At 64.3% G+C, this 82444-nt stretch carries 76 protein-coding genes and 8 tRNA genes; 56 read left to right on the top strand and 28 right to left on the bottom strand.

Features of this window, described 5'->3' with window-relative positions; genetic code table 11:
• A partial coding sequence (ilvD, locus tag VL52_RS11430) for a dihydroxy-acid dehydratase (protein WP_046157153.1) occupies positions 1-1795 on the top strand: 1795 nt, incomplete at its 5' end.
• Positions 1796-1953: 158 nt separating this feature from the next.
• Here ilvD and VL52_RS11425 read toward each other — a convergent pair.
• From VL52_RS11425 to VL52_RS11415, 3 genes are all read right to left on the bottom strand, one after another.
• Positions 1954-2274, bottom strand: coding sequence for an SMR family transporter (locus VL52_RS11425; RefSeq protein ID WP_021476982.1), 321 nt, complete (start codon positions 2272-2274; stop codon positions 1954-1956).
• Positions 2271-2639: a DMT family transporter gene (locus tag VL52_RS11420; protein WP_046157145.1), complete on the bottom strand. Its 369-nt coding sequence runs from the start codon at positions 2637-2639 to the stop codon at positions 2271-2273. The genes VL52_RS11425 and VL52_RS11420 overlap by 4 nt, the downstream gene beginning before the upstream one ends.
• Positions 2640-2804: 165 nt before the next feature.
• Positions 2805-3899, bottom strand: a complete 1095-nt coding sequence (locus VL52_RS11415) for an AAA family ATPase (RefSeq protein WP_046157144.1) — start codon at positions 3897-3899, stop codon at positions 2805-2807.
• 817 nt (positions 3900-4716) lie between these two features.
• Here VL52_RS11415 and VL52_RS11410 point away from each other — a divergent pair.
• A complete protein-coding gene (locus VL52_RS11410; RefSeq protein WP_046157143.1) occupies positions 4717-5790 on the top strand; it encodes a hypothetical protein in 1074 nt (357 codons plus the stop codon).
• Positions 5791-5843: 53 nt separating this feature from the next.
• Here the strand turns inward: VL52_RS11410 and VL52_RS11405 are convergent, their stop codons facing one another.
• Positions 5844-6770 carry a LysR family transcriptional regulator gene (locus tag VL52_RS11405; RefSeq protein WP_046157142.1) on the bottom strand — a complete coding sequence of 309 codons (927 nt, stop codon included), beginning with the start codon at positions 6768-6770 and terminating at the stop codon, positions 5844-5846.
• A gap of 171 nt (positions 6771-6941) precedes the next feature.
• Between VL52_RS11405 and VL52_RS11400 the strand changes: the two genes are divergently transcribed.
• The 10 genes from VL52_RS11400 (at position 6942) to VL52_RS11355 (ending at position 16882) form a co-directional block, all read left to right on the top strand.
• A complete protein-coding gene (locus tag VL52_RS11400; protein ID WP_046157141.1) occupies positions 6942-7643 on the top strand; it encodes a pirin family protein in 702 nt (233 codons plus the stop codon).
• An 88-nt stretch (positions 7644-7731) separates the two neighbouring features.
• Entirely contained in the window at positions 7732-8385 is a 654-nt protein-coding gene (locus VL52_RS11395; protein WP_046157140.1) for a hydrolase, read from the top strand.
• Between the two features lie 65 nt (positions 8386-8450).
• Entirely contained in the window at positions 8451-10331 is a 1881-nt protein-coding gene (locus VL52_RS11390; RefSeq protein ID WP_046157139.1) for an amidohydrolase, read from the top strand.
• A gap of 104 nt (positions 10332-10435) precedes the next feature.
• Complete coding sequence (glyA, locus tag VL52_RS11385; RefSeq protein ID WP_046157138.1) at positions 10436-11683, top strand: serine hydroxymethyltransferase; 1248 nt, start codon at positions 10436-10438, stop codon at positions 11681-11683.
• A 142-nt stretch (positions 11684-11825) separates the two neighbouring features.
• The gene (nrdR, locus tag VL52_RS11380; RefSeq protein WP_021476991.1) at positions 11826-12284 is read left to right on the top strand and encodes a transcriptional regulator NrdR; all 459 of its coding nucleotides are present in this window, start codon (positions 11826-11828) and stop codon (positions 12282-12284) included.
• Positions 12285-12341: 57 nt separating this feature from the next.
• Complete coding sequence (locus VL52_RS11375) at positions 12342-12890, top strand: GNAT family N-acetyltransferase (RefSeq protein WP_046157137.1); 549 nt, start codon at positions 12342-12344, stop codon at positions 12888-12890.
• Positions 12887-13402 carry a GNAT family N-acetyltransferase gene (locus tag VL52_RS11370; protein ID WP_046157136.1) on the top strand — a complete coding sequence of 172 codons (516 nt, stop codon included), beginning with the start codon at positions 12887-12889 and terminating at the stop codon, positions 13400-13402. Before VL52_RS11375 ends, VL52_RS11370 begins: the two co-directional genes overlap by 4 nt.
• Positions 13399-14505, top strand: a complete 1107-nt coding sequence (ribD, locus tag VL52_RS11365; protein WP_046157135.1) for a bifunctional diaminohydroxyphosphoribosylaminopyrimidine deaminase/5-amino-6-(5-phosphoribosylamino)uracil reductase RibD — start codon at positions 13399-13401, stop codon at positions 14503-14505. The genes VL52_RS11370 and ribD overlap by 4 nt, the downstream gene beginning before the upstream one ends.
• Before the next feature lie 99 nt (positions 14506-14604).
• Positions 14605-15246, top strand: coding sequence for a hypothetical protein (locus VL52_RS11360; protein ID WP_046157134.1), 642 nt, complete (start codon positions 14605-14607; stop codon positions 15244-15246).
• A 148-nt stretch (positions 15247-15394) separates the two neighbouring features.
• Complete coding sequence (locus VL52_RS11355; RefSeq protein ID WP_046157133.1) at positions 15395-16882, top strand: carboxypeptidase M32; 1488 nt, start codon at positions 15395-15397, stop codon at positions 16880-16882.
• A 145-nt stretch (positions 16883-17027) separates the two neighbouring features.
• Here the strand turns inward: VL52_RS11355 and VL52_RS11350 are convergent, their stop codons facing one another.
• Complete coding sequence (locus VL52_RS11350; RefSeq protein ID WP_046157132.1) at positions 17028-17897, bottom strand: alpha/beta fold hydrolase; 870 nt, start codon at positions 17895-17897, stop codon at positions 17028-17030.
• A gap of 730 nt (positions 17898-18627) precedes the next feature.
• Here VL52_RS11350 and VL52_RS11345 point away from each other — a divergent pair.
• The 4 genes from VL52_RS11345 (at position 18628) to VL52_RS11330 (ending at position 23606) form a co-directional block, all read left to right on the top strand.
• Entirely contained in the window at positions 18628-19152 is a 525-nt protein-coding gene (locus tag VL52_RS11345) for a fimbrial protein (RefSeq protein ID WP_046157131.1), read from the top strand.
• A 68-nt stretch (positions 19153-19220) separates the two neighbouring features.
• Entirely contained in the window at positions 19221-19970 is a 750-nt protein-coding gene (locus VL52_RS11340) for a fimbrial biogenesis chaperone (RefSeq protein WP_046157130.1), read from the top strand.
• A 55-nt stretch (positions 19971-20025) separates the two neighbouring features.
• Positions 20026-22596: a fimbria/pilus outer membrane usher protein gene (locus VL52_RS11335; protein ID WP_046157129.1), complete on the top strand. Its 2571-nt coding sequence runs from the start codon at positions 20026-20028 to the stop codon at positions 22594-22596.
• Between the two features lie 44 nt (positions 22597-22640).
• On the top strand, positions 22641-23606 hold the full coding sequence (locus VL52_RS11330) for a fimbrial protein (RefSeq protein WP_046157128.1): 966 nt from the start codon (positions 22641-22643) through the stop codon (positions 23604-23606).
• Between the two features lie 72 nt (positions 23607-23678).
• Here VL52_RS11330 and VL52_RS11325 read toward each other — a convergent pair whose 3' ends face one another.
• The 3 genes from VL52_RS11325 to VL52_RS11315 all read right to left on the bottom strand — a co-directional run bounded on the left by VL52_RS11325 (position 23679) and on the right by VL52_RS11315 (position 27666).
• A complete protein-coding gene (locus VL52_RS11325) occupies positions 23679-23981 on the bottom strand; it encodes a hypothetical protein (RefSeq protein ID WP_046157127.1) in 303 nt (100 codons plus the stop codon).
• A gap of 422 nt (positions 23982-24403) precedes the next feature.
• Entirely contained in the window at positions 24404-26017 is a 1614-nt protein-coding gene (locus VL52_RS11320; RefSeq protein WP_046157126.1) for an MFS transporter, read from the bottom strand.
• Positions 26014-27666 carry a GMC family oxidoreductase gene (locus VL52_RS11315; protein WP_046157125.1) on the bottom strand — a complete coding sequence of 551 codons (1653 nt, stop codon included), beginning with the start codon at positions 27664-27666 and terminating at the stop codon, positions 26014-26016. Before VL52_RS11315 ends, VL52_RS11320 begins: the two co-directional genes overlap by 4 nt.
• Positions 27667-27832: 166 nt before the next feature.
• On the opposite strand from VL52_RS11315, the gene VL52_RS11310 reads away from it, so the two are divergent.
• Positions 27833-28750 (top strand): LysR family transcriptional regulator, encoded by a 918-nt coding sequence (locus VL52_RS11310; protein WP_046157124.1) that lies wholly within the window; start codon positions 27833-27835, stop codon positions 28748-28750.
• A 9-nt stretch (positions 28751-28759) separates the two neighbouring features.
• A complete protein-coding gene (locus tag VL52_RS11305; RefSeq protein ID WP_046157123.1) occupies positions 28760-29614 on the top strand; it encodes an AraC family transcriptional regulator in 855 nt (284 codons plus the stop codon).
• Between the two features lie 67 nt (positions 29615-29681).
• Here the strand turns inward: VL52_RS11305 and guaB are convergent, their stop codons facing one another.
• Entirely contained in the window at positions 29682-31145 is a 1464-nt protein-coding gene (gene guaB, locus VL52_RS11300; protein WP_046157122.1) for an IMP dehydrogenase, read from the bottom strand.
• 141 nt (positions 31146-31286) lie between these two features.
• Here guaB and VL52_RS11295 point away from each other — a divergent pair, with 141 nt between their 5' ends.
• From VL52_RS11295 to VL52_RS11245, 11 genes are all read left to right on the top strand, one after another.
• Positions 31287-31715 (top strand): DUF4124 domain-containing protein, encoded by a 429-nt coding sequence (locus VL52_RS11295; protein WP_046157152.1) that lies wholly within the window; start codon positions 31287-31289, stop codon positions 31713-31715.
• On the top strand, positions 31715-33520 hold the full coding sequence (gene uvrC / locus VL52_RS11290; RefSeq protein WP_082113719.1) for an excinuclease ABC subunit UvrC: 1806 nt from the start codon (positions 31715-31717) through the stop codon (positions 33518-33520). The genes VL52_RS11295 and uvrC overlap by 1 nt, the downstream gene beginning before the upstream one ends.
• 86 nt (positions 33521-33606) lie before the next feature.
• Positions 33607-34188 carry a CDP-diacylglycerol--glycerol-3-phosphate 3-phosphatidyltransferase gene (gene pgsA, locus VL52_RS11285; protein WP_021477010.1) on the top strand — a complete coding sequence of 194 codons (582 nt, stop codon included), beginning with the start codon at positions 33607-33609 and terminating at the stop codon, positions 34186-34188.
• Positions 34189-34289: 101 nt separating this feature from the next.
• A tRNA-Gly gene (locus VL52_RS11280) sits at positions 34290-34365 on the top strand.
• Between the two features lie 22 nt (positions 34366-34387).
• A tRNA-Gly gene (locus VL52_RS11275) sits at positions 34388-34463 on the top strand.
• A gap of 25 nt (positions 34464-34488) precedes the next feature.
• Positions 34489-34564, top strand: a tRNA-Gly gene (locus VL52_RS11270).
• Between the two features lie 25 nt (positions 34565-34589).
• Positions 34590-34665, top strand: a tRNA-Gly gene (locus VL52_RS11265).
• Between the two features lie 45 nt (positions 34666-34710).
• Positions 34711-34784, top strand: a tRNA-Cys gene (locus VL52_RS11260).
• A 214-nt stretch (positions 34785-34998) separates the two neighbouring features.
• Positions 34999-35895 (top strand): N-acetylmuramoyl-L-alanine amidase, encoded by an 897-nt coding sequence (locus tag VL52_RS11255; protein WP_046157121.1) that lies wholly within the window; start codon positions 34999-35001, stop codon positions 35893-35895.
• A 183-nt stretch (positions 35896-36078) separates the two neighbouring features.
• Positions 36079-37266 carry a class C beta-lactamase gene (gene ampC / locus VL52_RS11250; RefSeq protein ID WP_046157150.1) on the top strand — a complete coding sequence of 396 codons (1188 nt, stop codon included), beginning with the start codon at positions 36079-36081 and terminating at the stop codon, positions 37264-37266.
• A 245-nt stretch (positions 37267-37511) separates the two neighbouring features.
• A complete protein-coding gene (locus VL52_RS11245; RefSeq protein WP_046157120.1) occupies positions 37512-38213 on the top strand; it encodes a hypothetical protein in 702 nt (233 codons plus the stop codon).
• Positions 38214-38265: 52 nt separating this feature from the next.
• On the opposite strand, the gene VL52_RS11240 is transcribed toward VL52_RS11245, so the two are convergent.
• Both VL52_RS11240 and VL52_RS11235 read right to left on the bottom strand, forming a co-directional pair.
• Complete coding sequence (locus tag VL52_RS11240) at positions 38266-38622, bottom strand: hypothetical protein (protein ID WP_046157119.1); 357 nt, start codon at positions 38620-38622, stop codon at positions 38266-38268.
• Positions 38623-38753: 131 nt separating this feature from the next.
• Positions 38754-39437: a DJ-1/PfpI family protein gene (locus VL52_RS11235; RefSeq protein ID WP_046157118.1), complete on the bottom strand. Its 684-nt coding sequence runs from the start codon at positions 39435-39437 to the stop codon at positions 38754-38756.
• 83 nt (positions 39438-39520) lie between these two features.
• On the opposite strand from VL52_RS11235, the gene VL52_RS11230 reads away from it, so the two are divergent.
• Positions 39521-40468, top strand: coding sequence for a GlxA family transcriptional regulator (locus tag VL52_RS11230; RefSeq protein ID WP_046157117.1), 948 nt, complete (start codon positions 39521-39523; stop codon positions 40466-40468).
• A gap of 1 nt (position 40469) precedes the next feature.
• On the opposite strand, the gene VL52_RS11225 is transcribed toward VL52_RS11230, so the two are convergent.
• Together VL52_RS11225 and VL52_RS11220 are read right to left on the bottom strand one after the other, a co-directional pair.
• The gene (locus tag VL52_RS11225; protein ID WP_046157116.1) at positions 40470-40733 is read right to left on the bottom strand and encodes a hypothetical protein; all 264 of its coding nucleotides are present in this window, start codon (positions 40731-40733) and stop codon (positions 40470-40472) included.
• The gene (locus VL52_RS11220; RefSeq protein ID WP_046157115.1) at positions 40730-41524 is read right to left on the bottom strand and encodes an N-acetylmuramidase domain-containing protein; all 795 of its coding nucleotides are present in this window, start codon (positions 41522-41524) and stop codon (positions 40730-40732) included. The genes VL52_RS11225 and VL52_RS11220 overlap by 4 nt, the downstream gene beginning before the upstream one ends.
• Before the next feature lie 713 nt (positions 41525-42237).
• Between VL52_RS11220 and VL52_RS11215 the strand changes: the two genes are divergently transcribed.
• The 6 genes from VL52_RS11215 to VL52_RS11190 all read left to right on the top strand — a co-directional run bounded on the left by VL52_RS11215 (position 42238) and on the right by VL52_RS11190 (position 47696).
• A tRNA-Leu gene (locus VL52_RS11215) sits at positions 42238-42322 on the top strand.
• Between the two features lie 183 nt (positions 42323-42505).
• Complete coding sequence (locus tag VL52_RS11210) at positions 42506-42970, top strand: ProQ/FINO family protein (RefSeq protein WP_046157114.1); 465 nt, start codon at positions 42506-42508, stop codon at positions 42968-42970.
• 122 nt (positions 42971-43092) lie between these two features.
• Positions 43093-44988: a molecular chaperone HtpG gene (gene htpG, locus VL52_RS11205; RefSeq protein ID WP_046157113.1), complete on the top strand. Its 1896-nt coding sequence runs from the start codon at positions 43093-43095 to the stop codon at positions 44986-44988.
• A 105-nt stretch (positions 44989-45093) separates the two neighbouring features.
• Positions 45094-45510: a VOC family protein gene (locus tag VL52_RS11200; RefSeq protein WP_046157112.1), complete on the top strand. Its 417-nt coding sequence runs from the start codon at positions 45094-45096 to the stop codon at positions 45508-45510.
• A gap of 62 nt (positions 45511-45572) precedes the next feature.
• Positions 45573-46193 (top strand): cysteine hydrolase family protein, encoded by a 621-nt coding sequence (locus VL52_RS11195; RefSeq protein ID WP_046157111.1) that lies wholly within the window; start codon positions 45573-45575, stop codon positions 46191-46193.
• Between the two features lie 33 nt (positions 46194-46226).
• Positions 46227-47696 (top strand): cyclic-di-GMP receptor FimW-related protein, encoded by a 1470-nt coding sequence (locus tag VL52_RS11190; RefSeq protein ID WP_046157110.1) that lies wholly within the window; start codon positions 46227-46229, stop codon positions 47694-47696.
• A gap of 3 nt (positions 47697-47699) precedes the next feature.
• Here VL52_RS11190 and VL52_RS11185 read toward each other — a convergent pair whose 3' ends face one another.
• A complete protein-coding gene (locus VL52_RS11185; protein ID WP_144410219.1) occupies positions 47700-48110 on the bottom strand; it encodes a hypothetical protein in 411 nt (136 codons plus the stop codon).
• A gap of 93 nt (positions 48111-48203) precedes the next feature.
• On the opposite strand from VL52_RS11185, the gene VL52_RS11180 reads away from it, so the two are divergent.
• The 6 genes from VL52_RS11180 (at position 48204) to VL52_RS11155 (ending at position 52972) form a co-directional block, all read left to right on the top strand.
• Positions 48204-49052, top strand: coding sequence for a segregation and condensation protein A (locus VL52_RS11180; protein ID WP_046157108.1), 849 nt, complete (start codon positions 48204-48206; stop codon positions 49050-49052).
• Positions 49049-49858, top strand: coding sequence for a carbon-nitrogen hydrolase family protein (locus VL52_RS11175; RefSeq protein ID WP_052729263.1), 810 nt, complete (start codon positions 49049-49051; stop codon positions 49856-49858). Before VL52_RS11180 ends, VL52_RS11175 begins: the two co-directional genes overlap by 4 nt.
• A gap of 68 nt (positions 49859-49926) precedes the next feature.
• A complete protein-coding gene (locus VL52_RS11170) occupies positions 49927-50394 on the top strand; it encodes an OsmC family protein (RefSeq protein ID WP_046157107.1) in 468 nt (155 codons plus the stop codon).
• A 15-nt stretch (positions 50395-50409) separates the two neighbouring features.
• Positions 50410-50874 (top strand): thioredoxin family protein, encoded by a 465-nt coding sequence (locus tag VL52_RS11165; protein WP_046157106.1) that lies wholly within the window; start codon positions 50410-50412, stop codon positions 50872-50874.
• Between the two features lie 467 nt (positions 50875-51341).
• Positions 51342-52322, top strand: a complete 981-nt coding sequence (locus VL52_RS11160) for an alpha/beta hydrolase (RefSeq protein WP_144410218.1) — start codon at positions 51342-51344, stop codon at positions 52320-52322.
• Between the two features lie 107 nt (positions 52323-52429).
• Complete coding sequence (locus tag VL52_RS11155; protein ID WP_046157105.1) at positions 52430-52972, top strand: flavin reductase family protein; 543 nt, start codon at positions 52430-52432, stop codon at positions 52970-52972.
• A 161-nt stretch (positions 52973-53133) separates the two neighbouring features.
• Here VL52_RS11155 and VL52_RS11150 read toward each other — a convergent pair whose 3' ends face one another.
• The 5 genes from VL52_RS11150 to VL52_RS11130 all read right to left on the bottom strand — a co-directional run bounded on the left by VL52_RS11150 (position 53134) and on the right by VL52_RS11130 (position 58969).
• Positions 53134-53958, bottom strand: coding sequence for an undecaprenyl-diphosphate phosphatase (locus VL52_RS11150; protein WP_046157104.1), 825 nt, complete (start codon positions 53956-53958; stop codon positions 53134-53136).
• 149 nt (positions 53959-54107) lie between these two features.
• Positions 54108-55736 carry a methyl-accepting chemotaxis protein gene (locus tag VL52_RS11145; protein WP_052729262.1) on the bottom strand — a complete coding sequence of 543 codons (1629 nt, stop codon included), beginning with the start codon at positions 55734-55736 and terminating at the stop codon, positions 54108-54110.
• A 140-nt stretch (positions 55737-55876) separates the two neighbouring features.
• Entirely contained in the window at positions 55877-57295 is a 1419-nt protein-coding gene (gene sbcB, locus VL52_RS11140) for an exodeoxyribonuclease I (protein WP_046157103.1), read from the bottom strand.
• A gap of 62 nt (positions 57296-57357) precedes the next feature.
• Positions 57358-58146, bottom strand: coding sequence for an enoyl-CoA hydratase-related protein (locus VL52_RS11135; RefSeq protein ID WP_046157102.1), 789 nt, complete (start codon positions 58144-58146; stop codon positions 57358-57360).
• Positions 58147-58180: 34 nt separating this feature from the next.
• Positions 58181-58969: an alpha/beta fold hydrolase gene (locus tag VL52_RS11130; RefSeq protein WP_046157101.1), complete on the bottom strand. Its 789-nt coding sequence runs from the start codon at positions 58967-58969 to the stop codon at positions 58181-58183.
• Positions 58970-59132: 163 nt separating this feature from the next.
• Here VL52_RS11130 and VL52_RS11125 point away from each other — a divergent pair, with 163 nt between their 5' ends.
• The 4 genes from VL52_RS11125 (at position 59133) to VL52_RS23975 (ending at position 64493) form a co-directional block, all read left to right on the top strand.
• Positions 59133-60941: a GGDEF domain-containing protein gene (locus VL52_RS11125; RefSeq protein WP_046157100.1), complete on the top strand. Its 1809-nt coding sequence runs from the start codon at positions 59133-59135 to the stop codon at positions 60939-60941.
• Between the two features lie 420 nt (positions 60942-61361).
• On the top strand, positions 61362-62537 hold the full coding sequence (locus VL52_RS11120; RefSeq protein ID WP_082113717.1) for an ABC transporter ATP-binding protein: 1176 nt from the start codon (positions 61362-61364) through the stop codon (positions 62535-62537).
• 55 nt (positions 62538-62592) lie between these two features.
• Complete coding sequence (locus VL52_RS11115) at positions 62593-63882, top strand: NAD(P)/FAD-dependent oxidoreductase (RefSeq protein ID WP_046157099.1); 1290 nt, start codon at positions 62593-62595, stop codon at positions 63880-63882.
• A 347-nt stretch (positions 63883-64229) separates the two neighbouring features.
• Positions 64230-64493, top strand: a complete 264-nt coding sequence (locus tag VL52_RS23975; protein ID WP_200895994.1) for a hypothetical protein — start codon at positions 64230-64232, stop codon at positions 64491-64493.
• Between the two features lie 399 nt (positions 64494-64892).
• Here the strand turns inward: VL52_RS23975 and VL52_RS11110 are convergent, their stop codons facing one another.
• The 8 genes from VL52_RS11110 to tgt all read right to left on the bottom strand — a co-directional run bounded on the left by VL52_RS11110 (position 64893) and on the right by tgt (position 73933).
• Positions 64893-65765, bottom strand: a complete 873-nt coding sequence (locus VL52_RS11110; RefSeq protein WP_046157098.1) for a trypsin-like serine protease — start codon at positions 65763-65765, stop codon at positions 64893-64895.
• A gap of 154 nt (positions 65766-65919) precedes the next feature.
• Positions 65920-66738, bottom strand: coding sequence for an MBL fold metallo-hydrolase (locus VL52_RS11105; RefSeq protein WP_046157097.1), 819 nt, complete (start codon positions 66736-66738; stop codon positions 65920-65922).
• 76 nt (positions 66739-66814) lie between these two features.
• Positions 66815-68710 (bottom strand): DNA mismatch repair endonuclease MutL, encoded by a 1896-nt coding sequence (gene mutL / locus VL52_RS11100; RefSeq protein ID WP_046157096.1) that lies wholly within the window; start codon positions 68708-68710, stop codon positions 66815-66817.
• A gap of 68 nt (positions 68711-68778) precedes the next feature.
• Positions 68779-69423 (bottom strand): DedA family protein, encoded by a 645-nt coding sequence (locus VL52_RS11095; RefSeq protein ID WP_046157095.1) that lies wholly within the window; start codon positions 69421-69423, stop codon positions 68779-68781.
• Positions 69424-69497: 74 nt separating this feature from the next.
• Complete coding sequence (gene secF, locus VL52_RS11090; RefSeq protein WP_046157094.1) at positions 69498-70433, bottom strand: protein translocase subunit SecF; 936 nt, start codon at positions 70431-70433, stop codon at positions 69498-69500.
• Positions 70434-70436: 3 nt separating this feature from the next.
• On the bottom strand, positions 70437-72284 hold the full coding sequence (gene secD, locus VL52_RS11085; protein WP_046157093.1) for a protein translocase subunit SecD: 1848 nt from the start codon (positions 72282-72284) through the stop codon (positions 70437-70439).
• A gap of 67 nt (positions 72285-72351) precedes the next feature.
• Positions 72352-72678: a preprotein translocase subunit YajC gene (yajC, locus tag VL52_RS11080; protein ID WP_021477046.1), complete on the bottom strand. Its 327-nt coding sequence runs from the start codon at positions 72676-72678 to the stop codon at positions 72352-72354.
• A gap of 139 nt (positions 72679-72817) precedes the next feature.
• On the bottom strand, positions 72818-73933 hold the full coding sequence (tgt, locus tag VL52_RS11075; protein WP_046157092.1) for a tRNA guanosine(34) transglycosylase Tgt: 1116 nt from the start codon (positions 73931-73933) through the stop codon (positions 72818-72820).
• A gap of 136 nt (positions 73934-74069) precedes the next feature.
• Between tgt and VL52_RS11070 the strand changes: the two genes are divergently transcribed.
• The 10 genes from VL52_RS11070 (at position 74070) to VL52_RS11025 (ending at position 81831) form a co-directional block, all read left to right on the top strand.
• Positions 74070-74146, top strand: a tRNA-Val gene (locus VL52_RS11070).
• Between the two features lie 180 nt (positions 74147-74326).
• The gene (thrS, locus tag VL52_RS11065; protein ID WP_046157091.1) at positions 74327-76228 is read left to right on the top strand and encodes a threonine--tRNA ligase; all 1902 of its coding nucleotides are present in this window, start codon (positions 74327-74329) and stop codon (positions 76226-76228) included.
• Positions 76229-76261: 33 nt separating this feature from the next.
• Positions 76262-76789 (top strand): translation initiation factor IF-3, encoded by a 528-nt coding sequence (gene infC / locus VL52_RS11060; protein ID WP_080509618.1) that lies wholly within the window; start codon positions 76262-76264, stop codon positions 76787-76789.
• A gap of 153 nt (positions 76790-76942) precedes the next feature.
• Complete coding sequence (rpmI, locus tag VL52_RS11055) at positions 76943-77140, top strand: 50S ribosomal protein L35 (protein WP_011134904.1); 198 nt, start codon at positions 76943-76945, stop codon at positions 77138-77140.
• 13 nt (positions 77141-77153) lie between these two features.
• Positions 77154-77513, top strand: coding sequence for a 50S ribosomal protein L20 (rplT, locus tag VL52_RS11050; protein WP_021477050.1), 360 nt, complete (start codon positions 77154-77156; stop codon positions 77511-77513).
• 140 nt (positions 77514-77653) lie between these two features.
• Complete coding sequence (gene pheS, locus VL52_RS11045) at positions 77654-78640, top strand: phenylalanine--tRNA ligase subunit alpha (protein WP_021477051.1); 987 nt, start codon at positions 77654-77656, stop codon at positions 78638-78640.
• A gap of 18 nt (positions 78641-78658) precedes the next feature.
• Complete coding sequence (gene pheT / locus VL52_RS11040) at positions 78659-81016, top strand: phenylalanine--tRNA ligase subunit beta (protein WP_046157090.1); 2358 nt, start codon at positions 78659-78661, stop codon at positions 81014-81016.
• 71 nt (positions 81017-81087) lie between these two features.
• Entirely contained in the window at positions 81088-81390 is a 303-nt protein-coding gene (locus VL52_RS11035; protein WP_011134908.1) for an integration host factor subunit alpha, read from the top strand.
• The gene (locus VL52_RS11030; RefSeq protein WP_021477053.1) at positions 81371-81724 is read left to right on the top strand and encodes a MerR family transcriptional regulator; all 354 of its coding nucleotides are present in this window, start codon (positions 81371-81373) and stop codon (positions 81722-81724) included. The genes VL52_RS11035 and VL52_RS11030 overlap by 20 nt, the downstream gene beginning before the upstream one ends.
• Before the next feature lie 30 nt (positions 81725-81754).
• A tRNA-Pro gene (locus tag VL52_RS11025) sits at positions 81755-81831 on the top strand.
• Positions 81832-81925: 94 nt separating this feature from the next.
• On the opposite strand, the gene VL52_RS23970 is transcribed toward VL52_RS11025, so the two are convergent.
• On the bottom strand, positions 81926-82444 hold a 519-nt coding region (locus VL52_RS23970), incomplete at its 5' end, for a tyrosine-type recombinase/integrase (RefSeq protein WP_144410216.1).

Raw genomic sequence — 82444 nt, 5'->3', positions numbered from 1 at the left:
GTGGCGCGCCACTGGAATGACCGACGCCGATTTCGGCAAGCCCATCATCGCCATCGCCAACTCCTTCACCCAGTTCGTGCCCGGCCACGTGCATCTGCAGAACATGGGCCAGCTGGTGGCGAGAGAGATAGAAAAAGCCGGTGGCGTCGCCAAGGAATTCAACACCATCGCCATCGACGACGGCATCGCCATGGGCCACGGCGGCATGCTGTACAGCCTGCCCAGCCGCGACCTGATCGCCGACAGCGTGGAATACATGGTCAACGCCCACTGCGCCGACGCGCTGGTGTGCATCTCCAATTGCGACAAGATTACCCCCGGCATGCTGATGGCGGCGATGCGCCTCAACATCCCGGTTGTGTTCGTCTCCGGCGGGCCGATGGAGGCCGGCAAGGTGCAGTGGGGCAACGAGGTGCGCAAGCTGGACCTGGTGGACGCGATGGTGGAGGCCGCCAACAGCGCGGTGTCCGACGAGGACGTCGACCGCGTCGAGCGCTCCGCCTGTCCCACTTGCGGCTCCTGCTCCGGCATGTTCACGGCGAACTCGATGAACTGTCTGACCGAGGCGCTGGGCTTGTCGCTGCCCGGCAACGGCAGCCTGGTGGCCACCCACGCCGACCGGAAAGAGCTGTTCCTCAAGGCTGGCCGCCTGATCGTCGAGCTGGCCAAGCGCCATTACGAGGGCGAGGACTTTTCCATCCTGCCGCGCGGCATCGCCACCAAAGAGGCCTTCGAGAACGCGATGAGCCTGGACGTGGCGATGGGTGGCTCGACCAATACTGTGCTGCACTTGCTGGCCGCAGCCAGCGAGGCCGGCGTCGATTTCAAGATGGCCGACATCGACCGCATCAGCCGCGGCGTGCCGTGCCTGTCCAAGGTGGCGCCGGCGACGCAGAAATACCATATGGAGGACGTTCACCGCGCCGGCGGCGTGATCGGCATCCTGGCCGAGCTGGACCGCGCCGGCCTGATTCACCGCGACGTCGCCACCGTGCACAGCCCGACGCTGGGCTCGGCGCTGGAGCAGTGGGACGTGATGCGCCACGGCGAAGGCAGCGAGCCGCACCGCCTGTTCCGCGCGGCCCCGGGCGGCGTGGCCACCACCATCGCCTTCAGCCAGAGCATGCGCTACCCGACGCTGGATGACGACCGCGCCGACGGCTGCATCCGCGACCAGGCCCACGCCTACTCGCAGGACGGCGGCCTGGCGGTGCTGTACGGCAATATCGCCGAGCGCGGCTGCATCGTGAAGACCGCCGGCGTCGACGAATCGATACTGAAATTCACCGGCCGCGCCCGCATTTTCGAAAGCCAGGACGCGGCGGTGGAAGGCATTCTCGCCGACCAGATCGTCGCCGGCGACATCGTCATCATCCGCTACGAGGGGCCGAAAGGCGGCCCGGGCATGCAGGAGATGCTGTACCCGACGTCCTATCTGAAGTCCAAGGGCCTGGGCAAGGCCTGCGCGCTGCTGACCGACGGCCGCTTCTCCGGCGGCACCTCCGGCCTGTCCATCGGCCACGCGTCGCCGGAAGCGGCCGAAGGCGGCGCGATCGGTCTGGCGCAAGAGGGCGACACCGTGGAGATCGACATCCCCAATCGCCGCATCCATCTGGCGGTGTCCGACGAGGAGCTGGCCAAGCGCCGTATCGCGATGGACGCCAGGGGCCGCGACTCCTGGAAGCCGGTCGGCCGCGAACGCGTGGTCAGCCCGGCCTTGCGCGCCTACGCGGCGATGACCACCAGCGCCGACACCGGCGCGGTGCGCGATGTGTCTCAAGTCGAACGCAAATAAAAAAGTGTAGGGTGCGTCACACCGCCAGGGGCGACGCACCTAAGGCGACACGCCGAAATAGAAGGGGAGGCCAAGCGCCTCCCCTTTTTGTTCCAGGCGGGCCTGAAAATTTCGCCGCAGTCCCGCTCGGGACGGTGGAATTTTCGGGCCTGGCTGATTTACACGGTGGACAAGGTCACCACCGCCGCCGCGACGATGCCGATGCCGGCCCAGCCGATCGGCTTCAGTTTTTGCTTGTACAGCAGGCGGCCGCCGATGGCGGTGCCGAGAATGCCGATGGAGCCCCACAAGGCGTAGGCGATGGCCAGATCCATGCCTTTTACCGCTTGGCCCAGCAGCGCGAAGGCCAGCCACACCAGCAGGATGGCGCCTATGCCCCAGGCGCGGCGGCGGAAACCGTCTGATTTTTCCAGCATCAGGTTGGCGCCCACTTCTATCAGCGCGGAAGCCAGCACGAACAACAGGTAAACGGTTTTCATGCCGCGGCCTCCTCATCATGGGTTTCGCCCATCGTCACGCAGACTAGGCCCAGCAGCGCGAGGCCCAGGCCAAACACTTCCTGCGGCACCAGCTTTTCGCCGAACAGCCAGACGCTGACCGCGGTCAGGCCGACCAGGCCCAAACCTTCCCACACCGCGTAGGCGACGCCGACCGAGATCGCGCGCAGCGCGAGGGACAGCAAATAGTAGGACAGCGCCAGGGCCAGCGACATCCAGACATAACCCAGATAGCCGCCGCTGCGGGCGGCGACCGCCATGAACGAGGTGCCGGCGATTTCACAAACGATGGCCGCCATCAGGATCAGCCAGGCGACGAGCAGAGGGGAGAAGAATTTTTTACACATAGTGTTGAATAAAATAAACAAGACAGGGGTAGGACCTTGACCATATGACCGGAGTTCCCCGCATATCGCGTTACTTGATTGGCATGTTGTATAAAATCGGCGAATTTTCTTAAAAATGGCATGCAAAAAAGCCGCCTGGAGGCGGCTTGGTCGATGCGAGGGGTGTCAGTCGTTCCGCAGCAGGGTTTCGCCATCCTGCTGGGCGAGCTGGAAGGTTTTCAGCGGTCGGTGGCGGCGGATCCGCTCCGCCAATTCCGGCGAGTGGCTGGTCACCCACAGCTGGCTGTGGCGGCTGGCCTCGGCGATCAGCCGCGCCAGCGCCGGCAGCAAGGCCGGATGCAGGCTGTTTTCCGGCTCGTTCAAGGCCATGAAGGCGGGTGGCCGGGGGCTGAGCAGCGCCACCGCCAGGCATAGGAAGCGCAGCGTGCCGTCGGACAGCTCGGCGGCCTCCAGCGGCCGCAGCAGGCCGTCGCGCTGCATCAGCATCTGGAAGCGCCCTTGCTGCGTGTCCACCAGGAAGCGGCAATCGGGGAAAGCGTCGGCCAGCATGCTGTCCAGCAGCTCGCGATCACCGATCTCGACGATGGTCTGGAACGCGGCGGCCAGATTGGCGCCGTCGTGCGCCAGCACCGGCGAACGGATGCCGACCTGAGGCGCGCGCAGCGGCGAGCCGGGCCAGACGGCGAACTCGTGGTAGAAGCGCCAGTTGCGCAGTGTCTCGCGGATTTGGGACAGTTCCGGATAGCGGTGCGGCTCGGCCAGCTGGCCGAAGATGGACTCCTCGGCGCGCAGGCTGGCCGGGTAGCTGTTCCGCTCGCCTTCCACGCCGCAGAGAAAAGCGGCCTGGTTGCGGCGCTCCAGCAGCAGCGTGGAAGGCCGCCGGCCGTGCCCGGCCAGCCACAGGCTTTCCTCCTTCACCAGCGGGTCCAGCGAGAACAGGCTGAGGCTGGGTTCCGGGTAGCCCAGTTGCAGTTCGTAGTCGTAGTCGTCCAGGCGGGCGGACAGGATCATCCGTTTCGGCGCGCGCGCCTTGTCGCCGCGGCGGGCGCCGCCGGCCCACATCGCCTTCTGCGCGCCCCCTTCCTGGGCCAGCGCGGCGGACAGCCGGCCTTCGGACGCCGCATGCAGCAACTGGATGGCCTTGTACAGATTCGATTTGCCGCAACCATTGGGGCCGACGACAACGTTGAGCGAGTCCAATTCAAGCGTCAGCTTGCGTATCGAGCGAAACCCGGCGAGATGGAGGCTGTGTATCGGCATGTGGAAAGGTTTGGGCGAGGAGAAGGTCTGAGACCGCGCGGCAAGGATGGCGGTTCCCGGGCCGGCGGATGGGGAGGCCGGTCTGGGTGGGGCGAAAGTTATTGGGTATTGATTATTGTCATAATGCCGCAGCGCGATCCTGTTAGCATGCGCCTGCGTTGTCTGACAGTTGGGAACTCGTCAAGCCGCGCGCGGTCCGTCCAAGTATTCCCCTTCAAGCTTTTTCTCTAGGTTGTTCGGTTCACTTCGTGAAAAACCGAACAATACTGTCCGCCGAAGATTCGTTTTGTTTCGAAAATGAAATATCTGTTAAATGCATATGGAATTGATATATTTTCAATTTTACAACAATGACATTTTGATGGACTGTTGAACAGCGATGAAAAAGAGGCGCTGCCGCTTGCGCCGCAAGCAGCCGGGGCGGGAGGCTTCTGGCGGTTCTATTGTGACGGAATGTCCGTACGGCAATGATTTTTAATATTTTTGGGAGTGTTTGTGTGGCGGGTGGGCAAAAAAAATGCGCGGTGCCTTACGGCCCGCGCCAAGTCTACAAAGGAGAAATAGAGGAGAAACTATCAAGAAGCAATTGCTGCATCTCAACGAGAACGGATTATCCGGATTGCGGTACCGAGTGTCAACATGTGCGTTTTCGAAAATGTCGAGAAATGTAAGTTTTTGTCGCGCCTTGATACATTGCCTGCTGGAATGCCTGATTTTCCATTGCTTCAGCCCGTTGGCATGGCTCGCTTCCCTCCGCGCAAGAACGTGGCGGCTGTGCCACAATAGGCGTTTTCGATAGTTGCAGGATGTCAGCACCATGGACGCCGTCCGCCATATTCTTCCCGATCCGCGCCAGTACCACCCGCAGGTTTCCCTGACCAACCGCCTGATCCATCACGCCCAGTCGGTGCTGGACGCGCCGAATGCGGATGACCGCGAAATGTGGCGCCAAGGGCTGGCGGGCGCGATGGACGAAATGCTGCAGCGCCGCGAGCTGCTGTCCATCTCCGTCGCGCTGGCGATGGTGCCGTCCCAGGCCTGCTACCAGGTGGTATGGGACGCCTTGCGCCAGACCGTGGAAGGCGGCAGCGCCAATGTGGCGCTGTTCGCGCTGCCGCTGGTGCTGGTGGCGGGCAGCCGCGAGCAGGCGACGCTGCCGGCCGAAATCGCCGATATCGATGGCCTGAACGATCTCTTGCGCCGGCATGGCGTGTTCGCCGACGGCGACGCCGCGCTGGGCGGCGCGCTGCTGCACCCGGACAGCCTGACCGGGCTCGACGCGGTCAAACTGTACGAGATGTCGCGCCAGGGCGCCGACGCGCGCAATGGCCTGCCTAGCCAGCCGGCGCCGATCACGGTGAAGGAAGAGGGCGTATTCCTGCGCTATCTGCTGGGCGCGGCGATCCTGCGCGACGGCGCGGAGCCGCCGGTGAAGCTGGGCGGCTCGGTCGGCGCCTGGGGCATGCCGGTGATGAAATTCCTCGGCGAGCAGCTGAAGACCGAAGGCGTGACGCTGTTCCCGATCGCCCGTCCGCCGCTGCCGGCGATGCAGGCGCTGGTGGCCGGCAACTTCGCCCGCTTCGAAGTGGCGCTGCAGGTGTTCGCCAGCAGCCAGATCCGCCGCCTGCGCGAGCTGGACAAGGACCCGGTGGCGATTCTGTCCGCCCACGACAACGGCGAGCTGCACTTCACCTTGTCGGCCAAGGGCGATGAGCGCAATTGGGAAGGCTTCGTCTGGCCGCTGGCATCGCTGGACAATGTCAAGCTGATAGAAGAGAACTTCCGCGAGCTGATGCGCGAATGCCATGTGCGCGACGTGCATGTGCTGGCGGAGCTGCAGGCGGAAAGCCGGGACGGCGTGCCGCTGTTCTTCACCGCCGACGATCTGTAAGGCCGCGATCTTCGAAAATCGGCCCCGCCTCTAGCGGGGCTTTGTTTTGCCCGTCAGCCGGCGTCGTCTTCCATCCGCACCCAGGGCGCGCCGGCCAGTTTTTCCGCCAGATAGTCGATCAGCGCTTGCACGCGCGTCGGCCGCCCGCGTCCCGGCGGCGTCAGGATGTACAGCGCGATGGGATCGACCTCCCAGCCCGGCATCGCCGCTTCCAGGCGGCCCGCCTGCAGGTCTTCCCAGGCCAGAAACTCCGGCTGCAAGGCCAGTCCCAGCCCCGCCCGCAGCGCCGGCGCCAGCGCTTCGGCGTTGTTGACGCGCAGCGCCGTCGGCATTTCCAGCGCGAATTCTCCTTTCTCCGCATGGCGGAAACGCCAATGGCGGTCTTGCGCGTTGCTGTAGCGCAGGGCGCGGTGCCCGGCCAGCTCGCCTGGATCGGCCGGCCTGCCGTGGCGCTCGAAATACGAGGGCGCGCCCACCAGCAGGATGCGCACCGCGCACAAGCGCCTGGCCAGCAGGCTGGAATCGGCCGGCGAGGCGATGCGCAGCGCCAGGTCCATCCGGTTCGCCACCAGGTCCACCTGTTCGTCGCTGAAGTGAAAATCCAGCTCCACCTCGGGGTGGCGCGCCATGAATTCCGGCAACAAAGGGGCCAGGTGGGAGATGCCGAAGGACATCGGCGCGGCGACGCGCACCGTGCCGCGCAGGCTGCCGGATTGCTCGGCGACGTCGGCCTCCACCGCCTCTCCCTCGGCCAGGATGCGCGCCGCCCGCTCCAGCGCGGCGTCGCCGGCCGCCGTCAGCGCCAGCCGGCGGGAGGTGCGGTGCAGCAGCGTGGCCTTGATCCTCGCTTCCAGCCGCGTCACCGCCTTGGACACGGTGGCCTGCGACAGCGCGAGTTCCTCGGCCGCGCGGGCGAAGGAGCCGCATTCGGCTACTTTGGCGAAGATGGCCCAGGCTTCAAGATCGGGAAGTCGTTTCATGTTCCATGCCGGAAAGGGAGGGGGTGGGGCAAAGTCTAGCAGTCAACTGCCAGGATGGCGCGTTGATCATGACTAAAATAGAAATGATGCTATTCAATCTATTCCATTTTAATCCTGATGCCGGCTGTTTATAGTGGCTACATCATTCTTCCGCCATCGCAGGAGCAAGCCATGATCGAACGCCGACCCTTCGCCAGCCTGGGCGCAGCCCATCACGGCTGGCTCGACGCCAAACACCATTTCTCCTTCGCCGACTACCGCGACCCGGCGCGCATGCACTGGGGCGCGTTGCGGGTGTGGAACGACGACACCATCGCCGCCGGCGGAGGCTTCGCCCCGCACCCGCACGCCGACATGGAGATCATCACCTATGTCCGTGAGGGCGCGATCAGCCATCAGGACAATCTGGGCAACCGCGGGCGCACCGAGGCCGGCGACGTGCAGGTGATGAGCGCCGGCAGCGGCATCGTCCATTCCGAATACAACCTGGAGCCTGTCTCCACCCGCATCTTCCAGATCTGGATCTACCCGGACAGCCGAGGCGGCGAGCCGTCTTGGGGCAGCAAGCCTTTTCCCAAGGCCGACCGCTCCGGCGCCTTCGTCGCGCTGGCCAGCGGCATGGCCGGCGATGACGGGGCCTTGCCGATCCGCGCCGACGCCCGCGTGCTGGGCGCCACGCTGAAGGCCGGCGAAAGCGCCGACTACCGGCTGGGCGCCGGCCGTCGCGGCTATCTGGCGCTGTCCGCCGGATCGGCCCTGGTGAACGGCGTGGCGCTGCAGACAGGCGACGGCGCGGCCATCCGCGACGAGGACCTGGTTCGCGTCGAGGCCGGCGAGGATGTTGAACTGATCCTGGTGGACACCCGGGAATGACGCGTTTGGCGAGCGGCGGGGCGGCGGCCCCCCGCCGACGCCCGTCCATCGAACCGGCCGCCGGCATATTTACAATGGAGAAACCGTGATGAAACCGACCGCTACAGCCGCGCCCAGCCCCTTGCTGCTGACTCCGCGCGACCACACGCTGATCATGATCGACTACCAGTCGCAGATGGCCTTCGCCACCCATTCCATCGATATTCCGACGCTGCGCAACAACGCCGGCCTGGTCGCCAGCGCCGCCGCCGGATTCGGCGTGTCCGCCATCCTGACCACCGTCGTGGAGAAAAGCTTTTCCGGTCCGATGTTCGACGAAGTGACCGCGCCGTTCCCGGACTTGCGCATGCTGGACCGCACGTCGATGAACACCTGGGAAGACGCCGCGGTGATCGCCCGCGTCAATCAGATCGGCAAGAGCCGCATCGTGCTGGCCGGCCTGTGGACCAGCGTTTGCATCGTCGGTCCGGCGCTGTCCGCGCTGGACCAGGGTTTCGAGGTCTACGTGATCGCCGACGCTTGCGGCGACATCTCGACCGAGGCGCACGAGCGCGCGATGCAGCGCATGGTGCAGGCCGGCGCGCGGCCCATCACCTCGCTGCAGTACCTGCTGGAGCTGCAGCGCGACTGGGCGCGCGCCGACACCTATGAGCTGACCACCGGCATCGCCGCCAAGCTGGGCGGCGGCTACGGCCTGGGCATCCGTTACGCCAAAACCATGTTCGGCGGCCACGAAGGCTGATCGCCGCGCCGCCGCCGGCCGCGTCTATCCGCCGGCGGCGGCCGATATCCAGGGGAGAAGCCATCATGGCTACAGCTGATACGATTCTGCGCAATGGCCGCATCGCCACGCTGGACCGGCGGCGACCGCAGGCAAGCGCCGTCGCCGTCAAGGATGGCCGCTTCCTGGCGGTGGGGGAGGAGGCCGAGATCATGGCGCTGGCCGGGCCGGCCACCCGCGTCGTCGATCTCAGGGGGCGGCGCGCGTTGCCCGGCCTGATCGACAACCACACCCACCTGGTGCGCGGCGGGCTCAACTTCAATATGGAGCTGCGCTGGGACGGCGTGCGCTCGCTGGCCGACGCGATGGACATGCTGCGGCGGCAGGTGGCGGTCACGCCCGCGCCGCAATGGGTGCGGGTGGTGGGCGGCTTCACCGAGCACCAGTTCGTCGAGAAACGGTTGCCGATGCTGGACGAAATCAACGCTATCGCGCCGGACACGCCGGTTTTCCTGCTGCATTTGTACGATCGCGCCTTGCTCAATGGCGCGGCGCTGCGCGCCGTGGGCTACGGCCGCGACACGCCGGCGCCGCCGGGCGGCGAGATCGTCCGTGACGGCAACGGCAACCCCACCGGCCTGCTGCTGGCCAAGCCCAACGCCGCCATCCTGTACGCGACGCTGGCCAAGGGCCCCAAGCTGCCGTTCGACTACCAGCTCAACTCCACCCGCCACTTCATGCGCGAGTTGAACCGGCTGGGCGTGACCGGCGTCATCGACGCCGGCGGCGGCTTCCAGAACTACCCGGACGATTACGAGGTGATCCGGCAACTGGCCGATTCCGGGCAGATGACGGTGCGGCTGGCCTACAACCTGTTCACCCAGAAGCCGAAGGCGGAAAAGGAGGATTTCCTGGCTTGGACCGGCAGCGTCCGCTACAAGCAGGGCGACGATTATTTTCGCCACAACGGCGCTGGCGAGATGCTGGTGTTTTCCGCCGCCGATTTCGAGGACTTCCGCCAGCCACGTCCCGACATGGCGCCGGAAATGGAGGGCGAACTGGAAGAAGTGGTGCGCATCCTGGCGCAGAACCGCTGGCCGTGGCGCTTGCATGCCACTTACGACGAAACCATCTCCCGCGCGCTGGACGTGTTCGAGAAGGTGGATCGCGACATCCCCCTGCAAGGGCTGAATTGGTTTTTCGACCACGCCGAGACCATTTCCGAGCGCTCGATGGACCGCATCGCCGCGCTGGGCGGCGGCATCGCGGTGCAGCACCGGATGGCCTACCAGGGCGAGTATTTCGTCGAGCGCTACGGCGCGGCGGCGGCCGAGTCGACGCCGCCCATCGCCCGCATGCTGGACAAGGGTTTGAAGGTGTCGGCCGGCACCGACGCCACCCGCGTCGCCTCCTATAATCCCTGGGTGTCGCTGGCCTGGATGATCACCGGCAAGACTGTCGGCGGCTTGCGGCTCTATCCGCAGCGCAACTGCCTGGACCGCGAAACCGCGTTGCGGATGTGGACCGAGAACGTGGCCTGGTTCACCAACGAGGAGGGCGGGCGCGGCCGCATCGAAGTGGGCCAGCTGGCAGATCTGGTCGTGCCGGACCGGGATTTCTTTTCCTGCCCGGAGGACGACATCTCCTTCCTGGTGTCCGAGCTGACCATGGTGGGCGGCCGCGTCGTCTACGCCGCGGGCGGTTTCGCCGAGCTGGACGACAATCCCTTGCCGCCGGCGATGCCGGACTGGTCGCCGGCGCGGACCTTCAAGGGCTACGCCGCCTGGGGCGATCCGCAAGGCTCCGGCCGCCATTCGCTGCATCGCCAGGCCTCCGCCGCTTGCGGCTGCGCCAGCGCCTGCGGCCTGCACGGCCACCAGCATGCGCGGGCCTGGGGCGCGGAGCTGCCGGTATCGGATGCCAAGGGCTTTTTCGGCGCTTTGGGCTGCTCCTGCTGGGCGGTGTGAGGGGCGCGGCGCAGCCTGGGCGAGCTTGCTTCACGTTAAGGTTTCGATCCGGGCATTTCGTGTAGAATGCCCGGATCGTTAACCCTTTGATGGATGAGTCAAAGATGTTCGCTGCTGACCAGACGATCGCCAAATTCGACCCAGAACTCGCCGCCGCCATCGCGGCTGAATGCCAACGCCAGGAAGATCACATCGAGCTGATCGCCTCGGAAAACTATACCAGCCCGGCCGTCATGGAAGCCCAAGGCTCCCAGCTGACCAACAAGTACGCCGAAGGCTATCCGGGCAAGCGCTTCTACGGCGGTTGCGAGCATGTGGATGTCGTCGAGCAGCTGGCCATCGACCGCGTCAAGCAGCTGTTCGGCGCCGAATACGCCAACGTGCAGCCGCACTCCGGCTCCCAGGCCAACCAGGCGGTGTACTTCTCCATCCTGAAGCCGGGCGACACCGTGATGGGCATGAACCTGGGCCATGGCGGCCACCTGACCCACGGCTCCCCGGCCAACCTGTCCGGCAAGATGTTCAACATCGTCGCCTACGGTTTGAACGACAAGGAAGAAATCGACTACGACGACATGGAGCGCGTGGCGATGGAAACCAAGCCGAAGCTGATCATCGGCGGCGCATCAGCCTACGCGCTGCGTTTCGACTTCGAGCGCATGGGCCAGATCGCCAAGAAGGTCGGCGCTTACTTCATGGTGGACATGGCGCACTACGCCGGCCTGGTGGCCGCCGGCCTGTACCCGAACCCGGTGCCGCACGCCGACTTCGTCACCTCGACCACCCACAAGACCCTGCGCGGTCCGCGCGGCGGCATTATTCTGGCCAAGGCCGAGTTCGAGAAGAGCATCAACAGCAATGTGTTCCCGACGCTGCAAGGCGGCCCGCTGGAGCACGTGATCGCCGCCAAGGCCGTCGCCTTCAAGGAAGCGCTGCAGCCGGAGTTCAAGGAATACCAGCAGCAGGTGTTGAAGAACGCCGCCATCATGGCCAAGACCCTGGCCGAGCGCGGTCTGCGCATCGTGTCCGGCCGCACCGAGAGCCACGTGTTCTTGGTCGACCTGCGCCCCAAGGGCCTGACAGGCAAGCAAGCCGACGCGCTGCTGGGCCGCGCCCACATCACGGTCAACAAGAATTCGATCCCGAACGATCCGGAAACCCCGTTCGTCACCTCGGGCGTCCGCATCGGCTCCCCGGCCATCACCACCCGCGGCTTCAAGGAAGCCGAGGCCATCGAAGTGGCCAATATGGTCGCCGACGTGCTGGACAATCCGAACGACGACGCGCTGATCGCCCGCATCGCCGAGAAGGCCACCGCGCTGTGCCACCGTTTCCCGGTGTACGCCAAGTAATCAGCCGGCTCGCCCGGATGCATAAAAGCCGCCCGCAGGGGCGGCTTTTTCTTTGCCAGGGCCGGCTCGAGCCATGGCCGGCGGTGCGGGCGGGCGGCATTGCTGATAACATCCAACTATTGCAACCCACAGGATTATTGTCATGAAATGCGCGTTTTGCGGCAACTCGGACACCCAGGTGATCGACTCCCGCGTCAGCGAGGACGGCAGCAGCATCCGCCGCCGTCGCCGCTGCCCGGCCTGCGACAAGCGTTTCACGACCTTCGAGACTGCCGACGTGCGCATGCCGCAGGTGGTGAAGACCGCGGGCCACCGGTCCGAGTTCGACATCGAGAAAGTGCGCACCAGCTTCCTGCGTGCGCTGCACAAGCGGCCGGTGTCCACCACGCTGGTGGACGAGGCGATAGACCGCATCTGCCACAAGCTGCTGCAGCTAGGCGAGCGCGAGGTCAGCAGCCGGCAGATCGGCGAGATGGTGATGAACGAACTGGCGCGGCTGGACAAGGTGGCCTATGTCCGTTTCGCGTCGGTTTACCGCAGTTTCCAGGATATTTCCGAATTCACCGACGCGATCAAGGAAATCCAGAAGTCCTCGCATTGACAGTTCGTTGGCCGCTTGATTAGCTTTGGAAATTTAATTGTCATTTCTAGAGACGCCATGACCGCCATTGCCCAGACACGCGTTGCCCTGCTGCCGCCCGACGTTGCCTACGCCGAGCGGCTGTTCGCATTGATAGACGATAGCCGCGAAACGCTGCGGACTTGGCTGCCTTGGGTGGATGCCGCCCGCAGCGTGGAGGATAGCCGGCAGTTCCTGGCCGGCGTCGCCGAAGGCGCGCGCAGCGGCTCGGCCTGCGCGTCCTGGCTGATAGGGTTTGACGGCGAGCTGGCCGGCTGCATCGACATCCATGGCATCAGCAAGCTGCACCGATCGGGTTTCCTGGGCTATTGGCTGGCGGACCGTTTCGTCGGCCGCGGCGTGATGGGCGAGGCCGCGGCACAAGCCCTGGATGCGGGTTTCGGCGCGCTGGAGTTGAACCGGATCGCCATCCTGGCGGGCGTGGACAATACCCGCAGCCGCGCAGTGGCCGAGCGCCTGGGCTTCATCCGCGAGGGCGCGCAGCGCGAGGGGCTCCATCTGCATGGCCGTTATCATGACGCCTGCCAGTACAGCATGCTGGCCGGCGAGTGGCGGGCGCGGCGATGAGCGCGGTGGAGATCCGCCCGCCGGAGCCGGCGCGCGACGCCGAGCGAATCTACGCGTTGATCGAACGCCACCGCGGCACCTTGTCGCAATGGTTGGCGGGCATCGTCAGGCCGCAATCGGCGGCGGACACCGAAGCCTTCCTGCGCTTGCAGGCACAAGGCAATGACGAGGGACGCTGCGCGCACCGGGTGATTCTGGCGGATGGCGAAATCGCCGGCATCTGTTCGCTGCACGGCATCAGCGCCGCCCATCGCTATGCCCGCCTTGGCTACTGGCTGGCCGACAGCCACGTCGGCCGGGGCGTGATGTCGCAGGCGTTGGCGCTATTGCTGCGCCACGCCTTCGAAGACTTGGGCCTGCACCGGCTGGAGCTGGGCTGCGCGCCGGAGAATCTGCGCAGCTGCCGCGTCGCCGAGCGGCTGGGTTTCCGGCTGGAGGGGGAGCTGCGCGACCGCTTCTGGAATATGCGTTGCTACGGCCTGCTGGCCGATGAGTGGAAGAATCGAACATGACGGACTATAGCGCCGACGACTACCTGTACATGCAGCGCGCGCTGCGCCTGGCCGAGAGCGCGACGCGCCGGGCGGCGCCGAACCCCGGCGTCGGCTGCGTGCTGGTCAACAACGGCCGGGTGGTGGGCGAGGGCGCGACGCTGGCGGTGGGGGGCGACCATGCCGAAATCCAGGCGATCAAGGACTGTCTCGCGCGGGGCGAAAGCCCGCGCGGCGCCAGCGCCTACGTGACGCTGGAACCGTGTAGCCACCATGGCCGCACGCCGCCGTGCGCGGCGCGCCTGATCGCCGAAGGCGTCGCGCGGGTGGTGGCGGCGATGGTGGACCCCTATCATGAAGTGGCGGGCGGAGGCATCGCCATGCTGCGCGCGGCCGGCGTCGAGGCGTCGGCGGGGTTGATGGAGGCCGAGGCGCGCTGGACGCACCGCGGCTTCCTGTCGCGCGTCGAGCGCGGCCGGCCCTGGGTGACGCTGAAGGCCGCCTCCACGCTGGACGGCAAGACCGCGTTGCTGAACGGCCGCAGCAAATGGATCACCGGGCCGGAGGCGAGGATGGACGTGCAGCGGCTGCGCGCCGCGCATGGCGCGATCCTGACCGGTAGCGGCACCGTGCTGGCCGACGATCCTCAATTGACCGTGCGCGAGCTGCAGGTGGCGGCGCAGCCCTGGCGGGTGGTGCTGGACGGCGATTTGCGCACCGATGCCGGCGCGCGCGTCTACCAGGATGGCGGCGCATTGCTGGCGAGCTGCGAGACGGACGAGGGCCGCTTGGCCGCGTTCCGCGAACGCGGGGTGGATGTCCTGGCGCTGGCGCGCCGCGATGGCAAGGCCGATCTGGCCGATCTGCTGGCGCAACTGGCCGGGCGCGGCGTCAATGAACTGATGGTGGAGGCCGGCGCCGGCCTCAACGGCGCCATGTTGCGCGCCGGGCTGGTGGACGAGATCGTGCTGTATCTGGCGCCATCGCTGGCCGGCGACGCCGCGCGCGGCTTGTTCGCCTGGCCGGCGCTGGAGGATCTGGCCGACAAGATCGAGCTGGATATCGCCGACATCGGCAAGGTGGGACGGGATCTGCGGCTGGCGCTGCGTCCGCGCCGCGTTTAGCGCCGCCTGTCCTCCTGCCGGCTCCGGCTGCGTTATCGCTATCGGAGGCGCGGCGTTTCCGCCGCCATGGGAGAGTGCGATGGTTGCGAGGGCTGGGGCATGAATCCCCGCGAGGCGACGCTGGATGCCTATCTGAAGCTGATTGCCCGGCTGGGCGCCGACGACGGGGTGGTGGCGGCGCGGCGGGAAATGCTGGTGCGTTTGCTGGCCCGGCTTGCCGGCGCGAAGCGGACTTCCGGCGATTATCACGCCCATGTCGGGGGCTTCGTCGCGGATTGCGGGCAATCCGAGCGAGTGCTGGCCATCACCTGCGCCCGCGAGTTCTATTATTTCTGGCTTGACGACATGAAGAAAATGGTGGAAATGACGGCCCGCGCCGGCTTTTCCATCCATAACCCGGATTTTCCCTGGCATGGCGATTTCAACGCGCTGCTGGGCGCGATGCGCGAATCCGGCTTTTCGCGTTTTCCGCCCTCGCTGGGCCTGTATCTGGGCAAATCGTTCGAAGACGGCGCCGGCGAGGCCGATATCCTCCAGCGCGAACATCTGCTCAAGGCCTTGCTTTTCCTGCTCGATCCCCATCCTCCCACCTCCAGCCATTACCGGATGGCGGTGGACGCGCTGTTACAGCATCTGGCGGACGCTGCTGCCAGGCAACAGCTGCTGGCGCTGGTGCGCGAGTATTTCGGCTACTGGCAGTCCTTCCCTTTTTCCCATCATCGGAAAAGCGGGGCGCGGTGAAGGATTTTGGTGAGTAAAACTCATCAGTTGCTTTTGTGCCTGCCATGCGCGTTGCGCTTTCCATCCTTTGTTCATATGGATGAATTCCCATGATTGACCCGCTAGGCTGGCGATGTGAACATGCGTTTTCTACACAAAGGAGAATGCGATGGGACATCAGACGGCCTATCAGAGCCTGACCCGCACTTTTCAACGGCTGCATCATTTCGGCCATTTGGGTTCCATCGCCAGCTGGGATCAGGCGGCGATGATGCCGGCCAAGGGCAACGAGGCGCGCGCCGCCGCCCAGGCCGAGCTGCAGGTGCTGATGCATCAGTTGATCACCGCGCCGGAGCTGGCGCAGCAGTTGGCCAGCGCGGAGCGGGAGGATCTGGACGAGTTGCAACGCGCCAATCTGCGCGAGATGCGCCGGGAATGGCGGCAGGCCAATTTGCTGCCCGCCGAGCTGGTGGAGGCCAAAACGCTGGCCGCCGCGCGCTGCGAGCATGCCTGGCGCAGCCAGCGCAAGAATAATGACTGGCGGGGGTTCCTGCCCAATTTTCGCGAGGTGCTGAGGCTGGCGCGGCAAGAGGCGGCGCTGCTGGCCGAGGCTAACGGCGTCAGCCGTTACGACGCGTTGCTGGACAAGTACGAGCCGGGCGTGAAGAGCGCCGAGATCGCGCGCATCTTCGACGACGTGAAGACCTGGCTGCCCGGCTTGATCTCCCAGGTCCGCGCCAAGCAGGCCGGCGAGGCGGTGATCCGGCCGCAGGGGCCGTTTCCGGTCGAGCGGCAACGCGAATTGGGCCTGGAAGCGATGAGGCTGCTGGGATTCGATTTCGACGGCGGCAGGCTGGATGTCAGCGCCCACCCGTTCTGCGGCGGCGTGCCCGAGGACGTACGCATCACCACCCGCTACCGCGACGACGATTTCGTCCAGAGCCTGATGGGCATCATTCATGAGACCGGCCACGCCCGCTACGAACAGGGCCTGCCGCGAGATTTGCTGTCGCTGCCGGTCGGCCGCGCCCGCTCGATGGGCATACACGAGAGCCAGAGCCTGTCGTTCGAAATGCAACTGGGTTGCAGCCGCGGCTTCCTGCAATTGCTGGCGCCGATGCTGCGCTGCCATTTCGGCGCTCAGCCGGCCTTCGACGCCGACAACCTGGCCAAGCTGTTCACCCGGGTCGAACCCGGCTACATCCGCGTCGACGCCGACGAGCTGTGCTACCCGGCGCACGTGATCCTGCGCTTCGAGATCGAGCGCGCGCTGATCGACGGCGAGATCGAAGCCGAAGACGTGCCGGCGCTATGGGATGAAAAGATGATGGCCTACCTGGGCGTGGACACGCGCGGAAACTACCGCGACGGCTGTCTGCAGGACATCCACTGGACCGACACTTTCGGCTATTTCCCCAGCTATACCTTGGGCGCGATGTACGCGGCGCAATATTTCGCGACGCTGCGGCGGAGGGAGCCGGGGCTGGACGACAAGATCGGCCGGGGGGAGCTGGAGCCGGTGTTCGGCTGGCTGCGCGAAAACATCTGGACCCAGGGCAGCCGCTGGACCACCGAGGAACTGGTCAGGCGCGCCACCGGCGAAGCGTTGAATCCGGCGCATTACCGCGCTCATCTGGAAGCGCGCTATCTGGGCTAGCCGCAGGAGGCCGGAGCCGTTACAGCCCTTTTCGACACGCGAACAAAACCCCTGATCCCGCGTTGCGCCTCCTTGTCGTACCACTGGCATTGCTTGCGTCGGCGCGCCTTGGCTCAGCTTCTCTGCGAGGCTTTGTCGGCGGCGCTTAGTCTTGCCGCAGCAGGAAGCGTTCGACTTCGGCAGCCATTTGTTCCGGTTTCTCCCATTGCAGCATATGGCCGGCGCCGGCGATCGTGGCCTCGCTGAGGCGGGCGAAACAGGCGCGGCGCTGGTCCAGCGTGGCCATCACGTCGCTGACGACGGGGTGGCCGAACGGCTGCTCGCCCAGCAGCCACAGCACCGACGCGGTGATGCGGCGCCAACAGGCCATCGCCTCCTCCAGCCGATACAGCACTGGGTTGACCATTTTATGGCGCGGGTCGGCGCGGTAGACCACGCCGCCGTCTACCGGCCGGGTCAGCTCCGCGGCCAGCCAGCGCGCCCGCTCGGGCGTCAAACCCGGATTGCGGGCGATCAGCTTGCTCGCCGCCTGCTCCGGGCTTTCCATCGGTTCGAACCCGATTGCTTGGCTGGTTTCCCGCAGCCAGCGGCCGTAACGGCCTGGCGCCTCGGCCGGCCGGGTGGGGTTGAGGCCGAAGCCTTCGGCCAGCACCAGCTTCGCCACTCTTTGCGGGCAGACGCCGGCGTAGATGCCGGCGATCATCGATCCCATGCTGTGTCCCAGCAGGTTGACCGGCTGGTCCGGCGACAGTTGGCGCAGCAGATCGTCGAGGTCGGCCAGGTAGTCGGGGAAATAATAGCTGCCGTCATTCCATTGGCTATCGCCGAAGCCGCGCCAGTCGGGCGCGACGACCCGCCACTCTCCTTGCAGCGCGTCCACCATGAATTGAAACGTGGCGGAGCTGTCCATCCAGCCGTGCAGCAGCACCAGCAGCGGCGCGTCGTCGTCGCCCCAGCGGCGCAGGTGGCAGCGGCGTTGATTGAGCGTCAGGTATTGGCTGGAGGAGGGGGGCATGTCGGGCGGGTTCCGTTCGGTGCGCAGCCGTTCAGTCTAACTGCGCGATGTCGGAGCGGCTAGTGGCGGCTCGGGCATTATTGGCAATGAAAATGAAAATGTCATTGTGGTTTGCCTTTTCTTTTGAATTTGGCGTATATGTTAAATTAAAAGTTTAAAATGTTGTTAAATTGATGCAAGAATGCGACATGTCATTACAGCCATGACAAACTGTTGTATTGAAAAAAATCCTTTTCTATCAATGGATTGTTTTTAATCTTTGTGTAAATGCTCGAGTAATAGGATATTGAAAGTTATGTCTTATTTGATTTAACCTTACGTCCATATCGCAGCTAAACCGCGCAAGCGGAGGTTCCCGGCAAGGGATGCCAGATGCGATGAAGCTGAGCATTGTCCAGCCATGGAAGGCGAAAGACGGCTGTTTTCAACGACGTCCGCCGCCGATCTTCAGGGTTTTGCCCGCCTGTTTTTTCAATCTGATGACGAACGACTGTCAGATGGCTTTGATTAGATTTGATGTATTTTGTGAAATCTGATTATTGCTTTGTTGAAAATTGGCGGCGGCGAAGCCGGCTTCGGACAGGCTCGGCGCCGGAACATCTCAAGTGCAGGCAGGGATCGCAAGATTGCCGAAGATGCCTTGACTTGTCGGACAGCTCTTCAACTTCTGCCCCCTGCGGGCAGGCAATCGGGCAAATGCACTGCCTGCAATTTCAACGGAGACTATTAAATGAAACAGATCGTAACCGCAGCTTTGATCGGCTTGGGCGTGTACTCTTCCGGCGCCATGGCCGCTGACGGCAAAATCACCGTCACTGGAAACATCGTTGCCCAGACCTGCACCATCGCCGGCACTTCCGGCTCCAACGTCACCGTGAACCTGCCGACCGTGGGCGCTTCCTCGTTGGCCAGCACCGGCCAGACCGCCGGCGCCACCCCGTTCGCGATCAACCTGAGCAACTGCCCGTCCAGCCTGAAGAGCGCGCAGACCCGCTTCGAAGTGGGCCCGACCGTGAACCCGACTTCCGGCAACCTGCTGAACAGCACCGGCGCCGGCTCGGCTTCCAACGTTGAAGTTCAGCTGCTGAACAACACCTTCAACGCCATCAACCTGAGCACCAACGCCAACTCGCAGCAAGTCGCCATCAGCGGCGGCGCCGCCACCATGGGCTACTACGCCCAGTACATCGCCACCGGCGCGGCTGGCGCGGGTTCGGTGAACACCAGCGTTCAGTACTCGATGACCTACCAGTAACAGGCGTCATCCGGCAGGCGGCCCGCGAGCCGCCCGCCGGCATCTTTTGCATGGAGGCGGGTTAGGAAATGAAACAAGCAGTATGGCGAGGAGCGCTCGCCCTGGCGATCGCCGGCTCGGTATGGACCAGCGCGGCCTCGGCCGGCGTGGTGATTTCCGGAACCCGCGTCGTGTACAAGGCGGAAGACCGCGAAGTGACCGTCAAGGTCAACAATCCGGGCAAGGAACCGTCCCTGGTGCAGGTGTGGGCCGACAGCGGCAACGAGAAATCCGTTCCCGACACCGCCGACGCGCCTTTCCTGATCATGCCGCCGATTTTCCGCGTGGACCCGGCCAAAGGCCAAACCTTGCGCCTGACCTTCACCGGCGCCGATCTGCCCAAAGAGCGCGAGTCGGTGTTCTGGCTGAATGTGCTGGATGTGCCGCCGCTGCCGAAGGCCGGCAACGAGCAGCGCAATTTCATGCAAGTGGCTTTCCGTTCCCGCATCAAGCTGTTCTATCGTCCCGCCGGCCTGCAGGGCACGCCGGACGATGCAGCCGACAAGCTTTCCTGGACTTTGCTGCCGCAGGCCGGCGGCAAGGGCTACATGCTGCGCGCGTCAAACCGCGCCGCGTACAACGTCTCGCTGAACCGGGCGATGCTGCTGGTGGGAAAGCATGAGTACGAAACCGACGGCGGCATGGTGCCGCCGGGCGGCAGCCACGACTTCGCGCTGAAGGACTTGAAGCTCAAGCCGGACGCCGGCGCGAAGCTCACCTACGAAAGCATCAACGATTACGGCGCCCCAGTCATGCACAGCGCGCCCTTAGCTCCCTGATAATTCCAGCGTAGGCCTGCCGGGGCTGCGCGCTCCCGCAGGAGACGATCTAGCCATGAAGCACTTGATGACACGACAGTCCGATAACAGCTGGGCCCTTAGCCCGCTCAGCTTGTTGATTTTCGGCTTGTTCGGCGGCCAGGCTGCCTTGGCGGATACGTCCGCGGCGGAAAACGCCGCGCTGGGCGATGTGCAATTCAATCCAGTCTTCATCAATCAGAATTCCAACGGGAAAAAAGTCGATCTTTCCCGTTTCAACCAGATGGGCGGGGCTTTTCCCGGCAATTACCGCGCCGACGTCTACGCCAATGCCGTCTGGATCGGCCGCCGCGACGTGCAGATGAAGGAGCTGGCCGAAGGCAAGGTGCTGGCCTGCTTCAACCGCGCGATGATGGACGAGCTGGGCGTGGACTTCGCCAAGGTGGGGAATGCGGCCGGCGTCCCGGGACGGGATGAGCCCGCCCGCTGCGTCGACATCGCCGCGGTGGTGCCCGGCGCATTCTCCAGCTTCAACAGCTCGGATCTGCGCCTGGATGTCAGCATTCCGCAGAAATACATGCGGGCCCAGGCGCGCGGCTACGTCGCGCCCGAATACTGGGACGCCGGCGCGCCGTTCGCCGGCTTCCTCAATTACAACGCCAATGGCTATCGCTACGACAACGGCGGCGCCGGCAAGTCGACGCAATATTATTTCGGCGCCAACGCCGGCCTGAACATCGGCTTGTGGCGCTTCCGCTATAACGGCTCGCTGACGCAGCAGGACAGCGGCAACGGCCGGAGCCAGCGCAACTACCAGGGCGCGTCCGCCTATACCCAGCGCGATGTGACCGACTGGCACTCGGTGTTGACCCTGGGCGATTACTTCACGCCCTCCGACATGTTCAGCAGCGTGCCCTTCCGCGGCGTGCAGCTGAGCTCCGACGACCGGATGTTGCCGGAGTCGATGCAGGGTTACGCGCCGGTGGTGCGCGGCGTCGCCGAGACCAACGCCAAAGTATCGATTCGCCAGAACGGCAATCTGATTTACGAGAACGTGGTGCCGCCGGGCGAGTTCAGCATCGACGATCTCTACAACACCGGCTTCTCCGGCGACCTGGAAGTGACGGTCACAGAGGCGGACGGCCGCGTGCGCAAATTCGTCGTGCCTTACGCCGCCGTGCCCCAGCTGCTGCGCGAGGGACAATCGCGCTATGCGATCACCGCGGCGCAATGGCGCGACAACTCGCTCAACAAGCGGCCCGATTTCGTGCAGGCGACCTACCAGCGCGGCATCAGCAACAGCCTGACCCTGTACGGCGGCCTGATCGCCGCCGACCATTACCAGTCGGCGCTGTTCGGCTCCGGCGTCAATACGCCGCTGGGCGCGCTGGCGCTGGATGTCACCCAGTCCTGGGCCAGCAATCTGCCGTTCAACGCCAGCGCCGCCAATATGCAGGGCCAGAGCTATCGGGTGACCTACAGCAAGCTGATGGAGTCGACGCGCACCAACTTCACGGTCGCCGCCTATCGCTTCTCCACCGATGGCTATCTGGAACTGCGCGACTACGCCAACCTGATCAACCAGGTCGGCGTGGTTTACCGCGCCAAGAACAAATTCCAGCTCAATGCCGACCAGCCGCTGGGCGATGGCCGCGGACAATTGTTCTTCACCGGCTCCACCCAGGATTACTGGAATCAGAAGGGCCGGGATCTGACTTACCAGCTGGGTTACAGCAACAGCTTCAAGTCGGTGAGCCTGAATCTGTCCGCCGGCCGCACCCAGGATTCGACCGGCCGCATCGTCAACCAGTACATGCTGAGCCTGTCGATGCCGCTGGGCCGCGAGCCGTATTCTCCGCTGCTGAGCACCAGCGTCAGCGGCAGCAGCGATCGCAGCGGCAACGCGCAGATCAATCTGAGCGGCACCACCGGCGAATTGCGCAACCTCAGCTACAACGTCTACGCCAGCGGCAGCCGCAGCAGCGCCGGCGCCAACAGCAGCGGCGGCGGCGGCAGCGTGCAATACGCCACCTCGGTGGCGACGCTGACCGCGGGCGCGAGCTCGAGCGGCGGCAACTCCCAGGCGAATGCCGGCATCAGCGGCGCGCTGGTGTTCCATCCGGGCGGCGTGACGGCGGCCCAGTCGCTGGGCGAATCCTTCGCCGTGGTCGAGGCGCCGGGAGCCGAAGGCGCGGCGGTGAGCAACACCAACGGCGTGCGCGTCAACAAGAACGGCTACGCGGTGGTGTCCTCGCTGATGCCGTACCGCCGCAACGAGATTACGCTGGATCCGAAGGGCATGGATCAAGACGTGGAATTGCAGGAAACCAGCGTGCAGGACGCGCCGCGCGCCGGCGCCATCGTGATGCTGAAATTCAACACCCAGCAGGGCAAGCCGGTGATCGTGACGCTGAAGCGTCCGGACGGCAGCCATCTGCCGGTGGGCGCGACGGTCAGCGGCGGCGACGATTTCCTCACCATGGTGGGCCAGGGCGGCCGCGCCTTCCTGCGCGGCGTGGAAGGCAAGCCGCTGACGGCGAGCTGGGGCAGCGATGCCGGCCAGCAATGCCGTTTCAGCTACCAGTTGCCGCAGAAGACGGGCGATGCGGCCTATATGCGGACCGATGCCGTTTGCGAGCCGCTGTGATGTTTGGCGCGAGCCACTAGAGATACCGGGAAAGCGATAGGAAAATGAAGAAACTGATCTGCCGCGGAATATATGGATGGCTGCTGGCGCTGATGCTGGCCATGCCGCTGACCAGCCATGCGCTGGGATGCTGGAACGGCAGCAACAGTTCCGGCAACGTCACCTCCACTTTCAATCTGCCGGGCAATTTGTTTGTCTCCGCCAACGCGCCGGCCGGCACCATCATCTGGCAGTCATCATTGCAGAATCTGAGCCTGTACTGCTCGCAGAGCATAGGCGAGAACGTGTATTTCTGGGTGAATCCGAAGAGAGTGGCTTTGGCCCCCGGCTTGCAGATCGGCATCATCTTCAACGGTCAGACTTACACCCAGAGCAGCGGCGCTATCGATACCGGCATCTATGTGCCGAGGGGCGGTTCCGTCAATCGGGTCTTGCAGTATTCCATCGTGTTGCTGAAGACCACTGGCGCGCCGTCCAGCGGGACTTCTTCGGTCAACCAGTATTCGGTATTCCAACTGGACGGCATCGGCGGCATCAATGCCGCGCCCGGCATCAACTTCAATCAGCTGATCAACGGCAGCGTCACCTTCACGCCCGGCGGCACCTGCGATCTGAGCGCGAACGGGCAGTACACGGTGAATCTGCCCACGGTGGCCAGCGGCCAGTTCGCGTCGGTGGGCAGCGCGCTGTCCCGCTATGCCTTCACCATCACGGCCGCCAATTGCTCCACCGGCGTGAGGACGGCGACTTTCCGCTTCTCGGGCACGGCCGACTCGAACAATCCGGTGCTGTTCGCCAATACCGGCGGTTCGGCTCAGGGCGTCGCCATCAACTTTGGCAGTTCGGCCGACGGCGCCAATATCGGCGCCAACAACACCAACAACACCCGGGTGGTGAACGTGCAGTCGCAGATGGCGCAGCTGGGCGTGTTTGCGGAGTACATGCGGACGGCCAACGTGGTGGCGGGCAGCCTGCAGACGGCGATCACGATCGACATGTTGTACCAATAGCCGATCAGTCTGCGGCGACAATGAAAAAAGCCTTCGGCCAAATGGCCGAAGGCTTTTTTGCGTGGTGTCGGGTCAGTTGTAGACGATGGTGACCAGTTGTCCGTTGCTTTGAGCGGTCGAGCCGGCCATGTTGACGGCGGCGATGCTCAGCGACTGGGTATTGTCCATGCCGGAGCAGGATTGCCCGGACGCCATTTTGCGGGCGGCCTGGTATTGGCGGGGATTTTGCGCGTAGCTCAGCAAGGTGCTGCTGTTCTGGGCGCAAGGTTCCTTGACGATGGAGCCGCTGAAGTTGACGGTGCCGCCGTTGGAGGCCATGGCAAAGCCGGATTGCAGAGCGGCCAGCGCTGCCAGAGTCAGTATGGCTTTTTTCATTTGAGTCTCCCTGTTGGCGGCCCGCGAGCTGTTGTTCGTGGGTTTATAAACAAATTATTTAAATTAATTCGTTTATATTTAATTTGTTCTGTTAGGCAAAGTATAGGCATAGGAATTGTAAACATCAAGCCTATGTTTAATTGAATTATTAATAATAAAAATTTAAAAATAGCGAGCTGGCCGCAGCGCGCGGCTTTGATTGGCGCCGCGGAGGGCGGCTTTTCGGCAGGGATAATTTCAAGTTATTGCATTTTTGCGGGATTGCTTGATTTTTGGCTGTTGCCGGGGAACGACGGAGGGGCTGGCGCGCGAGCCATGGCATTTCTGGGAGGTTGATGCCGATGGCATGGAGGCAAAAGCCCCCTCGGTGGAGGGGGCGGCCGCGGGGGCAAGGTGCGGTGGCGATGGGGTGTGCTTAAGGTTCAGTGGCGATGGATGTCGTTGCGAAAGGTTTCCTTCAGGAACAGCAGGCTTACAACAAGGCTGACGGCGTAGACCACGATCGGGTACCACAGGCCGTACAGGATGTCGCCGGTATAGACCACCAGCGAAAAGGCGACGGTCGGCATCAGCCCGCCGATCCAGCCGTTGCCCAGGTGATAGGGCAGCGACATCGAGGTGTAGCGGATGCGGGTGGGAAACAGTTCCACCATCATCGCGGCCAGCGGGCCGTAGGTCAGCGCCGAGATCACCGACAGCAGCACCAGCACCAGGATCACCATCGCGTGGTTGATCTTGGCCGGGTCAGCCTTGTCCGGATAACCGGCGGTTTTCAGCGCGTCCTGCAGCGCTTTCTTGTCGAAGCCCTGTTGCACGGTTGCGCCGATGTGGACTTCGGTGACGCCGGCCGGCGCGGCTTTTTGCTGGTAGGGCACGCCGCTCTTGGCCAGCAGCGCCTTGGCCTGGTCGCACGGGGTGTTCAGCTTGGCTTTGCCGATGGGGTCGAATTGGAAGTGGCAGCTGGCCGGGTCGGCCACCACCGTCACCGGGGCGCGGGACTGGGCTGAGGCGACGTCCGGGTTGGCGTAGGCGGTCAGCCAGCTGAAGGCGGGGAAGGTCAGCGCCAGGCCCAGCGCCAGGCCGGCGATCAGCACCGGCTTGCGGCCGATGCGGTCGGACAGGTGGCCGAAATACAGGAACAGCGGCGTGGTCAGGATCAGCGACGCGATCAGCATCAGGTTGGCGGTTTGTGGGTCGACTTTCAGGATCTGCGTCAGGAAGAACAGCGAGTAGAACTGCGCGCAGTAGAAGGTCACCGCCTGGCCGCCGTTGAAGCCGAACAGCGAGATCAGCACCACTTTCAGGTTGGCCCAGTTGCCGAAGGCCTCGCTGATCGGCGCCTTGGAGTGCTTGCCCTCGGCCTTCATTTTCAGGAAGGCCGGCGACTCCTGCATCGACAGCCGGATCCAAGTGGAGATCGCCAGCAGGAAGATGGACAGCAGGAAGGGCAGCCGCCAGCCCCACTCGTTGAAGGCGTCGCCGGTGAGCTTGCGGCAGGCCAGGATCACCAGCAGCGACAGCAGCAGGCCGGCGCCGGCGGTGACCTGGATCCAGCTGGTGTAGCCGCCGCGCTTGTGGTCCGGCGCGTGTTCGGCCACGTAGATGGCCGCGCCGCCGTATTCGCCGCCGATAGCCAGGCCCTGCAGCATGCGCAGCGACACCAGGATCAGCGGCGCGGCGATGCCCAGCGTGGCGTAGCCGGGCAGCATGCCCACCAGGAAGGTGGACAGGCCCATGATGACGATGGTGGCGAGGAAGGTGTACTTGCGGCCCACCATGTCGCCCAGCCGGCCGAACACCAGCGCGCCGAACGGCCGCACCACGAAGCCGGCGGCGAAGGTCATCAGCGCGAAGATGAAGGCGGTGGTCTCGTTGACGCCGGAGAAGAACTGCTTGCCGATGATGGCGGCCAGCGCCCCGTACAGGAAGAAGTCGTACCATTCGAACACCGTGCCTAGTGACGAGGCGAGTATCACCTTGCGCTCGGCGCGGCTGATGCCGGCGGTGGAAGCCGCCGATGCGATGCTGTTGCTCATGTCCAGGTCTCCTTTGCGGGTGGGGACGGCGTCCGTATCGGCGCCGCTTGCTTGTTGTCCTGCTCTATCATCTGCGCCGCCTTGGCGGCGATCATCAGGGTGGGGCTGTTGGTGTTGCCGGAGGTGATGGCGGGCATGATGGACGCGTCCGCCACGCGCAAGCCGGCGATGCCGCGCACCCGCAGCCTGTCGTCCACCACCGCCAGCTCGTCGCGGCCCATCTTGCAGGTGCCCACCGGGTGGAAGATGGTGGTGCCGATCCGGCCGGCGGCGTCGATCAGCTGCTCCTCGCTCCGGTACTGCAGGCCGGGCCGGTATTCCTCGGGCAGGTAACGCGAGAGAGCCGGCGACGCGGCGATGCGGCGCGTCAGGCGGATCGCCGCGGCAGCGACGCGCTGGTCTTGCGGATGGCTGAGATAGTTGGGCTGGATCAGCGGCGGCGCGTCCGGGCGAGCGCCGCCGATGGCGACATGGCCGCGGCTCTCGGGCCGCAGCTGGCACACCGAGGCGGTGAAGGCGGGGAACGGGTGCAGGGGCTCGCCGAAGCGTTCCAGCGACAGCGGCTGCACATGGTATTCCAGATCCGGCGTGGCGACGTTAGGGCCGCTGCGGGCGAAGGCGCCGAGTTGGCTGGGCGCCATCGACAGCGGCCCGCCGCGCTTCCACAGGTATTCCCAGGCCATCGCCAGCTTGCCGCTCCAGCTGGCCGCGCGGCGGTTCAGCGTGGAGGCGCCTTGAACCTTGAACACCAGCCGCAGTTGCAGGTGGTCCTGCAGATTCGCGCCGACGCCGGGCAGAATACGCAGCGGCGCAATGCCATGGCTCGCCAGCAAGGGCGCCGGGCCGATGCCGCTGCGCTGCAGCACAAGGGGAGAGCCGATGGCGCCGGCGGCGAGGATGATCTCGCCGCGGCAGCGGGCCTGCAGCGGCATTCCCTGTTGCATAAATGCGATAGCGGCGGCGCGGCCGTTTTCCAGGATCAGCCGGTCGGCCTCCGCGCCGGTCAGCACCGTGAGATTGGCGCGATCGCGGATCGGCCGCAGGAAAGCGCGCGCGCTGCTCCAGCGCCAGCCGCCTTTCTGATTGACCTCGAAGTAGCCGCAGCCGGCGTTGTCGCCGGTATTGAAATCGTCAGTCGGAGCGATGCCCTGCTCGGCGGCTGCGGCGCGGAAGGCGTCCAGTATCTCCCAGGACAACCGCTGCCTCTCCACCCGCCATTCGCCGCCATGGCCATGCAGCGGACGCGCGGCGTCGAAATGGTCTTCCATGGCGATGAAGTGGGGCAGCGCGTCGCGCCAGCCCCAGCCGCGGTTGCCCTGCGCCTCCCAGTGATCGTAGTCGGCGGCCTGGCCGCGCATGTAGATCATGCCGTTTATCGAAGAGGAGCCGCCCAGCACCTTGCCGCGCGGGTAGCCCAGCGAGCGGCCGCCTAGCCCGTCTTCCGGCGCGGTGCGGTAGCACCAGTCGGTGCGGGGGTTGCCGATGCAGTAGAGGTAGCCTACAGGGATGTGGATCCACGGGTAGTCGTCGTTGCCGCCGGCTTCCAGCAGCAGCACGCGTTTGTCCGGATCGGCGGACAAGCGGTTGGCCAGCAGGCAGCCGGCGCTGCCTGCGCCGACGATGATGTAGTCGAATTCGCCGCTGAGCATGGCGGGATGCTCCGGTCATGTCGTTGTCGTAGCTGGCATCTAAACCGAAGCGGAGGCCGCTGGGAATAGCCAGCGGGAAACAACGTATGTTAATTTTTTAACAGGCGGCGGCGAATTGGCCGCCGTTTTCGTGTGCAAACGCACAACACCCATCGCGGGGAGGACCATGTTCGACTGGAACGATGTCCGCTTTTTCCTGGCCTTGCAACGCAGCGGCAAGCTGTTGAGCGCGGCGCGGCAGATGGGCACCACCCATGCCACGGTGGCGCGCCACATCGCCGCGCTGGAGCGGGTGCTGGGCCAGCCGCTGTTCATCCAGCAGGCGGACGGCTACATGCTGACCGCCGCCGGGCGCCAGTTGCTGCCCTTGGCCGAATCGCTGGAGAACACCGCTTCGCAGATGCTGGACAGCGGCAGCAGGGGCCATGCCGAGGTGAGCGGCGTGGTGAGGCTGGGCGCGCCGGAGGGGCTGGGCGCGCTGTTTCTGGCCCGCCACATGCCGGCGCTGATGGCGCAGTATCCGGGATTGGAGATCGACCTGGTGGCGGTGCCGCGCTTCGTCAGCATCACTAGCCGCGAGGTGGACATCGCCATCGCGCTGGAGCGGCCGCAGGCCAATATGGTGGTGACGCGCAAGCTGACCGATTACTGCCTGGGCTTGTACGCCACGCCGGCCTATCTGGCGGGCCATGCGCCGATACGCGAGCGCGAGGATCTGAACGGCCATGCCATCCTCGCCTATGTCGACGACCTATTGTTCACCCGCGAGCTGATGTACCACCATGGACTGTGCCGCCATCCCAGCATGCCCTTGCGCAGCACCAGCGTGGTGGCGCAGAAGGAGGCGGCGCTGGCCGACGGCGGCATCGCGGTGTTGCCTTATTACACGATTTACGATGATCCGCGGCTGGCGCAGATCCTGCCCGAGCTGCGCATCGTCCGCTCCTACTGGATCAGCGCGCGCAGCAACATCCGCCGCACGCTGCGCTACCGGGTGGTGTGGGACTACGTGGTGGACTTGTGCCAGCGCATGCAATGGCTGCTGTTGCATGAACCGCAAGATCGATCAATCGAAACCGCCTAGGCTATCCGCATGAGACACGCATACCGGCAATTCGGCCCAGGCACCTTGTACACGGTGCGCCTGCTGCGCGCGCTGGATTATCTGTGGCGCCATCTGGACGAGCCGCTGCTGCTGGACCGGCTGGCGGAGGAGGCCTGCTTCTCGCGGTTTCACTTCCATCGGCTGTACCGCAACCTGATGGGCGAAACCGTGATGGAGAGCCGGCAGCGCATGCTGCTGCATCGGGCTGCCGGCGAGCTGGGGAGGGCGGACAAACCGCTGGCCAGGATCGCGGCGCGGGCCGGCTTCGCCAGCAGCGCCGCCTTCATCCGCGCCTTTGCCGGCCGCTACGGCGAGACGCCGGGCCGCTACCGCCAGCGTCGTCTCATGTTTCTCAATCAAAGGGAGAGGACCATGCGTCAGGTAGAGATTGTGGAAAAGGATGCCGTCAGGGTGCTGATGCGCCATCATCGCGGACCGTATATGGAGATCGGCCAGGCCTTCGACGCGCTGCGCGCCGTCCAGGGGCCGCAGCAGGACGGCGACCCGCCGGGGAGAAGCTTCGGCATGTATCTGGACGACCAGGCGCAGACGCCGGCGGCCGACTGCCGATCCATCGCCTGCGCCACCATGCCGGAAAGACTGTGGGACCGGCAGGTGGATGGTTTCGAGTGGGGCAAGATTCCAGCCGGGCGCTACGCGGCCCTGCTGCATACCGGGCCCTATGCGGAGCTGGAGGAGAGCTGGGACTGGCTGTACCGCCACTGGCTGCCGGCCAGCGGCGAGGTGCCCGGGGACACGCCCTGCGTGGAGGAGTATCTGAATGCGCCCTACGACACGCCGCCGTCCGAGCTGAAAACGCTGCTGCTGCTGTCGCTGGCCTGACCGGGCCTGCGCGCTAAAAAAGCCCGCGTTGTGAAACGCGGGCTTTTGTCCGACCAGGCGAACCGGCTTAGCGGTCCACGTGGTAGTTCGGCGCTTCCTTGGTGATCTGCACGTCGTGGACGTGGGATTCGCGGATGCCGGCCGAGGTGATTTCGACGAACTGCGCCTTCTGGTGCAGGTCGGCGATGGTCGGGCAGCCGAGGTAGCCCATCGACGAGCGCAGGCCGCCCACCAGCTGGTGGATCACCTGGGAGATCGGGCCCTTGTACGGCACGCGGCCTTCGATGCCTTCCGGCACGAACTTGTCTGCGGCGTTGGAGCTGTCCTGGAAGTAGCGGTCGGCCGAGCCCTGGCTCATCGCGCCGAGCGAACCCATGCCGCGATAGGACTTGTACGAACGGCCCTGGAACAGTTCCACTTCGCCCGGGGCTTCTTCGGTGCCGGCGAACATGCCGCCCAGCATCACCGCGTTGCCGCCTGCGGCCAGCGCCTTGGCGATGTCGCCGGAGAAGCGGATGCCGCCGTCGGCGATCATCGGCACGCCGGTGCCCTTCAGCGCTTCAGACACGTTGTGGATGGCGGTCAGCTGCGGCACGCCGACGCCGGCGACGATGCGGGTGGTGCAGATGGAGCCGGGGCCGATGCCGACCTTGACGCCGTCGGCGCCGGCCTTGACCAGATCCAGCGCCGCCTGGGCGGTGGCGATGTTGCCGCCGATCACCTCGACATGCGGGAAGTTCTGCTTGACCCAGCGCACGCGGTCCAGCACGCCTTGGCTGTGGCCGTGGGCGGTGTCGACCACGATCACGTCCACGCCGGCCGCCACCAGCGCCTTGACGCGCTCTTCGGTGTCGGCGCCGGTGCCGACGGCCGCGCCGACGCGCAGGCGGCCCTGGCTATCCTTGTTGGCGTTCGGGTGTTCGCTGGTCTTGATGATGTCCTTGACCGTGATTAGGCCCTTCAGCTCCCAGGCGTCGTTGATCACCAGCACGCGCTCCAGGCGGTGCTTGTGCATCAGTTCGCGGGCTTCGTCGATGCTGGCGCCTTCCTTGACGGTGATCAGGCGCTCGCGCGGGGTCATGATGGAGCCGACGGTCTGGTCGAGACGGGTTTCGAAACGCAGGTCGCGGTTGGTGACGATGCCGACCACCTTGCCGTCTTCGATCACCGGCAGGCCGGAAATCTTGTACTGGCGGGTCAGCAGCACCAGATCGCGCACCAGCATGTCCGGCGCGATGGTGATCGGGTCTTTCACCACGCCGCTCTCATAGCGCTTGACCTTGGAAACCTCGGCGGCCTGCTTCTCGGCGCCCATGTTCTTGTGCACGATGCCGATGCCGCCTTCCTGAGCCATGGCGATGGCGAGGCGGGCTTCGGTCACCGTATCCATGGCGGCGGAAACCAGCGGCAGGTTCAGGGTGATGTTGCGAGTAAGTTTGGTGCTCAGCGCTACGTCGCGCGGCAGAACTTCAGAATGGGCCGGGACGAGGAGGACGTCGTCGAAGGTGTAGGCTTTCTCGATGATGCGCATCGCATTTCCTTAGGCGGCAAAGCCGCATTATACCGGATCGTCAACTGTTCTGCAAAAACAGCGTAATGCGGCGTTTTGCGCGGCCAGGAGGCAGGCTTTACAATCCGGATATAAAGCGATGACAGCGGCGGGATGGTGACGATGAAGTCTTTTCTAGTATGGACGATTTTGGCGGCGTCGCTGATGCCGGCCCTGGCCGCGGCCGAGGTCTACACCTGGACCGACGCCAACGGCAACAAGGTGTATTCCGATCAGCCGCCGCCCAGCGTGAACGCGCGGCGGATGAACGTGCGCGCGCAGCCGGCGCCGCCAGCCTCCGCTCCCCAGGCAGAGAAGAAGGCGGAAAAGAAAACCGACAACAAGGCGGTGGCGTCCGACAACGCCGCCATTTCCGCGGCCAACGCCAAGATCAAGGAGCAGAACTGCAAGTCGGCGCAGACCAATCTGTCCACGCTGCAGCTGAACGGCCGCATCCGCATGCCGGGCTCCACCGCGCTGGCCACCGACGCGCAGCGCAACGAGCTGATCCGCCAAGCCCAGAAAGACGTCCAGACCTGGTGCGCCAAATAGTGTCCAAGCCCGCATTCGATTACCAGAACGTATTGCAGAACCTGCCCGCGCTGCCCGGCGTCTACCGGATGCTGGGGGAGGGCGGCAAGGTGCTGTACGTCGGCAAGGCGATAGACCTGAAGCGCCGCGTCAGCTCCTATTTCCAGAAGAGCGACCTCAGCCCCCGCATCCAGTTGATGGTCAGGCAGATCGCCAGCATCGAGACCACGGTCACCCGCACCGAGGCCGAGGCGCTGATTCTGGAAAACAACCTGATCAAGGCGCTGGCGCCGCGCTACAACATCCTGTTCCGAGACGACAAGTCCTATCCTTATCTGATGTTCAGCGGCCACGCGTTTCCGCAGATGGCCTATTACCGCGGCGAGCCGAAGAAGCCCAACCAGTACTTCGGCCCCTATCCCAACGGCTACGCGGTGCGCGAGAGCATACAGATCCTGCAGAAGGTGTTCCGGCTGCGCACTTGCGAGGACGCGGTGTTTGCCAACCGTTCCCGCCCCTGTCTGCTGTATCAGATCAAGCGCTGCTCCGCGCCCTGCGTCGATCATATTTCCAAAGACGAGTACGCGGCCGACGTGGCCAGCGCGGTCGCCTTTCTCAACGGCAAGCAGAGCGAACTGATAGGCGCGCTGACTGAACGGATGGCCGCCGCCGCCGAGGCGATGGAGTTCGAGCAGGCGGCGGAGCTGCGCGACCAGATCCAGGCGTTGGCGCGGGTGCAGGAAAAGCAGTTCGTCGCCAGCAACCAGAGCCAGCAGGACTGCGACGTGGTGGCGGCGCGGGTGGGCGACGGCATGCCCTGCGTCAATCTGGTGATGATACGCGGCGGCCGCCACCTGGGGGACAAGAGCCACTTTCCAGTCGGCGGCGAGGCCGACACCAAGGAGGAAATCCTGCAGGCCTTCGTCGCCCAGCATTACCAGCACGCGGCGGTGCCGGCCGCGCTGGTGGTCAACGGCGAGCTGGACGAAGCCCTGCAGTCCTTTCTGCAGACCCGCGCGGGCCGCAAGGTCTACATCGTCGGCAATCCGATAGGCGAGCGCCGGGTATGGCTGGAGATGGCGGAGAAGAACGCCGATCTGGCCATCCAGCAGAAGCTGGGCAGCAAGGCCACCCAGACGCAGCGCCTGGCGCAGTTGAACGAGGTGCTGGAACTGGAGGACGCGGGCCGTTTCGAATGCTTCGACATCAGCCACACCATGGGCGAGGCGACGGTGGCCTCCTGCGTGGTGTACGACAAGGGCGCGATGCAGCCCACCGAGTACCGCCGCTTCAACATCACCACCGCTTCGCCCGGCGACGATTACGCCGCGATGCGCGAAGTTCTGTCACGCCGCTACGGCAAACTGGCGGAAGGCGAAGGCCGGCTGCCGGACGCGGTGTTCATCGACGGCGGCAAGGGCCAGGTGGGCGTGGCGCTTGAGGTGATGGGCGAATTGGGGCTGAATTTGCCCATCGTCGGCATCGCCAAGGGCGAGGAGCGCAAACCCGGCCTGGAAACGCTGATCCTGCCTTACCTGGAAAAGACGCTACAATTGCGCCAGGATCATCCGGCGCTGCATCTTATCCAGACCGTGCGGGACGAGGCGCACCGCTTCGCCATCACCGGCCACCGTGCGCGCCGGGCCAAGGCGCGCACCGCGTCGACGCTGGAGGAGATTCCCGGCATCGGCGCCAAGCGGCGCCAGCAGCTGCTGACCCGCTTCGGCGGATTGCGCGGCGTGGCGGCGGCCAGCATGGAGGATCTGGCGCAAGTGGACGGCATCAGCCAGACGCTGGCGGAAAAGATTTACAATGCGCTGCATTGACGATTGAAAACGGCGGGCGTCCCTGATCCAGGCTCGGGGCGCCGGCCGGCGTTGTTGACGAGCCTGAAGCGACAAGACCAAGACCAATGCCCTTCAATTTGCCGATATTACTGACTTGGCTCAGGGTCGCCCTGATCCCCATCTGCGTGGCGGTGTTCTTCCTGCCGGACTCCATTCTGCTGCTGCACAGCCGCAATATCGTGGGGGCCGGCATTTTCGCATTGGCGGCCGCCACCGACTGGCTGGATGGCTATCTGGCGCGCAAGCTTGGGCAGACCTCGGCCTTCGGCGCCTTTCTCGATCCGGTGGCGGACAAGCTGATCGTCGCCGCGGCGCTGATCCTGCTGGTGCAGATGGGCCGCGCCGAGGGCTGGATGGCGATGATCATCATCGGCCGCGAGATCACCATTTCGGCGCTGCGCGAGTGGATGGCCGGCATGGGCAGCCGCAGCAGCGTGGCCGTCGCCTATATCGGCAAGCTGAAAACCGCCGCCCAAATGCTGGCGATCACGCTGCTGCTGTACGACGGCGAGTTGCTGCCGGGGCTGGATGCCCGCGGCTTGGGAAATTTTTCCATGTACGTCGCCGTCATATTGACTTTGTGGTCAATGGTTTATTACTTGCAGATGGCCGCCAAAGAGTTCGCGGGTAAAAAAATAGACGTTTGAGTGTTGACAGCCTCAAGCAAATCTCTATAATTCGCAGTCTCTCGCCGCCGCTGACGAAGCAGCAGCGAGATCAAGCAAAGCGTTGTAGCAAGTTACGCAGCGCGGGAATAGCTCAGTTGGTAGAGCGCAACCTTGCCAAGGTTGAGGTCGCGAGTTCGAGCCTCGTTTCCCGCTCCAGTAGCCTGAAACAATTTGTGATGCGGGAATAGCTCAGTTGGTAGAGCGCAACCTTGCCAAGGTTGAGGTCGCGAGTTCGAGCCTCGTTTCCCGCTCCAAAAATAGTTTGAAACAGTCTGCAATGCGGGAATAGCTCAGTTGGTAGAGCGCAACCTTGCCAAGGTTGAGGTCGCGAGTTCGAGCCTCGTTTCCCGCTCCAGCATCAGACTTGAAACAATTTGCATGCGGGAATAGCTCAGTTGGTAGAGCGCAACCTTGCCAAGGTTGAGGTCGCGAGTTCGAGCCTCGTTTCCCGCTCCAAAATTCAGATTGATCAGATATAATCTGGTCGATTCGCCGGTTAACGGCGGGGTAGCAAAGTGGTTATGCAGCGGATTGCAAATCCGTCTACGCCGGTTCGATTCCGACCCCCGCCTCCAGATATAACCCCGTAAATCCAAGGATTTACGGGGTTTTTCTTTTTCATCCCATACACTTGAAATTGCCAGGCTCGATGGTTTTTCCTTTCTGCATCATTCATCAGCAGGAAAGGCGATAAGCCGCGCGCGGCTTGATCGGGATTTCCGCGCGGAGCGGGCGGTCTGACCGGACAGGACATATCGCATCACGCGCCGGAGGGCGGAAGGGAAAAGAATGGCGAATCGCAGACAGTTTTTGTGCCGGACCGGGATGATCGCCGCAGGCGGCGCGCTGCTGGCGGCTCCGGCCGTAAGGGCGCAGGGAGAAACGGGGGCGCTCTGGATCGATGAATCGCATGCGTCGGCCAACCAGGATTCCCGCGTCCGCACCCTGGTGCTCCATTATACGGCGGAGGACTTTGCGGCTTCGCTCAAGCTGCTGACGGACGCGCAGTACCGGGCCAGCGCCCATTACCTGGTGCCGGATGCCGCAACCCTGGCCGCGAAGCCCGCGGTTCTGAGGCTGGTGCCGGAGAAGAGGCGGGCCTGGCATGCCGGCGACAGCTATTGGCGCGGCGAGCGCTATGTGAACGGCAGCTCGATAGGCGTGGAGATCGTCAACCGCGGCTATCCGTCGCCGCAGCAGGACGACTGGCCGCCGACGTTGCGGGACTGGGTGGCGTTTGACGACGCCCAGATCGCCCTGGTGGGTAGGCTGGCGGCCGACATCATGGCCCGCCACCGGATCCCGCCGCGCAACGTCGTCGGGCATGCCGACATTTCGCCGGGCCGCAAGGTGGATCCGGGGCCGAAGTTTCCCTGGGAGAGGCTGTACCGGGAGTTTGGCGTCGGCGCCTGGCCCGACGAGAACGATGTCCGCCGTTTTCTGTCCCGCCGGCTGCCGACGGACGCGTCGGATTGGCAGGAGCGTTTGACGGCCTATGGCTACGATGCGCCGGAAAGCGGGGCATGGGATGCCGAAACGCGGGCCGTCATCGCGGCATTCCAGATGCACTTCCGGCCCGCTCGCTATGACGGGGAGCCGGATGCGGAGTCGTCGGCGATTCTCGACGCGCTGCTGAGCAAGTATGCCGGACGGGTGCCCGAGGATGAGGAAGCGGGCCATCCATGAGACGAAAGGCCGCCAGTGCCGGCATTTTGTTTACAGTCCATTAACGGTTACGGATGTTACGTTTCTTGCGGTTTACGCTGGCCGCCGCGGTTTGTAACTTGGCGGGGCTTTCCCAATCGGGACCAAGCGCCGCGCGGAGAGGCCGCGTCGGCCGCCATGTCCCCGCACCGGAGTTCCGCGATGATGCGATCCCTGAAATTTCGAACCTTGGCAGGCGTGCTCGGCTGCCTTTCCCTTGTTCCGGCCGCGGCTTTGGCCGCCAATGACGGCGGCGGCGCCGACCTCGGCAAGGCGGTGGAAGCGGTGATTCCGCCGCTGATGAAGGCCAACGACATTCCCGGCATGGCGGTGGCGGTGCTGGCAAACGGCGAAGCCCGCTACTTCAACTATGGCGTCGCCTCCCGGGAGAGCGGCCAGGCCGTGACCCAGGACACCCTGTTCGAGCTGGGCTCGATCAGCAAGACCTTCACCGGCATTCTGGGCGGCTACGCGCTGGCGCAGGGCAAGCTGTCGCTGGATGACAAGGCCAGCCGCTACCAGCCCGAACTCAAGGGCAGCGCTTTCGACCGCATTTCCTTGTTGCAACTCGCCACTTACAGCGCCGGCGGCCTGCCGCTGCAGTTTCCGGATGCGGTCGCCGATCAATCTTCGATGCTGGGCTATTACCGCGCCTGGAAGCCGGGTTACGCGCCGGGCGCGAGGCGTCTGTACTCCAATCCCAGCATCGGCTTGTTCGGGCATCTTGCCGCCCGCAGCCTGGGCCAGCCTTTCGATGAGGCGATGCAGCGGGGGCTGTTGCCCAAGCTGGGTTTGAGCCATACCTTCATCCATGTTCCGGCGGCGGAGCAATCGCGCTACGCCTGGGGCTATTCCAAGGCGGGCAAGCCGGTGCGGGTAGGGCCGGGGGCGCTCGACGCGGAGGCCTATGGCATCAAATCCAGCGCGGCCGACATGCTGAAATACCTGGCGATCAACATGTCCGGGCGGACGGAGCCGGCGTTGCGGCGAGCCATGGATGCCAGCCACGCTGCATATTACCGGGTTGGCGATCTGCATCAGGGCCTGGGTTGGGAGGGCTATCGCTACCCGCTCAGCCTTGAGCGTTTGCTGGCGGGCAATTCCAACGAGATCGCATTCCAGCCGCAGCAGGTGGCGTGGCTGAATCCGCCTCGCCAGGCAGGCGCGGACATGCTGCTGAACAAGACTGGCTCCACCAACGGTTTCGGCGCTTACGTGCTGTTCGTGCCGGCGCGCAAGGTGGGCATTGTGATGCTGGCCAACCGCAACTACCCCAATGCCGAACGCGTCCGGGCGGCTTATCGGATCTTGTCGGCGCTGGATCCGTCGTTGGCGCATGCCGGGAGGTCGTGATCTGGCGGGCGCTTGTTGGCCGCCATTATGACTGTTCTTTTGATCAGGGTTGTCCGAATTTTATGCGTTTATAATTTTTTCATACAAGGACAGTCATAGTTTAGATTCATCAGGCCGGCATGCCGAAGCATCGCCGGCCTGTTGCCCGGCATCCTGCGCCGAATGGGCTCATCGCGCCGAGGGGGAGTTCCGGTATCCGCCGCAGAGGCGGGTTCGCGGCAGTGCAACCTCAGGAGGAAAACGCCATGGCCTCGGTCAACCAGTTCGCTTACGTTCCCGGCACCAGCACCTACAAATTCGCCTATGGCGGATCCATTCCCAACATGCCCGTCGTCAACATGCCCGCCGATACCAATTGGCTGCGCTGGGCGATGCTGAACGACGGCGAGTATTACCGGATGTATTTCTTCAAGGGCAGCAGCGCCAACACGCTTTACCAGGCCGCGTTCAACCCGGCGAGCGGAGCGTACGAGTTCGGCTACAACTCGATCAAGGAGCTGCTGATCACCGGCGCGCCGGCCGATGCCGACGCCAGCAGCCTGGCGATGCTGTACGACAGCGGCACCAAGACCTATCGGCTGTATCTGCGCCGGCTGGGCGCGCCGACGGTGCTGTACCAGTTCGGCTTCAATCGGGAAACCAGCCGCTATGAATACGGCTACAACTCGATTCCCACGCTCAACGTGGCGAAGGCCCCGAACGATACCGACTGGCATCGCTGGTCCATGCTGTTCGACGGCAACGCTTACCGCCTGTACGCGTTCAAGGTGGGCAGCGTCGATACCTTCTATCAGTTCGCCTACAACCGGCAAACGAATCAATACGAGTACGGCTTCGATTCGATCCCGGTGCTGAATCTGGTGGACATACCGGCCAACAGCAACCTGACCAGCATGGCCATGCTGTTCGGGCAGGGCGACTACCGCCTCTACTTCCAGACGCTTTGACGCGCGGCAGGGCGTGGCGGGCGAGATTCCCGCCGCGCGCTTGGATGCCGGATCAGCTGCCGGTCACCACCAGCATCAGGCGGATTTGTTCCGGCGAATCCGCGGCCGGCAGTATCCGGTAACAGTCCCGCCCGCCGGCGCCCGCGCCGCCCTCCAGATGGCATTCCAGCACATTGCAGACGTAGCTCAGCACGGCTTGCCGCATGCTTAGCAGCTCCTCGGCCAGCGACAGCTCGACATAGGGCATGAATTGCTCGTCGGCCTGCGCCCGGGCGGGAAGGCCTGCCTTGCTCAGCAGGCCGGCGATCCGGTCGGCCTGCTGAATGATGTGCTGCCGCGCGTAGAGCGCGTCCAGCTGGGCGCGGTATTGGTCCGCCGCGTGTCTGACCAGTTCGGCATACAGGCTCATCGTTCACCTCGCGTGGAGGAGCGCGGATCGCGCCGGGATGCCGGGAATCTGCGCCGGGATGGGGCTTCATGCTCTAGGTGTAGCCGCTGGCGAGGCGGCGTCGGTCAGCCTCTTGGACAGTTTTTCCTCTTTCACAGGCTCGAGGCGGCGCGTATCACCGCTTTTTCGCGCCGATCGCGGACTTGGTCGATCCGCCGCCGCGCAGCGGCCAGCACTTCCGGGCTGGCCAGTTCCGGCCGGCCGGAGGCGAACGGCGGCGCCGGCGCGTATTCCAGCGTCAGTTGCACCGTCTGCGCGAACTCGGGGCCGGCGATTTCCGCCATCAGGGTCAGCGCCATGTCTATGCCGGCGGTGACGCCGCCGCCGCTGAACAGTTTTCCATCCACCACCACCCGGTCCGGGCAGGGATGGGCGCCGAAGGCCGCCAGGCTGTCCAGCCAGGCCCAGTGGCAGGCGGCGCGGCGGCCTTTGAGCAGGCCGGCCGCGCCGAGCAGCAAGGAGCCGGTGCAGACCGAGCTGAGGTAATCGGCGCCGGCGGCGAGGCGGCGCAGCTGTTCCAGCAGCTCGGCATCCTCCATTGCTTCAATGGTGCCCAGTCCGCCGGGGACGCACAGCAGGTCGCAGCGTTCGATGTCGGCCAGCCGGGCGATGTCAGCGAAGACGACGCCGCCGTCGGCGCGGATGTCGCCGCCCCGGCTGGAGGCCAGCAGGCAACGGGCCCGTGGGAGCTTGCTCAGGAATTCCAGCGGACCGGTGAAGTCCAGCTGGGTGACGCCCGGATACAGCGCGAAAACGATGGTATAGGGGTGGTTCATGATGCCTCCCGGCGGTGATTGACCCCGCAATCATCGGCCGGCTATGCTGTGGCGAAAATGACTAAATTCCAACTTTTCATGCCATGACGCGAGACATCGCCATCCTGTTGTTCGACGGTTTTCAGCTATTGGACGCGGCGGGGCCGATCTCCGTTTTTGAATGCGCGCTCCACTATCGGCCGGGCGCGTACCGGCTGACGCCGCTGACCGTGGCCGGCGGCGCGGCGCGCAGCTCCTCAGGCATCGCGCTGGAAAGCCGGCCGCTGTCCGCGATGCCGGCGCCGGACACGGTGCTGGTGGCCGGCGGGGAGGGCGCGCCTTCCGCGCTGGGCTGCGGGGAGACGCTGGCCTACCTGCGGCGTTGCGCATCGGCTTCCCGGCGCGTGGTCAGCGTTTGCACCGGCGCTTTCCTGCTGGCGGAGGCCGGCTTGCTGGATGGCCGGCGCGCGACCACCCATTGGGCGCATAGCGGGGAATTCTCTCGCCGCTATCCGGCGGTGGCGCTGGATACTGACCGCATCTTCATCCACCAGGGCAACATCTGGACCGCGGCCGGGGTCAGCGCCGGCATCGATGTGGCGCTGGCCTTGGTGGCGGAAGACATGGGCGAGGAGATCGCCCGGCGTTGCGCGCAGCGGCTGGTGGTGTATTACCGCCGCCCGGGCGGGCAGTCGCAGTTTTCGTCGCTGCTGGAGATGCAGCGTCCGGACGGACGCTTCGCGGCTTTGTTGGACCAGGTGCGGCGGAGCTTGGATGGGGCTTGGGACGTGGAGTCGTTGGCTGGGTTTTGCTGCCTGAGTCCGCGCCATTTCTCGCGGCTGTTCCAGTCCGAGGTGGGCATGCCGCCGGCAAAGGCGGTGGAGCAACTGAGGGTGGAGGCCGCGCGCGCCGCGCTGGAAAGCGGCGAGCGTTCCATTCAGAAGGTGGCCCGGCTGTGCGGCTTCGGCGACGCGGAGCGCATGCGCCGCAGCTTCTTGCGGGTGCTGGGGCGGCAGCCGTCCAGCTTGCTGCGCTCGCCGGCAGACGAATGACTCAATGGCGAGATCGCAGCAGGCGTCGGGTTTCGTCCGCCAGTTCGCGCTGAGCCGACGCCAGCAGCTTCATGTCCAGATCCTGGATGGCCAGCTGCTGCGCCTGTTGCTGATTGATGGTCAGCAACTGTTGCTCGCGCAACTGCAAATGCGCGATTTGGGTTTGCAGCGCCGCGCTGCGGCCGAACTGCAGGTCGAGCAGCTGCAGCGGAAACAGCAAGGCGAGCGCGGCGGCGGCGAGCCGGAGCGGCGCGTACGGCGTCATGCCAGCCTCCTCGCCCTGTCATGGGCGGCGGCCAGGCGGGCGTCGTACAGGCTGTCCAGCCAGGCGGGGCCCTGCCGGATGCGCGCCGTCGCGCGCCAGCGGCGTTCGCGCAGGGTTTGCAGCAAGGCGGGGCGCGCGCCCAACAGCCGGACCAGGCCGTCCAGCTGGCGGGCCTCGTTCCTCTCCATTTCCGTCCGGAACGACCGGGCGTCGGCATAGCCCAGCTCCTGCCAGAGGAAGCCGGGCAATCGGTACAGTCCCCAGAGGCAGGACTCGACGGCGACCGTTTCCCCCGCCACGGCGGCCAGCCGCCGGAAACGCTCCCATTCCGCGGATGGGTTTTGATAGCCGCCGCGGATGGGCTTGCACAGCTCGGGATGGCGGCTGGCGATGCGATTGGCGTCCAGGCCGGCCTTCAAGGCTTGGCGATAGGCGATATGGCGCTCCAGCAGGATGCGCGCGCTGCCGTCGGGCAGGAAGCCGCCGTCTTCCGCCTCGGTCTCGCAGAAAGCCTTCAGGCTGGGGGGCGGCAAGCGCAGGCGGTCGGCGGCATCGAGCAGATCCGCCTCGCGAAGCCGACGCGGATCGCGCAGGCCGCGCAGCGCCGCCTGCGTGGCGTCGCCGGCCACGCCGTTGACCACCAGGCCGGCGCGGCGTTGCAGCCGGGCCACCGCTTGTTCAGTGGCCGTTCCATACCATCCATCCACCTCCAGCCTGGAGCCCTGGCTGTTGAGACGGATTTGCAATTCCCGCACCTCCTGGCCGTGCGCGCCCTTGCCCAATGCTTGCATGTGGTTTCTCCGCAAATGGATGCGGGCCGGCATGGCCGGCGCGCTGCTGTGATTGGAGGCCAGTTTAGAAAGCGGCCGGCGCAGGCCGGCAGGGGAACCATGTCAGTGGCGGGGTGGGCGAGAGGGCGAGAGGGGCTCGCATTACGCGGGGGAGGGGCTTTGCCGGGAGCGGGCATTTGGCGGCGGCAGCCGCGCCGGAATCGGCCCGGGCGCTGATTCTGTATCGCCTAGGCTGAAATGAATAAGGAGGCGAGTAAATATATTGATAATGATTCAATGCGGAAGTGTGGTGAAATTCGTCAGTATTTGATAGGCATCGCCAAGGCGTTTTTATCGGAGGGTTATTGATACCGCCCATATACCTAAGATATTGACCGGAAAAACAGCTATTTAGTCGTCATTTGCATATCATCCATTGTTAATCGAGATGATTTTATGCGCGGCGCATTGCCGCCGATTGGCATTTGCCTGCCGCAGCGTTGACAGCTCTGGCCATTGCCGTTAAAGTGCAGCGTCTCATTGGCAGGCAATGCTTTAAAATCAAATCGTTGCCGCTGATAAAACGCGCTGCTAAATCATATCAAGACGAAATAAGCTGAATAATCGGCCGATTCGCAAGCGGCGGGTGATCATCCTGCACTGCCTGGGATGCGATATTTAAAATGCATTGTCAGCCCGCGTTGCGCTGGGCTACAATTGCCCGCTTTGCTGCTGCCCCGGTGGTGAAATTGGTAGACACAAGGGACTTAAAATCCCTCGGCTTCGGCTGTGCCGGTTCGACCCCGGCCCGGGGCACCATCAGCAATCCGGCCGCGGAAACCGTTTTGTCCCTATGCGGGCAGATGGCGGCGTTCATCTTGCTGGATTAAAATTCACATCCTGGCGACGCCGTCGTCTAACTGGACAAGTGGCCGGTTGCACCACGCCTCTTGATTGGGCAGCATGCGCTGTCTTTGCATCAACGGATCTAGATTGAAGTTCATGAAGCCAAATACTGAAACGGCACTCGGTGCTGCTCTCAAGTCTGCAGTCCAAAGCTTGTCCAAGAAAAAGCAGACCGAGATGATCGCGGACCACATCTACGGCAAGTTTGACGTGTTTCGCCAGTTCCGGCCGTTGGCGCTCGGCATTCACGAGAGCCTGATCGCGGCGTTGTCGCAGTTCGATCCGGCCCTGATTTCCCGCGTGGTGGCCAACCATTGCCGCAAGCCGCGCTACCTGAAGTCGCTGGCCCGCGGCGGCAAGCGTTTCGACCTGAACGGCAAGCCGCAAGGCGAGGTGAGCGCCGAGGAGAAGCGCGCCGCCGAGCTGCAGATGCAGCCGAAGAACGCCCCGGCCGCCGAAGCCGAGACGGCGCCGGTCGAGGCCGCCGCTCCGGCAGCGGTCGACGCGGTTCCCGCCGTGGCGGAAGCCGCGCCGCAGCAGGATGGCCAGACCGAGTCCTGATCGATTCCCATTGCGGAAGAAAGCCCTGTCGACCGACAGGGCTTTTTGCATTCCGGCTACTTGAAATGCGGCCGAAAGCCGCCATCTGCCCGCTATCGCCAACCTCAATAACATTGACGACCATGAGTGCACAGAAAGAAACCCTGGGTTTTCAGACCGAAGTCAAACAGCTGCTGAAGCTGATGATCCACTCCTTGTATTCCAACAAGGAAATCTTCCTGCGTGAGCTGATCTCCAATGCGTCGGACGCGGCCGACAAGCTGCGCTTCGAGGGCCTGGCCAAGCCGGAGCTGTTCGAGAACGATCCCGAGCTGAAGATCCGCATCGCCTTCGACAAGGACGCCCGCACCGTCACCATCGCCGACAACGGCATCGGCATGAGCCGCGACGAAGTGGTGTCCCACATCGGCACCATCGCCAAGTCCGGCACCAAGTCCTTCTTCGAGCAGCTGTCCGGCGACGAGAAGAAGGACGCCCACTTGATCGGCCAGTTCGGCGTAGGCTTCTATTCCGCCTTCATCGTCGCCGACAAGGTGACGCTGACCACCCGCCGCGCAGGCGAGGCCGAAGCGGTGCGCTGGGAGTCGCAGGGCGAGGGCGAGTACACGCTGGAGAGCGTGGAAAAGGCCGAGCGCGGCACCGAGATCGTCCTGCACCTGAAAGAGGGCGAGGACGAGCTGCTCAACGATTGGAAGCTGAAGGGCATCGTCCGCAAGTACTCCGACCACATCTCCATCCCGATCGAGATGAAAAAGGGCAGCGGCTACGGCGAGGACGGCGAAGTGGTGGTCAGCGACGAGCTGGAGGCGGTCAACTCCGCATCCGCGCTGTGGACCCGCTCCAAGAGCGACATCACCGAAGAGCAGTACCAGGAATTCTACAAGCACGTCGCCCACGACTTCACCGACCCGCTGGCCTGGAGCCACGCCCGCGTCGAGGGCCGCCAGGAGTACACCGAGCTGTTGTACATCCCGTCGCGCGCGCCGTTCGACCTGTACGACCGCGAGCGCAAGCAGGGCGTGAAGCTGTACGTGCGCCGCGTCTTCATCATGGAAGACACGGAAAAACTGATGCCGCACTACCTGCGCTTCGTGCGCGGCGTCATTGACAGCAACGACCTGCCGCTGAACGTGTCGCGCGAGATTCTGCAGGAGAGCAAGGACATCGACGCCATCCGAGCCGGCTGCGTGAAGAAGGTGCTGGGCCTGCTGGAAGACCTGTCGGCCAACCAGCCGGAGAAATACGCCGCCTTCTGGAAGGAGTTCGGCCAGGTGCTGAAGGAGGGCGTGGGCGAGGACTTCGCCAACAAGGAACGCATCGCCAAGCTGCTGCGCTTCGTCTCCACTGCGTCGGAAGGCGCGGAGCCGACCGTATCGCTGGCCGACTACATCGGCCGGATGAAGGAAGGCCAGGACAAGATCTACTTCATCACCGCTGACACGCTGGCCGCCGCCAAGAACAGCCCGCACCTGGAAGTGTTCAAGAAGAAGGGCGTGGAAGTGCTGCTCTTGACCGACCGCGTCGACGAGTGGGTCACCGGCTCGCTGTTCGAGTTCGACGGCAAGGCGCTGCAATCGGTCGCCAAGGGCGCGCTGGATCTGGGCGCGCTGGAGGACGAGGCCGACAAGGAAGCGCAGAAGCAGGTGGAGGAAGCTTCCAAGCCGGTGGTGGAAAAAGTGCTGAAGGCGCTGGGCGAGCAGGTGAAGGAAGTGCGCGCCACCGCCCGTCTGACCGAAAGCCCCGCCTGCCTGGTGGCGGGCGAGCACGACATGAGCGCCCACCTGGAGCGGATGCTGAAGGCTGCCGGCCAGAAGGTGGAAGGCAGCAAGCCGACGCTGGAGATCAATCCGGAGCATGTGCTGGTGAAGAAGCTGGCCGGCGAAGCCGACGAGGCTCGCGCCGCCGATCTGGCCCAGGTGCTGTACGACCAGGCGCTGCTGGCCGAAGGCGGCAAGCTGGAAGATCCGGCCTCCTTCGTCAAGCGCATCAACAAGCTGATGCTGGAGCTGTCGGCCTGAGCCTGTCCGCATAGATCCCGAGAATGAACCGCCCTTTCGCAGGGCGGTTTTTTTATTGCCATTGTCCTAATATGGGATTCCCCGCAATGGAACCAGGAGAAGGCGATGGGCGAGACGAGAGCGTTGCCGGGCGTGTATCCCTGCCTGTGCTACGACGACGCGGCGGCGGCGATGGAATGGCTGGAGCGGGTGTTCGGCTTCCAACGCCGCTTCGCGGTGATCGAGGATGGCCGGGTGCATCACTCGGAACTGAGCCTCGGCAATGCGGTGATCATGGTGTCCAGCCCCAAGCCGGAGCAGCGGTGGATCGGCGCGGGCGGCCTGTCCGGCCTGGCTCAGGCCCTGTGCGTTTACGTGGAAGACCCGGCCGCGCATTACGAGAGGGCCAGGGCGCAGGGCGCCGAGATCGTGCAAGCGCTGAAAGGCGAGGACTACGGCGCCCTCGGCTATCTGGCGCGCGACCTGGAAGGCCAGCAATGGTATTTCAGCGACTATCTGCCCGGCGAATACTGGGAGTCCTGAGCCGGTAGTGCGCAGTTTTCCGGCGCGTGGCATCATGCCATTTTCATTTTAAAGACAGAGCCATGGCCGCGCCGCTGCGATTCGCCACTGCCACGCCGCTGTTGCTGCTGATCGACATGCAGCAGGCGTTCGACCATCCCGGCTGGGGCCCGCGCAACAACCCCCAGGCGGAGCGAGTGTGCGCCGGCTTGCTGGCGGCGTGGCGCGAGCGCGGCTTGCCGTTGATCCATATCCGCCATGACTCTGTCGAGCCCGATTCCACTTACCGGCCGGGCCAGCCCGGCCATGCGTTCAAGCCGGAGGCCGCGCCGCTGCCCGGCGAGACGGTGATCGGCAAGCAGACCAACAGCGCTTTCATCGGCACCGGACTGGAGTCCTTGCTGCGGGAAAACGGCTGGCTGGAGCTGGTGCTGGCGGGCGTCAGCACCAGCAACTCGGTGGAGGCGACCGCGCGGATGGCCGGCAATCTGGGTTTTTCCGTCTGGCTGGCGGAGGATGCCTGTTTCGTTTTCGACAAGACCGACTGGCGCGGCCGCCATCGCGGCGCCGACGAGGTGCACGCGATGAGCCTGGCCAATCTGGACGGCGAGTATTGCCGCGTCTGCGGCAGCGCCGACATCGCTGGCCGCGATTGGCAATATTGCCGGCGCCGCGTGATCGCGGGCCGGCGGCGCGAAGGCTAAGATGCCGATCCCGGAAGCTTTGTCATTGTCATCATGTTGAGACTCACCGTATCCCACACCCTGCCGGCGGGCGAGCCGCAAGCCTTGGATCGGCAGGCGCTGCAACAAGCCTTGCAATGGCAGCCCGGCTTGCCGGCCGAGGCGCATGTCGACAGGCTGCGCCGCCCTCTAAGACGGCTGGATGAGCAGCCTATGAGCCTTGCTGACAGGCTGCACACGCTCAGGGCGTTGTTCGAGGCCTGCCTGCCGCTGATGTGGCGCGGCGCAGGGACGGAGAGCGACCGCGCCTTGCGCGGCTTATGGCGCGAGCTGCACGAAGCCTGCAAGCTGCTGGCCCAGGCCTGCGCCGCGCGCCGCGCCGGCCGCTTCAGCGACGGCGGCTTGCTGCGCCAGGCGCTGGGGCTGGCGCTGGGCAGCGCCTGGCAGCTGCAGCGCGGCCACGCGCTGGGATACGCGCCGTTGTTTCCCGGCTTCTGGCAGGACAGCCATCAGCTGTTCGCCGAAGCGCGCCGCCGCGGCTGGGAGGGCCGGGTCGCCATCGACGGCCAACCGTCGCTGGGCGCCGGCTACCGGCAGATGCTGCTGCTGGGCATCACTTCCAGCAACCGGCTGGATCCGGCGCGGCAATCGCTGCTTCTGGACTGGATCGCGGGCCATGGCCAGGCGCTGCGCCTGGAGGGGCCGCCGAAGAGCGGCGTTGAGGTGGAGGGCTGGCTGGTGTCGGCGGAAGCGGACAGCCCGGGCCGCTTCGCCGCCATCGCAGCGGCGGAGACGGCCGGCGGCTACTGGCGGGTGGACGCCGCCGACGTGGCCCGCCGCCTGCGGGCGGCCGCCCACGCGCGCGCCGACGAATTCTCCGCCGCGCAGTGGCAGTTGCTGGGACGTTTGGAACAAGAGTGGAGCCGGCCGCCGCAGCGCCGCCATCTGCGGCGCAATCAGCGCAACGGCCAGCGGGTGATTGTGGTGGGCGGCTTCGACGCTTGCTGGCGGCTGGCCGAAGAAGGACGCCTGCCGGACGATGTCGAGACCGGCGAGCTGCTATTGGGCAATCTCAGCCCGTCCGGCATGCGCCTGTATGGCGATTGTCCGCCGGGACTGCTGCAGGCCGGCGCGCTGGTGATGCTGAAGCGGCGCGGCTTCGAATGGCAGCTGGGCCTGGTGAGATGGATCAGCCTGCCCGGCGGCGACGCGCCGGCGGAGTGCGGGGTGGAATTCGTCGGCAAGCGGCCCCAGGCGGTGGCGGCTTGCGCCGTGACCAGCCCCCCTGGCGCGCCGCTGGAGCCGGGCCTGCTGCTGCAGGCCGAGCGCCATTTCCGCCACCGCGGGGTGCTGGTGCTGCCGGGGCGGCAATACCAGGCGCTGCGGCCGTTTCAGTTGCGGGCGGACGGCGGCGAATGGCTGGTCCGGGCGCAACGCCTGCTGCAGCAGACCGGAAGCTGCCAATTGATGGAGATCCGGCTGGAGGACGCGGTGGACATGCCGCAGGCCGGCGAGCCGGCCTGAGGGTCAGGACCAGGCCGCCAAGTGCTTGGGCGGGTAGCAGACTTGCCGGCCGCTTTCTCCCGCGTGGCAGTGGATGCTGAGCACCCGGCCGCTAGACAGGTCGCCCGCCACGCTGAAGGTGACGGGATGGGTTTTCCAGCCGCTGCGGGCGGTGCCGGACAGGCGGAAGCGGTATTGTCCCGAACCGCTGCCGTCTTCCTGGGCGACCAGCCGGGTGGTTTCCGGATAGCCCAGCTCTTTTTCTATGATGCGGCGGCTGACTTCCTCGATCTCGCGCTTGCGCCAGAAATGATCGGAACTGGCCGAGAGACGGCGCGGTTCGGATGCGCGGGAAGCGCCGTCGCCGTCCAGGCCGCAAGCGGAAAGCGGCAGGCAGAGCAGGCCGAGCAAAACAGGCAATGGATGTAGCGACACGCTGGCGTGACTCCCACTGTCGAAACCGGTTTGTGCGCCGCAGCGGGCAAAAGTTCAACCGGCGCGCGTCTGCTTGCTGGTATCCTTGTCGCCATGAGCGACGTACCCTTGAATGCCCCCGACTCCCCCGCGCCGGATTTCCAGCTGATCTCGCCCGAGCTGCCGCCCAGCGTGCCGATCGCGCATGTGTTCGGCCAGCCGGTGCTGGAGGTGCCGCAGGACCTGTTCATCCCGCCCGACGCGCTGCAGGTGATCCTGGAGAGCTTTGAAGGCCCGCTCGACCTGCTGCTCTACCTGATCCGCAAGCAGAACCTGGATGTGCTCAACATCCCGATGGCCGAAATCACCGCCCAGTACATGTCCTACATCGACGCGATGAAGCATGGCCGGCTGGAGCTGGCGGCCGAGTATCTGCTGATGGCGGCGCTGCTGATCGAGATCAAGTCGCGGCTGCTGCTGCCGCGGCCGCAGCTGGACGAGGACGGGGAGCCGGACGACCCGCGCGCCGAGCTGGTGCGCCGGCTGCTGGAGTACGAGCAGATGAAGCTGGCGGCGCTGGAGCTGGACAAGATTCCGCAGGCGGAGCGCGACTTCGCCTGGCTGGCGGTGCTGATCGAGCAATCGGCCGAGCAGCGGCTGCCGGACGTGGGCGCAGCCGACCTGCGCCAGGCCTGGATGGCCATTCTGTCCCGCGCCAAGCACCGCCGCCATCACAAGGTGGAGAAGGACGAGCTGTCGGTGCGCGAGCAGATGAGCTGGATCCTGCGCTACCTGGACGGCAAGGAGTATGTGCCGTTCGAAGAGCTGTTCGACGTCGACAAGGGCGTCGCCCACCTGGTGGTGAACTTCATCGCCGTGCTGGAGCTGGTGAAGGAAGGCATGGTCAAGGTCAGCCAGGATGCGCCGTACCAGCCCATCTACGTGCGGATCGCGCTGGCATGAGCGTGATCCGCCTGGCCCTGGCGCAGCAGCCCGCGCCGGACGATCCATCCGGCCGCCTGTCGCTGCTGAGGCAGTGGTGCGAGGCCGCGGCGGCGGATGGCGCGCACTTGCTGCTGCTGCCCGAGATGTGGTCCACCGGCTACGCGCTGGAGCGGATGAACGCCGCCCATGCCTGGGGCGACGATGAAGCGATATTGGCCGAAATATCCCAGTTGGCCGACGGATTGGGGCTGGCCATCGGCTTCACTTATCTCGCCCGCCGCGACGGCGCGCTGCGCAACCGGCTGCGCCTGTACGGCGCCGATGGCTCGGTGGCGCTGCAATACGACAAGGTCCACGTCTGCGATTTCACCGACGGCACCGAGACCGCGCTGCAAGGCGGCGACGGCTTTGTCTGCGCCGATGTCGAGTTGGGCGGCGAAACCGTGCGCATCGGCGCGATGATCTGTTTCGACCGCGAGTTTCCCGAGTCCGGCCGCAGTTTGATGCGGCAGGGCGCGGAACTGGCGTTGGTCCCGAATGCCTGCCCGATGCGCGAGGATGCCGAGCTGGGCGATGTCCGCCTGCAGCAGCTGCGAGGCCGGGCGCTGGAAAACCGTTTCGCCGTCGCGCTGTGCAATTACCCGGCGCCGCAATACGACGGCGCCAGCTGCCTGATCGACGCGCGAGGCCATCTGCTGGCGGTCGCCGGCGAGCAAACCCAGTTGTTGTCGGCTGATCTGGACCTGACCGCGTTGCGCCGCTGGCGCGCAGAGCAGGACGAGGTGTGGGGCCCCGACGCGCAGCGGCCGTCCTGCTACCGCTGAGCATCGTCATGTCCTTGTCATCGCCGTGCTATCATCGGCCTTGACCAACTGGACAAGGAGCGGAGGCGATGGCGCAGCATCAGGCGGAAGTGACCTGGAGGCGCGGCGGGCAGGATTTCCTCGATCGCCGCTACAGCCGCAAACATGTGTTGAGGTTCGACGGCGGAGCCGAGGTGCCGGGCTCTTCGGCGCCGGAGGTGGTGTCGCCGCCCTACTCGGATCCGGCCGCGGTGGATCCCGAGGAGGCCTTCATCGCTTCCTTGTCAAGTTGCCACATGCTGTGGTTTCTGGACATCGCCGCGCGCGCCGGTTTCCGCGTCGACGAATACCATGACCTCGCCGTCGGCGAGATGGGCAAGAGCGCGGCCGGCAAGGCCTGGGTGTCCCGGGTGACGCTGCAGCCCAGAACGTTCTTTTCCGGCGACAAGCTGCCGACGCAGGAGGATCTGGAGCGCCTGCACCATGCCGCTCATGCCGAGTGCTTCATCGCCCATTCCGTCAAAACCGAAGTATTGTGCCAACCCCGCCTGGCCTGATCCCGGAGCCTCTCCATGAAGAAACTGCTGATTGTGTTGTCGTTGCTGCTCTCGAGCGCCACCGCGCTGGCGGGCGACCTGCCATACGACGAAAAGGCCGACGCCAGGGCCGCATTGAGCCGGACGCTGGAGGCCGCGCAGCAAGGCCGTCAGCCGGTATTGCTGATTCTGGGCGCCAACTGGTGCCCCGATTGCCGCGCGCTGGACGCTGCGCTGAACAGCGGCAAGAGCGCCGAGCTGCTGGCGCGGGAGTTCAAGGTGGTGAAGGTGGATGTCGGCAATTTCGATCATAACCTCGATATCGACGCCGAGTATGGGCACCCGATCGCCAAGGGCATTCCCGCCGCAGTGGTGCTGTCGCCGGACAACAAGGTGATCTACGCGACGCGCGCCGGCGAGCTGGCCGACGCGCGGCGGATGAGCGAGACCGGCATCTACGAATTCTTCGAGCGGGTCAGCCGTCTGGCTAGCAAACGCTGAGTCGATTTCTTCGACCATGCCCGCCGAATTCGCACGGATTCGATGGCCCGCAACGAGGCAGGGAACGCGGTGAGGTTGAAGCCACCGCATGGCGGCCAGGTTGGGAGCGGCCTGCCGCCGTGTTGCTGCAAGGCGGCGTCTGCTGTCACCGCGTGACAATTCCAGCGCGCATTTCTCGTGACGGATTGGTGGTGTAGGACCGTCGCATTCGGCATCCGAATCGTCGGCTTGGCGATTGGCCCGGGGAATGGGAAAACATCATGCCGATGGGTATGTCAAGCGTATAGTGAGGGTAGGGGGACATTGCCGCCCATGAGATGTTCTCATTGCTGGACCCAGGACCGGGATGTCGCTCGGTTTATGAAAAAGCGCTTGCGGGATAGGAATTGGGAAGGCAGGCCCTCATCGGCCATGTCCAATCCGGTTCGGGTGTTGATGCCCGCGTAAGCATGGCTGGAGTGCATGGAATGTACCTCTTGCTGGATATCTTCGTCATCGTCGTCGTGTTTCTTGCCGGGGCGCTAGCGGCCGCGGTCGCCTTTGGCGGCCCGCGGCGGCCACCGCCGATGGCGAGCATCAATGAGCCTTTCAAGTCAGTCGACTTCACTGATTTGCCGCCGTTGTCGCGTTACGACGCTGAGGATGGAGCGGCCTTGGCCTATCGTCGTTATGCGCCGTCGGGAAGCGGCGGCATCCGTGGGAGCGTTGTTCTCATTCATGGGTCATCGGCGAGTAGCAATAGCCTGCATGTCCTTGCCAAAGCATTTGCCGTCGCAGGCTACGAGGCATATGCGCTCGATGTTCGCGGGCATGGCGCGTCCGGAGTAAAGGGCTCGATCGACTACATCGGCCAGCTCGAAGATGACTTGGCGTCGTTTGTGCACGCCGTCCCCATGTCGAAACCCGCCACCCTGGCGGGGTTCTCATCCGGGGGCGGTTTTGCGCTGCGGTTTGCCGGCGGACAGCGGCAGGATGAATTTGCGAACTATCTGCTGCTGTCGCCGTTCCTGGGTCCTGACGCGCCAAACCTCCATCCGGGCAATGGGAGCTGGGTCAAGGTCGGCATTGCGCGCATGATCGGGCTTACGGTCTTGAATCGCCTTGGCGTCCGCGCTTTCAACGGCCTGCCGATTATGAGTTTCGCGCTCAGCGAGGAAGTGAAGGCCTTTCTAACCCCGACATATTCATTTTCGCTGGCGGCTAATTTTCAGCCCCTGGCGGATTATGAGGCGAACATCAGGGCAGTTCGCCGCCCGGTGGCGGTCGTGGCTGGCGCCGCGGATGAGGTATTCATGACGGACAAGCTTGAGGGCATCATCCGCAAGCAGGGCCAGCGCTGGCCTGTCACGCTGCTGCCCGGGATCGGCCATATTCCGCTTACGCTCGACCCTGGCGCGCTTCGCGCGTCAGTGCAGGCCGTTGAGGCAATGCCAAAAAGCGAGGCCTGACGTTCCGGTCAAACGGATCGGCTTCTTCATCATCGGGTTTGATCGTTCCGGGCGAACGCCATCCGCAAGCCGCGCCGCGCATTGCCTCGCTATTTGGAGGCGAGCTCATGCAGCAGTTGAAACTGAACAAGGTTTTCACGCTGATGGAATCTGGGCCTGTTGTTCTGGTGACGACCCATGATGAGGGGAAAGACAACATCATGACCATCTCCTGGACCATGGTGATGGGTTTCACCCCGCTTTTCGCCATCACCACCGGTGAATGGAATCACTCTTACGCGGCTTTGGAAAAAAATAGGGAGTGCGTCATCGCCATTCCTACAGTGGACATGCTGGACAAGGTTGTCGGCATAGGGACCTGCTCTGGGGCGGATGCGGACAAGTTTGCCAGGTTCAAACTCACCGCGGTGCCGGGCCAGCTTGTAAGGCCGCCTTTGATCAAAGAGTGCCTTGCCAATATAGAGTGCAAGGTCATCGACATCATCCCAAAGTACAATATCGTCGTGCTAGAGGCGGTTGCCGCATGTGTTGATAGCGCGCGCCAGGAGAAGCGCATGGTTCACGCCGTTGGCGACGGAACCTTCATTGTCGACGGACCTAGGATTGACCGGAGGGAGATGATGGCTTCCAAGCTGCCGCCGGGCGTTTAGCGCCGCGAACAAAACTTGGCAGCCTACCTGAGCCAAGGCGCGCCGACGCAGCCGAATCGGCTGACTGTTTGGCGCGGATCGGCTTGAGTCACCCAGGGGGACGAGCCGCGCCGGCGCGGCGACCGCGTCCGTTTCAAATGCCTCGGGCAACTTCCAGGCGCTCAGGCGCTCCACTCGACCAGGCCGCTCCACCAGGTGCCCAGCACGATCAAGCCGAAGGCGATCCGGTACCAGGCGAATACCGCGAAGCTGTGCGTCGAGATGAAGCGCAGCAGCGCGCGGATGGCGAGGAAGGCGAATACGAAGGACGCTGCGAAGCCGACGGCGAATACGCCGATGTCGTCGGCGCTCAGCGCGTCGCGGTGCTTGATGAGGCTGTACAGCGAGGCGGCGCCCAGGGTGGGGATGCCGAGGAAGAACGAGAACTCGGTCGCCGCCTTGCGCGACAGGCCCAGGAACAGGCCGCCGATGATGGTGGCGCCGGAGCGGCTGGTGCCGGGGATCAGCGCCAGGCACTGGCACAGGCCCACTTTCAACGCATCCTTGAGGCTCAGATCATCGACGGTTTCCACCGCGACTTTATGCTCGCGCTTTTCCGCCCACAGGATGATCAAGCCGCCGACGATGAAGGCGATGGCCACGCAAACCGGGTTGAACAGCACCGCCTTGATCTGCTTGGAAAACAGCAGGCCGGCGATGGCGGCCGGAATGAAAGCGATGACGATGCCGAGCAGCAGGTTGCGCTCATTGCCCGGACGGACGGCACCGGCCATTGTTGAGCCTATCTTGCGCCGGTATTCCCACACCACGGCCAGCATCGCGCCCAGCTGGATGAAGATCTCGTAGACGTCGCGTTTTTCCTTGTCGAGAAAGCCCAGCAGGTCGCCGGTGAGGATCAGGTGGCCGGTGGACGAAATGGGCAGGAACTCGGTGATGCCCTCGACCAGGCCCATGATCAGGGAGTGGAACAGCAGGATCGGATCCATTGAACGCTCGGTTTGATGAGTGGAGGAAATGGACGCGATTATAAGCGAAGAGCATGAATATTGTTGGCAGCTTGTTGCGCGCCACGGCGGCGCGCGCAAGCAAACGGCTGCGCCGGAAGAAGACGCAGCCGGGAAGATGGGCTTGCCCGCTACAGGCGGAAACGGGTGGCCACGCTTTGCAGATTGGCGGACAGCGTGCTCAACTGGCTGGAGGTGGTGGCCAGTTCCTGCACGGTGGCGTTGTTCTCCTCCGCCATTCGCGACACTTTCTCCATGTCCTGCGCCAGGCTCAAGCTGGTGCTGCGCTGCTCGGTCAGCGCGCCGGTGATGCTGTGTATCGTGCGCATGATGGTGTCGGCGCTGCTTTCGATCTCCCGCATCGAGTTCGACGCCTGCTCGGCGGTGCCGGACACGCCCTCCACGCAGTCCAGGCTCTGGCCCATGCTGCTCACCACCTGGCCGACGCCTTGCTGGATCGAGCCTATCATCGTGGTGATTTCCTGGGCCGAGGTAGTGGTGCGTTCGGCCAGCTTCCTCACCTCGTCGGCCACCACCGCGAAGCCGCGGCCGGTTTCGCCGGCGCGCGCCGCTTCGATCGCCGCGTTCAGCGCCAGCAGATTGGTCTGGTCGGCGACGTCGCGGATCACGGTGACGATATTGCCGATCTGCTGCACTTCCTTGGTCAGGCTGTTCATCTGCCGGGCGGTTTCGTCCACCGAGGTGGTGACGAAGCGTATCTTGCCCACCGACTCCAGCACCTCGTGGCCGCCGCGGTTGGCCAGCTGGCCGGCCGCCTGGGCCTGTTCCGACGCCTCGCTGGAATTGTCGGCCACCTGGTTGATGCTGACCGTCAGTTGCTCGATCGAGGCGGCGGCCGAGGTGGTGGCCTCGGCCTGGGTCTGGGCGCCGTCGGCCACCTGCTGCGCCATGCCGGACAAAGCGCGGGCGGAGTCGGACACCTGGTGGGCGTTGTCCTGGATGCTCTGCACCATCTGGCGCAGCTCTTCGCGCATTTCCTGGATGTCGCGGGCGATCAGCATCGCCTCGTCGCGGGCCGGCGGTATCGGCTCGCTGAAGCCGGAGAGGTCGCCCAGCTTGATCTGGTGGACCAGATCGGCCGAATGGCGCAGCGGCGAGGTGATCAGGTTGGAGATGGTCAAGGCCACGGCCACCGCCAGCAGCAGCGAAACCAGCGCGGTGCCCAGCAGGATGGCGATCGCCTGCTGGCTGGACTCCATTGCCTCTTGCATCGATTTGTCCAGCCGGCCTTGCTGGCGGTCGCGCAATGACAGCAGCGCGGCGATGAAAGCGTTGTTGGTCGGCGCGAACTGGGCCTCCAGCATCTCGCGCGCGGCGTCTGCCTGGTGGCTGCGCATCAGCGCGTAGAGCGGGTCGAACAGCGGGCGCTGGCTATCCTGCGCCGCGCGTATCTTGGCATATAGCTGGCGTCCCTCCGGCGTGGACAGCATGGGTTCCATCTTGTCGAGATCGGCTCGGTTGGCGGCACGAAGGCTTTCCACGTTGCTGATCTGCCGCTCCACTTTCTGCGGGTCCCGGGCGAGCACGCCATCACGCACGCCGCGGCTGATATAGAGCAGATTCAACGCGATGCGCTGCGACAGCATGATCTTGGGATAGCGGTCTTCCTTGATCTCGGTGATGTTGTTCTGGATGGTTTGCAGCTTGTTGTAGGCGACGAAAACCACGGCGCAGAGCAGGAGGATCAGCAGCGAAAATCCTCCCAGCAGCTTCTGTCGGACGGTGAATTGATGCAGCATGCGCGCCTCCCGGCAGGTATGTCGAACTTGCATATCAATTCGTTCTAGCTCATTTGCTAGTATAAATTCATACGCATAAACGCGTATGGTTGACAGAATACCGGGAGCGACGGGGAGCCGGCTGAACGCCGGCCGGGGGATCAGGCCAGGTTGGCCTGAAGACTGGCGGCGTAGTCCGCCACTTGTTGCAGCAGGCTGCGCTGGCCATCGGCCAGCTCGCCGGCCTGCAGCTCTGCCAATTCCCGCTGGAAGGTGGGCCAGGACTGGGTCAGCCGGTTCTGGCACCAGGCTTTCCAGCGCTTGGCCTCGTCGCCGGACAAGGTGTCCGGGAAGTTGCGCGCGCGGTAGCGGAACAGCAGTTCGGCCAGTTGCGGGTCTTCGAACAGCGCTATTTCGCCGGCCAGCTGTCCGGCGGACAGCCGGCGCATTTTTTGCAGCACTTTGCGGTCGTTGTTGGAAACGAAGCCGCCGTACAGGTTCTGGTCCACGTCCTGCGGTTCGCCGGCTTCGCGCTGGTAGACGCGGCGCCACAGCGCCGACAGCTCAGGCAAGGCGCGGGCGGTTTCGGCGTGGCGGTGGATGGCGGCCAGGTCCATGCCCCAGCGGGCGGCGTTGTCGTCGCCCAGCGCCTTCAGATTGGCCACCACGAACGGCGACTTGTTGATGTGGATGGTCTTGATCGGCAGCCGGGCCATGCCTTCGGGCAATTCGTCGGCGCGGGTGAACATGCGCTGGCGGATGTCGTCGGCGGAGAGGCCGCGCAATTCGGCCGGGTCGTGGGCCAGGTCCCAGACGATCACCTCGTTGGCGTTGGTCGGGTGGGCTGCCAGCGGCCATACCACGGCCAGATTACCGCGCTCGACGCCGTACATGCCGGAGACGTGCAGCACCGGCTTGGGATCGTGCGGAGATAGTTGGACCTTGACCGCGTCCTTCTTGCGCAGCGTCAGATAGTAGTCGAACAGCTTGGGCTGGCGCTGGCGGATCAGCCGCGCCAGCGCGATGGTGGCGCGCACGTCGGACAGCGCGTCGTGAGCCGCTTCGTGCGCCAGGCCGTTGGCGGCGGACAGGTGTTCCAGCTTGAAGCTGGTCCGGCCATCCTCATGCTTGGGCCAGACGATGCCTTCGGGGCGCAGCGCGTAAGTGGCGCGGACCAGGTCCAGCAGGTCCCAGCGGCCGCAGTGGTTTTGCCATTCGCGCGCGTAGGGGTCGATCAGGTTGCGCCAGAACAGGAAGCGGGTCACCTCGTCGTCGAAGCGCAGCGAGTTGTAGCCGACGCCGATGGTGGCCGGCGTCGCCAGCTCGCGTTCGATCACGCCGGCGAATTCATGCTCGGCCACGCCTTGCTGGCGGCACAACTGGGGCGTGATGCCGGTCAGCAGGCAGGCCTGCAGCGTGGGCAGGTAGTCGGGGGAGGGGCGGCAGTACAGCATCACCGGCTCGCCGATCTCGTTCAGCTCGGCGTCGGTGCGGATGCCGGCGAACTGGGACGGCCGGTCCTGGCGCGGCACGGCGCCGAAGGTTTCGTAGTCGTGCCAGAAGAATGTGTGATTGGACATGATGGCGGCGGAAGCGGTAAATGCGGCTATTGTCGCATCGCCGCCGCCCGCCGGGCCAGCCTCTAGTCCATCCAGCCGGGTTTGCGCATCTCGATCAGCGCGCGTATGCCTTCGCGTCCCTCGTCGCTCATCCGCACGGTCAGGCTGTGCTCGATGCAGCGCTGCATCACTTGGGGCGTGATTTCCTGCTTGCCGATCTCGCCGATCAGGTGCTTGGTGGCGCGCATCGCCGCCGGGCTGTTCAGCAGCACCTGGCTCGCCATGTGCTCCACCGCGGCGTCCAGCTCGTCGTTTTCCACCACTTGGTGGACCAGTCCCAGCCGTTTGGCCTTGCCGGCGTTGAAGCGTTCGGCGGTGATGCTGTAGCGGCGGGTGGCGCGTTCGCCGATGGCGCGGATCAGGTAGGGCGCGGTGAGCGCGGGAATCTGGCCGAATTTGACGTCGGCCAGGCTGTACAGCGCCTCGGATACGCTGATGGCGATGTCGCAACAGGCGACCATGGCCACGCCCAGGCCGAAGGCCGAGCCCTGGACCTTGGCCAGCGTGGGCTGGGGCAGGGTGTCCAGCGTGTGCAGCAGCCGCGCGATCTGCTGCGCGTAGCGGTTCAGCTCGTTGGCGGAAAACTGCGACAGCCGCCGCAGCCATTCCGGATCGTGGCCGGCGGAGAAACTGATGCCGCTGCCGGTCAGCACCACCATGCGCACGGTCGAGTCCTCGGCCAGCGTTTCCAGCGTGGCGGCCAGGAGGCTGATGGTTTCGTCGTCCAGCGCGTTGTGCAGGCCCGGCCGGTTCAGCGCGACGGTGGCGATGCCGCGTTTATCCACGTTCAGCGTTACGGCGTCGGTGCTCATCATGTTTCCCCTTGTCTAAGAATGGTTGGCCGCCTCAGCCCTGGCGGAAGCGGACGATGGCGCGGGCAAAGGCTTCCACGGCCTCGATGTGCAGCACGTGGGCGGCGCCGGGCAGCACTTCCAGCTCCGCGCCCGGTATCAGTTCCTGCAGCAGCCGCGCCTGGTACAGCGGCGTCAGCCGGTCTTCGTCTCCGACCAGTATATGCACCGGGAGTTGCAATTGAGGCAGCCAGGTGCGGGCGTCGTGCTGGCGGACGCCATTGATCAGCCGGATCACGGCGTCCCAGTCCACCATGCCCGCCAGCAGTTTCAGATCGTCCAGCATGGCGGCGTTGCCGGCGAGAAAGCGGCTGGAAAACAGCCAGGGCACGCTGATCTGGTAGCGCAGGTCCAGGCCACCCTGGCTGTTGGCGGCGATCCAGCTGTCGCCGATGTGGTGGTTGACTGTATCGGCCCAGGCCAGCGTGCCGGCCAGCAGCAGGCGGCTCAGCCGGTCCGGATGGCGGTGCGCCAGATGCTGCGCCACCATGCCGCCGTAGGACAGGCCCGCCGCGTATACCTGCGGCAGTTGCAGCCAGTCCAGCAGCGCGGCGGCCAGATCGGCCTGATCGGCCAGCGCGTAGAGCTCGCCCGGCGGATGCTCGCTCTGCCCCTGGCCGAGGAAGTCCATGCGGATCACCCGGAAATGCGGCTCCAGCAGCGGCATCATCAGCGTCCAGCCCACGGTGGACATGGTGATGCCGTTCAGCAGCAGCAGCGGCTGGCTGCCGTGGCCGCTTTCCTCGTAATAGATCTGATGTCCGGCTAGCTGGGCATGCGGCATGGCGGGCGCTCCTGTCCTGGGCGGTGTCGTGCTTAATTCATTCTAGAACCGGGCGCGCCCGGCTGAACAGATGGCGGGCGCAAATCGCCAGTGTAATGTCGATGACATTTATTGTCGGTAGATTATCCAGGTTGAGCGGAATTCAGGCAGTCGGTCGAGAAATATGCAAACTTGCGTCGAGCCATCCCCGCCGGCCGGGATGGCGGGGTGGTGCCGGGAACTGGAGCAGATCATCGGACAGCGCCGGCTTCAGCCGGTGTTCCAACCCATCGTCGATCTGGAGGCGGGCGGCATCCTGGGTTACGAAGGGCTGATACGCGGCCCGTCCGACAGCACGCTGCACTCGCCGATGATGCTGTTCGAGGCGGCGGAGCGCTGCCAGATGCTGCTGTCGCTGGATCTGGCCTGCCTGCGCGCCTGCGCCGAGCGCTTCGCCGAGCTGGATCTGCCCGGTCTGCTGTTCGTCAACATCAATCCCGAAACGCTGCTGGCCGAGGAATCCCGTCCCGGCGCGCTGCAGTCCTTCCTGGCCCGCATCGGCCTGGATGCCAAGCGGGTGATCCTTGAGCTGACCGAAACCCGCCCCAATGGCGGCTACCTGGCCTTGCGCGAGGTGACTGCCCGGCATCGCGGCGACGGCCTGCGCATCGCGCTGGACGATCTGGGCGAGGGCTTTTCCAACCTCAGGCTGTGGTCGGAGCTGAGGCCGGACTTCGTCAAGCTGGACAAGCATTTCGTGCAGAACATCCATCTCGATCCCTTGAAAGAGCAGTTCGTCCGCTCGATGGCGGACATCGCCCGCCAGTCCGGCGCTCTGCTGGTGGCGGAGGGGATAGAGTCCGCGGCCGAGCTGCGCACGCTGTGCCGGCTGGGCGTGCGTTACGGCCAGGGCTATTTGCTTGCCCGGCCGCAGGCGGCGCCGACGCGCGAGATTCCGCTGCAGGCCGCCGCGCTGCCGTGGTTCGGCGGCCGCCGCCACGGCCTGCGCAACCAGCCGCTGGCGCGCGATCTGCTGCTGGAGGTGGAGCCGCTGGAAGCCGGCGTGCCGAACGAAACCGCCTACCGCCGCTTCGCCGACGATCCGGCCTGCTTCGCCATCCCGGTGGTGCAGGACGGCGTGCCGGTGGGCCTGCTGCGCCGCCACCATCTGCTGGAAAGCTTCGCCAAGCCGTTCAACCGCGAGCTGTACGGCAAGAAGCCCTGCCAACTGATGATGGACAAGCAGCCGCTGGTGGTCAGCGCCGACCTGACCGTGCACGAGCTGTCCAGCCTGGTGGTGGCGGCCGAGCAGCGCTATCTGGTGGACGGCTTCATCATCGCCGAGAACGGCCGCTATCTGGGCATGGGCACCGGCTTCGCGCTGATGCGCAAGATCACCGAGCTGCAGCTGTCCGCCGCGCGCTACGCCAATCCGCTGACCGGCCTGCCCGGCAACGTGCCGATCAACGAGACCATAGACCGGCTGCTGGAGATGCGGACGCCGGTCGTGGTGGTGTACGCCGATCTGGACCACTTCAAGCCCTTCAATGATTTGTACGGCTACGCCGCCGGCGATGCCCTGATCGAGTTGGTCGCCCACCTGCTGCTCGAGTGCGTGGACCAGGAGCGCGACTTCGTCGGCCATGTCGGCGGCGACGATTTCGTCGCGCTGATGCAGTCGGAAGACTGGGAATGCCGGCTGCGGCGGATGCTGGAGCAGTTCGGCGAGCTGGCGGCGCAGCATTTTTCCGACGCCCACCGCGCCGCCGGCGGCTTCGAGGTGGCTTCGCGCAACGGCGAGCCGGTGTTCCTGCCGCTGACCACGCTGTCGCTGGGCGTGGTGCGGGTGAGGGCGGGCCAGTACTTGAGCCACCACGAGATCGGCGCGGCGACGGCGGAAGCCAAGAAGCAGGCGAAGAAGCTGCCCGGCAACAGCCTGTTCGTCGAAAGGCGCCAGCCGGGCGCGTCGTCCTGCTGCGCTTGCGGCCGTTGAGCGCGCTGGGGCTTTGCATCGTTTTCTCCAAGTGTTTGATGTCTTAAACGCTGGCTTGCCGCAGCGCGGCATTTTTCTTGCTGAGGCGCGCAAACCACAGACGATCGTTCTAGCGCGATCAATCTTGCGATCCCCGCTTGTCAAATTTCTTAAACATGGCATAGGCTGTGTCCACGACTGGCGCATGAGACGCCGGCAGCCGCCCGCACCGCGGCAGGGGAGTGTGAGGACAGTCTTGCCGCAGGCCCGCGTCCTTCTCATTCCATCGCTCCATCTTTCCCGGCAATGCCGGCAGCGCTTTGCCATGCTGTAAACGTGCCGGCGGCGCCAAGAGGCGGACGGATTTGTCCGCCGCGTGTCTCAAGCGTCCAAAACAGCAAGCGGCGCCGGCAGGGCGCCGCAGTCGGAGGGAGTGGGAACATGTCGGAAGCCATCGCGGCCAGCAAGCAAGCAGCCAGCCCCATCGCCAGCGCGGCCCCGGCCGGCATCGTCGCAGGGGGCGAGCCGCCGTACCTGAGGATAAGCGGCGTGGTGAAGAAGTTCGGCGACCACCTGGCGGTGGATCACATCGACCTCGACATCCGCCGCAACGAGATCTTCGCCTTGTTGGGCAGCTCCGGCTGCGGCAAGTCCACGCTGCTGCGCATGCTGGCGGGGATGGAAACGCCCACATCCGGCCGCATCATTCTGGACGGCCAGGACATGCAGGGCCTGCAGCCGTACGAGCGGCCGGTCAACATGATGTTCCAGAACTACGCGCTGTTCCCGCACATGACGGTGGAGCAGAACGTCGCCTTCGGCCTGAAGCAGGACGGCGCGCCGCGGGACGAGATCGCCGAGCGGGTGGCGAAGATGCTGGACCTGGTGCAGATGCGCAAGTACGCCGGCCGCAAGCCGCATCAGCTGTCCGGCGGCCAGCAGCAGCGGGTGGCGCTGGCGCGCAGCCTGGTGAAGCGGCCCAAGCTGCTGCTGCTGGACGAGCCGCTGGGCGCGCTGGACAAGAAGCTCAGGCAGCAGACCCAGCTGGAACTGGTCAACACCATCGAGGCGGTGGGCGTCACCTGCATCATGGTCACCCACGATCAGGAAGAGGCGATGACCATGTCCAGCCGCATCGGCATCATGAGCGAGGGCAAGCTGCTGCAGGTGGGCACGCCGACCGAGATCTACGAATACCCAAGCTGTCGCTTCACCGCCGAATTCATCGGCGAGACCAATATGTTCGAAGGCGCGGTGGTGGTGGACGAGCCGGACCGGGTGGAGATCAATTCGCAGGAGCTGGGCGGCGTCATCCACATCGACCACGGCATCACCGGCCCCAAGGGCATGCGCGTGTGGGCCAGCGTGCGGCCGGAGGACGTGCGGCTGGACAAGCAGCCGCTGCAGCCCGGCGCCAACCGCGCCGCCGGCACGGTGCGGGACATCGCCTACCTGGGCAGCTACTCCGTCTATCACGTGAAACTGGCCGGCGGCAAGATCGTCAAAGCCGTGGTGCCATCGTCGCGCTGGTGCGACGCCAACGAGACCGCGCCCACCTGGGACGAGACGGTCTACCTCAGCTGGCGCGCCGATTCGCCGGTGGTGCTGACCCAGTGACATCCGCGTCCCCGGCTTGCCGGGGGCTTTCCCTTCGATCCGCCTTGAGGACTTTATGCTGCGTTTCGCCCATCAGCCGCATCCGCCATCCTATTACGCCGCCACCGCCCACGCCTGGGACCCGCAGCCTCCGCTGCGCGGCGAGGCAAGCTGCGACGTATGCGTGGTGGGCGGCGGGCTGGCTGGACTGTCGGCGGCGCTGAACCTGCGGGAGAAGGGCTTCTCCGTCATCCTGCTGGAGGGCTCGCACGTCGGTTTTGGCGCTTCCGGCCGCAACGGCGGCCAGGTGATCGCAGGCTACGCCGGCGACATGGACGGCATCCGCGCCCAGGTGGGAGAAGAGGCGGCCAAGGCGCTGTGGGACATGTCGGTGGAGGCGGTGGAAATCATAGACGAGCGCGTGCGCCGCCACGGCATCCAGTGCGACTGGCAGCGCGGCTATGTCAGCGCGGCGGTGAAGCCGCGCCATATGCGGGAGCTGGAAGACTGGCAACGCGAGGCCGAGGAGCGCTACGACTACGGCGGCATGCAGCTGTGGGACCGAGCGGCGCTGCGCGGCAAACTGGCTAGCGAACGTTACCAGGGCGGTCTGTTCGACCCGCGCTCCGGCCATCTGCATCCGCTCAACTACACGCTGGGCCTGGCCCGCGCGGCGTTGGCCGCCGGCGTGGACATCCACGAGCAGACGCCGGCGCTGCGCATCGAGCAGGGCGACGCGCCCAAGGTCTTCACCGAGCATGGCGTCGTGCGCTGCCGCCACCTGGTGCTGGCCTGCAATTCCTACATCGGCGCGCTGGCGCCGCGGCTGGAGCGGCGCATCATGCCGGCTGGCACCTATGTGATCGCCACCGAGCCGTTGGGCGAGGAGAGGGCGCGCGCGCTGATCGCCGACAATATGGCGGTGTGCGACACCAACTTCGTGCTCGACTACTACCGGCTGTCCGCCGACCACCGCTTGTTGTTCGGCGGCAAGGTCAGCTATTCCGGCCACGAGCCGCGCGATCTGGCCGGCTCCATGCGCGCCGACATGCTGCGGGTGTTTCCGCAATTGGCTGACGTCGGCATCGACTACGCCTGGGGCGGCTTCTGCGACATCACCGTCAACCGCGCGCCGGATTTCGGCCGCCTGTCCGGCAACGTCTACTACCTGCAGGGCTTCTCCGGCCACGGCGTCAACATCACCGGTCTGGCCGGCAAGGTGGTGGCCGAGGCGATCGCCGGCACCTCGTCGCGGCTGGACCTGTTTGCCAAGATCCGCCACCGCGACTTCCCCGGCGGCAAGCTGCTGCGCACCCCGGCGCTGGTGTTGGGGATGGCTTACTACCGGATGAGGGATTATCTGTAGACAGCGCCGGCGTAGGCGTTATGTTTGAAGCCCGGGCATGCGTGAGCGTGCTCGGGCTATTTATTTACTGCTTGTCCGCTGTAGCATAACTGCTGGTTTGTTTGCTGTATTATGCTGATTTCCAAGATATGAGCTTTTAGGATCGCAAGTTGGGCTGGGCTTGCGAAGCCCGATGTTTATCGCGATATATGGTGATCGATATTTATGGGGTCGTATTTTATTGGTAAACGTTGGGCTTCATTTAATTTAGCCCAACCTACGGTCCTGACTTATGGTCAATCGTACTCGGCGCAGGTTTGGTTTAAGAATAGCCAGGTAAACACGGCATTCCCAATTTGGGGGCAATGATGAAAGTAAAAAAAGAAATGTTTGATTTGCTCAGTTTGCTTAAGGTTTTTGATGCAAACTTTGTGAACGATGCTGGCTGCGTACAACTTCAAGGGCTGGATGTAAACAGTCCTAGCGGTGTAGCCAGTGCGGTTCGAGCGCTTCTCTTACCTGAGTTCCATACATACACAAAGGCTGCGCAGGATCGACTAACAAATCTGCTACGTATACTTATTGCCGATCCATCTGAGAACTTTGGCGCTCTCTTTGAACGTGTGATTTGATGATGAAATCACTGATCGGCGTGCCTTTATGGCTGCTTTATTGGCAGAGATAGAAGGCGCGTAGTCGTAGATCGGCTGGCATCCCATAGGTGGGTGCTAGCTGTCTAGGGCCGTAGGTTGGGCTGAGCTTGCGAAGCCCAACGTTTACCGTGATATATTGCGATCAATATTTATAGGATCATGAATTTTATCGGTAAGTGTAGGGCTTCATTTCATTTATCCCAAGCTACGGTTCTAGTACAAGATCATCAGTGCTATGGCGCTGACACTGTCTATCACATAAGCGGCGCATCCCTTTAATGGCGATGCGCCGTTTTCTTTTGGATCAAGAATTTATTAACAAGGGCCATAGGTTAGGCTGAACCAGCGCAGCTTAAGATTTCCCGTGATGTCATATGGTCAGAACAAATACCCCCCGGCATACAGCGCCGTCGCCGCGTTATTGATGATGGGTTTGTCGGGCGGCAGCCGGTCGGGCAGGAAGTTGGCACCCAGCGTCGCGCCCATCAGGTAGACCCGGCTGCCGTTGACGTGGAATGCCGGTCCGCCGGAATCGCCGGTGGCGGTGCTGCTGTTGTTGGATGCCTCGGCGATCAGCACGTCGGTGAAGTAGAGGTCGGGACGGCTTTGGCGCAGCACCTGGGCCTGGCGGGACGCGATGGCGGCGTTGCGGACCTGGAAAGGGTGGGACATGTTGAGCTGGCCGCCCTGGGCGTTCAGCACGTCGCCGAAGCCGGTGACGAACACGCCCTTGCCGGTCGGGTCCTGGCGGTAGAAGGCCAGGTCGCTGTTGCCGTAGGCCACGCGGTGCAGCGGGCTGGCGGCGATGTAGTCGCGTATCGGCAGCTTGGCTTTGAAAGAGATGAACATCAGGTCGTAGTCCCAGCGGCCGTGGCCGTTGCGGAATTCGATGTCGCTGCTCTCCGAGTCCAGCCTTTGTTCTTTCGCCGGCAACGGCTGGCGGGTGTTGTCCGGCGCGGTGGCGGGGTAGTCGTAGCCGACTTTCAGGCCGTCTAGAAAGCCGGTGATCAGATTGGCGACCTGGTCTTCGTTCCAAGCCGTCGGAGTGGCGATGTTGGCGCGCACGCACAGATTGTGCTTGGCGGTGACGATGCCCTGGATCTGGTTGGCGTCGATGACCAGCACGCCCGAGCCGGTGAAGCGGTCATTGCTCAGCCTGACCGAGCTGAACTGGATCTGCTCCCTGACCGCTGGCGGCAGTTGGGCAAAGGCGTTCAGCGCGTCTCGCTTGGCGGTGTCGTTGAATTGCATGTTCCGCTCCTTCAGTCTGGGGCCGGCGGGGCGCGCGGCGTTCATTCGCAGGGACGCGGAGGGGGCCGGTTTGTGAAGGGCGGCCGGCGCGGGGCCCCGCGGATCCATGCCATGCCTGGCTTGCGGGGCGGCGCAGCGCGGAAGCCGGGAGGACTCAGTCGAAGATCAGCCGATTGCCGACGGCGATATTTGTCTGCCTGGGCAGGAAGTGGCGGGCGTAGCCGCTGCAATGGCAGGCGAAGAGCTGGGTGCCGGCCTGGGACTGGAAATAGCGGCGGACATTCAGCAGACGCAGCGGGCCGGAGCTGCGCAGGTGGAAGCCGCCTATCACCGCCCGCACGCGGCTGTCACCGCAAACTTCCATCGCGTAATCGACGGTGTGGCGGATGCCGGAGTGGGCGCAGCCGCTGAAGATGATCAGGCCTTTCTCCGTGCGGCAGACCAGCGCGGAGTCGTCTTCCACCTGGTCCGGCGCGCTGCGGCGGGTTTGCGGCCACAGCCGGCCCATGGCGCGCCGGCCTTCGCGGTAAGTGCGGCGCGGAATGCGGCCGAGAAACACGAAGCCGTCGGCGAAAGGGTAAGGCTCGCGGTGCAGCTGAAGATCGAAGCGATTCTCCATATCGGCCGGGATAGCCGGAATGCCGAGTCGCCGCAGCCGCCACGGGCCCAGCATGGCGGCGCGCGGCAGCAAGGCGTGCGGATGCGCGATCAGCTGCGGCCGCTTGTCCGCCGGCAGGATGGGGGGCAGCGCGGATAGGCCGCCGCTGTGGTCGTAATGGCCGTGGGACAGCACCAGATGGCTGAGCGTGGACAGATCAACGCCCATCTTTGCGGCGTTATCCAGCAGCAGGCCGCTGCGTCCGGTGTCGAACAGCACGCGGTGGCCGTTGTGCTCTATCCATAGCGACAGGCCCGCTTCTGCCTGCAGGGCCGGCCGGTGGCTATGATTTTCCACCAATACGCTGACTCTCATCGGTGTTTGGCGAGCGTGCCGCGTCGCGTCGGGATCAATGCTGGTCTGGGCATTCTATGGGTGAGCAAGGATGCGATTACTGGCCGCGCATGAACAGCTTGTCCAGGTCGCGCATGGTCAGCCGGCTCCAGGTGGGGCGGCCGTGGTTGCATTGGCCGGAGCGCTCGGTGGCTTCCATGTCGCGCAGCAGCGCGTTCATTTCCGGCAAGGTCAACTGGCGGTTGGCGCGCACCGCGCCGTGGCAGGCCATGGTGGCCAAGAGTTCGTTGCGGCGCTCGGTCAGCACCTGGGTCAGGCCGAACTCGCGCACGTCCTTCAGCACCGCGCGAGCCAGGTCCACCGGATCGCCATCCTTCAGCCACACCGGCACGCCGCGCACGGCGATCTGGGTCGGCGACAGCGGCGCCAGCTCCACGCCCAGCCGTTTCATCTCCTCGCCATGCTCGTGGGCGGTGGCCACTTCCATCCGGTCGGCGGCGAAGGATACCGGCAGCAGCAGCGGCTGCAGCGGGATGGAGTCGGCTTCCAGCGCGGTTTTCAGCCGTTCGTAGACGATGCGCTCATGGGCGGCGTGCATGTCCACCAGGATCAGCCCTTCGGCGCACTGGCTGAGGATGTAGACGCCGTGCAGCTGGGCCAGCGCGAAGCCCAGCGGCGGGATGCCGTTTTCGTCGTGGGCGGGCATCGCCAGCACCGCCGGATGAGGCAGCGGCGCGGCAGGGGAGGGCATGGCCGGCTCGGCGCGCGATAGCGCCCGCTCTTCCTCGCGCAGGCCGCCGAACATCTTGTCGTAAACGCCCACCGCCTCGCGTGCGACGTTCAGCGGGATGGACTGCTGCTGATACTGGAAAGGCTGCGGCGCCGGCATGCCGGATGATGCCGGCCGGGGCGAGGCGCTGGCGAACAGCGGCGCCGACGCGCCGCGCGGCAGCTGCGGAGCGGCCGGTTCCGCGCCTTCCACCTGAACCGTCGGCGCGGCGCCGGCGCTGGTGCCGGCCAATGCCTTGTGCACGCAGTGGAACAGGAACTGGTGCACCGCCTGGCTTTCGCGGAAGCGGACTTCGATCTTGGTCGGGTGCACGTTGACATCCACGCCGGACGGCTCAAGCTGGAAGAACAGCGCGTAGGCGGGATGGCGGTCATGGTGCAGCACGTCGCGGTAGGCCTGGCGCAGCGCGTGCTGGGCGGTCTTGTCGCGGACGAAGCGGCCGTTGACGTAGAAGTACTGGGCGTCGCGGCTGGCCTTGGAATACGTGGGCGAGGCGACGAAGCCGGTCAGCGCCAGCGGGCCGGCCTGGCTGTCCAGCGGGATCGCGGCGGCGACGAAGTCCTTGCCCAGTAGCGCGGCCACGCGGTCCTCGGCGCTTTGCGAGGGCAGCCGCCACGCCACCTTGCCGTTGTGGCGCAGCAGGAACTCCACGTCCGGGTGCGCCAGTGCGATGCGTTCGAAAGTGGCCGCGCAGTGCGCGTACTCGGTGTTCTCGCTCTTCAGGAATTTGCGCCGAGCCGGGGTGTTGAAGTACAGGTCCACCACTTCCACGCTGGTGCCGTGCGGATGAGCGGCCGGCTCCACCGGGTGCAGCGTGCCGTCTATCGCGATGATCTGGTGGGCGTGGTCGGCGTCCTGCGGCCGGCTCACCAACGTCAGCCGCGACACGGACGCCACGCTGGCCAGGCCCTCGCCGCGGAAGCCCAGCGTGGATACCGATTCCAGATCGTCCAGCGAGGCGATCTTGCTGGTGGCGTGGCGGTCCAGCGCCAGCGGCAGGTCGTCGGCGGCGATGCCGGCGCCGTTGTCCGTCACCCGGATCAGCTTGATGCCGCCCTGGGCCAGGTCCACGCTGATCCGCGTCGAGCCGGCGTCCAGGCTGTTTTCCAGCATTTCCTTCAGCGCGGAGGCGGGGCGTTCCACCACCTCGCCGGCGGCGATCTGGTTGACGAGGTGGTCGGGCAGGCGTTGGATGCGTGTCATGGGCGGCGTTTGGGCGTGGTGTCAAAACAAAAGGCCGCGCGAAGCGGCCTTGTCGATTCTACTACGGATCAGCCGCGGGCGGCCGCGCGCTTGTGGCGCCAGATTTCGATCAGCCCCGGCAAGAACGATACGAAGATGATGCCGAAGATCAGCAATTCCAGATTCTTGCGCACGAAGGGCAGGTTGCCGAAGAAATAGCCGGCGTAGGTGAAGCCGACCACCCAGGCGACGGCGCCCACCACGTTGTAGCGCAGGAACTGCGGGTAGTGCATCTTGCCGATGCCGGCCACGAAGGGCGCGAAGGTGCGCACGATGGGCACGAAGCGGGCGAAGATGATGGTCTTGCCGCCGTGGCGCTCGTAGAAGGCGTGGGTCTTGTCCAGGTACTGTGGTTTGAGGATGCGCGGGAACATCTCGAACAGCCGCATGCCGACATTGCGGCCGATGGCGTAGTTGGTGGCGTCGCCCAGGATGGCGGCGACGATCAGCAGGATGACCAGCAGGTGCGGGTTCATCTGGCCCATGGCCGCCAGCGCGCCGGCGACGAACAGCAGCGAGTCGCCGGGCAGGAAGGGCGTGACCACCAGGCCGGTTTCGCAGAACACGATCAGGAACAGGATGGCGTAGATCCAGGGACCGTAGGCGGCCACCAGTTGGGTCAGGTGGGCGTCGATGTGCAGGATGAAGTCGATCAGAAACGTGATGGCTTCCATGATTTCCGTTATGAGCTAGGTGGGCAGACGCGAAACTGGCCGGACAAGCCGGCCAGTCGTTCAGAAGGCGATGATCAGACCACCGCTTCCTCTTTTTGTTTCACCGGCTTGATCATGTGCTCGCGCTTCACGCCCAGCCACAGCGCGATCGGGCTGGCCACCAGCACCGACGAGTAGATGCCGAACACGATGCCGATGGTCAGCGCCATCGCGAAGCCATGCAGCGCCGGGCCGCCGAACACCAGCATCGACACCACCATCATCTCGGTGGAGAAGTGGGTGATGATGGTCCGGCTCATGGTGGAGGTGATGGCATTGTCGATCACTTCGGCCACCGCGTGGCCGCGCATGCCCGGCTTGCGGAAGTTTTCGCGGATCCGGTCGAACACCACCACCGATTCGTTCACCGAGTAGCCCAGCACCGCCAGGATGCCGGCCAGCACGGTCAGCGAGAACTCCCAGCGGAAGAAGGCGAAGCAGCCAAGGATGATCACCACGTCGTGCATGTTGGCGATGATGGCCGCGACGGCGAAGCGCCATTCGAAGCGGATGGCCAGATAGAGCATGATGCCCACGCAGACCAGGATCACCGCGGTCAGGCCGTGGGAGACCAGCTCCTCGCCGACGCTGGGGCCGACGAAGTCAACCTTGCGCAGCTGCACGGTGGGATCGGCGGCTTTGAGCTGGCCCATCACCTTGTCGGACAGCTGGGCGGTGCTGGTGCCCGGCTTGTTCGGCAGGCGGATCATCACGTCGCGGCTGGTGCCCAGGTTCTGCACCGTGGATTCGCCCAGTTTCAGCGCGTCCACCTTCTCGCGGATCTGGTCCAGGTTGGCCGACTGCTGGTATTGCAGCTCCAGCACGGTGCCGCCGGTGAACTCCACGCTGAAGTTCAGGCCGCGGGTGGCCAGGAAGAACACGGCGAGCACGAAGGTCACCAGCGAGATCGCGGTGGTGAGCCGGCCGTAGCTCATGAACGGGATGTCCCGTTTGATGCGGAAAAGCTCCATGGTTTAGCCCTTGTTTTCCGGTTTCCACACCTGGCCGATGGCCAGCGAGGTCAGTTTGCGGCGACGGCCGTACCACAGGTGCACCAGGCCGCGCGACACCAGCACCGCCGAGAACATCGAGGTCATGATGCCCAGGCAGTGGACGATGGCGAAGCCGCGCACCGGGCCGGAGCCGAAGATCATCAGCGCCAGGCCGGCGATCAGCGTGGTGACGTTGGAGTCCAGGATGGTGTGCCAGGCGTGGTCGTAGCCGGAGTGGATCGCAGAGTGCGGCGGCATGCCGTTGCGCAACTCCTCGCGGATGCGCTCGTTGATCAGCACGTTGGCGTCGATGGCCATGCCCAGCGCCAGCGCGATGGCCGCGATGCCGGGCAGGGTCAGCGTGGCCTGCAGCATCGACAGCAACGCGATCAGCAGGAACACGTTGATCGCCAGCGACAACGCGGAGAACACGCCGAACAGGCCGTAGTAGAGCACCATGAACGCTGCGATGGCGGCGAAGCCCCACAGCGTGGCGTGGAAGCCCTTCTCGATGTTTTCCTTGCCCAGGCTCGGTCCGATGGTGCGCTCTTCGATGATGTTCATCGGCGCGGCCAGGGAGCCGGCGCGCAGCAAGAGGGCGGTGTCGTTGGCTTCGGCGCTGTTCATGCTGCCGGAGATTTCCACGCGGCCGCCGCCGATCTCGGTGCGGATCACCGGCGCGGTGACCACTTCCTTGCGGCCTTTTTCCACCAGCACCATCGCCATGCGCTTGCCGACGTTTTCAGCGGTCAGCTGGCGGAAGATGGCGGCGCCGGTGCTGTCCAGGTTGATGCTGACGGCGGGCGCGCCGAACTGGTCGAAGCTCGGCTGGGCGTCATTGATATTGTCGCCGGTCAGCTCCACGTCGCTCTTGAGCAGGATCTTGCTCTGGCCGCGGGAGGTGGCTTCGTCCAGCAGCTCGTAGCCTGCGGGCACGTTGCCGGCCAGCGCCTCGGCGACCTTGCCCTGGTCGTCCTCGACCATGTGCACTTCCAGCGTGGCGGTGCGGCCGATGATGTCCTTGGCGCGGGCGGTGTCCTGGATGCCGGGCAGCTGCACCACGATGCGGTTCGGGCCGGCCTGCTGGATGATGGGCTCGGTGGTGCCCAGCTCGTTCACGCGGTTGTGCAGCGTGGTGATGTTCTGCTTGACCGCGTCGTTCTGGATCTTGGTGATCTCTTCCGGCTTCAGCGTCAGCAGCAGCTTGTTGGCGGCGTCGTCGGTGCGGACCGCCAGGCTGGGCAGCATGCGATAGGCCACGTCCTGGGCCGACTTCAGCGTGTCTTCGTCACGCAGCTGCACTTCCAGCGTGTTGCCGTTGCGCTTGATGTTGCCGTAGCGCACTTGCTTGTTCTTCAGCTCGCGGCGCAGATCGCCGGCGTAGCGTTCCATCGCCTTGTCGGTGGCGGCTTGCATGTCCACTTCCAGCAGGAAGTGCACGCCGCCGCGCAGGTCTAGGCCCAGGAACATCGGGTTGGCGTGCAGCGCCGTCAGCCAGGACGGGGAGGCGGGCAGCAGGTTCAGCGCGATGATGTAGTTGTCGCCCAGCGCGTGCTGGATGGCGTCGCGCGCCTTCAGCTGGGTGTCGGTATCCTTGAAGCGGACCTTCAGGCTGTTGGCGTCGAGAAAGACGCCGTCGGGGCTGATGTTCTGCGACTTGAGCGCGTCTTCCACGCGCCCCATCACGGCGGAGTCCACCGGAATCGACTGGCGCGAGCTGGAGACCTGCACCGCGGGGGTCTCGCCGTAGAAATTGGGCAGCGTGTAGATTGCCGAGATGATCAGCGCCACCACGATGACGAGGTATTTCCAGAGAGGGTAGCGGTTCATGTTCTAGTTCTGGAGTGGGAAATGAACAAGGCCGCCTGCGGAGCGTTCCGGGGCGGCCGTGATGGGCTTACAGCGACTTCAGCGTGCCCTTTTCCAGCTTGGCGCCGACGGCGCTGCGCTGAACGTGGATTTCCACGTTGTCGGCGATTTCCAGGGTCAGGTATTGCTCGCTGACTTTGGATACGCGGCCGACGATGCCGCCCTGGGTGACCACTTCATCGCCCTTTTGCAGTTCGGACAGCATTTTCTGGGTTTCCTTCATGCGCTTCTGCTGAGGGCGGACCATCAGGAACCAGAACAGCACGAAGATCACGATCATGGGCAGGAAGCCCATCAGGTCGAAACCTGCGGGAGCTGCGCCGCCGGAGGCGAAGGCGGGAGTAATGAAGGACATCAGGGGAACTCCTAAATTTCGTTATGACTTCAAGTTTCGAACAGGGCATTGTAGCCATGCTCCATATCTTTTCCAACTATGGAGCGCGGCAAGGGCGTGGGACCGTCGGCGCGGGGCCGCGGTTCCCCGCCCGGCGCGCTTAGTTGACGCCGCGCGCGCGCTTGGCCGCGAACTCCAGGCGGAAGTCCTCGAAGCGGTCTTCCTCGATCGCCTTGCGGATCTCGCGCATCAGTTCCTGGTAGTAGTGCAGGTTGTGGATGGTGTTCAGCCGCGCGCCCAGGATTTCGCCGACGCGATGCAGGTGGTGCAGGTAGGCGCGGCTGAAATTGCGGCAGGCGTAGCACGCGCATTCCTCGTCCAGCGGCTTCTTGTCATCCTTGTAGCGCGCGTTCTTGATCTTGACGTCGCCCCACTGGGTGAAGATCCAGCCGTTGCGCGCGTTGCGGGTCGGCATCACGCAGTCGAACATGTCCACGCCGTTGGCGACGCCGTGCACCAGGTCTTCCGGCGTGCCCACGCCCATCAGGTAGTGCGGCTTCTCGGCCGGCAGCATGTCCTTCAGCTCGGTCAGCATCCGGTACATTTCCGGCTTGGGCTCGCCCACCGACAGGCCGCCGATGGCGATGCCGTCGAAGCCGACCTGCATCAGGCCTTCCAGCGACTCCTGGCGCAAATCGGTATAAAGGTTGCCTTGCACGATGCCGAACAGCGCGTTCGGATTTTTCAGGTCGTCGAAGGCGCGGCGCGAGCGCTCGGCCCAGCGCAGGCTCATCTGCAGCGATTTCTGCGCGGTGGCGTGGTCCACCTGGCCCGGCGTGCACTCGTCCAGCTGCATCACGATGTCCGAATTGAGCACGGTCTGGATCTTCATCGAGATCTCCGGGCTCAGGAACAGCTTGTCGCCGTTGATCGGGCTTTGGAAGGTGCAGCCCTCCTCGGTCAGCTTGCGCATGTCGGACAGGCTGAATACCTGGAAGCCGCCGGAGTCGGTCAGGATGGGCTTGTCCCAGCCGATGAACTCATGCAGGCCGCCGAACTGCTCGACGATCTCCAGGCCCGGGCGCAGCCACAGGTGGAAGGTGTTGCCCAGGATGATCTGCGCGCCGATGTCGTTCAGCTCGACCGGGCTCATCGCCTTGACCGAGCCGTAGGTGCCCACGGGCTGGAAGACCGGGGTCTCCACGGTGCCGTGGTTCAGCTCCAGCGTGCCGCGCCGCGCGCCGCCGGAGGTCTTGTGTACGGTAAACTTCAACATTATTCGAAGTATCGCTTCAGGGTTTGTTTAGCAAAATCAGTCCGCTAGTATACAGCAAGCGCGCGGGCTGCGCCGGTGTCGCAAAAAAGTGCTTGCCAAGATGGGGAGGCTCTTATACTATGCACACCTCGACGACAGGCACGTAGCTCAGTTGGTTAGAGCACCACCTTGACATGGTGGGGGTCGTTGGTTCGAATCCAATCGTGCCTACCAAATTAAATGCATGGAGTTACAAGTGAAAGTCTTGCGAACTACCACAGCCCGACATACTCACGGAAGCTGAGCCTTGCGGGTTGTGCCATGCGAAAAAGAAGTGCGGCTCAGGCCGCACTTTTTTTTACCCTTTTGCTTTAGACTCGATCACAAAAATCTCTCGCCCTCGTTGGAGTTGACATGCCAGACATTCGCTTGCCGGACGGCTCGGTCCGTTCTTTCGACAAACCGGTAACGGTTCATGAAGTGGCCGCGTCCATCGGCGCCGGTCTGGCGCGCGCCGCGCTGGCGGGCCGCGTGGACGGCCAGCTGGTGGATACCAGCTACCTGATCGACCGCAACGCGGATCTGGCCATCGTCACCGACAAGGACGCCGACGGCCTGTCCATCATCCGCCACTCCACCGCTCACTTGCTGGCTTATGCTGTCAAGGAGCTGTTCCCGGAAGCGCAGGTGACCATCGGGCCGGAGATCGAGAACGGCTTCTACTACGATTTCGCCTACAAGCGTCCGTTCACGCCGGAAGATCTGGCGACGATCGAGAAGAAGATGGCCGAGCTGGCGAAGAAGGACATTCCGGTCGAGCGCTACGAGCTGCCGCGCGACGAGGCCATCGCCTACTTCAAGAGCATCGGCGAGGCCTACAAGGCCGAAATCATCGAATCGATACCGCAGGGCGAAGTGCTGTCGCTGTATCGCGAAGGCGAATTCACCGACTTGTGTCGCGGCCCGCACGTGCCGTCCACCGGCAAGCTGAAGGTGTTCAAGCTGATGAAGGTGGCCGGCGCCTACTGGCGCGGCGACAGCAAGAACGAAATGCTGCAGCGCGTGTACGGCACCGCCTGGGCCAAGAAGGAAGATCTGGACGCCTACCTCTATATGCTGGAAGAGGCGGAAAAGCGCGACCACCGCAAGCTGGGCGTGCAGTTGGACCTGTTCCACCTGCAGGACGAGGCGCCGGGCATGGTGTTCTGGCATCCCAAGGGCTGGCGGCTGTGGCAGAGCGTCGAGCAATACATGCGCGACAAGCTGAATCGCGAAGGCTACAAGGAAATCCGCACGCCGATGATGATGGACGCCCATCTGTGGGAGCGTTCCGGCCATGCGGCCAACTACCGCGAGAACATGTTCATCACCGAGTCGGAAAAGCGCGACTACGCGGTGAAGCCGATGAACTGCCCGGGCCACGTGCAAGTGTTCAACAGCGGTCTGCGCTCGTATCGCGACCTGCCGCTGCGCTACGCCGAGTTCGGCGCCTGTCACCGCAACGAGCCGTCCGGCGCGCTGCACGGCATCATGCGCGTGCGCGGCTTCGTACAGGACGATGGCCATATCTTCTGCACCGAAGACCAGATCAACCAGGAGGCCAAGGATTTCCACCGCCTGGTGATGGAAGTGTATGACCGCTTCGGCTTCGACAAGGTGTCGATTAAGCTGGCGCTGCGTCCGGAAAAACGCATCGGCGAGGAGTCCACCTGGGACAAGGCCGAGGAAGGCATGCGCGAAGCGCTGCGCGCCTGCGGCGTGGAGTGGGAAGAGTTGCCGGGAGAGGGCGCCTTCTACGGTCCGAAGATCGAATACCACATCAAGGACGCGCTCGGCCGCTCCTGGCAGTGCGGCACGCTGCAGCTCGATTTCATGCTGCCGGAGCGCCTGGATGCCGAATATGTGGCTGATGACAACAGCCGCAAGCGCCCGGTGATGCTGCACCGCGCGGCGCTGGGATCGCTGGAGCGTTTCCTCGGCATTTTGATCGAAAACCATGCCGGCGCTTTCCCGCTGTGGCTGGCGCCGGTGCAGATGGTGGTGATGAATATCACCGAAGCGCAGGCGGATTATGCGGTTGAAATTGCGAAAGAGCTTGAGAAACAAGGATTCCGAGTCGCGCTTGACTTGAGAAACGAGAAGATCGGCTATAAAATTCGCGAACACAGCCTGCAGAAGTTGCCGTATCAGATCGTGATCGGCGACAAGGAAAAGGCAGGCGGTTTGGTTGCCGTGCGCGCCCGGGGCGAAGATCTGGGTCAGCTCACGCTGGATGCGTTCATCGCGCGCCTCAAGGCTGAGATGCCTGGGGCCTGATCCGGCGGCGGCATACTTATCATTTATTAGGAGATTTCAGCTATAGCTCAGGAACGCGAAGCACGGATCAACGGCGAGATTACCGCTCGTGAGATCCGTCTGGTAGGTAAGGAAGGTGAGCAGATTGGCATCGTCAGTCTGCGTGAAGCGATGGCTCTGGCCGAAGAGGGCGATGTGGATCTGGTGGAGATTTCCCCGACCGCTCAGCCCCCGGTGTGCAAGCTGATGGACTACGGCAAGTACAAGTACGAGATGTCCAAGAAGCGTCACGAAGCCAAGCAGAAGCAGAAGCAGGTTCAGATCAAGGAAATCAAGTTCCGTCCGGGCACCGACGATGGCGACTACAACGTCAAGTTGCGCAACCTGGTCCGTTTCCTGACTGAAGGCGATAAGGCCAAGGTCACCCTGCGCTTCCGCGGTCGTGAGATGGCACACCAGGATATCGGCCTCGCGCTGCTCAAGCGCGTGGAAGCCGACCTGGCGGAAGTGGGCACTGTGGAACAGTTCCCGCGACTGGAAGGCCGCCAGATGGTCATGATGATTGCGCCGAAGAAGAAATAATCGGTATAATCATTTTTCGACACGGCAGAGTGCGCTCTGCCGTGTCGATTTTGTAGGTCGGCAACGATCTGCTCAAAAGCGTGACGCAGCGGTTTCAAGAGCCTTCGGGCCACCCTGTGTCTAATCTAAACAAAATTCAGCAGGAGCATTTCCATGCCGAAAATGAAGACCAAGTCGAGCGCGAAGAAGCGTCTCAAAGTACTGGGTGGCGGTGGTTTCAAGCGTGCACACGCCTTCAAGCGTCACATCCTGACCAAGAAGACCACCAAGAACAAGCGCCAATTGCGCGGCACCTCCATGGTGGACGCGACCAATGTGGCCTCTGTTCGCGCCATGATGCCCTACGCTTAAGGAGACCTGAAATATGCCACGCGTAAAACGCGGTGTAACCGCACGTGCTCGTCACAAGAAAATCCTCGCCCTGGCGAAAGGCTATCGCGGCCGCCGGAAGAACGTCTATCGCATCGCCAAACAGGCGGTGATGAAGGCGGGTCAATACGCCTACCGCGACCGTCGTCAGAAAAAGCGTCAGTTCCGTCAACTGTGGATTGCCCGTATCAACGCAGCTTCCCGTGAAAACGGCCTGCCGTACAGCAAGTTCATGAACGGCCTGAAGAAAGCCGCTATCGAAATCGACCGCAAGGTCCTGGCCGATCTGGCCGTGTTCGACAAGCCGGCTTTTGCGCAGATCGTCGAAAAGGCGAAAGCAAGCCTCGCTGCTTAATCGCCGGGACGGATCTGAAGGGAGGCAAACATTTGCCTCCCTTTTTTTCTTCCGGACGGCCTTCCCAGAGTGCTGATCAGAGCGGGTATGCGCAATGCCCGATGTGATCAGCCTTCTATTCGCATACGGTGTGGGACACGATGAACAACGTTGACGCGATTCTCCAAGCAGGCCAGGCGGCAGTCGCCGCCGCGGCCGATCTGATCGAGCTCGAACAGGTCAAGGCGCGCTTCCTTGGCAAGAGCGGCGAGCTGACCGAACTCCTCAAGCAGCTGGGCAAGCTGGCGCCGGAAGAGCGCAAGGCCGCCGGCGCCACCATCAATCAAGCCAAGCAAGCGTTCGAAGCTGCGCACAACGACAAGCGCGACCAGCTCAACGCCGCCAAGCTGGAAGCCCAGCTGGCCGCAGAGGCCCTGGACGTCACGCTGCCGGGCCGCGGCTCGGCTGGCGGCGGCCTGCATCCGGTGGCGCTGACGCTGGAGCGCATCGCCGGCCTGTTCCGCACCATGGGCTTCGAAGTGGCCGACGGCCCGGAAATCGAAAGCGATTTCTACAACTTCCAGGCGCTGAACATTCCGGAAAACCATCCGGCCCGCGCGATGCAGGATACCTTCTACGTGGAAAACGGCGACGTGCTGCGCACGCATACCAGCCCGATCCAGGCGCGCTTCATGGAAAGCCACCAGCCGCCGATCAAGATCGTCGCGCCGGGCCGCGTGTACCGCGTCGACTCCGACGCCACCCATTCGCCGATGTTCCACCAGATGGAAGGCCTGTGGGTGGACGAAGGCGTATCCTTCGCCGACCTGAAGGCGGTGGTCACCGACTTCCTGCGCCGCTTCTTCGAGCGCGACGATCTGCAGGTGCGCTTCCGCCCGTCCTTCTTCCCGTTCACCGAGACCTCGGCCGAGATCGACGTGCTGGACGAGCAGGGCAAATGGTTGGAAGTGGGCGGCTGCGGCATGGTGCATCCCAAGGTGCTGAGCATCGCCAATATCGACCCGGAAAAGTACACCGGCTTCGCCTTCGGCATCGGCCTCGACCGTTTCGCCATGCTGCGCTACGGCGTCAACGACCTGCGCCTGTTCTTCGAGAACGATCTCAACTTCCTGAAGCAATTCAACTGATCGCGCACGGAGCCGACTATGCAATTTTCCGAACAATGGCTGAGAAGCTGGGTCAATCCGGCGCTGAATACCGAACAATTGTCCGAGCTGCTGACCATGGCTGGCTTGGAGGTGGAAGAAACCCAAGCCGCCGCTCCGGCCTTCTCCGGCGTGGTGATCGCCGAGGTGAAAGAGTGCGTCAAGCATGAGAACGCCGACCGCCTGCGCGTGACCAAGGTCGACGTGGGCACTGGCGAATTGATCCAGATCGTCTGCGGCGCGCCCAACGTCGCCGTCGGCGTGCGCGTGCCGTGCGCGCTGCCTGGCGCGGTGCTGCCGGGCGATTTCAAGATCAAGCCGACCAAGATGCGCGGCGTGGAGTCGGGCGGTATGCTGTGCTCCGGCAAGGAGCTGGGCGTGCCGGAAGACGTGGATGGCCTGATGCTGCTGCCGGCCGACGCGCCCGTGGGTCAGAGCATCCGCGATTACCTGGGCCTGGACGACCAGCTGTTCACGCTGAAGATCACCCCCAACCGAGCCGATGGCTTGTCGATCCGCGGCATCGCCCGCGAAGTGGCGGCGCTGACCGGCGCCGCGCTTGCCCCGGTGGCCATCGCCCCGGTGGCGCCGTCCATCGACGACGTCCGCTCGGTGAAGATCGAGTCCCGCCAAGCCTGCGGCCGCTATCTGGGCCGCGTGGTCAAGGGCGTCGACGCCGCCGCGGCCACGCCGGCCTGGATGCGCCAGCGCCTGGAGCGTTCCGGCCTGCGCTCGATCTCCGCGATCGTCGACATCACCAACTACATCCTGCTGGAGCAGGGCCAGCCTATGCATGCTTTCGATCTGGCCAAGATTGAGGGCGGCATCACCGTGCGCCAGGCGCGGGCCGGCGAGAGCCTGCTGTGCCTGAACGAAAAGACCGTCGAGCTGCAGGCCAAGCACCTGGTGATCGCCGACGATGCCAAGCCGCTGGCCATGGGCGGCATCATGGGCGGCGAGCACAGCGGCGTCACCACCGCAAGTCGCGACATCTTCCTGGAGTCCGCGTTCTTCGCGCCGGAAGCGATCGCCGGCAAGGCGCGCGAGTTGGGTTTCGGCTCCGATTCGTCCTACCGTTACGAGCGCGGCGTCGATTTCGCGCTGCAGCGCGAAGCGATCGAGCGCGCCACCCGCCTGGTGCTGGACATCTGCGGCGGCGAAGCCGGCCCGGTGGTCGAGGAGGTGGCCGAGCTGCCGAAGCGCCAATCGGTCAAGCTGCGCGTGGCGCGCGTGGCCAAGGTGCTGGGCGTGGCGCTGTCCGCCGAGCAAATCGGCGACATTCTGTCCCGTTTGAGCCTGCCCTACACGCTGGCCGATGAAGTCTTCATCGTGCAGGCGCCGTCGTTCCGCTTCGATATCGAGATCGAGGAAGACCTGATCGAGGAAGTGGCGCGAGTCTACGGCTACAACGCCATTCCGGCCGACGCGCCGCGTTCCGGCATGCGCATGCTGGCGCAGCCGGAAGAGAAGCGGCCAGTGGATCAGCTGCGCCACCTGCTGGCCGGCCGCGATTACCAGGAGGTGGTCAGCTACGCCTTTGTCGACGAGCGCTGGGAGCGCGATTTCGCCGGCAACGACAATGCGATCCGCCTGCAGAACCCGATCGCCAGCCAGATGAGCGTGATGCGCTCGACGCTGATCGGCGGCCTGGTCGACGTGCTGGCCGGCAACATTAACCGCAAGCAGCCGCGCGTGCGGCTGTTCGAAGTGGCGCGCGTGTTCCTGCGCGGCGCGAACGGTTTCGACCAGCCGGAACGAGTGGCCGGCCTGGCCTGGGGTCCGCGGCTGTCCGAGCAATGGGGCGCCAAGTCCGAGCGCGTCGATTTCTTCGATGCCAAGGCCGATGTCGAAGCCTTGCTGCATCCGGTCAAGGCCGAGTACCGCAAGGCGGCCCATCCGGCCTTCCATCCCGGCCGCTGCGCCGAGGTGCTGGTGGACGGCAAGGCGGTCGGCGTGATCGGCGAGCTGCATCCGCAGTGGGTGCAGGCCTATGACTTGGTCAACGCGCCGGTGCTGTTCGAGCTGGATCTGGCGGCCGCTACCGCGCGCAGCCGCATCAAGGCGCAGCCGGTCAGCAAGTTCCAGTCGGTGCGCCGCGACCTGGCGCTGCTGGTGGACGAGGCTGTGACTGTGGCGCAGCTGCTGTCCGCATTCGACGCCAAGCGCGCTGAAGTCGTCACCGATATCGCCTTGTTCGACGTTTATCGCGGCAAGGGCGTCGCCGAAGGCAAGAAGAGTCTGGCCTTTAGCGTGCTGATGCAGGACAATAGCCGAACCCTGACCGACGAGGACGTGGAGCCGGCGATGCAGGCCCTGCTGGACGCGGTGTCGGAACTGGGCGCGCAACTGCGCGTGTGATCAAGATGTGGGCGGGCGGATCCCAATGGATCCGCCCGTCGATTGTGGTTTAGAAGTTTGAGGGGAATGTCATGACTTTGACGAAGGCTGAACTGGCCGATTTGCTGTTTGACCAGGTTGGTCTGAACAAACGCGAAGCCAAGGACATGGTCGAGTCGTTTTTCGAAGAGATCCGGCTGGCGCTGGAGTCTGGGGATTCGGTTAAGCTGTCCGGTTTCGGCAACTTCCAGTTGCGCGACAAGCCGCAGCGTCCGGGCCGCAATCCCAAGACCGGGGAAGAGATTCCCATCACCGCCCGCCGTGTGGTAACGTTCCACGCAAGCCAGAAACTCAAGGGAATGGTTGAGCAATACCATGCTAACAAGCAAGGCTGATCTGCCGTCGATTCCGTCCAAGCGTTACTTCACCATCAGCGAAGTCGGCGAACTCGCTGGGGTGAAGCCGCATGTGCTGCGTTATTGGGAGCAGGAGTTTTCCCAGTTGCGCCAGGTGAAACGGCGCGGCAATCGCCGTTATTACCAGCATCATGAAGTTTTGCTGGTGCGCCGCATTCGCGAATTGCTGTACGACGATGGCTTCACCATTCAGGGCGCTCGCCAGCGGCTGGGAATGGGCGATGATAGCGAACGCCCGGTTACCGCGCAGGAAGTGCGCGCCGAATTGGAATCCATCCTTGAATGGTTGGATTCGGGTATTGGCAAAAAATAATAAATCAGTTACACTGTGTTTCTCTTGAGTCGGGGTGTAGCGCAGCCTGGTAGCGCACCTGCATGGGGTGCAGGGGGTCGGAAGTTCGAATCTTCTCACCCCGACCAATAGAGCCTTGTTTTTAAAGTAATTAAGCCCTGTTCCCGCAGGGCTTTTTTATTGTCTCCTTCGATGGCGTGGGGATTTTGTGGGGTTGTGGCATCAGGTGGTTTTCCTTCTTAGCATGGTGGGGGAAACAAGCTGTCGTTGATCTGTTTCGCTTACCCTTTCCGCCATTTCGATCAGATGCCCGATTTCGGGAGCTGAGTAGTGTGTCGTTACGTTCTTACTCACGTGGCCTAGCAAGACTTGCCGATCTTCAAATGACACGCCCGCGATCCTTAGTCGGTGCCCGAAGGTGTGCTTCAGGTCATGAACCCGGAACGCAGCAAAGCCGGGGTTTGCTTTTCGCAAATATTGCTTGGTGAACTTTTCAGCTGCTCTCTTCCGTGCTTTTCTCCACGCGTGTCCGTTCATCTTCTCTATGTTGTCTTCTTCGCTTGGTTGTTTATTTTCATGAAATGGGAACACGTATATAGGGTGCGCCCCTCGCATAGAATCGACCACTCCTTTCGCAACTGTATTTAGTATAACAAGCCGATCCATTCCATTTTTTACACCTGAATTCTCAGTTCTTCCGCAAAATGTTGCCGGGATTATAAATATACTGGTGTTTAGCTC

This window comes from Chromobacterium vaccinii, from assembly GCF_000971335.1.
Taxonomy (GTDB): Bacteria; Pseudomonadota; Gammaproteobacteria; order Burkholderiales; family Chromobacteriaceae; genus Chromobacterium; species Chromobacterium vaccinii.
This window is presented reverse-complemented; position numbering and strand designations above follow the sequence as displayed.

Bases quoted from the DNA above. Each gene is read 5' to 3' on its own strand.
- mutL (WP_046157096.1), bottom strand. From the start codon at position 68,710: ATGACACGCATCCAACGCCTGCCCGACCACCTCGTCAACCAGATCGCC.
- pheS (WP_021477051.1), top strand. From the start codon at position 77,654: ATGAACAACGTTGACGCGATTCTCCAAGCAGGCCAGGCGGCAGTCGCC.
- rpmI (WP_011134904.1), top strand. From the start codon at position 76,943: ATGCCGAAAATGAAGACCAAGTCGAGCGCGAAGAAGCGTCTCAAAGTA.
- VL52_RS11310 (WP_046157124.1), top strand. From the start codon at position 27,833: ATGTTCGACTGGAACGATGTCCGCTTTTTCCTGGCCTTGCAACGCAGC.
- VL52_RS11355 (WP_046157133.1), top strand. From the start codon at position 15,395: ATGGGACATCAGACGGCCTATCAGAGCCTGACCCGCACTTTTCAACGG.
- VL52_RS11235 (WP_046157118.1), bottom strand. From the start codon at position 39,437: ATGAACCACCCCTATACCATCGTTTTCGCGCTGTATCCGGGCGTCACC.
- VL52_RS11345 (WP_046157131.1), top strand. From the start codon at position 18,628: ATGAAACAGATCGTAACCGCAGCTTTGATCGGCTTGGGCGTGTACTCT.
- VL52_RS11295 (WP_046157152.1), top strand. From the start codon at position 31,287: ATGAAGTCTTTTCTAGTATGGACGATTTTGGCGGCGTCGCTGATGCCG.
- VL52_RS11175 (WP_052729263.1), top strand. From the start codon at position 49,049: ATGAGCGTGATCCGCCTGGCCCTGGCGCAGCAGCCCGCGCCGGACGAT.
- VL52_RS11115 (WP_046157099.1), top strand. From the start codon at position 62,593: ATGCTGCGTTTCGCCCATCAGCCGCATCCGCCATCCTATTACGCCGCC.
- VL52_RS11110 (WP_046157098.1), bottom strand. From the start codon at position 65,765: ATGCAATTCAACGACACCGCCAAGCGAGACGCGCTGAACGCCTTTGCC.
- VL52_RS11170 (WP_046157107.1), top strand. From the start codon at position 49,927: ATGGCGCAGCATCAGGCGGAAGTGACCTGGAGGCGCGGCGGGCAGGAT.
- VL52_RS11255 (WP_046157121.1), top strand. From the start codon at position 34,999: ATGGCGAATCGCAGACAGTTTTTGTGCCGGACCGGGATGATCGCCGCA.
- VL52_RS11425 (WP_021476982.1), bottom strand. From the start codon at position 2,274: ATGAAAACCGTTTACCTGTTGTTCGTGCTGGCTTCCGCGCTGATAGAA.
- VL52_RS11390 (WP_046157139.1), top strand. From the start codon at position 8,451: ATGGCTACAGCTGATACGATTCTGCGCAATGGCCGCATCGCCACGCTG.
- guaB (WP_046157122.1), bottom strand. From the start codon at position 31,145: ATGCGCATCATCGAGAAAGCCTACACCTTCGACGACGTCCTCCTCGTC.
- VL52_RS11120 (WP_082113717.1), top strand. From the start codon at position 61,362: ATGTCGGAAGCCATCGCGGCCAGCAAGCAAGCAGCCAGCCCCATCGCC.
- glyA (WP_046157138.1), top strand. From the start codon at position 10,436: ATGTTCGCTGCTGACCAGACGATCGCCAAATTCGACCCAGAACTCGCC.
- VL52_RS11220 (WP_046157115.1), bottom strand. From the start codon at position 41,524: ATGCAAGCATTGGGCAAGGGCGCGCACGGCCAGGAGGTGCGGGAATTG.
- VL52_RS11200 (WP_046157112.1), top strand. From the start codon at position 45,094: ATGGGCGAGACGAGAGCGTTGCCGGGCGTGTATCCCTGCCTGTGCTAC.
- VL52_RS11035 (WP_011134908.1), top strand. From the start codon at position 81,088: ATGACTTTGACGAAGGCTGAACTGGCCGATTTGCTGTTTGACCAGGTT.
- VL52_RS11400 (WP_046157141.1), top strand. From the start codon at position 6,942: ATGATCGAACGCCGACCCTTCGCCAGCCTGGGCGCAGCCCATCACGGC.
- VL52_RS11340 (WP_046157130.1), top strand. From the start codon at position 19,221: ATGAAACAAGCAGTATGGCGAGGAGCGCTCGCCCTGGCGATCGCCGGC.
- VL52_RS11375 (WP_046157137.1), top strand. From the start codon at position 12,342: ATGACCGCCATTGCCCAGACACGCGTTGCCCTGCTGCCGCCCGACGTT.
- VL52_RS11305 (WP_046157123.1), top strand. From the start codon at position 28,760: ATGAGACACGCATACCGGCAATTCGGCCCAGGCACCTTGTACACGGTG.
- pgsA (WP_021477010.1), top strand. From the start codon at position 33,607: ATGCCCTTCAATTTGCCGATATTACTGACTTGGCTCAGGGTCGCCCTG.
- VL52_RS11155 (WP_046157105.1), top strand. From the start codon at position 52,430: ATGCAGCAGTTGAAACTGAACAAGGTTTTCACGCTGATGGAATCTGGG.
- VL52_RS11395 (WP_046157140.1), top strand. From the start codon at position 7,732: ATGAAACCGACCGCTACAGCCGCGCCCAGCCCCTTGCTGCTGACTCCG.
- VL52_RS11245 (WP_046157120.1), top strand. From the start codon at position 37,512: ATGGCCTCGGTCAACCAGTTCGCTTACGTTCCCGGCACCAGCACCTAC.
- VL52_RS11165 (WP_046157106.1), top strand. From the start codon at position 50,410: ATGAAGAAACTGCTGATTGTGTTGTCGTTGCTGCTCTCGAGCGCCACC.
- VL52_RS11350 (WP_046157132.1), bottom strand. From the start codon at position 17,897: ATGCCCCCCTCCTCCAGCCAATACCTGACGCTCAATCAACGCCGCTGC.
- VL52_RS11095 (WP_046157095.1), bottom strand. From the start codon at position 69,423: ATGGAAGCCATCACGTTTCTGATCGACTTCATCCTGCACATCGACGCC.
- VL52_RS11335 (WP_046157129.1), top strand. From the start codon at position 20,026: ATGAAGCACTTGATGACACGACAGTCCGATAACAGCTGGGCCCTTAGC.
- VL52_RS11030 (WP_021477053.1), top strand. From the start codon at position 81,371: ATGCTAACAAGCAAGGCTGATCTGCCGTCGATTCCGTCCAAGCGTTAC.
- VL52_RS11415 (WP_046157144.1), bottom strand. From the start codon at position 3,899: ATGCCGATACACAGCCTCCATCTCGCCGGGTTTCGCTCGATACGCAAG.
- VL52_RS11125 (WP_046157100.1), top strand. From the start codon at position 59,133: ATGCAAACTTGCGTCGAGCCATCCCCGCCGGCCGGGATGGCGGGGTGG.
- VL52_RS11360 (WP_046157134.1), top strand. From the start codon at position 14,605: ATGAATCCCCGCGAGGCGACGCTGGATGCCTATCTGAAGCTGATTGCC.
- VL52_RS11405 (WP_046157142.1), bottom strand. From the start codon at position 6,770: ATGAAACGACTTCCCGATCTTGAAGCCTGGGCCATCTTCGCCAAAGTA.
- VL52_RS11150 (WP_046157104.1), bottom strand. From the start codon at position 53,958: ATGGATCCGATCCTGCTGTTCCACTCCCTGATCATGGGCCTGGTCGAG.
- VL52_RS11240 (WP_046157119.1), bottom strand. From the start codon at position 38,622: ATGAGCCTGTATGCCGAACTGGTCAGACACGCGGCGGACCAATACCGC.
- sbcB (WP_046157103.1), bottom strand. From the start codon at position 57,295: ATGTCCAATCACACATTCTTCTGGCACGACTACGAAACCTTCGGCGCC.
- VL52_RS11190 (WP_046157110.1), top strand. From the start codon at position 46,227: ATGTTGAGACTCACCGTATCCCACACCCTGCCGGCGGGCGAGCCGCAA.
- VL52_RS11160 (WP_144410218.1), top strand. From the start codon at position 51,342: ATGTACCTCTTGCTGGATATCTTCGTCATCGTCGTCGTGTTTCTTGCC.
- VL52_RS11315 (WP_046157125.1), bottom strand. From the start codon at position 27,666: ATGCTCAGCGGCGAATTCGACTACATCATCGTCGGCGCAGGCAGCGCC.
- VL52_RS11410 (WP_046157143.1), top strand. From the start codon at position 4,717: ATGGACGCCGTCCGCCATATTCTTCCCGATCCGCGCCAGTACCACCCG.
- VL52_RS11180 (WP_046157108.1), top strand. From the start codon at position 48,204: ATGAGCGACGTACCCTTGAATGCCCCCGACTCCCCCGCGCCGGATTTC.
- VL52_RS11145 (WP_052729262.1), bottom strand. From the start codon at position 55,736: ATGCTGCATCAATTCACCGTCCGACAGAAGCTGCTGGGAGGATTTTCG.
- VL52_RS11135 (WP_046157102.1), bottom strand. From the start codon at position 58,146: ATGAGCACCGACGCCGTAACGCTGAACGTGGATAAACGCGGCATCGCC.
- htpG (WP_046157113.1), top strand. From the start codon at position 43,093: ATGAGTGCACAGAAAGAAACCCTGGGTTTTCAGACCGAAGTCAAACAG.
- VL52_RS11195 (WP_046157111.1), top strand. From the start codon at position 45,573: ATGGCCGCGCCGCTGCGATTCGCCACTGCCACGCCGCTGTTGCTGCTG.
- VL52_RS11130 (WP_046157101.1), bottom strand. From the start codon at position 58,969: ATGCCGCATGCCCAGCTAGCCGGACATCAGATCTATTACGAGGAAAGC.
- ribD (WP_046157135.1), top strand. From the start codon at position 13,399: ATGACGGACTATAGCGCCGACGACTACCTGTACATGCAGCGCGCGCTG.
- VL52_RS11210 (WP_046157114.1), top strand. From the start codon at position 42,506: ATGAAGCCAAATACTGAAACGGCACTCGGTGCTGCTCTCAAGTCTGCA.
- VL52_RS11230 (WP_046157117.1), top strand. From the start codon at position 39,521: ATGACGCGAGACATCGCCATCCTGTTGTTCGACGGTTTTCAGCTATTG.
- VL52_RS11105 (WP_046157097.1), bottom strand. From the start codon at position 66,738: ATGAGAGTCAGCGTATTGGTGGAAAATCATAGCCACCGGCCGGCCCTG.
- VL52_RS11330 (WP_046157128.1), top strand. From the start codon at position 22,641: ATGAAGAAACTGATCTGCCGCGGAATATATGGATGGCTGCTGGCGCTG.
- rplT (WP_021477050.1), top strand. From the start codon at position 77,154: ATGCCACGCGTAAAACGCGGTGTAACCGCACGTGCTCGTCACAAGAAA.
- VL52_RS11225 (WP_046157116.1), bottom strand. From the start codon at position 40,733: ATGACGCCGTACGCGCCGCTCCGGCTCGCCGCCGCCGCGCTCGCCTTG.
- nrdR (WP_021476991.1), top strand. From the start codon at position 11,826: ATGAAATGCGCGTTTTGCGGCAACTCGGACACCCAGGTGATCGACTCC.
- VL52_RS11320 (WP_046157126.1), bottom strand. From the start codon at position 26,017: ATGAGCAACAGCATCGCATCGGCGGCTTCCACCGCCGGCATCAGCCGC.
- secD (WP_046157093.1), bottom strand. From the start codon at position 72,284: ATGAACCGCTACCCTCTCTGGAAATACCTCGTCATCGTGGTGGCGCTG.
- ampC (WP_046157150.1), top strand. From the start codon at position 36,079: ATGCGATCCCTGAAATTTCGAACCTTGGCAGGCGTGCTCGGCTGCCTT.
- VL52_RS11325 (WP_046157127.1), bottom strand. From the start codon at position 23,981: ATGAAAAAAGCCATACTGACTCTGGCAGCGCTGGCCGCTCTGCAATCC.
- pheT (WP_046157090.1), top strand. From the start codon at position 78,659: ATGCAATTTTCCGAACAATGGCTGAGAAGCTGGGTCAATCCGGCGCTG.
- thrS (WP_046157091.1), top strand. From the start codon at position 74,327: ATGCCAGACATTCGCTTGCCGGACGGCTCGGTCCGTTCTTTCGACAAA.
- yajC (WP_021477046.1), bottom strand. From the start codon at position 72,678: ATGTCCTTCATTACTCCCGCCTTCGCCTCCGGCGGCGCAGCTCCCGCA.
- VL52_RS11420 (WP_046157145.1), bottom strand. From the start codon at position 2,639: ATGTGTAAAAAATTCTTCTCCCCTCTGCTCGTCGCCTGGCTGATCCTG.
- VL52_RS23975 (WP_200895994.1), top strand. From the start codon at position 64,230: ATGAAAGTAAAAAAAGAAATGTTTGATTTGCTCAGTTTGCTTAAGGTT.
- VL52_RS11370 (WP_046157136.1), top strand. From the start codon at position 12,887: ATGAGCGCGGTGGAGATCCGCCCGCCGGAGCCGGCGCGCGACGCCGAG.
- tgt (WP_046157092.1), bottom strand. From the start codon at position 73,933: ATGTTGAAGTTTACCGTACACAAGACCTCCGGCGGCGCGCGGCGCGGC.
- secF (WP_046157094.1), bottom strand. From the start codon at position 70,433: ATGGAGCTTTTCCGCATCAAACGGGACATCCCGTTCATGAGCTACGGC.